The sequence below is a fragment of the Caballeronia pedi genome (assembly GCF_001544915.2).
In the GTDB taxonomy this organism is placed as follows: Bacteria; Pseudomonadota; Gammaproteobacteria; order Burkholderiales; family Burkholderiaceae; genus Caballeronia; species Caballeronia pedi.
The window spans coordinates 1-115,343 of record NZ_FCOE02000003.1; the positions used below are offsets into that span (position 1 = coordinate 1).

At 62.8% G+C, this 115,343-nt stretch carries 101 protein-coding genes and 2 pseudogenes (1 of these 103 running past the window's edge); 75 read left to right on the top strand and 28 right to left on the bottom strand.

What is annotated here, in order from left to right:
- From AWB80_RS44785 to oxlT, 15 genes and pseudogenes are all read left to right on the top strand, one after another.
- Positions 1 to 232, top strand: a pseudogene (locus AWB80_RS44785) (hypothetical protein); the annotation flags it as partial.
- Between the two features lie 361 nt (positions 233 to 593).
- A complete protein-coding gene (locus tag AWB80_RS43855) occupies positions 594 to 743 on the top strand; it encodes a hypothetical protein (RefSeq protein ID WP_160147407.1) in 150 nt (49 codons plus the stop codon).
- A gap of 196 nt (positions 744 to 939) precedes the next feature.
- Complete coding sequence (locus tag AWB80_RS05035; protein ID WP_061173574.1) at positions 940 to 1,635, top strand: alpha/beta fold hydrolase; 696 nt, start codon at positions 940 to 942, stop codon at positions 1,633 to 1,635.
- Between the two features lie 20 nt (positions 1,636 to 1,655).
- Positions 1,656 to 2,933 carry an iron-containing alcohol dehydrogenase gene (locus tag AWB80_RS05040; protein WP_061173575.1) on the top strand — a complete coding sequence of 426 codons (1,278 nt, stop codon included), beginning with the start codon at positions 1,656 to 1,658 and terminating at the stop codon, positions 2,931 to 2,933.
- A 50-nt stretch (positions 2,934 to 2,983) separates the two neighbouring features.
- Positions 2,984 to 3,793, top strand: coding sequence for a sterol desaturase family protein (locus tag AWB80_RS05045; protein WP_061173576.1), 810 nt, complete (start codon positions 2,984 to 2,986; stop codon positions 3,791 to 3,793).
- Between the two features lie 112 nt (positions 3,794 to 3,905).
- On the top strand, positions 3,906 to 5,300 hold the full coding sequence (locus tag AWB80_RS05050) for an MFS transporter (protein ID WP_061173577.1): 1,395 nt from the start codon (positions 3,906 to 3,908) through the stop codon (positions 5,298 to 5,300).
- 76 nt (positions 5,301 to 5,376) lie between these two features.
- Positions 5,377 to 6,126 carry a GntR family transcriptional regulator gene (locus tag AWB80_RS05055; protein WP_087130997.1) on the top strand — a complete coding sequence of 250 codons (750 nt, stop codon included), beginning with the start codon at positions 5,377 to 5,379 and terminating at the stop codon, positions 6,124 to 6,126.
- A 10-nt stretch (positions 6,127 to 6,136) separates the two neighbouring features.
- Positions 6,137 to 6,856, top strand: coding sequence for a GntR family transcriptional regulator (locus AWB80_RS05060; RefSeq protein WP_061173578.1), 720 nt, complete (start codon positions 6,137 to 6,139; stop codon positions 6,854 to 6,856).
- Positions 6,857 to 7,002: 146 nt separating this feature from the next.
- Positions 7,003 to 8,661, top strand: coding sequence for a malonate decarboxylase subunit alpha (gene mdcA / locus AWB80_RS05065; RefSeq protein WP_061173579.1), 1,659 nt, complete (start codon positions 7,003 to 7,005; stop codon positions 8,659 to 8,661).
- 56 nt (positions 8,662 to 8,717) lie between these two features.
- Entirely contained in the window at positions 8,718 to 9,032 is a 315-nt protein-coding gene (gene mdcC / locus AWB80_RS05070; protein ID WP_061173580.1) for a malonate decarboxylase acyl carrier protein, read from the top strand.
- Positions 9,029 to 9,970: a biotin-independent malonate decarboxylase subunit beta gene (locus tag AWB80_RS05075; protein ID WP_244206405.1), complete on the top strand. Its 942-nt coding sequence runs from the start codon at positions 9,029 to 9,031 to the stop codon at positions 9,968 to 9,970. Before mdcC ends, AWB80_RS05075 begins: the two co-directional genes overlap by 4 nt.
- Positions 9,957 to 10,661 (top strand): biotin-independent malonate decarboxylase subunit gamma, encoded by a 705-nt coding sequence (gene mdcE, locus AWB80_RS05080; RefSeq protein ID WP_061173582.1) that lies wholly within the window; start codon positions 9,957 to 9,959, stop codon positions 10,659 to 10,661. The genes AWB80_RS05075 and mdcE overlap by 14 nt, the downstream gene beginning before the upstream one ends.
- Entirely contained in the window at positions 10,658 to 11,527 is an 870-nt protein-coding gene (gene mdcB / locus AWB80_RS05085; protein ID WP_061173583.1) for a triphosphoribosyl-dephospho-CoA synthase MdcB, read from the top strand. The genes mdcE and mdcB overlap by 4 nt, the downstream gene beginning before the upstream one ends.
- Before the next feature lie 4 nt (positions 11,528 to 11,531).
- Positions 11,532 to 12,455, top strand: a complete 924-nt coding sequence (locus AWB80_RS05090; protein WP_061173584.1) for an ACP S-malonyltransferase — start codon at positions 11,532 to 11,534, stop codon at positions 12,453 to 12,455.
- A 44-nt stretch (positions 12,456 to 12,499) separates the two neighbouring features.
- Positions 12,500 to 13,849, top strand: coding sequence for an oxalate/formate MFS antiporter (gene oxlT / locus AWB80_RS05095; protein ID WP_087131000.1), 1,350 nt, complete (start codon positions 12,500 to 12,502; stop codon positions 13,847 to 13,849).
- A 1,464-nt stretch (positions 13,850 to 15,313) separates the two neighbouring features.
- Here the strand turns inward: oxlT and AWB80_RS05100 are convergent.
- A complete protein-coding gene (locus AWB80_RS05100; protein WP_061173585.1) occupies positions 15,314 to 16,126 on the bottom strand; it encodes a DNA-binding transcriptional regulator in 813 nt (270 codons plus the stop codon).
- A 174-nt stretch (positions 16,127 to 16,300) separates the two neighbouring features.
- Here AWB80_RS05100 and AWB80_RS05105 point away from each other — a divergent pair, with 174 nt between their 5' ends.
- The 7 genes from AWB80_RS05105 to AWB80_RS05135 are packed head-to-tail and all read left to right on the top strand — an operon-like array spanning position 16,301 to position 24,095.
- A complete protein-coding gene (locus AWB80_RS05105) occupies positions 16,301 to 18,151 on the top strand; it encodes a bifunctional 3-(3-hydroxy-phenyl)propionate/3-hydroxycinnamic acid hydroxylase (RefSeq protein ID WP_061173586.1) in 1,851 nt (616 codons plus the stop codon).
- A gap of 1 nt (position 18,152) precedes the next feature.
- Positions 18,153 to 19,106, top strand: coding sequence for a 3-carboxyethylcatechol 2,3-dioxygenase (locus AWB80_RS05110; protein WP_061173587.1), 954 nt, complete (start codon positions 18,153 to 18,155; stop codon positions 19,104 to 19,106).
- A gap of 4 nt (positions 19,107 to 19,110) precedes the next feature.
- Positions 19,111 to 19,899 (top strand): 2-keto-4-pentenoate hydratase, encoded by a 789-nt coding sequence (gene mhpD, locus AWB80_RS05115; RefSeq protein WP_061173588.1) that lies wholly within the window; start codon positions 19,111 to 19,113, stop codon positions 19,897 to 19,899.
- 17 nt (positions 19,900 to 19,916) lie between these two features.
- Complete coding sequence (locus AWB80_RS05120; protein ID WP_061173589.1) at positions 19,917 to 20,864, top strand: acetaldehyde dehydrogenase (acetylating); 948 nt, start codon at positions 19,917 to 19,919, stop codon at positions 20,862 to 20,864.
- Between the two features lie 15 nt (positions 20,865 to 20,879).
- Positions 20,880 to 21,902 carry a 4-hydroxy-2-oxovalerate aldolase gene (dmpG, locus tag AWB80_RS05125; RefSeq protein WP_341866806.1) on the top strand — a complete coding sequence of 341 codons (1,023 nt, stop codon included), beginning with the start codon at positions 20,880 to 20,882 and terminating at the stop codon, positions 21,900 to 21,902.
- Between the two features lie 58 nt (positions 21,903 to 21,960).
- Positions 21,961 to 23,214, top strand: coding sequence for a 3-(3-hydroxy-phenyl)propionate transporter MhpT (mhpT, locus tag AWB80_RS05130; RefSeq protein WP_061173591.1), 1,254 nt, complete (start codon positions 21,961 to 21,963; stop codon positions 23,212 to 23,214).
- Between the two features lie 14 nt (positions 23,215 to 23,228).
- On the top strand, positions 23,229 to 24,095 hold the full coding sequence (locus AWB80_RS05135) for an alpha/beta fold hydrolase (RefSeq protein WP_061173592.1): 867 nt from the start codon (positions 23,229 to 23,231) through the stop codon (positions 24,093 to 24,095).
- Between the two features lie 153 nt (positions 24,096 to 24,248).
- On the opposite strand, the gene AWB80_RS05140 is transcribed toward AWB80_RS05135, so the two are convergent.
- Both AWB80_RS05140 and AWB80_RS05145 read right to left on the bottom strand, forming a co-directional pair.
- Positions 24,249 to 24,731, bottom strand: coding sequence for a PH domain-containing protein (locus tag AWB80_RS05140; protein WP_160147408.1), 483 nt, complete (start codon positions 24,729 to 24,731; stop codon positions 24,249 to 24,251).
- Between the two features lie 144 nt (positions 24,732 to 24,875).
- Positions 24,876 to 25,421 carry an MFS transporter gene (locus AWB80_RS05145; RefSeq protein WP_143327955.1) on the bottom strand — a complete coding sequence of 182 codons (546 nt, stop codon included), beginning with the start codon at positions 25,419 to 25,421 and terminating at the stop codon, positions 24,876 to 24,878.
- 280 nt (positions 25,422 to 25,701) lie between these two features.
- On the opposite strand from AWB80_RS05145, the gene AWB80_RS44790 reads away from it, so the two are divergent.
- The 3 genes from AWB80_RS44790 to AWB80_RS05155 all read left to right on the top strand — a co-directional run bounded on the left by AWB80_RS44790 (position 25,702) and on the right by AWB80_RS05155 (position 28,112).
- On the top strand, positions 25,702 to 26,556 hold the full coding sequence (locus AWB80_RS44790; RefSeq protein WP_244206406.1) for a hypothetical protein: 855 nt from the start codon (positions 25,702 to 25,704) through the stop codon (positions 26,554 to 26,556).
- A gap of 12 nt (positions 26,557 to 26,568) precedes the next feature.
- Entirely contained in the window at positions 26,569 to 26,712 is a 144-nt protein-coding gene (locus AWB80_RS44795) for a hypothetical protein (RefSeq protein ID WP_279628639.1), read from the top strand.
- A 608-nt stretch (positions 26,713 to 27,320) separates the two neighbouring features.
- Positions 27,321 to 28,112: a phytanoyl-CoA dioxygenase family protein gene (locus AWB80_RS05155; RefSeq protein ID WP_061173596.1), complete on the top strand. Its 792-nt coding sequence runs from the start codon at positions 27,321 to 27,323 to the stop codon at positions 28,110 to 28,112.
- A gap of 22 nt (positions 28,113 to 28,134) precedes the next feature.
- On the opposite strand, the gene AWB80_RS05160 is transcribed toward AWB80_RS05155, so the two are convergent.
- The gene (locus AWB80_RS05160; protein WP_061173597.1) at positions 28,135 to 29,091 is read right to left on the bottom strand and encodes a PDR/VanB family oxidoreductase; all 957 of its coding nucleotides are present in this window, start codon (positions 29,089 to 29,091) and stop codon (positions 28,135 to 28,137) included.
- An 8-nt stretch (positions 29,092 to 29,099) separates the two neighbouring features.
- Entirely contained in the window at positions 29,100 to 30,251 is a 1,152-nt protein-coding gene (locus tag AWB80_RS05165; RefSeq protein ID WP_061173598.1) for an aromatic ring-hydroxylating oxygenase subunit alpha, read from the bottom strand.
- 221 nt (positions 30,252 to 30,472) lie between these two features.
- Here AWB80_RS05165 and AWB80_RS05170 point away from each other — a divergent pair, with 221 nt between their 5' ends.
- Positions 30,473 to 31,387, top strand: a complete 915-nt coding sequence (locus tag AWB80_RS05170; protein ID WP_061173916.1) for a LysR family transcriptional regulator — start codon at positions 30,473 to 30,475, stop codon at positions 31,385 to 31,387.
- Positions 31,388 to 31,413: 26 nt separating this feature from the next.
- On the opposite strand, the gene AWB80_RS05175 is transcribed toward AWB80_RS05170, so the two are convergent.
- From AWB80_RS05175 to AWB80_RS05200, 6 genes are all read right to left on the bottom strand, one after another.
- A complete protein-coding gene (locus tag AWB80_RS05175; RefSeq protein ID WP_061173917.1) occupies positions 31,414 to 32,241 on the bottom strand; it encodes an ABC transporter permease in 828 nt (275 codons plus the stop codon).
- A gap of 25 nt (positions 32,242 to 32,266) precedes the next feature.
- Complete coding sequence (locus AWB80_RS05180) at positions 32,267 to 33,532, bottom strand: ABC transporter permease (RefSeq protein ID WP_061173918.1); 1,266 nt, start codon at positions 33,530 to 33,532, stop codon at positions 32,267 to 32,269.
- Positions 33,533 to 33,577: 45 nt separating this feature from the next.
- A complete protein-coding gene (locus tag AWB80_RS05185; RefSeq protein ID WP_061173599.1) occupies positions 33,578 to 34,624 on the bottom strand; it encodes an ABC transporter substrate-binding protein in 1,047 nt (348 codons plus the stop codon).
- 1 nt (position 34,625) lies between these two features.
- The gene (locus tag AWB80_RS05190; RefSeq protein WP_061173600.1) at positions 34,626 to 35,807 is read right to left on the bottom strand and encodes an ABC transporter ATP-binding protein; all 1,182 of its coding nucleotides are present in this window, start codon (positions 35,805 to 35,807) and stop codon (positions 34,626 to 34,628) included.
- 30 nt (positions 35,808 to 35,837) lie between these two features.
- The gene (locus AWB80_RS05195) at positions 35,838 to 36,986 is read right to left on the bottom strand and encodes an SRPBCC family protein (protein ID WP_061173601.1); all 1,149 of its coding nucleotides are present in this window, start codon (positions 36,984 to 36,986) and stop codon (positions 35,838 to 35,840) included.
- A 172-nt stretch (positions 36,987 to 37,158) separates the two neighbouring features.
- Positions 37,159 to 38,085 carry a LysR family transcriptional regulator gene (locus AWB80_RS05200; RefSeq protein WP_061173602.1) on the bottom strand — a complete coding sequence of 309 codons (927 nt, stop codon included), beginning with the start codon at positions 38,083 to 38,085 and terminating at the stop codon, positions 37,159 to 37,161.
- A gap of 218 nt (positions 38,086 to 38,303) precedes the next feature.
- Between AWB80_RS05200 and AWB80_RS05205 the strand changes: the two genes are divergently transcribed.
- The 4 genes from AWB80_RS05205 to argE are packed head-to-tail and all read left to right on the top strand — an operon-like array spanning position 38,304 to position 41,985.
- A complete protein-coding gene (locus AWB80_RS05205; protein ID WP_061173603.1) occupies positions 38,304 to 39,653 on the top strand; it encodes a flavin-containing monooxygenase in 1,350 nt (449 codons plus the stop codon).
- A gap of 39 nt (positions 39,654 to 39,692) precedes the next feature.
- Positions 39,693 to 40,130, top strand: a complete 438-nt coding sequence (locus tag AWB80_RS05210; RefSeq protein ID WP_061173604.1) for a RidA family protein — start codon at positions 39,693 to 39,695, stop codon at positions 40,128 to 40,130.
- An 18-nt stretch (positions 40,131 to 40,148) separates the two neighbouring features.
- The gene (locus tag AWB80_RS05215; RefSeq protein WP_061173605.1) at positions 40,149 to 40,826 is read left to right on the top strand and encodes a DUF1028 domain-containing protein; all 678 of its coding nucleotides are present in this window, start codon (positions 40,149 to 40,151) and stop codon (positions 40,824 to 40,826) included.
- Positions 40,819 to 41,985: an acetylornithine deacetylase gene (argE, locus tag AWB80_RS05220; protein ID WP_061173606.1), complete on the top strand. Its 1,167-nt coding sequence runs from the start codon at positions 40,819 to 40,821 to the stop codon at positions 41,983 to 41,985. The genes AWB80_RS05215 and argE overlap by 8 nt, the downstream gene beginning before the upstream one ends.
- Positions 41,986 to 42,160: 175 nt before the next feature.
- On the opposite strand, the gene AWB80_RS05225 is transcribed toward argE, so the two are convergent.
- Positions 42,161 to 43,246: a LacI family DNA-binding transcriptional regulator gene (locus AWB80_RS05225; RefSeq protein ID WP_087131003.1), complete on the bottom strand. Its 1,086-nt coding sequence runs from the start codon at positions 43,244 to 43,246 to the stop codon at positions 42,161 to 42,163.
- A 473-nt stretch (positions 43,247 to 43,719) separates the two neighbouring features.
- On the opposite strand from AWB80_RS05225, the gene AWB80_RS05230 reads away from it, so the two are divergent.
- From AWB80_RS05230 to AWB80_RS05320, 19 genes are all read left to right on the top strand, one after another.
- Positions 43,720 to 44,586 (top strand): Gfo/Idh/MocA family protein, encoded by an 867-nt coding sequence (locus AWB80_RS05230; RefSeq protein WP_244206428.1) that lies wholly within the window; start codon positions 43,720 to 43,722, stop codon positions 44,584 to 44,586.
- Positions 44,587 to 44,619: 33 nt separating this feature from the next.
- A complete protein-coding gene (locus AWB80_RS05235; RefSeq protein WP_061173607.1) occupies positions 44,620 to 46,212 on the top strand; it encodes an acyl CoA:acetate/3-ketoacid CoA transferase in 1,593 nt (530 codons plus the stop codon).
- Positions 46,205 to 46,987: an enoyl-CoA hydratase/isomerase family protein gene (locus AWB80_RS05240; RefSeq protein WP_061173608.1), complete on the top strand. Its 783-nt coding sequence runs from the start codon at positions 46,205 to 46,207 to the stop codon at positions 46,985 to 46,987. Before AWB80_RS05235 ends, AWB80_RS05240 begins: the two co-directional genes overlap by 8 nt.
- Before the next feature lies 1 nt (position 46,988).
- Positions 46,989 to 48,527 (top strand): aldehyde dehydrogenase family protein, encoded by a 1,539-nt coding sequence (locus tag AWB80_RS05245; RefSeq protein ID WP_061173609.1) that lies wholly within the window; start codon positions 46,989 to 46,991, stop codon positions 48,525 to 48,527.
- A gap of 50 nt (positions 48,528 to 48,577) precedes the next feature.
- Positions 48,578 to 49,831: an ABC transporter substrate-binding protein gene (locus AWB80_RS05250; protein ID WP_061173610.1), complete on the top strand. Its 1,254-nt coding sequence runs from the start codon at positions 48,578 to 48,580 to the stop codon at positions 49,829 to 49,831.
- Between the two features lie 77 nt (positions 49,832 to 49,908).
- Positions 49,909 to 50,874 carry a carbohydrate ABC transporter permease gene (locus tag AWB80_RS05255; protein ID WP_061173611.1) on the top strand — a complete coding sequence of 322 codons (966 nt, stop codon included), beginning with the start codon at positions 49,909 to 49,911 and terminating at the stop codon, positions 50,872 to 50,874.
- 40 nt (positions 50,875 to 50,914) lie between these two features.
- Positions 50,915 to 51,808 (top strand): carbohydrate ABC transporter permease, encoded by an 894-nt coding sequence (locus tag AWB80_RS05260; protein ID WP_087131004.1) that lies wholly within the window; start codon positions 50,915 to 50,917, stop codon positions 51,806 to 51,808.
- A gap of 5 nt (positions 51,809 to 51,813) precedes the next feature.
- Positions 51,814 to 52,920: an ABC transporter ATP-binding protein gene (locus AWB80_RS05265; RefSeq protein WP_061173612.1), complete on the top strand. Its 1,107-nt coding sequence runs from the start codon at positions 51,814 to 51,816 to the stop codon at positions 52,918 to 52,920.
- Between the two features lie 23 nt (positions 52,921 to 52,943).
- Complete coding sequence (locus tag AWB80_RS05270; protein ID WP_061173613.1) at positions 52,944 to 53,723, top strand: 3-ketoacyl-ACP reductase; 780 nt, start codon at positions 52,944 to 52,946, stop codon at positions 53,721 to 53,723.
- Between the two features lie 11 nt (positions 53,724 to 53,734).
- A complete protein-coding gene (locus AWB80_RS05275; protein ID WP_087131069.1) occupies positions 53,735 to 55,426 on the top strand; it encodes a GMC family oxidoreductase in 1,692 nt (563 codons plus the stop codon).
- A 10-nt stretch (positions 55,427 to 55,436) separates the two neighbouring features.
- Positions 55,437 to 56,609 carry a dihydrodipicolinate synthase family protein gene (locus AWB80_RS05280; RefSeq protein ID WP_061173614.1) on the top strand — a complete coding sequence of 391 codons (1,173 nt, stop codon included), beginning with the start codon at positions 55,437 to 55,439 and terminating at the stop codon, positions 56,607 to 56,609.
- Positions 56,610 to 56,689: 80 nt separating this feature from the next.
- A complete protein-coding gene (locus tag AWB80_RS45520) occupies positions 56,690 to 57,166 on the top strand; it encodes a heme-binding protein (protein WP_087131006.1) in 477 nt (158 codons plus the stop codon).
- Entirely contained in the window at positions 57,126 to 57,932 is an 807-nt protein-coding gene (locus tag AWB80_RS05290; protein ID WP_061173615.1) for an enoyl-CoA hydratase/isomerase family protein, read from the top strand. The genes AWB80_RS45520 and AWB80_RS05290 overlap by 41 nt, the downstream gene beginning before the upstream one ends.
- Before the next feature lie 72 nt (positions 57,933 to 58,004).
- Positions 58,005 to 58,877 (top strand): AraC family transcriptional regulator, encoded by an 873-nt coding sequence (locus tag AWB80_RS05295; RefSeq protein ID WP_061173616.1) that lies wholly within the window; start codon positions 58,005 to 58,007, stop codon positions 58,875 to 58,877.
- A gap of 280 nt (positions 58,878 to 59,157) precedes the next feature.
- On the top strand, positions 59,158 to 62,157 hold the full coding sequence (locus AWB80_RS05300; protein WP_061173920.1) for a xanthine dehydrogenase family protein molybdopterin-binding subunit: 3,000 nt from the start codon (positions 59,158 to 59,160) through the stop codon (positions 62,155 to 62,157).
- The gene (locus AWB80_RS05305; RefSeq protein ID WP_061173617.1) at positions 62,154 to 62,969 is read left to right on the top strand and encodes an FAD binding domain-containing protein; all 816 of its coding nucleotides are present in this window, start codon (positions 62,154 to 62,156) and stop codon (positions 62,967 to 62,969) included. The genes AWB80_RS05300 and AWB80_RS05305 overlap by 4 nt, the downstream gene beginning before the upstream one ends.
- Positions 62,966 to 63,529 carry a (2Fe-2S)-binding protein gene (locus tag AWB80_RS05310; RefSeq protein WP_425266832.1) on the top strand — a complete coding sequence of 188 codons (564 nt, stop codon included), beginning with the start codon at positions 62,966 to 62,968 and terminating at the stop codon, positions 63,527 to 63,529. The genes AWB80_RS05305 and AWB80_RS05310 overlap by 4 nt, the downstream gene beginning before the upstream one ends.
- Entirely contained in the window at positions 63,522 to 65,045 is a 1,524-nt protein-coding gene (locus AWB80_RS05315; RefSeq protein ID WP_061173619.1) for an AMP-binding protein, read from the top strand. The genes AWB80_RS05310 and AWB80_RS05315 overlap by 8 nt, the downstream gene beginning before the upstream one ends.
- A gap of 90 nt (positions 65,046 to 65,135) precedes the next feature.
- Positions 65,136 to 66,494 (top strand): MFS transporter, encoded by a 1,359-nt coding sequence (locus AWB80_RS05320; protein ID WP_061173620.1) that lies wholly within the window; start codon positions 65,136 to 65,138, stop codon positions 66,492 to 66,494.
- Positions 66,495 to 66,528: 34 nt separating this feature from the next.
- Here the strand turns inward: AWB80_RS05320 and AWB80_RS05325 are convergent, their stop codons facing one another.
- The gene (locus AWB80_RS05325) at positions 66,529 to 67,281 is read right to left on the bottom strand and encodes a TetR/AcrR family transcriptional regulator (protein WP_061173621.1); all 753 of its coding nucleotides are present in this window, start codon (positions 67,279 to 67,281) and stop codon (positions 66,529 to 66,531) included.
- 243 nt (positions 67,282 to 67,524) lie between these two features.
- Between AWB80_RS05325 and AWB80_RS05330 the strand changes: the two genes are divergently transcribed.
- The 9 genes from AWB80_RS05330 (at position 67,525) to AWB80_RS05370 (ending at position 76,214) form a co-directional block, all read left to right on the top strand.
- The gene (locus AWB80_RS05330; protein WP_061173622.1) at positions 67,525 to 68,226 is read left to right on the top strand and encodes an HAD family hydrolase; all 702 of its coding nucleotides are present in this window, start codon (positions 67,525 to 67,527) and stop codon (positions 68,224 to 68,226) included.
- Between the two features lie 13 nt (positions 68,227 to 68,239).
- Positions 68,240 to 69,367, top strand: a complete 1,128-nt coding sequence (locus tag AWB80_RS05335) for a branched-chain amino acid ABC transporter substrate-binding protein (protein ID WP_061173623.1) — start codon at positions 68,240 to 68,242, stop codon at positions 69,365 to 69,367.
- 51 nt (positions 69,368 to 69,418) lie between these two features.
- Positions 69,419 to 70,753 carry an aspartate aminotransferase family protein gene (locus AWB80_RS05340; protein ID WP_061173624.1) on the top strand — a complete coding sequence of 445 codons (1,335 nt, stop codon included), beginning with the start codon at positions 69,419 to 69,421 and terminating at the stop codon, positions 70,751 to 70,753.
- A 7-nt stretch (positions 70,754 to 70,760) separates the two neighbouring features.
- Entirely contained in the window at positions 70,761 to 72,569 is a 1,809-nt protein-coding gene (locus tag AWB80_RS05345; protein ID WP_061173625.1) for an IlvD/Edd family dehydratase, read from the top strand.
- Positions 72,570 to 72,579: 10 nt separating this feature from the next.
- On the top strand, positions 72,580 to 73,350 hold the full coding sequence (locus tag AWB80_RS05350) for an SDR family oxidoreductase (RefSeq protein ID WP_061173626.1): 771 nt from the start codon (positions 72,580 to 72,582) through the stop codon (positions 73,348 to 73,350).
- A 135-nt stretch (positions 73,351 to 73,485) separates the two neighbouring features.
- On the top strand, positions 73,486 to 73,938 hold the full coding sequence (locus AWB80_RS05355) for a DUF2000 domain-containing protein (RefSeq protein WP_244206407.1): 453 nt from the start codon (positions 73,486 to 73,488) through the stop codon (positions 73,936 to 73,938).
- Entirely contained in the window at positions 73,938 to 74,669 is a 732-nt protein-coding gene (locus AWB80_RS05360) for an enoyl-CoA hydratase/isomerase family protein (protein ID WP_244206408.1), read from the top strand. The genes AWB80_RS05355 and AWB80_RS05360 overlap by 1 nt, the downstream gene beginning before the upstream one ends.
- Positions 74,662 to 75,384 carry an NAD(P)H-dependent oxidoreductase gene (locus AWB80_RS05365; RefSeq protein WP_061173628.1) on the top strand — a complete coding sequence of 241 codons (723 nt, stop codon included), beginning with the start codon at positions 74,662 to 74,664 and terminating at the stop codon, positions 75,382 to 75,384. Before AWB80_RS05360 ends, AWB80_RS05365 begins: the two co-directional genes overlap by 8 nt.
- Positions 75,381 to 76,214, top strand: coding sequence for an AraC family transcriptional regulator (locus AWB80_RS05370; protein WP_061173629.1), 834 nt, complete (start codon positions 75,381 to 75,383; stop codon positions 76,212 to 76,214). The genes AWB80_RS05365 and AWB80_RS05370 overlap by 4 nt, the downstream gene beginning before the upstream one ends.
- 110 nt (positions 76,215 to 76,324) lie before the next feature.
- On the opposite strand, the gene AWB80_RS05375 is transcribed toward AWB80_RS05370, so the two are convergent.
- The 3 genes from AWB80_RS05375 to AWB80_RS05385 form a co-directional block, all read right to left on the bottom strand.
- On the bottom strand, positions 76,325 to 77,803 hold the full coding sequence (locus AWB80_RS05375) for an alpha-amylase family glycosyl hydrolase (protein WP_061173630.1): 1,479 nt from the start codon (positions 77,801 to 77,803) through the stop codon (positions 76,325 to 76,327).
- A gap of 10 nt (positions 77,804 to 77,813) precedes the next feature.
- Positions 77,814 to 80,552: an MGH1-like glycoside hydrolase domain-containing protein gene (locus AWB80_RS05380; protein ID WP_061173631.1), complete on the bottom strand. Its 2,739-nt coding sequence runs from the start codon at positions 80,550 to 80,552 to the stop codon at positions 77,814 to 77,816.
- A 262-nt stretch (positions 80,553 to 80,814) separates the two neighbouring features.
- Entirely contained in the window at positions 80,815 to 82,032 is a 1,218-nt protein-coding gene (locus AWB80_RS05385; RefSeq protein WP_061173632.1) for an FAD-dependent monooxygenase, read from the bottom strand.
- Positions 82,033 to 82,202: 170 nt separating this feature from the next.
- Between AWB80_RS05385 and AWB80_RS05390 the strand changes: the two genes are divergently transcribed.
- From AWB80_RS05390 to AWB80_RS05400, 3 genes are all read left to right on the top strand, one after another.
- Positions 82,203 to 83,138 carry a LysR family transcriptional regulator gene (locus AWB80_RS05390; RefSeq protein ID WP_061173633.1) on the top strand — a complete coding sequence of 312 codons (936 nt, stop codon included), beginning with the start codon at positions 82,203 to 82,205 and terminating at the stop codon, positions 83,136 to 83,138.
- 276 nt (positions 83,139 to 83,414) lie between these two features.
- Positions 83,415 to 83,897 carry a septal ring lytic transglycosylase RlpA family protein gene (locus AWB80_RS05395; RefSeq protein ID WP_244206409.1) on the top strand — a complete coding sequence of 161 codons (483 nt, stop codon included), beginning with the start codon at positions 83,415 to 83,417 and terminating at the stop codon, positions 83,895 to 83,897.
- Positions 83,898 to 84,107: 210 nt separating this feature from the next.
- A complete protein-coding gene (locus tag AWB80_RS05400; protein WP_061173635.1) occupies positions 84,108 to 85,775 on the top strand; it encodes an ABC-F family ATP-binding cassette domain-containing protein in 1,668 nt (555 codons plus the stop codon).
- A gap of 508 nt (positions 85,776 to 86,283) precedes the next feature.
- Here the strand turns inward: AWB80_RS05400 and AWB80_RS05405 are convergent.
- Together AWB80_RS05405 and AWB80_RS05410 are read right to left on the bottom strand one after the other, a co-directional pair.
- Positions 86,284 to 88,086, bottom strand: a complete 1,803-nt coding sequence (locus AWB80_RS05405; protein ID WP_143327957.1) for a tetratricopeptide repeat protein — start codon at positions 88,084 to 88,086, stop codon at positions 86,284 to 86,286.
- Positions 88,083 to 88,412 (bottom strand): hypothetical protein, encoded by a 330-nt coding sequence (locus AWB80_RS05410; protein WP_061173637.1) that lies wholly within the window; start codon positions 88,410 to 88,412, stop codon positions 88,083 to 88,085. The genes AWB80_RS05405 and AWB80_RS05410 overlap by 4 nt, the downstream gene beginning before the upstream one ends.
- 479 nt (positions 88,413 to 88,891) lie before the next feature.
- Here AWB80_RS05410 and AWB80_RS05415 point away from each other — a divergent pair, with 479 nt between their 5' ends.
- The 13 genes and pseudogenes from AWB80_RS05415 to AWB80_RS05475 all read left to right on the top strand — a co-directional run bounded on the left by AWB80_RS05415 (position 88,892) and on the right by AWB80_RS05475 (position 104,759).
- A complete protein-coding gene (locus tag AWB80_RS05415; RefSeq protein ID WP_061173638.1) occupies positions 88,892 to 90,001 on the top strand; it encodes a LacI family DNA-binding transcriptional regulator in 1,110 nt (369 codons plus the stop codon).
- A 230-nt stretch (positions 90,002 to 90,231) separates the two neighbouring features.
- A complete protein-coding gene (locus AWB80_RS05420; protein ID WP_061173639.1) occupies positions 90,232 to 91,797 on the top strand; it encodes an ABC transporter substrate-binding protein in 1,566 nt (521 codons plus the stop codon).
- Positions 91,798 to 91,807: 10 nt separating this feature from the next.
- On the top strand, positions 91,808 to 92,743 hold the full coding sequence (locus tag AWB80_RS05425) for an ABC transporter permease (RefSeq protein ID WP_061173640.1): 936 nt from the start codon (positions 91,808 to 91,810) through the stop codon (positions 92,741 to 92,743).
- Complete coding sequence (locus AWB80_RS05430; RefSeq protein ID WP_061173641.1) at positions 92,740 to 93,711, top strand: ABC transporter permease; 972 nt, start codon at positions 92,740 to 92,742, stop codon at positions 93,709 to 93,711. The genes AWB80_RS05425 and AWB80_RS05430 overlap by 4 nt, the downstream gene beginning before the upstream one ends.
- Positions 93,708 to 94,541, top strand: a complete 834-nt coding sequence (locus AWB80_RS05435) for an ATP-binding cassette domain-containing protein (protein ID WP_061173642.1) — start codon at positions 93,708 to 93,710, stop codon at positions 94,539 to 94,541. The genes AWB80_RS05430 and AWB80_RS05435 overlap by 4 nt, the downstream gene beginning before the upstream one ends.
- Positions 94,528 to 95,337, top strand: a complete 810-nt coding sequence (locus AWB80_RS05440) for an ATP-binding cassette domain-containing protein (RefSeq protein ID WP_061173643.1) — start codon at positions 94,528 to 94,530, stop codon at positions 95,335 to 95,337. Before AWB80_RS05435 ends, AWB80_RS05440 begins: the two co-directional genes overlap by 14 nt.
- A 169-nt stretch (positions 95,338 to 95,506) precedes the next feature.
- A complete protein-coding gene (locus tag AWB80_RS05445) occupies positions 95,507 to 96,655 on the top strand; it encodes a porin (RefSeq protein ID WP_087131071.1) in 1,149 nt (382 codons plus the stop codon).
- 78 nt (positions 96,656 to 96,733) lie between these two features.
- The gene (locus tag AWB80_RS05450; protein WP_061173645.1) at positions 96,734 to 98,845 is read left to right on the top strand and encodes a hydantoinase/oxoprolinase family protein; all 2,112 of its coding nucleotides are present in this window, start codon (positions 96,734 to 96,736) and stop codon (positions 98,843 to 98,845) included.
- Entirely contained in the window at positions 98,842 to 100,683 is a 1,842-nt protein-coding gene (locus tag AWB80_RS05455; protein ID WP_061173646.1) for a hydantoinase B/oxoprolinase family protein, read from the top strand. The genes AWB80_RS05450 and AWB80_RS05455 overlap by 4 nt, the downstream gene beginning before the upstream one ends.
- The gene (gene alr / locus AWB80_RS05460; RefSeq protein WP_061173647.1) at positions 100,680 to 101,846 is read left to right on the top strand and encodes an alanine racemase; all 1,167 of its coding nucleotides are present in this window, start codon (positions 100,680 to 100,682) and stop codon (positions 101,844 to 101,846) included. The genes AWB80_RS05455 and alr overlap by 4 nt, the downstream gene beginning before the upstream one ends.
- A gap of 132 nt (positions 101,847 to 101,978) precedes the next feature.
- A pseudogene (locus AWB80_RS05465) lies at positions 101,979 to 103,133 on the top strand (2-isopropylmalate synthase); the annotation flags it as partial.
- Between the two features lie 109 nt (positions 103,134 to 103,242).
- Entirely contained in the window at positions 103,243 to 104,337 is a 1,095-nt protein-coding gene (locus AWB80_RS05470) for a branched-chain amino acid aminotransferase (protein ID WP_061173648.1), read from the top strand.
- Positions 104,338 to 104,384: 47 nt separating this feature from the next.
- Positions 104,385 to 104,759, top strand: coding sequence for an MFS transporter (locus tag AWB80_RS05475; RefSeq protein ID WP_061173649.1), 375 nt, complete (start codon positions 104,385 to 104,387; stop codon positions 104,757 to 104,759).
- A gap of 65 nt (positions 104,760 to 104,824) precedes the next feature.
- Here the strand turns inward: AWB80_RS05475 and AWB80_RS05480 are convergent, their stop codons facing one another.
- Positions 104,825 to 106,003, bottom strand: coding sequence for a M20 aminoacylase family protein (locus AWB80_RS05480; protein ID WP_061173650.1), 1,179 nt, complete (start codon positions 106,001 to 106,003; stop codon positions 104,825 to 104,827).
- Positions 106,004 to 106,013: 10 nt separating this feature from the next.
- Entirely contained in the window at positions 106,014 to 107,231 is a 1,218-nt protein-coding gene (locus AWB80_RS05485) for a diaminopropionate ammonia-lyase (RefSeq protein WP_061173651.1), read from the bottom strand.
- Between the two features lie 137 nt (positions 107,232 to 107,368).
- Here AWB80_RS05485 and AWB80_RS05490 point away from each other — a divergent pair, with 137 nt between their 5' ends.
- Positions 107,369 to 107,845, top strand: a complete 477-nt coding sequence (locus AWB80_RS05490; RefSeq protein WP_061173652.1) for an Lrp/AsnC family transcriptional regulator — start codon at positions 107,369 to 107,371, stop codon at positions 107,843 to 107,845.
- A 12-nt stretch (positions 107,846 to 107,857) separates the two neighbouring features.
- Here the strand turns inward: AWB80_RS05490 and AWB80_RS05495 are convergent, their stop codons facing one another.
- The 8 genes from AWB80_RS05495 to AWB80_RS05530 form a co-directional block, all read right to left on the bottom strand.
- Positions 107,858 to 109,006 carry a branched-chain amino acid ABC transporter substrate-binding protein gene (locus AWB80_RS05495; RefSeq protein ID WP_061173653.1) on the bottom strand — a complete coding sequence of 383 codons (1,149 nt, stop codon included), beginning with the start codon at positions 109,004 to 109,006 and terminating at the stop codon, positions 107,858 to 107,860.
- 337 nt (positions 109,007 to 109,343) lie between these two features.
- Entirely contained in the window at positions 109,344 to 110,390 is a 1,047-nt protein-coding gene (locus AWB80_RS05500; RefSeq protein WP_061173654.1) for an ABC transporter substrate-binding protein, read from the bottom strand.
- 14 nt (positions 110,391 to 110,404) lie between these two features.
- Positions 110,405 to 111,538, bottom strand: a complete 1,134-nt coding sequence (locus AWB80_RS05505; protein ID WP_061173655.1) for an NAD(P)/FAD-dependent oxidoreductase — start codon at positions 111,536 to 111,538, stop codon at positions 110,405 to 110,407.
- Positions 111,531 to 112,955: an FAD/NAD(P)-dependent oxidoreductase gene (locus tag AWB80_RS05510; protein ID WP_061173656.1), complete on the bottom strand. Its 1,425-nt coding sequence runs from the start codon at positions 112,953 to 112,955 to the stop codon at positions 111,531 to 111,533. The genes AWB80_RS05505 and AWB80_RS05510 overlap by 8 nt, the downstream gene beginning before the upstream one ends.
- The gene (locus AWB80_RS05515; RefSeq protein WP_061173657.1) at positions 112,952 to 113,260 is read right to left on the bottom strand and encodes a (2Fe-2S)-binding protein; all 309 of its coding nucleotides are present in this window, start codon (positions 113,258 to 113,260) and stop codon (positions 112,952 to 112,954) included. Before AWB80_RS05515 ends, AWB80_RS05510 begins: the two co-directional genes overlap by 4 nt.
- Positions 113,261 to 113,270: 10 nt before the next feature.
- Entirely contained in the window at positions 113,271 to 114,065 is a 795-nt protein-coding gene (locus AWB80_RS05520; protein WP_061173658.1) for an ABC transporter permease, read from the bottom strand.
- A 15-nt stretch (positions 114,066 to 114,080) separates the two neighbouring features.
- The gene (locus AWB80_RS05525) at positions 114,081 to 114,998 is read right to left on the bottom strand and encodes an ABC transporter permease (RefSeq protein ID WP_061173659.1); all 918 of its coding nucleotides are present in this window, start codon (positions 114,996 to 114,998) and stop codon (positions 114,081 to 114,083) included.
- A protein-coding gene (locus tag AWB80_RS05530; RefSeq protein ID WP_061173660.1) for an ABC transporter ATP-binding protein crosses the window boundary here: on the bottom strand, positions 114,991 to 115,343 show its 3' end. 739 nt of this gene lie beyond the right edge of the window; 353 of the gene's 1,092 nt are visible here — the last part of the coding sequence; its start codon lies off the right edge, out of view; the stop codon is at positions 114,991 to 114,993. The genes AWB80_RS05525 and AWB80_RS05530 overlap by 8 nt, the downstream gene beginning before the upstream one ends.

A 115,343-nucleotide genomic window follows, 5' to 3' on the forward strand; every position in this document is an offset into this window, starting at 1 on the left:
TTTCAACAATCGCGATGACGTGCCGGTCGTCGAGCATTGGAGCGTGCATGGATTGGGTCATGCATGGTCAGGAGGACGGCCGCAAGGCTCTCATACGGACGCACGCGGTCCCAACGCGACCGACGAGATCATCCGTTTCTTTGGACAATTTGCGTCCAATGCCGGTTGCGAACGTGCGAAAGATCCCGCAGCCGCTACTCGCGACCGCGCTGAGGTACATCAGAACGAATAAGCACATACGCACAGGACCCAAATTACACGCCATGCAGGCTCGGATTACGCGCTTTCGCGACTGAACAGTTGCGACCACGTATGACGATTCGACCGGAGCACACGGGCATGGACAACGAAGAAGCGCTACGGGTGCGTGCGTCCTTTTGATGGGAGGCGGCGGGCCGCCCGAACGGAGAAGCCGACCGACATTTGGGCTCAGATTGAACAAGACGCAGCAGCGGCGTCCCAGGTTCTCATCTCGCACGATTGGTTCGGCATGCTAACGACAGACAACATAGCACTTCTCGAGAAGGAAGTCCTTCCGGGCTATCTCATGCGCTGTGGAATCGAAAGACATCAAGGTCTGGAGAGAGGCAGCCATGTCGCAACTCGAGCGCGCGCTCGGCGTCGTCGATGGCCAGCGCGGCGCGCCTTCGTCCGGCCTGTCTCCCCAGCGGGCGCGGGCCGCCATTTTCTTGCGGCAATATCGTTTGGCATCGCTCTACCCAGAACACGGTCCAGGCGTCTAGGCTAAATGCAAGGGTCGCCGAAACTGCCTGTCACTTTCGTCCAAAAATGCACACTCCGAGAGGGCGTGACCGCCCGGCCGGCAGAGTGCTCAGCATCTTCCCTACCTAGATAGCAAAGTCATCACACTCGCTTGACTCTGTTCATTCGATGCGCTTACCATGTAACTAACATATCAGTTGCATACGGAGGCGCGCAATGGATATCCTCACGCAGGGGGACGGCCCGACCCGGATCGTCGCGGTTCATGGCATTCAGGGCACCCGCGCCGTCTGGCGGCCGCTCGCCGAAACCATGCGCGGCCAAGCCACCTTCGTGCTGCCGAATCTGCGTGGCCGGGGCGCGGCGGCGCGCGGATCGCAGGCGGCGGATTACGGACTCAGAGCCTTCGCCGCCGACCTCGCGCACGTCATCGACGCAGCCACGCGAGGCGAGCCTTACTGCCTCGCGGGCTGGAGCATGGGCGTGACAGTGTCTCTAGCGGCGTTGCCGCAGCTCTCGCATCGTCCGAAGAAACTGATTCTGATGTCCGGCTCGCCCGCGTTGTGCGCCTTGCAATGGTTCCGCGCACGTGAAGGCGCGGCGCTCGCCGACGAAATCGCCGCTCGCGAGGCGCGTTTGAATCTCGCCGATGCCGCCGACCGCGACGCCGTGGCCTGGACATGGCAGGGCATCCGCGACACGGATCAGCGCGGCGTGCTGGCCAGCGTCGATATCCCCGCGCTCATCGTGCACGGCGCCGCCGACGACGAATGCCCCCTCGAACACGCGCACTGGCTGCGCGAAGGCTTGCCGCGCGCACGGCTCGACATCATCGCGGGCGCGGGCCACGGCATTCCCACCACTCACACTGCCGAAGTCGCCACCGCCGTGCGGCGCTTCCTCTCTGACTGATTTCTTCAAGGAGTCGACCGTTGCGAACCGAAGACCTCATCCACTTTTGCGCACCCGCGCGCCTCATCATGGAGAAGGGCGCGCGCGCCCGTTTGCCTGCGCTCATCGCGCATCTCGGCTATACGCGCGGCGTGCTCGTCACCGATACCTTCTTCACGACCCACACGTCCTGGGTGCGTGAATATGTCGATGCGGCCCGCGCGCTTGGCGTCGCCACCCACGTATTCGACGGCGGCGCGCCCGATCCGACCACCACGCTTTGCGATGAAGCGACGCGCGCGGTGCGCGATGCGCTCAAAGGCCACGCACCCGATCACGTCATTGCGCTGGGCGGCGGCAGCAACATCGATCTGGCGAAGGCGCTCGCCGTCACCTTGCGCGACGGCACGCCCGTCAAGCATTTCGTCGGCGCGCGCGGGCCGCTCGCCGCGCTTCCGCTCATCGCCATGCCTACGACCGCCGGCACTGGCTCCGAGGCGACGCCGGGCGCAATCCTGGTCGATCCGGAGAACGCGACCAAGGTCGCCGTGATGGACAACGCCTTGCGTCCGCAGATCGCGCTGATCGACTACGAACTGACGATGACCTGCCCGCCGCCCGTGACCGCCGACGCGGGCATCGACGCGCTCACGCATGCAATCGAGTCGTATCTCACGATCGACTCCGCCGCGTTCGACCGCGCGAATCATCCCGATCCAGGCTATAGCGGCCGCTCGTCGCTGACGATGCTGTTCGCGCGCGAATCCATTCGCCTGTGCGCGCGCTATCTAAAGCGCTGTTACGACGACGGTTCCGACGAAACCGCGCGCGCCGCGATGTGTCAGGCGAGCTTTTACGCGGCGCTTTCGTACGGAAGCGCGGGACTGAACGCGGTGCACGGCATTGCCTATGCGGTGGCGGGCGCGACGCATCGCTCGCACGGCACGACCAACGCCGTGATGCTGCCTTACGCCGTAGGCGGCTTGCGGCAAACGCGCCGCGCCGAACTGCTCGATATCGCGGCCGATTTCGGCATCGACACCGCAGGCGACGCCGGTCTCGCCATCGACCGGTTGTGCCTGCGCCTGCGCGAGCTGATCGCGAGTGTCGGCATTCCTGTGGATCTGCGCGCGCTCGGCATCCAGGAAGCCGCGCTCGATGCGCTCACTCGCGACGCGCTCGCCGTCAAGCGCCTCGCCCAGGCCTTTCCCGTTACCGACGTCGCCGCGGTCTACGCCGACATCGTGCGCCGCGCGTTTTTCGGCGACCTCGGGAAAACCCCCTCCGTCGAACGCGACACCGCGCTTGACTTGCATTGACGTGCAACTAATATGTTAGTTGTGTGATCTGGATATTCAGGAGACGCATCATGATGACCGAACGGCAGCGACAATTTCGCGAAAACTACAAATCGAACATCAACCCGCTGTACAACGGCCTGCTGCACATCGCGGTGCTGTATTGCGCGGGCATCGCGGCGATCTGGTATTGCGCGACTCACTTGCACGCCGCGACATGGGAATGGCTGCTCGTGATTCCCGTGTTCCTCGGCGGCAACTTCGTGGAATGGGCGATGCACCGCTTCGTGATGCACCGGCGCATCGACGTATTCGCGCTGCGCGCCATCTACGAACGCCACACGCGCGAGCATCATCAGTACTTCACCGATGCCGAGCCGACCATCGATACGACGCGCGAATTTCGCATCGTGTTCTTTCCGTGGCGCGTGCTGATCACGCTCGGCGTATTCGGCACCGTGCTCGGCGCGATCGCATCGGCTGTCCTGAATCCGAACGCGGGCTATATCGTTTTTCTGACGATGGTCGCGCAGTATCTGCTTTACGAGACCTTTCATTACTGCTGCCACGTGCATGACAACTGGTTCGTGCGCAACATGCCGTTCATCAACACGATTCGCCGTCACCACACCGCGCATCACAACATGGGGATCATGATGAAGTACAACATGAACCTCACCTTTCCCATCGCCGACTGGGTTCTCGGCAGCAGCGACCTGCGGCGCGGCTTCCTTGGCACGCTGTTCAACGGCTATAGCGAAGAACACGTGAAGGAAGAACTGCGCCCGGTGATCGCGAAGTTCCGCCGCGATCAGTCGCGCGTCACGCTCGACGGCCCCGACCTGACGGAAGAAGAGCGCAGCGTCATGACGGCAATCTGATTCCTGCCCCATTCATCGCTTCGAGGAACGCCGCACAACCGCAAGACCGCCAATCACCCCGCGAAAAAAAGGTCCGCCAAAGAGCCGCCTCGCGAAACATGGAGAGAGACACATGGAAATGCTTTCACCCGATGCCGTCGCGATACGGCACGGCGTCGCCGCGCGCCTCGAGCGCCTGCCGCTCACGCGCTATCAACGCTCCATTTTCGCCGTGATCGCCACAGCGTGGCTGTTCGATTCGATCGATCTCGGCATCATGACGTTCGTGCTCGGATCGATCAAAACGGAGTTTCATCTGAGCGCGGCGCAAGCGGGCCTGCTCGGCAGTTCGAGTTTTCTCGGCATGCTGGCGGGCGCGGCGATCGCGGGCGTGCTCGCCGACCGCTACGGTCGCAAGCCGGTGTTTCAGGTGAGCATGATCTTCTGGGGCATCGGCAGTCTGCTGTGCGGCTTTGCGCAGGACGTGACGTGGCTGATGGTGTTTCGCGTGTTGCTCGGCTTCGGCATGGGCATGGAGTTTCCCATCGGGCAATCGATCGTCTCCGAGATCGTGCCGGCGAAAAATCGCGGTCGCTATGTCGCGATGCTCGAAGGCTTCTTTCCGATCGGCTTCATCGTCGCGGGTATCGCCACGTATTTTCTGTTGCCGGTGATCGGCTGGCGCGGCATTTTCATCGCGCTCTCGGTGCCGGCCGTGTTCGTGTTCGTGGTGCGGCGCGCGGTGCCGGAATCGCCGCGCTGGCTGGAAAGCGCGGGCCGTATCGTCGATGCGGACGCGGTCGTCGCGCGTATCGAAGCGCACGTGAAAGCCGCGCTCGGTGGCGCGGAACTGCCCGCCGTCGCGCCGGTGACGAACGTGGCGCCGCCTTCGCATCGCGCGGCGGGCAAGGCGAGCATCGCGCAATTGTGGACGGGCGGCTATGCGCGTCGCACGTTCATGATCTGGACGCTGTGGTTCTTCGCGCTGCTCGGCTACTACGGTCTGACGACGTGGCTCGGCGCGCTCCTGCAAAGCGCGGGCTACGAAGTCACCAAATCGGTGTTCTACACCGTGCTCATTTCGCTCGCGGGAATTCCGGGCTTCATGACGTTCGCGTGGCTGATCGAGGCCTGGGGACGCAAGCCTTCCTGCGTGCTGACGCTGATCGGCAGCGCGGCTTTCGCATATCTCTACGGACAGGCGGCGGGTTCGCACGCGCCGGTCGCGCACCTGATCGCCACCGGCGCCTGCATGCAGTTCTTCTTCTTCGGCATGTGGTCCGTGCTCTACGCCTACACTCCCGAGTTGTACCCGACGCGCGCCCGGGCGACCGGCTCCGGATTCGCATCCGCGATCGGGCGGCTGGGTTCGCTGCTCGGGCCGTCGATCGCCGGAATCGTGCTGCCAGCGATGGGACAGGGCGGCGTGTTCACGCTCGGCGCGGCGTCCTTTCTCGTCGCGGCGCTCGCGGTGCTGACGCTCGGCGTCGAGACGCGCGGCAGGGCGCTGGAAGAGGTCTCCGTGTGACGCGTTTCTCGCCGTGTCGACAGATGCAACTGCTATACAATGGGTATATCCGATGAACGACTCCGCAGGTTTATCCATGGCCGAACGCATTGCTGCCCGCAAGACTGCTGCGCAACCGAAGACCACGCGCGCGAAATCGTCTACACCCGCTCGCGCGTCGCGCGGCGGCGTGAAGCAGCCGGTGCAGCGGGAGAGTCTCACCGAACAGGCCTACGCGCAGATCGAGGAGGCGATCGTCACCTTGCAGATCGCGCCGGGCGCGACCGTGTCCGAGCTGTCGCTGAGCGAGATGACCGGCATCGGCCGCACGCCGATCCGCGAGGCCATTCAGCGTCTCGCGCGCGAGCATCTGATTCTGATCCTCCCGCAGCGCGGTCTGCTCGTGCCCGAGATCGATGTAAAGAAGCAGTTGAAGCTTTTGAAGACGCGCCGCGAAGTGGAGCGCCTGATCTGCCGCAGCGCCGCGCGCAGCGCCACGCCCCAGGAGCGGGAAGTGTTCGCGCAGCTCGCGGCCGAATTCGCCGAGGCGTCCAAAACCAACGACGATGTGACCTTCGTGCGGCTCGATCGCGAGTTCAACGAGCTATGCCTGATCGCGGCCCGCAACGAATTCGCGGAGGCGTCCATGCGTCTCATGCACGGTCTCGCGCGCCGCTTCTGGTACGTTCATTACAAGCAGGCGGCCGATCTGCCGGAAATGGCGCGGCTGCACGGCGCGGTGGCGAAAGCCATCGCCGAAGGCGACGTGGATCGCGCGGGCCGGACGCTCGATGCGCTTCTCGACAACATCGAGGAGTTCACGCGCGCGACGCTGGTCGAGATTTGATCTTTCCGCGATGACGCCGCCGCGCCCCGTCCGGACGCTTCCCGATGCCCATCGCGGCGGCGGCTCGACTGCGTCGCTGACCTTGCGCGCCTATCGGTTGCTCGAGGAAGCCATCGTCACGCAACAGATCGCGCCGGGCGCATCCGTCACCGAGGCGCAGTTGAGCGAGCTGATCGGGATGAGCCGAATGCCGACGCGCGAAGCCGTGCGCCGTCTCGTGCGTGAAAACCTGCTCGTGGTGCTGCCCAAGCGTGGCATCGTCGTGCGCCCCATCGATGCACATGCGCAACTGCGCCTGCTCGAAACGCGGCGCGAAGTGGAGCGCCTGCTCGCGCGTCTGGTCGCACGCGAGAGTACTGCGGTGCAGAAAGAGACGCTGCGCGAACTTGCCTCGCGCTTCGAGGTGGCCGCGCGCAATGCGGACACGCTCGCTTTCGTGCATGCCGACAAATCCTTCAACGAGTTGTGTCTCGCCAGTTGCGCGAACGACTTCGTCATCGATGCGATGCGCCTGATGCAAGGCCCGTCACGCCGCTTCTGGTTCCAGCGTTCGCGCGATGCCGAGATCCTCGCCGAATCCGCCAGCCTGCACGCGGCCCTCGCGCTCGCGATGGCCAGCGGCGACGCCGACGCCGCCGCGCGCGCGAGCGATCGCCTGCTCGACAGCGCCGAACGCTTTGCGCGTCGCGCCATCGAAGAAGCGCACCCCGCCATTCCCTCGTTTCGCTGATAACGCTGCTTTCATAGGGTAAACATGCTTTGCCCGCAGCGCGTCGCTAAACTACGCTTGAGCTGTGATAAATATCAGTAACATATAAGTTGCAGAGCAGTTGCGGGCAACTTGGCCATAGCAGTGAATGCCACCATGGAGACTTCATGAAGCGTGATGCACAGGTTCAATGGGATGCACTCGCACAGAGCAAGGCCACGCGGCTTGCGCGAGCGACGCACGTGACGCAGGGCAAGCTCGTCGATGCGCAGAAGATGACCTCGCTGCTCGAAGCGGTGCTGGAGCCGGGTGATCGCGTGTGCATCGAAGGGAATAATCAAAAGCACGCGGATTTTTTGTCGGCGGCGCTCGCGAAAGTGAATCCGCAGGCCGTGCACGATCTGCATATCGTGCAGTCGAACATCGCGCTGCCGCAGCATCTGGATATCTTCGAGAAAGGCATCGCGCGCAAGCTCGACTTTTCGTACTCGGGGCCGCAAGGCGTGCGTATGGCACAGCTCATCGATGCGGACAAGGTGAAGGTCGGCGCGATTCACACGTATCTCGAACTGTACGGCCGCTATTTCTGCGATCTCACGCCACGCGTGTGCTTCATCGCCGCGCAGAGCGCGGACCGCGACGGCAATCTCTACACCGGGCCGAACACCGAAGACACGCCGGCTGTCGTCGAGGCGACCGCATTCAAGAACGGCATCGTGATTGCACAGGTGAACGAACTGGTCGAGCGCGTGCCCCGCGTCGATGTGCCCGCGGACTGGGTGAACTTCGTCGTGCGCGCGCCGAAGCCGCATTACATCGAGCCGATCTTCACGCGCGATCCCGCCGCGATCACCGAGATTCAGATTCTGATGGCGATGATGGTCATCAAGGGCATCTACGCCGAGTACGGCGTGACGCGCCTGAATCACGGCATCGGCTTCGATACCGCGGCCATCGAATTGCTGTTGCCGACCTATGCGGAAAACCTCGGCCTGCGCGGAAAAATCTGCACGCATATGTCGGTGAATCCGTGTCCGACGCTGATTCCGGCGATCGAATCGGGCTTCGTGCAGTCGATCCATTCCGCGGGCTCGGAGCTTGGCATGGAAGCGTATGTCGCGGCGCGCCCCGATATCTTCTTTACCGGGCCGGATGGCAGCCTGCGCTCGAATCGCGTGTTCTGCCAGCTCGCCGGACATTACTCGGACCTGTTCATCGGTTCCACGTTGCAGGTCGACATGCAAGGCAACAGTTCGACCGCCACGAAAAGCCGCATGACCGGCTTCGGCGGGGCGCCCAACTTCGGCTGCGATTCGCGCGCGCGCCGCCATACGAGCGATGCCTGGCTCAAGGCGGGACGCGAGGCGTCGTCTTCCTCGGCGCACGCCATGCCTCGCGGGCGCAAGCTCGTCGTACAGATGGTGGAAACCTTCGGCGAAAAGATGCAGCCGACATTCGTCGAACGGCTCGACGCGTGGGACCTGATGCACAAGTTCGATCTCGCCCTGCCGCCGGTCATGGTCTATGGCGACGACGTCACGCACATCGTGACTGAGGAAGGTATCGCGAACCTGCTGCTGTGCCGTGACGAAGCCGAGCGTGAGCAGGCGATTCGCGGTGTGAGCGGTTTCACGGCGGCGGGTCTCGCGCGTGATGAACGCATGGTCGAAACACTACGCGCGCGCGGCGCGATCCGCCGCCCGGAGGACATGGGCATCAATCCGCTGCACGCGACACGCGATCTGCTCGCCGCGCGCTCGATCAAGGACCTGGTGCGGTGGTCGGGTGGGCTTTACGATCCGCCGAAACGATTTCGCAACTGGTAACAGCGGCACATGCGTTGTTCATCGCGAGAGTCAAAAACATACAGGAGCATCGGGCAATGGAGCAACTCGGTTTTTCGTTCGACGGACTCGCGTCGAGTGATCGCGGCATATACGCGATCGCTGGCGTGGTGGCTTCGGGCGACCTCGAAATACTCATCGAGCGGAAGGCGCTCGACGGCCGTTGCGAGGTCGCTATCAACACGTCGATTCACGGCTTCGAGACGACCTGGCGCGCGGTGATGCAGCGCTTCGTCACGAACCGGCCGCTCGCCGACACACGCGTGACCGTCAACGACAGCGGCGCGACGCCGGCGATCGTGAGTCTTCGTCTTGCGCAGGCTGCGCAGTCACTCGATGAGGAATCCAGATGAATATTCATGATGGCATGCAGCCCAGAGAAATGACACCGAGTCAGCGCAGCTATCAGGAGGCGAGCGCGCGCGAACGCGCCCGCGGTTTATGCGATGCGGGCAGTTTCACCGAATGGCTCGATCCGCGCGAGCGTCTGACGAGCCCGCATCTCGCGGCGCTCGACACGCCCGTCGCGTTCGACGACGGCGTGGTGATCGGCGCCGGAAGTCTGGCCGGCGAGCGTGTGTTCGTCGCGGCGCAGGAAGGGCGTTTCATGGGCGGCGCAGTCGGCGAGATCCACGGCGCGAAGCTCACCGGCCTGCTCAGGCGCGCGGTGAAGGAGCGGCCCGCCGCCGTGCTGCTGATGCTGGAAACCGGCGGCGTGCGGCTGCACGAAGCGAACGCCGGGCTCGTCGCGATCTCCGAGATTCAGCGTGCCGTGTTCGATGCGCGTCATGCGGGCGTGCCGGTGATCGTGCTGATCGGCGGCGGCAACGGCTGCTATGGCGGCATGGGTATCGTCGCGCGATGCTGCGACGCCATCGTGATGAGCGAAGCGGCGCGGCTGTCCGTGTCGGGACCTGAAGTGATCGAGACGGCGCGGGGTGTCGAAGAATTCGACGCGAAGGATCGCGCGCTCGTGTGGCGGACGATGGGCGGCAAGCACCGTTATCTGCTGGGCGAGATCGATCGTTACGTCGACGACGATCTCGGTGCCTTCCGCGAAGCCGCCGCGACGTATCTGAACCGTCCGGTGCCGCTCGATCTCGATGCGGTGCTGGCCGAGCACGCGCGGATCGAACAGCGTCTCGCGCGCTTCGGCGCCTGCGAGGACGCGCTCGATATCTGGACCGCGATGGGCATCGACAACGCGGCGCGCATCACTGCGCTCGACACTGAGGCATTTCTTCAAGCAGCGGCTTGCACACGCGAGGAACACGCAGATGACGCTCTCTGATCTGCTCGACGGTCTTTTTCCGGCGGGCCATCTCACGATTGTCGAGGCGGGCGTGATCGCCGGCACGGGTACGCATGCGCGCGGCGAAGTGGCGTTGATCGGCACCGTGGATCATGCAGCGATCGGCGTCGATACGGCGCTTGCGCTCGCATCGCATGTGCTGCGCGTCGTGCGGGAGCAGCCGGGCACGCCGATCCTGCTGCTCGTCGACAACGCCGGCCAGCGACTTTCGCGGCGTGACGAGCTGCTCGGCAACAACGGCTGTCTTGCACATCTGGCGAAGTGTCTGGAGGTCGCGCGCACGCGCGGGCATCGTGTGTTGAGCCTCGTCTACGATCAGGCGGTGTCGGGCGGCTTTCTCGCGGCTGGCATGATCGCGGATCGCACGTATGCACTACCGGATGCGCATATCCATGTGATGAACCTGCCCGCGATGAGCCGCATCACGCAAATTCCGCTCGACCGCCTGGAGGCGTTGTGCGCGAGTTCCGCGGTGTTTGCGCCGGGCGTACCGAGCTTTTACAAACTCGGCATCGTCGAAGGCGTATGGGAGGGCGATCTGAGCATGGCGCTGGAGCAAGCGCTCATGACAGCATCGAACGAAGACACGCGCAGCGAGACCGGGCGCGCGCGGGGCGGCCGCATGCTGGCCGCGGACATCGCCGCGCGTATAACGGAGCAGCTCGCATGAGTCTGACGTCCGATCTCGCACGGCCGACGCCCGGATATTCCACGGACGATTACGCGTGCGCCGTGGCGCGTGCGGCCATCGGCGCGCTGCACGCCGAAGTGATGCTCGATCCGAAGCCGGGCCTCGTCACGCGTTCCAGCAACGGCAGTCATCGGGATATGAACGCGGCGCTGTTCGTGCGCAGCCTGTTCGCCTTGCGGCATTACTTCCCGCGCATCGCGCGGGCGGGCGAGCAGGGCGCGTCATTCGACGGGTTGCGGCGGCTAGGCATTGAGGCGGAAGACGCGATGATGCGTGCAACACGCGGCGTCAACACACATCGCGGCGCGATCTTCACGCTCGGTTTGCTTGCCGCTGCCGCCGGCCATCTGCACGCGAGGAAGAGTCGCCTCGATGCGTACGAGATGTGCATGACCGTGAGCCAGCGCTACGGTGCCGCGATCATTGATAGCCGGATGGACGCACGCCCGAGTCACGGCTTGCGTGCGAGCAGGGCATACGGCATTGCAGGCGCGCGCGAGATCGCCGCGCTCGGCTTTCGTGTGCTGCGCGAAACTGCCGTGCCGACGCTCGAAGACGCACTCGCACGCGGCCTGACGCGCGAGCGTGCCGCCGTGCAAACCCTCTTCTCCGTCATGGCCGTGCTCGACGACACCAACCTGTTTCATCGCGGCGGCCACGCGGGGGTCGAGTTCGTGCAACGCGAAAGCCGCGCGTTTCTCGCGGCGGGCGGCGCGCTCGCGCCGGACTGGCGGCAGCGCGTCCGCGCGCTCGACGCGGCGTTCGTACGGCGCAATCTCAGTCCCGGCGGCGCGGCGGACATGCTTTCCGCCACGCTCTTCGTCCACGCATTGCAAGCGCTTTGACGTCATGGGTCTCGTCATCCTGTGTCCCGGCCAAGGCGCGCAACATGCCGCGATGTTTGCAACGCTCACCGCCGATCCGCTCGCCCGCGAGGTCATCGAGGCAGCGAGCGAGTTGGTCGATCTCGACCTGCTGCGGCTCGAAACCACCGTGCCAGGCGAGCGCCTGTTCGACAACGCCATCGCCCAGCCGCTCGTGTGCGCGGCGGCGCTCGGCGCCTGGCATGCGCTTTCGTCGCGTATCGACACGCCGCTCGCGTTCGCTGGCTACAGCATTGGTGAGCTTGCCGCGTATGGCTGCGCGGGCGCGCTTGGCTTCATCGACACGCTGCGTCTCGCGCAACGACGCGCCGCGCTGATGGATGCGTGCGCCCGCGCGACCGGTGGCATGCTTGCGCTGCGCGGCCTGAACGAGGCGCACGTGCGGGTGTTGTGCGACGGACGCGATGCGGCCATCGCCATCGCGAACGCTGACGATCACTTCGTCGTCGGCGGAGCGCACGGCGTGCTCGAAGAGATCGCGGAGCGCGCGGCGCAGCAAGGCGCGCATACCGTGCGACGTCTTCCGGTATCGATCGTCTCGCATACCGCCGCCCTGAGCGACGCCGCGTCCGCATTCGAAACCGTGCTCGGCGCGTCCGGCGCACGCGATCCCGATGTTCCCGTTCTCGCCGGCATCGACGGGTCCGCGATCCACGGCTGGCCGCGCGCGATTCAATCCCTCGCCGCGCAGCTGCGCCAGACGATCCGCTGGGATCTGTGCACGGAGTCGGCAATCGAGCGCGGCGCGACGGCATTCTTCGAACTGGGTCCCGGCGCTGCGCTGTCGCGCATGCTTCAACAGAGCCATCCCGAGATTCCGGCGCGTTCGTTCGCGGATTTCCGCAGCATCAGCGGCGCGGCGCGCTGGATCGAATCGGTCGCGTACTGACTTGCCCTTCGCCCCTTCGCCCATCACTGTGACAGGAGACACACATGAAACAAGCGAAGCATGACAAGCCTGCGATGGCTCATCCGCGAACCCGTTGGTTGCAGCTTTTGCTCGGCATCCTATGCATGGGTCTGGTGGCCAATCTGCAATACAGCTGGACGCTCTTTGTGCGTCCGATGCACGAGACGATGGGCTGGCCCGAATCCAGCATTCAGCTCGCGTTCTCGATCTTCATCATTGTCGAGACGTGGCTCGTGCCGGTCGAAGGCATGCTGGTAGACCGCTTCGGCCCGCGTCCCGTAGTGGCGGGCGGCGCCGTGCTGATTTTTATCGCATGGACGATGAACGCCTGGGCTCATTCGCTGCCGATGCTCTATGCGGCGGCAGTCGTGTCCGGTCTCGGCGCGGGCTGTGTGTATGGCACTTGCGTCGGCAATGCGCTCAAGTGGTTCCCGGAGAAGCGCGGCTTCGCGTCGGGGCTGACCGCGGCGGGATTTGGCGTAGGCGCCGCGCTCACGGTGATTCCGATCGCCAACGCGATCAAGGCGAACGGCTATCACAACGCGTTCTCGACATTCGCGATCGTGCTGGGCGGTTCGATCCTGTTCCTCTCGCTCTTCATGGTGCGCCCAGCCCCCGGAGCGCGACCGACTACGACGCCCCGCAAACTGATCGAGACGCGGCACAACTTCACGACGGCGCAGATGCTGCGCACGCCGGTATTCTGGGTCATGTATCTCATCTTCACGGCGATTTGCGCGGGCGGCCTGATCGCGACGGCGCAGGTCGGGCCGATTGCGCGGGATTTCGGCATCGCGAAGGCGCCGATCGCACTCCTCGGCACGGTGATACCCCTGCTCACGCTCACCTTGTCGATCGACAATCTCGTCAATGGGCTCACGCGGCCGCTATGTGGCTTCATCTCGGATCGCTTCGGGCGCGAGAACACAATGTTCATCGTGTTCCTCGGTGAGGGCGCGGCCCTGATCGGTCTGATCCAGTTCGGCCAGACGCCGCTGGGCTTTCTGATCTTCGCGCCGCTGATCTTCCTGTTCTGGGGCGAGATCTACGCGATATCTTCAGCGCTGGTCGGTGATACGTTCGGCAGCAAGCACGTGACGGCGAATGCCGGAGCGCTGTACACCACCAAGGGCGTGGCGGCGCTGCTGGTGCCTCTCGGCAGCCTGATCAAGGAATCCACCGGAAGCTGGTCGACGGTCTTCATCGTATGCGCGGCCGTGAGCGTGATCACTGCGCTGGCGTCAAAGATGGTGTTGAGCCCGATGCGGCGCAGCTTCATCGAAACGAGCAATCGAGAGGCGATCGCCGAGGCGGTCCTCGTGTCGGCCAAGAGCGATGTGTCGGACGCCCGCACGCATAAGCCAGCCGCCTGAGCCTGGCGTATCGATTGAAGTTGGCGCGCCGGTCCGCTGGCGCACCGTCACCACGCCGAACCGGAGGGGGGCATGTTTATGCTAACAGCCATTTTCGAGTTTATGTGCGGAGGTCTTCGCAAATCAGTCGAAACCCACCGCGAATGTTTGGAGTTCGAGACAGGCACGATTTGCTTCATCTTCTTTTGACCGATTCGATCCATAGCCGATAAGCGGCTCGAACGATGACGCGCAACGAACGCACGCGACGCGTGGACCGATCTATTGCACGAATGATCAGTAATGCAGTGCGCGCATACAAAGGAAAATTTGGTTTGGGTTCTCGGGCGCAGCGCTATGCATTCGTTCAGCTAGCGGCGTACCTAGCGCATCATGGGTGCTTGCTTTGATTGTGACAGCCAGTTTGCGCGAGTCGCTCACAATACATTCATGTTGATTGCTTATGCAGAGCGTCGTACGTCGGTAGTAGCGCGCAACGGCAGAGGGGCCCGAGAGTCCTATGGGCCGGTATTCTTTTGGTCTCGGATGAGTTGGAAGCGGGCGGCAAAAGTCGGGCCAAACTCGACTGACAACGAGGAGTATTGTCTCAAGATCCCCGTTGTTTTCATTCGGGCCACGCTATTAGCGGAGGCCGAAGGAGTGCTGAACGGCTAGTCGTCTTAACGCGCGGGATCAAGCGCGCGGCAATGGACTTCGTGGCGTTCCAGGGAAAGCGTTGCGATCAGGCCGATGGCCAACGGCCCGCGAAGAATATGCATTTCCACGAGGCTCGTATCGGATGCGGTGCGATTGTCCGTCGAGGATAGGGCGCGGGATTCGATGGCAGCGTCGCGGACCAGATGTTCAGCTCGTTTTTCTCGACCAAACCGGACGGAATGGGGATCGGGCTTCGGTCAGCCAGTCGATCGTCGTTGCGCATGGCGGTTCGCTGTCCACCGAGAATAATGCGGGGACGGGCGCGACATTCAGTTTTCAGGTGCCTGTCGGTGAGTTCGGTACGCAAGGCGTACGATTCGACTGACGTTGCTCACGCTGCCGTGCGGTAGAAGCCAAATTGGTAGCTTCGACCAATTGAACTCGTCGCGTTGTTGCTGCAATAGCTCCATTGTCGACCGCTTAGCGGCTGGTATGTGCTCTAGCACGTGCATCCAGAATCTACAGGATGCCGGTTGCTTTGCTTCGACGACGCTTGGCGCGCAATCTTCGGCTGTCGGCCAATCTCAGCGGTCCGCTGCGGTCGGCGCACGGTCAATCGCGTGACCGTTCGATTCCGGTTCAAGACATTCAGACGGTCGAGGATCGAACGTCAGACAAGGGGTGGCGTACACGGCCGACTACGTCGGATTCCAGTCGGCAGTTGCAACCATTAGGTATCCACTTATTCCCGTCGTCGGGGTGACCTCTATCCCCGGAGCCACCGAACGGGTCTTGACGAAAACACATCGATGGCTGCTGTGGATTCGCTTACACCGATGGATGGGGATGAGTTGCTGGTTCTTGCTTCAATGCTGCGGCAATTTCTATCGCCGCTTTTTGCAACTCGGGTACATAGCGGCGAATAGCATCAGCGAGGCTCACCGCACGCGACAGGAAGACGACATTGAGGCTCGCGAGCACGCGCTCGTCCGCGCTGATCGCGACCGCGACCGCACCGATCTTCGCCTGCGCGGTCCAGTCTCCGTGATTCGATCCGAAACCATCCTCGCGCACGCGCCGGATCAGCTTGCGCACGAGCGCATCGTTCTTCGCGAGTGCCTGCTGCTCTTCGCCGCCCGCGCCGGAGCGTAGTAATTCGAGAATGTCTTCGCGCTCCTCGTCAGGGCACATCGCGAAGTAGGCGCGGCCCGCCGCCGTCAGCAGGATCGGCAGACGCCGCCCGACCATTGCGCGATGAAACGACAACTGGCTGAAGCGATGCGTCGTCTCGCGGATGATCATCGCGTCGCCGTCGGGCGTGGTGAGATCGGAAGGCCACGCGACGCGCTGCAAAAGCTGCCCCATGATCGGCGGCGCGACGGTCGCGATGCGCTCGGTATCGGTGAAGCCCTCGCTCAGCGAGCGCACGGCGAGCGTCAGGCGAAAGCTGTCGTCCGACGTGCTGCGGCGAACGAACCCTTCCTCCATCAGCGTTTCGAGCAGACGGCGCACCGTCGTGCGATGCAGGCCGGTCAGATCGGCAATCTGCTGGCTCGTCGCGCGTCCGCCTTCCATCGCGTTCAACGCCCGCAGCACCTGAAGGCCGCGCGCCAGTCCGCGTACGTTCGTGTAGGTCGTCACGCCATAAAATCCCTTTGAATTCAATAGTGTGCATTCTATGCACATTTCAGAGAATTTGTTGAGGGCGTTTCCTGCCGCCCATAGACTGCACTCACAATTTGAACGAGCAGGCGCCATGCAAGAGGCAGGCACCGTTCGTTCAGCACATCGGACAAGCCCATTCAGGAGACAAGCATGCGCCCCGCCTTAGAAACGGCGGCCGGCAACGGCCGCGCTCATCCTCACGAAACGACACATCGTTCGATCGATGCCGATGTCGCCATCATCGGCGCGGGCCCGGTCGGGCTGATGATCGCGAATATCCTCGGCCTGCAGGGCGTGCGCGTCGTCGTAATCGAGAAGCTCGCGCAGATCATCGACTATCCGCGCGCCATCGGCCTCGACGACGAAGCGTTGCGCGTCTTCCAATCGGTCGGCCTCGTCGACGAACTTCTGCCGCACACCACGCCGAATCACTGGATGCGTTTCACGCTCAAGGGCAAGTGCTTCGCGTCGATCGAGCCGCGCACCGACGAGTTCGGCTGGCCGCGCCGCAATGCGTTCATTCAGCCGCTCGCCGATCAGATCCTGTATCGCGGTCTAGCGCGCTTTCCGCATGTGCACACGCTGCTCGGTCACGGCGTCGACGGCGTCGCACAGGACGAGCGCGGCGTGACGATCGAGGCGAGCGACGCGCACGGTGCGAAGACGACGATCCGCGCCGCGTACATGGTCGGCGCGGACGGCGGCAACAGCTTCGTGCGCCGCACGCTCGACGTGCCGTTCGAAGGCCGCACGAAGCCGAATCAATGGATCGTGATCGACGTGCGCAACGACCCGATCGGCTCGCCGCATGTCTATCTGCATTGCGATGCGCAGCGTCCTTACGTGTCGGCGGCGCTGCCGCACGGCATCCGGCGCTTCGAATTCATGGTGATGCCCGGCGAGACGGAGGAAGAGCTCTCGCAGCCGGAGAACATGGCGGCGCTGGTGCGCGGCGTGGTCGCCGATCCGGACAAGGTCGACTACATCCGGCAGCGCGTCTATACGCACAACGCGCGGCTCGCGAGCACGTTCCGCGTGAAGCGCGTCCTGCTCGCGGGCGATGCCGCGCACATCATGCCGGTGTGGCAGGGGCAGGGCTATAACAGCGGCATTCGCGACGCGAGCAATCTCGGCTGGAAGCTCGCGATGGTCGTGAAAGGCACGGCGCAGGATGCGCTGCTCGATACCTACACGATGGAACGGCGCGCCCACGCGCGCTCGATGATCCACCTCTCCGAAGTCGCCGGCGACATCTTCGCGCCGACGAGCTACTTCGGATCGAAAGTGCGCGACGCGTTCGTGCGCAGCTTCGACGTGCTGCCATCGATGAAGCGCTATTTCGTCGAGATGCGCTTCAAGCCGATGCCGCGCTACGAAGAGGGCGTCGTGCTGTCGACGCGGCGCGAGCGGCGCGACGGCCTGCTCGCACGAATGATCGCAAAGCGCGGGCACGGCGCGTTCGGACGCCTCGTCGGCCTGATGAGCGAGAAGCGCGAATCGCTGATCGGGCGCGTGGTTCATGGCCGCGATGCACAGGCGGGCACCCCCGTGGGCCGCATGTTCATCCAGCCGCGCGTGCGTGTCGCGGATGGCGGCATCGTCCGGCTCGACGACGCGATCGGCAACCGCTTCGCGATCGTCGGCTGGGGCACGGACCCGACCTTCGGCCTGACGCCCGAAGCGCGCCGCATCTGGCGCGCGCTCGGCGGATGCTTCGTGATCGCGAAGCCCGATCCGCAGCTCGCGTTCCACGACGACGTGCCCGAAGACGTGATCGCCATCGGCGATGTCGGCTCACGCCTGCGCGAATGGTTCGCGCGCGTGCCGGAATCGGTCGTGCTGCTGCGCCCGGACCGCTTCGTCGCCGGCATGTGCTCGCCGCAATGCGTATCGGATTGCGTTGTGCAACTAGGGCACAAGCTGGCGCTTGCCATGACATCCGACGCGGCCACGACGAACGACGCGACGTACGCGCACGCCGCCGACATGGTGGGAGCCTGACATGCCAATCCATCTCGAATGCATGTCGCACACGCCGTTGCACGGCTATTTCGATCCCGCGCCGGAAGTCGTCGCGGAAGTGGAGTGCATTCAGCGCGCGGCGCGTGAGCGCGTCGAGGCGTTCGATCCGGAGCTGGTGATCGTGTTCGCGCCGGACCACTACAACGGCTTCTTCTACGACGTGATGCCGCAGTTCTGCATCGGCGTGAGCGCGACGGCCATCGGCGATTTCAACAGCGCGGCGGGTCCGTTGCCGGTCGAGCGGGATGTGGCGCTCGCGCTCGCCGATGCCGCGCTCGCGAGCGATATCGATGTCGCCGTGTCGTATCGCATGCAGGTCGATCACGGCTGCGCACAGGCGCTCGACGTGCTCACGGGCGGCATCGGCCGCTATCCGGTGGTGCCCGTCTTCATGAACTCGGTCGCGCCGCCGATGGCGTCGTGCCGCCGCGCGAGATTGCTCGGCGAGGCGATCGGCCGGGCCGTCGCGCGCATGAACCGGCGCGTGCTGCTCATCGGCTCGGGCGGCATTTCGCATGAGCCGCCGGTGCCGGAAATCGCGAGTGCGGACGATGTCGTCGCCGAACGGCTGATCGCGGGACGCAACCCGTCGCCGGAATCGCGCGATGCGCGACAGTCACGCACCGTCGCGGCGGCAAAAGCGTTTGCGGCGGGCGACAGCCGCCTGCATCCGCTCAACCCGGCGTGGGACCGCGCGTTTCTCGAACTGCTCGAACGCGGCGAGCTCGCCGCCGCCGATGGCCTCACGAACGAGGCGATCACGCGCGATGCGGGCAAGTCCGCGCACGAGATCCGCACATGGGTCGCGGCGTTCGGTGCGCTCGCGGCGAGCGGCCCTTATGCGGCATCGATCGATTACTACCGCGCGATTCCCGAATGGATCGCGGGCTTCGGCGCGATGCACGCGCACGAACGAACCCTTTCCCGGAGATAGAACCATGTCGAATGACGACAGCATCCAGTCGATGGCCGCGCGCCTGCGTCAAGCGCAGTCCTCGCGCCAGACGATCGCGCCCTTGCGAGAGACGTGTCCCGAAGGCGACGCGACGCTCGCCTACGCGATCCAGCAGATCAACAACGACGTGCGCGCGGCGAACGGCGAGCGCATCGTCGGCAGGAAGATCGGACTGACGTCGCCCGCGGTACAGAAGCAGCTCGGCGTCGATCAGCCGGACTTCGGCGCGCTGTTCACGTCGATGGCGTACGGCGACAGCCAGCCGATGCGGCTCGCCTCGCTGATCCAGCCGAAGGTCGAAGCGGAAATCGCGCTCGTGCTCGAACGCGATCTGACCGCGGAAAAACACACCTTCGCGGATCTGATCGGCGCGACCGCGTATGCGGTGGCCGCGATCGAGGTCGTCGACAGCCGCATCCGCGATTGGGACATTCGCTTCTTCGACACGGTCGCGGACAACGCGTCGAGCGCGCTGTTCGTGCTCGGCAGCCGCCCGGTTCTGCTGCGCGACATCGACCTCACCGCCTGCGCGATGACGCTCACGCAGGACGGCGAAGTTCTGTCGCGCGGCAATGGCGCGGCATGCCTCGGCAATCCGCTCAACGCGGCCGCGTGGCTCGCGGACCGCATGGTTCAGCTCGGCACGCCGCTGCGCGCGGGCGACATCGTGCTGACGGGCGCGCTCGGCCCGATGGTCGCGGTGAAAGCGGCCGGCACCTTTACGGCGGATATCGAAGGGCTCGGCAGCGTGCGCGCAACTTTCAGCGAATGACAGACGGAGACATCCACATGGCAACAGACAACCCCAAATGCAAAGCCGCGATCATCGGGTCCGGCAATATTGGCACGGACCTGATGATCAAGATCATGCGCCGCAGCCGGCATCTCGAAGTCGCGGCGATGGTCGGCATCGACCCGGCATCGGACGGCCTCGCGCGCGCCGCGAAGCTCGGCGTGGCGACGACGCATGAAGGCGTGGAAGGCCTCACGCGCCTGCCCGTGTTCGACGAGATCGACTTCGTGTTCGATGCGACCTCCGCCGGCGCGCATGTGAAGAACGACGCGTCCCTGCGTGCGCTCAAGCCCGGCATCCGCGTGATCGATCTGACTCCCGCGGCGATCGGGCCGTACTGCGTGCCGGTGGTGAACCTCGACGCGCATCTCGATGCGCCGAACGTGAACATGGTGACGTGCGGCGGACAGGCGACGATCCCGATGATCGCAGCGGTATCGCGTGTCGCGAAGGTGCATTACGCGGAGATCGTCGCGTCGATCAGCAGCAAGTCGGCGGGACCGGGCACGCGCGCCAACATCGACGAGTTCACGGAGACCACGTCGAAGGCGATCGAAGCGGTCGGCGGCGCGGTGAGAGGCAAGGCGATCATCGTGCTGAATCCCGCCGAGCCGCCGCTCATGATGCGCGACACGGTCTATGTGCTCTCCGAAGCGGCGGACCGCGCGCGGATCGAAGCGTCGGTCGAACAGATGGTGGCGGCGGTGCAGGGCTACGTGCCCGGCTATCGGCTGAAGCAATCCGTGCAGTTCGACGACATTCCCGCCGATGCGCCGTTGCACATTCCCGGCCTCGGCCGTTTCAGCGGACTCAAGACCTCGATCTTCATCGAAGTGGAAGGCGCTGCGCACTATCTGCCGGCCTACGCGGGCAATCTCGACATCATGACTTCCGCCGCGCTGGCGACGGCCGAGCGCATGGCCGCGTCGCTCGTGAACGCCTGAAGCAAGGAGCATTCGATCATGGACAAGAAACTCTATATCTCCGATGTGACGCTGCGCGACGGCATGCACGCGATCCGTCATCAGTATTCGATTCAGAACGTGCAGGACATCGCCCGCGCGCTGGACGAGGCGAAGGTCGACAGCATCGAGGTCGCGCATGGTGACGGCCTGCAGGGCTCGAGCTTCAACTACGGGTTCGGTGCGCACAGCGATCTCGAATGGATCGAAGCGGTCGCCGATGTGGTGAAGCACGCGAAGATCGCGACGCTGCTGTTGCCCGGCATCGGCACGATCCACGACCTGAAGGCGGCATACGACGCGGGTGCGCGCGTCGTGCGCATCGCGACGCATTGCACTGAAGCGGACATCTCGAAGCAGCACATCGAGTATGCGCGCAGCCTCGGCATGGATACCGTCGGCTTTCTGATGATGAGCCACATGACGACGCCCGAGAACCTCGCCGTCGAAGCGAAGAAGATGGAAAGCTACGGCGCGACCTGCGCGTACGTGGTCGATTCGGGCGGCGCGATGAACATGAACGACATCCGCGCGCGCTTCAAGGCGCTCAAGGCGGTGCTCGATCCCGCGACGCAGACGGGCATGCACGCGCATCACAACCTGAGCTTGGGGGTCGCCAATTCGATCGTCGCGGTGGAAGAGGGCTGCGACCGTATCGACGCGAGCCTGGCGGGCATGGGTGCGGGCGCGGGCAATGCACCGCTCGAAGTGTTCATCGCGGCGGCGGGGCGCATGGGCTGGCGACACGGCACCGATCTGTATCGCCTGCTCGATGCCGCGGACGATATCGTGCGCCCGTTGCAGGACCGGCCGGTGCGCGTGGACCGCGAGACGCTCGCGCTCGGCTACGCGGGCGTGTATTCGAGCTTCCTGCGGCATTCGGAAGTCGCGGCGAAGAAGTACGGCCTGAAGGCGGTCGACATTCTCGTCGAACTGGGCAAGCGGCGCATGGTGGGCGGTCAGGAAGACATGATCGTCGACGTCGCGCTCGATCTGCAGAAGCGCCAAGCGCACGCCTGAACCATCCGATACGCGAAGCGTCATCAAGAGCGCCGCATCGTTCAACCTGGAGACATCAATGAAATCGTCAACGGCTTCATCCACGCGCGCCGGCGGCGCGCTCACCATCGGCCTGTGCCTCGCGGTCGCGCTGCTCGAAGGGCTCGATCTGCAATCCACCGGCGTCGCCGCGCCGCGCATGGCGCGCGAGTTTCATCTCGCGGTCGCGCAACTTGGCTGGGCATTCGGCATCGGCGCGCTCGGTCTGTTGCCGGGTGCGGCGATCGGCGGCAGGCTCGCGGACAGCATCGGCCGCAAGCGCGTGCTGATGATGTCGGTCGCGCTGTTCGGGATTTTTTCGATCGCAACGACTCAGGTGTGGGATCTGCAGAGCCTGCTCGCCGTGCGCTTCCTCACGGGCCTCGGTCTCGGCGCGGCGATGCCGAACCTGATCGCGCTGTGCGCGGAAGCGGCGCCGAGCGGGCAGCGCGGCACGGCGGTCGGTGCAATGTACTGCGGCATGCCTTTCGGTGCAGCGCTCGCGGCGGTGATCGGCATCGTCAGCCCGGGTGATGAAAGCTGGCGGCATATCTTTTATGTCGGCGGCATCGGGCCGCTCTTGACCTTGCCGCTGCTCGCGCTCTTCCTGAAGGAGTCGACGCACTTCATCGCGGCAAGCCAGCGCACCACACGCGACGCGACGGACGGCATCGTGCGCGCGCTCTTCAGCGATGGCCGCGCGGGCACCACCGTCGCGCTGTGGATCAGCTATCTGGGCACTCTGATCGTGCTGTACTTCCTGATGAACTGGCTGCCGTCGATGGTGCTCTCGCGCGGGCTCACGCCCGTGCAGGCGAGCATCGTGCAGATGATGTTCAACATCGGCGGCGGCATCGGCGCGATCGTGATCGCGGGGCTGATGGATCGCATCGGCAAGCGGCCGGTGGTGGCCGGCATGTATGCGGGCATTGGCGCCGCGTTGCTTGCGCTCGCGAGCGCAACGGGCAGCGTCTCGATGGCGTGCGGCGGTCTGCTGGCGGGGCTTTTTCTCGTTGGCGCGCAGTCCGTGCTGTATGCGCTCGCAGGCGGCGCGTATCCGACGCGGGTGCGCGGCACGGGCGTCGGCGCGGCGGTGGCCGTGGGCCGCGTGGGCTCGATGGTCGGCCCGCTGATCGCCGGGCAGTTGCTGGCGCTCGGCCAGAGCGCGTCGATGCTCGTGATCTCTAGCATCCCGCTCATCGTGATCGCGGCGCTCGGCGCGCTCGCGGTGGTCGCGAAATTTCCGCGCGAGTCCGCCGACGGCTCGCGCACGCTTAAAACCGAATCGATCTGACGAGGGATATCGACATGACTGACACCGTGACTCATACCGACAGCGCGACCAGCAAGTTCGTGAACGTGATGGAAGGCGGCACCGAACTGCGCGTGCATTACAACGACACCGGCGCGGGCAAGGAAACGCTCGTGATGCTGCACGGCTCCGGGCCGGGCGCGAGCGGCTGGGCCAATTTCTATCGCAACGTGGACGCGTTCGCGAACGCGGGTTACCGCGTGATCCTCGTCGACTTCCCCGGCTGGGGCAAGAGCGATTCGATCGTCTGCACGGGCTCGCGCTCCGACCTCAACGCGCGCGTGCTGAAGGGCGTGCTGGATACGCTCGGCATCGAGCGCGCGCATCTCGTCGGCAACTCGATGGGCGGGCATAGCGCGGTGGCGTTCGCGCTGTCGTATCCGGAGCGCGTCGGCAAGCTGGTGCTGATGGGCGGCGGCACGGGCGGCCCGAGCCAGTTCGTGCCGATGCCGACCGAAGGCATCAAGCTGCTGCAGGGTCTCTATCGCGAACCGACGCTTGAGAACCTGAAGAAGATGCTCAACGTCTTCGTCTACGACGCGAGCACGATGACGGACGAGTTGATGCAGGCGCGGCTCGATAACATGCTCGCGCGGCGCGATCATCTCGAGAACTTCGTGAAGAGTCTGGCGGCCAATCCAAAGCAGTTTCCGGACTATGGTCACCGGTTGAACGAGATCAAGGCGCCCGCACTCGTGATCTGGGGGCGAGATGACCGTTTCGTGCCGATGGATGTCGGGTTGCGCCTCGTGTGGGGTTTGCCGAATGCCGATTTGCATGTGTTCGGGCGCTGCGGGCACTGGGCGCAGTGGGAGCATGCAGAGCGATTCAATCAGATGCTGCTGGACTTCCTACGGCAATAAGGAGCGGGTCGGGCCGAACAGGGTTGCGGTAGCGGTGCTGTTAGTCTGCTGCCAAGGAACTGAGCCTGCGCCCCTCAGAAAAAATCTGGCACTTGCGAACTACTATCGCTCCTTCTAATACCGTGTACCTGGCATTGAGCAATCGTGTTCACATCATTCTTTTATGCCGGAATAGGCTGCATCGTGATGCATTGCAACCGCCTCGTCGAGCGCTCTGCAGAGTTGATCCACGCATCTGATGGCCGGCAAACGCTTCACGGGATGAGCTAGATCGTCGGTAGTCAGGATGATTGAGCCAGTTCCGAATAGGCGTTGCCACCATGGGTGGATTGCAGTGATGCGTTGAATCCGCGAAAGCTCGAGAGTCGACACACGACGACGCAGAATGCCCTGCGTCCAGGTAATTCGCGTAGTATCGATGACGATTCGGGTGAACGCGGTCTTAAGGAACGGCAAACCGACACCGATCAATACCGCGCCGACTTGTGCAAGCAACAAATTCCACTGAAGCGGGAAATAGTTCGACGCGCAGTAATGTAAAGCGCCGATCATCGCTGCGACACCGCCCCCCTGCAGGAGCGCCGGAAGGTTGCAGGCCTGCGACGGTGCGCCGCTGAAAATCATCTGATTAGCCATCGCATACATCCATTTCTGATCTACCGCACTGGTTCGCCGACGAAAAACGTTGCGTCGCCTTATTCGCCCAGGCGTCGAAGAACTGACCGCTGGCTGGCGACGCTGCCATGACATTTACCCCAAGCATAGCTACACGAGACAATTCTAGCGCAATGGTCGTTGCAGATTGGCCCGCTTCCTTTTTCGGCACGAGGAACTGTCGTAGGCGCACCGCCGCGAACGGCTAATGAGGAGCAACCTGAGGTGAGATGCTTTCTCAGCCAGACTGATTGGAGCGGCCGGATCGACTGAGATCGTCGGTGCGATCCGAGTCATCGCCTTGGCAACCAGATCCGAGCGGCCTCGACGGGCGAGATCGACGATGGACTGAGGCAACATGACGGCAATCGCGACGAGGATGAGAACCGGAGCGACGCCGCCGAGTATGAACACGGAGTGCCAGCCGAACATGGGAATCATGAACGAGGCTAAAAGTCCCCCACCCGCAGCGCCGATCGCGTAAGCGGACGTCGTGATCATGGCCGCCGACACTTTGTAGCGCCCCGGGCAAAATTCAGCAACATAGGCTACGGTCAACGGAGTCAATCCGCCCAGACCTAGACCTGACACGAATCGCCAGATCATCAGGCTTTTGATTCCCGTCGCAGTGATTGTCCCGAGCGAACAGTGCGAAAACCAGCATGCACGCACAGAGTACGTTTTTTCGCCCTAGCCGGTCGCCCCTCGGCCCCTCGGTAAATAATAGGGATACCGACATTGAGGCGCGCAGTCGCGTTATCGCTAACGTTCCATGTCGATGGCGTGACGCCGCGCCCAAGCGGCCAGATGTTAGACTAACAGCCCTAGTCTGGCCTCGTCACTGCAAGGAAGAGAGCCCTTCCATATCGAACGAGCGGCCACCCGTGCCCGTCGCATCAAGCACTTCTCAGGGCTGGCGTTTCGTTCGCACTTCACGAGGAGGAGAGTTTAGATGGACGAACAAGGCGTTCGCGCCCCGATTGTCACGGGAACATGCGCACGCTGCGGGGGCAAGGTGCCGTGGCCGATTTCGTCCTGTCCTCATTGCGGTGCGCCTGCTCGGTTTGTGTCCGGCGATCGTGCACCCGCCGCGAGGAAGCCCGGAGCGGCAGGGCACGGCACACCGAACGGGCGTGTTGATTTTCCGCCTAATCCGCCGCCGTGGCCGCGGCAAAATGCATCCTCGTTCGCATCGAACGACGCCGTTTATCCCGACGACGAGGTCCGTCCGCCTCCGCGCCGCGATATCGGTCGTCGGGGCATGAAAAAGGGGGCAGTGCTGATGCTTGCGGCGGCCTTCGTGCTCATCGGCGGATCGGGGCTCTTGTACTGGATTCAGAACCATGACGCGCAGGAAGAGCCGACGAGATCGATCGCCGCGCGAGGCACGGTGACGTCGAACGACTTGAATCAGCCCGCGCAGGCCCCGACCATGCCGCAGGTTCCGACGTTCGCCCCAAGCCCGGAAGCGCCGCCGCCGAGTGACAAGGCATCCGCTGACAAAAATCAGAAATTGATGCCGCTTGCCCTCGCGAGAGCGCACGACGGTCTCCAAAAAAACAACCTGCAACTGGCGCGGTCCGGCATTTCTTGGGCGCTTTCGTTGCAGCCGGACAATCCCGAGGCCCTCCGGCTCAAGCAGGATTTGCTGTCGCGGGAGAGGGCCCGCAATGCGGCCTTGCAGGCGGCGCGCAGTTGCGTCGTGCAGGAGCGTGCCATGTGTGCTTGGCAAAATGCCAACACTGCGCTGTCGATCGATTCGAGCAGCAACGAAGCGAAGGGAATCGCCGCGCGCTCCATGCAGTAGAGCATCCAGCGGCTGGAGCAGCACTTCGGACTCAGGCTGTTCAGCCGGACTACGCGTTCGCTGATGCTGACGCCGGAGGGGCGGAATCTTCTGGAGCGACGCAGCGCCATCTGCATACGGTGTGGCCGGAAAGGCGCCGCAGCAACCCGGCGGTAAAAGCGTTCGTCGGCCCGCGCGCGCGGACGCGTTTTTATGCGCGCCAGTTTAGACCAATAATGCGGCTATTAGGATAATGACAGTATCCTAGTAGCGGCGTCTTCAGAATTTTTTAGCGAAATTCGAACCGCGGGCCGCCAGTACTCGGCGTGACTTGAGAGAGAAAGTGAGCGATTCCATGACGCACTCCATTACGACCGGATGAGGCGTGAGCGCGCGATTGCGCGCTCAAGTTATTCCTGTGATTCAAGCGACTGGTTGTTATATCGATCGAAATTGCAATTGCGCCAACGGCTGCGGGAAGTGAACACTATGTCAAAACTCGAACCAACCAGCGGTCCACGGCAACCGGATGATCGGGTTTGGGGAAGTGAGCCGTCTCGTCGGCAACTGCCGACGAGACGCGCCTCGAAAGACTCAGCTGTAGACGATGTCCCCGCCACGCTCTGCTTGAGCTTTCTGTAAGCAAGCGACCCCGCGTGCGGGGTATCGGCTTCGTGCCGATCGGCGTTAGGAATTCGCTAGTTCAGTTATAGATTTTTCTTAGTTTCCTGAAGCTGTACCTCGTGTCATTCTCGTTCCAGCTCAACGAAACGACAGGAGGAAGTATGCTGAGCGCCGAGCGAGAAGCGTTTGCACGCGATGGAGTCACCGTCTTACGCGGCGTATTCACGGACTGGATCGACCTGCTGCGCGATGGCGTCGACTTCAATGAACAGCACCCCGGCCCCGATTTTCGCGACTACACGAAGGGCACGTCGTCGGGGCGATTCTTCGGCGACTATTGCAACTGGCAGCGCATCGAGCCGTTTCGCCGCTTCGTCGAGGAAAGTCCGGCTGGCGCCATTGCCCGGGAATTGATGGCGTCACGGCGTGCGCGCATCTTTCACGAGCACGTTTTAGTGAAGGAAGCGGGCGCGGACAAGATCACGCCCTGGCATCACGACGAACCGTACTATTGCGTGAGCGCGGAGCAGTCCGTGAGCATGTGGGTGCCGCTCGATCCGGTGCCGCGTGAGACTACGCTCGAATTCGTGGGCGGCTCGCATCGCTGGGGAAAGCTTTTTCGTCCGCGCAAGTTCACGGGCGTTGCGTACGACCGTTCGTCGGACGGACTCGAAGAGATGCCGGATATCGACGCGCATCGCGACGACTACAACATCCTTGGCTGGGACCTGAGGCCCGGCGATGCAGTCGCGTTCAACTATCTCACGGTGCACGGCGCGCCGGGCAATCGTTCAGGTTCGGTGTCGCGGCGCGTGGTGTCGTTCCGCTGGCTCGGCGACAACGCGGTGTATGTCGATCGAGGCGGCGAGACATCGCCTCCGTATCGACATCTCGCGGAGCGGCTCAACCCCGGCGATCCGCTGCCGGAGGAAGAGTTTCCGTTCGTCGTCTGACCGTGCTTCAGCGGCCGCCTCTTCAGCAATCGAGAACGAGGCGGCCGCGTTTGCAGCCCGACACGCAGATCATCATCGTTTTGCCTTCCGCGCGCTCCGACTCGCTCAGAACACTGTCGCGATGATCGATATCGCCTTCGATCACCGACGTCTCGCAGCTGCCGCAAATGCCTTGTTCGCAACTCGACGGCACGTCGATGCCCTCGGCGCGAAGCACATCGAGCAGTCGCGCGCCGGCTTCGACGCGCACGACTTTTCCGCTTCGTCCGAGTTGCACCTCATAACCTGCGCCTTGCGCGTCCTTTAAACCACTCGGATCCGCCGAGAATCGTTCGATATGCGCGTGCGTGTAGCCGTTTTCGGCGCATGCGCTTTCGAATGCGCTCAGCATCGGCGTGGGGCCGCAGCAATAGAATCGCGTGGCGCGATCGCGTTCGTCGAGAAAGCCTCGAAGATCAGGCGGGCCGCCGGCCTGTACATCGAAATGCAGCTTCAGTGAAAGCCCGAGCGCCTGAATCGGTTCCAGCCACGCCGCGTGCTCGCGCGAACGGCAGCAATAAAGCATCTCCACCGATTTACCGAGCGCAACGAGCCGTTGCGCCATGCTGTAGATCGCGGTTATGCCGATACCGCCCGCAATCAGAACGAATCGCTCGCCGGATTCATCGAGCGGAAAGTTATTGCGCGGCTCGGAAATCAGGATCGAATCCCCGGAGCGCAACTTCTCGTGGACGAAAGCCGAACCGCCCTGACTGTCGCGCGCGCGAAGCACGCCGAGAATATATCGATCGCGATTGCCCGTCGCATTGACGAGCGAATAACTTCGCACGATGCCATTGGGCAGATGCAGGCTGATATGCGATCCGGCATCGAATGCAGGCAAGGGAGCGGAATCAGACGCGCGCAATTCGATGCTGACGGTGTCCATCGCTTCGACATGAATCCTGTCGACGATGACGGTAAAGGTGGCGGGACGCATGTTCGAAATCAGTCGCAGATACGATGAGCCATGAAGCTATAGAAGTCCCGAAGCGTACCCTCCAGATTCTCCGCTGAGAGGGGGCCGGGTGAATAGAAAGTCGAGCTGACGCCTTTCTGCAGCGTTTCCAGCTTCGTGCGGTCTTCGGCGTTGAAGGCGTTCGCGAACGCGACGTATCGTTCGATGCTTTCCTTGTCCGGTGCGCGCTCGTGTCCGGCCAGGCCCCATCTGATCGCGACCTGATCGGTTGCGGCGGGTCTCAGGCAAAGATATATCGTCTGATGCGGCATGTAAGTAACGACGAGATTCGGAAAGACGCTGAAGAGAAAACTCGATCGACGCTCGCTTTGGGTCAGGTCTTCGTGAAACGGCGTGCGTTGCGGCGAATCGGGTGTGTAGTGCGCGCGATAGGCCGAGAAGTGTCCGTTGCCCGGCACGTATTCGCATAGCTCGGTGGGCGTGACGGGCCGCAAGGTGCGCGGATGCGTGGCGTTAAGGTGATAACCCTCCATGAAGTTTTCCGCCAGGCATTTCCAGTTCGTATGCCACACCTCTTCCTGGAAGTGATAAAGCTCCCGTTCTTCGTTGTGATAGTTGCGTATGTGCGCTTCGAGCGGGCGAAGCGCTTCGCCGAGCGGCGCCGCGTTGCCATCGATGTTCACGAAGATGAAGTTCTGCCAGATCGTCGAGTGGATTTTCGGCAGCGCGCATCGTGATGTGTCGAGATCCTTGCACTCCTGCATCAAGGGCGCGCGTTTGAGCTTGCCATCGAGTTCATAACTCCATGCGTGATACGCGCACGCGTGCACGCGCGCATTGCCACGGCCGCGTGCGACGAGATTGCCGCGATGCCGGCATACGTTGGCCAGCACATGAACTTCGCCTTGGGCATCACGCTGAATCAGCAGCGGTTCTCCGGTCAATTCAGTCGTGAAGTAGTCGCCGTTGCCGGGAATCTCGCCGACATGGCCGACGCAAACCCACGTGCGTCGAAAGACGCGCCGACGTTCGAGCTCGGCGAAGTGAACCGAGCTATAGAACGCGCCGGGCATGCCGTGCGTCGCACGCTTCTCCGATCGCGCCAGGGTCGATAGCGTGTCGAGAAGCGGGCGGTCGTTCGGCGAGATTGCATCGGCAAATAGAGACGCTGGCACATTCATCGTGATGACTCACTCAAAAGCGGTTCTGATCGGAAAACCCGTTGTCCGAGGCCGATGTTTACAAAATAGCCTCGTCAAAGCATCGAGGAAAACATTGTTTTCCAATGCGCTCGCCAGTTTTCTCCTATGCAGGAAATCTTTGAAAATGGCGAAGAGGCATGCTTTCGATGAGGCGCTCCGTATCCGATAAGATGGTGCGAACCAAAGTCGGCGATAACCCTATGTCATCTTCCTTCACGCTGCGCCAACTGAAGTACTTCGTCGCAACGGTGGACAACGGGAGCGTCGCCGAGGCGTCGCGGAAGCTGTTTATCGCGCAGCCCTCGCTATCCGTCGCGATCAAGGGGCTGGAGGAAAGCTTCGGCACGCAACTCATCATTCGTCATCACGCGCAAGGCATTTCGCTGACGCCGGCAGGCGCGCGGTTTTACGAGCGCGCCAAGGCGCTGCTCGAGTCCGTCCATGAGTTCGAGCAGAATGCGCTCGCGGAAGGCGACATAGCATCGGGGCGCGTCGATATCGGATGCTTCGAGACCTTCGCGCCGCTCTATCTGCCGAGCCTGATTCGCGGCTTCAACGCTGTGTATCCCGGCATCGAAATCCGAGTGCGCGACGGCGATCAGGAAGAGCTTTTGCAAGGGCTCGATAAAGGCCGATTCGATCTCGTCCTCGTGTACGAACTCGGGCTCGACGATACATTCTCCACGCACTTGCTGACGCGGGGCCAAGCGCCGTATGTCTTGTTGCCGGCGACGCACCGGCTTGCCGGAGCGGACAAGGCAAGTCTCTTCGATCTGTGCGACGAGCCGCTCATTCTGCTCGATGTCTCGCCGAGCAAGGACTATTTTCTCGGCCTGTTCGAACCCTACGGATTGACCCCGAGAGTGGGGTTCAGCTCGCCATCGCTCGAACTGGTTCGCGGCATGGTGGGCGAGGGATTCGGCTACTCGCTTCTGGTCACCCGCCCGCACGCGCCGACCACGTATGACGGACACGAAGTCGTCGCGGTCGAGATCGCGGAGCCGGTTGGCTGCTCGGGCGTCGTGGCTGCATGGCTCAAGCGCAATCAGTTGACCGTGCCCGCGCGCCTCTTCATGGAATACGCGGAGACACGGTTCAATTCGATGTCCGCCTGACCGAATGCCGAATGCCGAATGCCGAATCAGACCAGCGCCTGATTCGCGGCCGCCGCACGGGCACGCAGCCAGTTGATGCTCGCGAACAGCAGCACCGCGAACACGATCAGCATGGTCGCAACCGCCAGAATCGACGGATCGATGGAATCCCTGATGCCGCTCCACATCTGTCGCGGCACCGTCTTCTGATCCGGCCCGCCGATGAACAGAATCACGATGACTTCGTCGAACGATGTCGCGAACGCGAACACGCTTCCCGTTGCGACCGCGGGCATGATGAGCGGAAGCGTCACGCGCCTGAACGCGACCCACGGCGGCGCGCCCAGTCCGGACGCCGCGCGCAATAGACTCTGATCGAAGGACAGCAACGAAGCCGTCACCGTGATGACGACAAACGGCGTGCCGAGCGCGGCATGCGCAAGAATGACGCCAGGATAAGAGTTGACGAGGCCGAGCGGCGCGAACACGAGATAGAAGCCCGCAGCCACGACGACGATCGGCACGATCATCGGGGAAATGATGATCGGCATGACGATCGAGCGCAGCGGAAACTGCGTTCGCGACAAGCCGAGCGCCGCGAGCGTCCCGAGACACGTTGCGATCAACGTGGACGCCGCGCCGATGGCCACGCTGTTCAGCAGCGCGCGTTGCCAGTCCGGACTCGTCAGCGCCTGTTCATACCAGCGCAGCGAAAACCCTTGTAGCGGATACGAAAAGTAAGATCCCGAGTTGAACGAAAGCGGAATGATCGCGAGAATCGGCGCCACCAGAAAGAACAGCACGAGCGCGCAATGCACGCGCACCCAGCGGGAAGCAACGCGTTCCGTCAGCACCGTATTGCGTTTGTCTAACATGATCGTCCCTTTGGTCTCGCGTGCTTCAACCGAAGCGCAGCCGATCGATGCCGACAATGCGATTGAAGATGAAATAGAAGATCGCCGTGAAGATCACGAGATAAGCCGAGAGCGCGCCCGCGAGTCCCCAGTTGAGCTGCGTATTCGTCTGGATCGCGATGAGCTGGCTGATCATCTCGTCTCCCGCGCCGCCGAGCAGGGCAGGCGTGATGTAGTAGCCGAGCGCGAGCACGAACACGAGGAAGCATCCCGCGCCCACGCCCGGCAAGGTCTGCGGAATATAGACGCGCACGAAGGCTGTGAACGGATGCGCGCCAAGCGATTTCGCTGCGCGCAGATACACGGGCGGCACGCCCTTCATCACCGAGAAGATGGCGAGGATCATGTAAGGCAGCAGCACGTGCGTCATGCCGATCAACACGCCCGTGCGATTGAAGACGAGCGGCACGGGATGCGTCACGACGCCCAGACTCATCAACAGGCTGTTGACGACGCCGCCCGGTTGCAGAAGCACGTACCACGCCGTCGTGCGCACGAGCAGCGAAGTCCAGAACGGCACGATGACGAAAAGCATCAGCCGGTTGCTGCTTTTCTCGGGCAGATTCGCGAGCAGCCACGCAACGGGATAACCGAGCAGCAGACACAGCAATGTGACGGTGAAGCTGATCGATATCGTGCGCACGAATGCTTCGCGATACACCGTCGCGTTCGCGGGAAGCGAGGCAATCGAGCCTTGCGGCGTCACTTTCGCGTCCACGGCATTCAGCAGATAGTCGGGCGTCGGCGATGTCGCGGCGCGCTTCAACAGACGCCACGTCTCCGGCGAATTCCAGCGATCGTCCATTTCGATCAGTGCCGGTTTCCACGCGACGGGTGCATCGTTGCGCACGCCGCGCGCCGTCTTCATCAGCAGGCTGCGGAATTCGGATTGCGCGAAGTTCATGCGCCTCGCGACGGTGCCGATCTGTCCGCTTTGCTGCGCCTCCTTGAGTCCGGCCGCGAGCAGCGCGAACGTGTGCTCGTCCGGCACGCCGCGGCCGTCCCATGCGTCGAGCGCACGGGAAAGCGCGGGCATGCTGTCCGGCAATTCGCGATTCTCCACGCTGCGCGCGAGCAGCAGCGCGATGGGCGCGATGAACGTCGATAGTAGAAACACGATCAACGGAAGCGCCAGCAATAGCGCTCGAATCGATGCGCGGCGTTGCGCCTTTTGGTAGGACGCGCGGCCGCCGGCTCTCGTCGGAGAGCCCGTGGCCGAGGCATGGGCCGTTACGGGCGTATGAGTAGTCACGGTCACAGCGGGCTCTCTCTCGATGGTGGTGTTACTGCGAGACTGTTACTGCGTCAACCAGACCTGGAAGCGCTTGTTGATCTCGTCGGCGTTATCGGCCCAGAACGTCGGGTTTATCTGGATCGCGCGCTTGAAGTTATCCGGCGCGGTCGGCAGGTCGGCGAGCCGCTGCTTGTCGACGAGCGGGATCGCGTCCTTGCGCGGCGGCGCGTAGGCGATGTACTTCGAAAGATCGGCATACGCCTTCGGTTGCGATGCGGAAACGATGAACTTCGCCGCCGTATCCGCGTGCTTCGCGCCCGCCGGAATGCCCCACCATTCGTAGTCGTAGACCTGCGCATCCCAGACGATCTTGAAGGGCTTCTTGTCCTTCTTCGAGGCATCGTCGATGCGGCCGTTGTACGCCTGCGTCATCACGACGGCGCCGTCGGCGAGCAACTGCGGCGCCTGCGCGCCCGACTCCCACCACACGATGTTCTTCTTGATCGTGTCGAGCTTCTTGAAGGCGCGGTCCACGCCGGCGGGCGTGCCGAGAACCTTGTAAACGTCTTTCGGATCGACGCCGTCGGCAATCAGCGCCCATTCCATCGAACCCTTCGGCGACTTGCGCAAACCGCGCTTGCCGGGGAATTTCTGCAAGTCGAAGAAATCGTTGATGGTGCTAGGCGCGGTCTTCAGCTTGCTCGCGTCATAGGCGTAGACCGTGGACCACACCATGCTCGCGACCGCGCAATCGCTGATGGAGCCAGGAATGAAATCGCTCGTATTGCCGAGCGTCTTCTTGTCGAACTTCTTGAGCAGCCCTTCGTCGCACGCGGTGATCGCGTCGTTGCTTTCGAGATCGATGAGATCCCATGTCGTGTTCTTCGCCTGTTCCATCGCGGAGAGCTTCGCGAGACCGCCGTCGTAGGATTCGAGCGAGAAGTTCACGCCGGTCGCCTGCGTGAACGGATCGAAATACGCCTTCTTCGCCGCCGCTTCATATGCGCCGCCGAACGTGACGACATTGAGCGTTTCAGCAGCCTGCGCCGAGACGGTGGCGAAGGCGGCTAAGGCGAGGGCGGCGCATTGTGCTTTGATGTTAGTGCGCATATCAGTTGGCTCCTGCGGGTGCGGTCGACATGATGGAAGGTGAGGGCGATGCGGGGGGCGGAACCGTGGGCGCGCTGCGAGGCACGCTCGCAGCGAGAATCTTGCAGTCGTCGTGACGCCAGGCCACCTCGATGGTGTCGCCGGCGGAAGGCAACGCGTGACGTTGCGTGTTGGGCAACTTCGCAACGAGCGCATCGCGCGATCCGAGCGTCAGGTGTACGCGATGATGATCGCCGCAATACACGAGCTCCTGCACGCGCGCGCGCACGACGTTGCTGTGCGCATCCGCTTGCGTGCCCTCGGCGCTGTGGATATGCGCGCGTTCCGGGCGCAGCGCGAGCATCGCTTCGGCGCCTTCGCTCAGGCCTTGTTCGCAGCGTCCGCGAATGATGCTGCCATCGGAGAGCGCGAGCGTCGCCCAGCCGTCCTTCACCGTGACGACGCGTCCGCGCAGGCCGTTGTTCTCGCCCACGAAGTTCGCGACGAACGCGTTACTGGCGTTCTCATACAACTCCGTGGGCGACGCGGCCTGCTGAATCTTGCCATCGGAGAAGACCGCGACGCGGTCCGACATGGTCAGCGCTTCCGCCTGATCGTGCGTCACATAGACGATGGTGAGCGACAGTTCGCGATGCAGCCGCATGATCTCGTACTGCATGGTTTCGCGCAGGCGCTTGTCGAGCGCGCCGAGCGGCTCGTCCATGAGCACCACGCTCGGCTCGAACACGAGTGCGCGCGCGAGCGCGACGCGCTGCTGCTGTCCGCCCGAAAGTTGCGCGGGACGCCGATTCGCCAGATGCGGCAGTTCGATCATCTCCAGCGCGCGCTTTACGCGCCCTTTCTGTTCGGCGCGGCCCACGCGTCGCACGGACAACGGAAACGCGACGTTCTCCGCAATCGTCAGATGCGGAAACAGCGCGTAGTTCTGAAACACCATGCCGATGTCGCGCTGATGCGGCGGCTTGTCGTCGAGGCGTCTTCCATCGAGACGAATCTCGCCTTGCGTGGGCGATTCGAAGCCGGCAAGCATCATGAGCGTCGTCGTCTTGCCCGAACCCGACGGACCGAGCAGCGACAGGAATTCGCCCTTTCGCACATCAAGGTTCAAGTCATCGACGACGTAGTTCGCGCCGTCGTACGACTTGCTCACGCCCGAGAACGAAATGAAGGATGGGTTTGACATCGTGATAGCGTCCTGACGGAAGTGCTTCGATTAGCGCGCGGCGAGCTTCGACGCGAGATATCGGGCGAAGTCATAGTTCGGGCGTTCGAGATGGCTCAGATGACCGGGCTTCGCGAGCGGCGCATTCACGCCGCGAAACACCGCTTCCACGCCGCGTTTGTCTTCCGCGTTCACTTCGTCGAGCAGGCTCTTGAGCGTCGCCATGTGCGCGTTGGCTTCCGGATCGGTGATGAATTCAGGCGCGAGGCCGCCGCCGAAGCGGATATGTACCTTGCCCACGCCGCGCGGCTGCAACACGAGATACCAGAAGTAGCCCGGCGTGAGCGTGATGAGATGCGTCGGATAGACCGCGAGCAAGGCCGTGGTTTTGCGCCAGTGGCCGGTCAGCCGGTTGTTGTCCGGATGCGCATTGCCAATGGGAAGCGATGCTTCCTTGGTGATCCAGTGATAGTTGAATGCCGGATAACCCGGCGGGCATTCCATTTCTTCGAGTCGCGAATGCGGACCGACCGTTGCGCGATGCAGCATCGGCAGGTGATAACTTTCCATGAAGTTCTCGGCGAGGATCTTCCAGTTGGTGTCCCAGACGTGTTCTTCATGGAAGGTTTCGATGTAATCGGTCATGCCGTATGCATCGATCAGTTCGCTCAGTTGCGCGAGCTGCGTATGAACCGGCTGCGCGTTCTGATCGAGCGTGACGTAAATCCAGCCTTGCCATTCCTCGCAGCGAACGGCCGGCAGCTTATAGCTTTCCTTGCAGAATCCGGACTGCTGTTCCATGAGCGGCGCGCCCTTCAGCCCGCCGTCGAGTCCGTAATTCCACGCGTGATACGGACAGATGATCCGACGTATGTTGCCGCGCCCTTCGAGCAGCACCGACATGCGATGCAGACAGACATTCGACATCGCGCGCAGGCCCATTTGTTCGTCGCGCAGCACGACGATCGGCTGATTCGCGATGCTCGCGGTCAGATAGTCGCCGGGTTTGCCGAGCGCGCTCGCGCGGCCCACGCATTGCCATTCTTTCGAGAAGATTTCCCGCTCTTCAAGAGACAGGAATTCGGCTGATGTGTACACGCCAGGAGGCATCGCGCGCGCATCGCCGAATGGTCGCTCGCAGTTGGTTGCGAGTTCGTCGAGCAAAGCGCTTATTGCTGCTTGCCTGGTGGGGTTTTCCATGAGACGGCTCCTGAAGCAGAGTGCGGTTGCGCTGGCGGAGGATCGGCGCATGCATCGCATCGATTGGAGTTAATCTACCAAGCCAAATTACAAGTCAAAATATTGTTTTCGGATGCTAAAGCAAGGTTATGGCTATGCAAGGCGCGCGAAGTCGCTCTATTGCAGGCGCTTGTTACGTGTCGAGCTTGAGGCGCCGTATATAGCTTTCGCTGAAGGAAGAGAATCGCGACACCAGTTGACGCGGCTTCATCGTTTTCGATTGGGCGATGCCAAGCGTCGTCGCGTTGACGTTATCCCTAAAGTGCTTAATCACGAATTCGCCGCCGTCCACGGTGCGCGTCGAACTCAGCGGGAAGTTCAGAATGCTGTAGCCCAGCCCGTTCGCCACCATGCCGCGCACCACTTCCGGTTGCGAAGAACGAAACGCAGGGACAGGGCGGCTTCCCACGGCATCGAACAGCGCCGCGAAGTAATCGCGGCTATGCGGCAGGTCCAGCATCACGTACGGTTCGTCTATCAGATCTTGCAGCGATACCTTTCGTGCGCGCGCCAGCCGGTGTGTCGCGGGAAGAATCGCGTACGGTGGCAAGGAAAGCAACGGCATGAAGGCGATGTCTTCGGTCAGATCGAGGCTATAGGTGAGCGCGATATCGAGCGAACCGTCGTGCAAGCCTTTAAGCAGTTCATCCTGATGCGCCTCGATGGTGCGAAAGCTTATTCCGCCGTGCTCGCTCGTGAATCGGCTGATCAATCCGGGCATCAACGGCGGCGCGAGCGAGACAAGGCAGCCGAGCGTGATCGATCCCGTCATGCCGCCGTCCATTTCGGTGGCGGCCATTTGCAGTTCTTCCGCGAACTTCAGGAGATTGCGCGCCTGCCCGAGAAGATCGCGCCCCGCCTGAGTCAGCGACAGACCGCTGGCGTGATGCCGGATGAACAACTGCACGCCGAACGAGATCTCGAGATCGGCCAATGCAGTCGAGATGGACGGCTGCGAAATATGCAGGCGTCTCGCCGCGGCCGTGAAAGACAGCACTTCCGCCGTCACCACGAAGTATCGCAACTGACGCAGTGAGTAACGCAGCGGCTGATTTTCCATGGGCTTGGCTCCCGGTTGACGGCGTCAGATGGATCGCATTGTGAAGTGATCAAAAATGACTGCATAGGTAGAACCGATGCTTTGCATTTTTTTAATATATTTTTCGGATTCTGCAAGCGAGCGTAGATTGCTATCCGAAAGCACACGCATGGTGCACCGAAGCCGCAAAGGGCCGAAGGGATCGCAAACCGAACTCCGCTTCTTCGAAGGACTCACCCATGACAGTCGAAATAAAGGCAACTGACACGCTCGTTGTGGGCGCCGGGCAGGCTGGCATCGCCATGAGCGAACATCTGAGCAGGATTGGCGTTCCGCATATCGTGCTCGAACGCGATCGCATCGCAGAACGCTGGCGCACGGGCCGGTGGGACTCGCTCGTGGCCAACGGACCTGCATGGCACGATCGTTTCCCGAATCTCGAATTCGCGGATGTCGATCCCGATAGTTTTGCGGGGAAGGAACAGGTCGCCGATTACTTCGTCGCCTATGCGAAGAAGTTCGAAGCGCCGATTCGAACCGGCGTCGAAGTGAAGCGAGTCGTGCGCAATGTCGGACGACCGGGTTTTACCGTCGATACGTCTGATGGAACCTTCGAAGCGAATCGCGTGGTGGTCGCGACCGGGCCGTTTCAGCGCCCTGTGATTCCGCCGATCGCGCCGAAAACCGCCGCGCTCACGCAGATTCATTCCGCCGACTATCGCAATCCGCAGCAATTGCCCGAAGGCGGCGTGCTCGTTGTCGGTGCGGGATCGTCGGGCGTGCAGATCGCCGATGAATTGCATCGCTCGGGCCGGCGCGTGTATCTCTCGGTGGGCGCGCACGATCGTCCGCCGCGTGGTTATCGCGGACGCGATTTCTGCTGGTGGCTCGGCGTGCTCGGCGAATGGGACGCGGAAGTGATGAAGCCCGGACGCGAGCATGTGACGATCGCGGTAAGCGGCGCGCGCGGCGGCCATACGGTCGATTTCCGGCGACTCGCGCATCAGGGCATCACGCTGACTGGTCTGACGAAATCGTTCGACGATACGCGCGTCACTTTCGAAGCCGATCTCGCCGACAACATTCGTCGCGGCGACGAGAACTATCTGTCGCTGCTCGATGCCGCCGATGGCTATGCGCAACGCAATGGCCTCGATCTTCCCGAAGAGCCCGAGGCGCGCAATATCCCCGAAGATCCGGAATGCATGAAGCATCCGTTGCTCGAACTCCATCTGGCTAAGGAAGGGGTGACGTCGATCATCTGGGCGACGGGTTATGCGGTCGATTTCACCTGGCTGCAAGTCGATGCATTCGATGAAAAGGGCAAGCCGAAACATCAGCGCGGCGTCGCCAAAGAACCGGGCATCTATTTCCTCGGCTTGCCGTGGCTGTCGCGCCGTGGTTCCGCGTTCATCTGGGGCGTGTGGCACGACGCGAAACATGTTGCCGATCACATCGCCACGCAGCGCAAGTACCACGCTTATTACGACGTGCCGCATCGTCCGGTGGACGAGAAGCGCGTGGAAAGCGTCGAGAGCGCGCCCGGTGCATCGCGTGTTCACACCTTAAGCGAGATGGGCGTCAACTGATTACCAATCCATTCAGAATCCAGCATCAAGGTGCATTCGATGAGCAAACCCACGCATACCCGTATCCGCATGTTCAACACGAAGGATACGTATCCGAATCAAACGCTCGATAACGATCTTTGCCAGGCCGTGCGCGCGGGCAATACGGTTTATGTGCGCGGTCAGATCGGCACGGACTTCGACGGCAATCTCGTCGGTCTCGGCGATCCGCGCGCGCAGGCCGAACAGGCCATGAAGAACGTGAAGCAGTTGCTCGAAGAAGCGGGCAGCGATCTGTCGCACGTCGTGAAGACGACGACCTATCTCACCGATGTGCGCTTTCGCGAGCCGGTGTATCGCGAAGTCGGTAAATGGCTGAAGGGCGTGTTCCCCATTTCGACGGGACTCACCGTTGTCGCGCTCGGTCAGCCGGAATGGCTGATGGAAATCGACGTGATCGCCGTCATCCCCGATGGATGGACGCCGCCTCAGACTTGAGCCCAAGAAGGAGCGCACATGACTTTTTCTATCGTCGGACGATGTGAAGTGACCGGGCAACTCGGCATCGCAATCAGTTCATCCAGCATCGCGGTGGGCGCGCGTTGTCCGTGGGTGCGCGCGGGCGTCGGTGTGGTCGCGACGCAGAACGTGACGCTGCCCGCGCTTGGTTCGATGATCCTCGATCATATGGAACGCGCGAGACTCGATCCTGCCGGAGCGCTCGATCGCGCGCTGGGCGAGAGTGAATGGAACGAGTATCGGCAAGTGACGGTGGTCGATGCGCAGGGACGCACTGCGTTCTTTAGCGGCAACCAGGCGCTCGGAACTTATCACGCGGTCGCGGGCAAGCAATGCGTCGCGGCGGGCAACATGCTCGCGGGCACCCACGTGATCGAAGTGATGATTCCGGCGTTCGAGAACGCATCGGGTCATCTCGCGGATCGCTTGCTCGCGGCGATGCACGCGGCGATTGCGGCGGGCGGCGAAGCGGGACCGGTGCATTCGGCGGCGCTGAAGATCGCGGGCGAGCAAAGCTGGCCGCTCGTCGATCTGCGTGTCGACTGGGCGGATGATGATCCTATCGGCAAGCTCGATGGATTGTGGCAGGCGTATAAACCGCAAATGCAGGACTACGTGACGCGCGCGTTGAACCCGACCGCCGCGCCGAGCTACGGAGTGCCGGGCGATGAATGAGATGACGAGCCGCGATCTGCTCGAACGCCTGATCGGCTTCGCGACGGTCAGCCGCGAGTCGAACCTGAAGCTGATCGAGTTCATTCGCGATTACCTCGTGCAATTCGATATCGAATGCGAGTTGTTTTATAACGCGGAGCGCACGAAGGCGAATCTGTTCGCGACCATTGGACCGCACGATCGCGGCGGCATCGTGTTGTCGGGTCATACGGATGTCGTGCCGGTCGACGGCCAGGCGTGGACCGTCGATCCGTTCAAGCTGACTGAGAAGGAAGGACGGCTCTACGGACGCGGCGCGGCCGATATGAAGGGCTATCTCGCATCGGTATTGGCAGCGGTGCCGTTGTTCGTCGAGCGTGAGTTGAAGATACCGGTGCATCTCGCGTTCTCCTTCGACGAAGAAATCGGATGCCTCGGCGTGCGGCCGATGCTCGCGGAACTGGAGAAGCGTACGCACAAGCCTTTGTTATGCCTCATCGGCGAGCCGACCGAATTGAAGCCCGTGCTCGGCCATAAGGGCAAACTCGCGATGCGCTGTCAGGTGAAAGGCGCGCCTTGTCATTCCGCGTATGCACCGTACGGCGTGAACGCGATTCAATATGCGGCGCGGCTCATCAATCGTCTGGAAGAAATCGGCGAGCGGCTCGCGCAACCCGAGCATCACGACGAACGTTTCGATCCGCCGTATTCGACGGTGCAGACGGGCGTCATCAAAGGCGGCCGCGCGCTCAACATCGTGCCGGCGGAATGCGAGTTCGATTTCGAAGTGCGCGCGCTGCCGGGCTTCGACGCGAACGAAGTCGCCGACGATTTGCAGTCGTATGCGCAAGCCGCCTTGCTGCCGAAGATGCGCGCGGTGAAACATGATGTGGATATTCGTCTTGAACCGCTATCCGCCTATCCGGGACTCGCGACGCCGCCTGACAGCGAGGCGGCGCGCATTCTGACGGCGCTTTGCGGCTCGGACGAGTTCGGCACCGTCGCGTTCGGGACGGAAGGCGGACTGTTCAATCACGTCGGCATTCCAACGGTCGTTTGCGGACCGGGCAGCATGGATCAAGGGCACAAACCCGACGAGTATGTGACGATCGAACAACTTCGAGATTGCGATGCGATGATGGAGCGCGTCGCGCGGTACGCCGCCTCTGGCGCCTTCTGATGCATTTTGCTCTGAAGTGACCCCTAATATAAATGTGGTCGCAACATATGCTTAGCCTCGTTATGGGGATGTCGCATCAGCGCATCGCCTCAGCCAGGAATCCACTGAGTCGAAGCAGCTCGAACGCGGTCCTTCTAGAGGAGCGTTCCCGGAAGCCCTGGCTTCAGCTACCTTATTAGACTCGAGCGACCCGTTTGCGACTTGGGCGCTCTGCTTGAACAGCTCGCGAGATGTCTTCTCTCACGAGCGCGTGCCCGCTCGACTCGCGGACAATCAGTTCTGGCACTGCGAAGATTTGTTTTGCGGGCGCATCCGTCGCGGCGCCATCGACTAGTCGGGAAAGCAGAGTCTCGCTTGCGAGCATGCCGAGCTTGTCGGAGCCTGCGGCAAGCGTGGTCAGCGGCGGATTTGTGTGTTCGGCCGCCACGATGTTGTCGCAGCCCACCACCGCCAGATCCTTACCGGCGCGTTTGCCCATCCGATCAAGTTCATGGAGAACGCCGATCGCCACCTGGTCGTTGTAGCAGAGCACTGCCGTGGGACGAATTGCCATTTCAAAGATCGCCCGCACCGCTTTCTGCCCACCCTGTGGCGTGAGTTCAACGTCGACAACCCACTCGTCGGCAACGAGAAGCTCATGCTTCTTCATGGTTGACAGATAGCCCTCACGACGTTGATTCGCTACGGCGTAGCCTTTGCGATTGCCGGCGAATGCGATGCGTGTATGCCCCTGTGCAATAAGGTGTGCAGTGGCGAGCGCGAAGCCGAAGGCATTGTCGACGCCCACGGTATCGACGTCGTCACCCATCGGACGCATTACCAGCACGAGCGGGGTACCCCACGATCGAATCTCTGTCGGCAGCGATTCATCCGTTCCGAGTGCGGGCGACATGATTAATCCAGCAACATTCTGTTCCCGCATCGAGCGCAGCACGCGAGTTTGCGTCGTAACGCTTTCCGCCGTGTGCGCCATCAGCGTGGTGTAACCCGCCTCTGCGAGCACACGCTCGATTGCCACCAACAATTCAACGAAAAACGGGTTCGTTAGGTCATTGATGACCATGCCGATCGTGGCGCTGCGCCGACCGCGCAAGGCTGCCGCGCCCCGGTTGTACACGTACCCAAGTTGGCGCGCGGCTTGTCGCACCTTTTCTGCGGTGTCTGCCGGAATGCGCGGGTTCTCCTGCAACACCAGCGACACGGTCGATTTCGACACGCCTGCGGTTCTAGCAATGTCGAGGATGGTTGGATTGCTCTTCATGGGGACGGGCTCGGGAACGGACGGCGTGCTACCGCAAGATTATCACCGACGCTAGATCGTTCCACTGAAATCTTTAATGATCAGATGAATTAGCTGGCTGCCCGTCCTAGGGTTCATCTCTAGTTGACGCGCTGAGACCTGCGAACTACATTAAGTGGAACGATCCACCAAGACGAACGGCGCTAGACGCCGATTTTTTCGGTAATTTGGTGGAACGATCTACTAGAAATCACAAGAGGTGAAGGCGCGGGAAACGCGTTTTCTCACTCTTCGTTAGTGGAACGTTCTACCAACCCGACATTCGAAGCATTGGAGACGAATATGGCGGCACGTATCGGATGGGCGCTTGTTGGCGCGAGCACGATCGCAGACGAGTGGATGGTCGACGCCATCCGCGCTCAGGCTAACGCCGCGATTGAAACCGTGGTGAGCGGCAATGCAGCGCGCGCACGAGAATTTGCTGCGAACACGACATCTCCAGGCACTCGACCGACTTCGACGCTGTACTTGCTGATCCGGCGGTTCAGGCGGTGTACATCAGCAGCACCAACGAGAAACACCTTCCGCAAGTTCTGGCAGCAGCGCGGGCCGGAAAGCATGTTCTCTGCGAAAAGCCGCTGGCTCTCTCCGAAGAAGACGCCGCCCAGATGATCGAGGCGTGCGACAAACACGCCGTCGTTCTCGGAACGAACCACCATCTCCGGAATGCTTCCACGCACCGCAAGCTTCGCGAACTCATCATCGACGGCGCAATCGGAACGCCGCTCTTTGCACGGGTCTTTCATGCGGTTTCGCTCCCGCCCCATCTACGCGGGTGGCGCATCGAGAAGCAAGACGCTGGCGGCGGCGTCGTCCTCGATATCACCGTTCACGACATCGACACGCTGCGTTTCGTTCTGAACGCCGAGCCGATGGAAGTCAGCGCAATGACGACCACCGGCACGATGAGCAATGCGGGTCTTACCGACGGCGTCATGGCGATCGTGCGTTTCGACAATGGTGTTCTCGCGCAGCTGCACGACGCGTTCACTGTTCCGTTCGCGGCGACTGGATTCGAAGTGCATGGTTCAGACGGCTCGCTGATGGCGAAGGACGTGATGACCCAGCGCGCAATTGGCGAGATCGAACTCTGCGACGCGAACGGCGTGCGATCAATCGAGGTGGAACACGCAAACCTCTACCACACTGGCGTCGCTCAATTTCACCGTGCCATCTCCGAAGGCCAAAGCCCCGCCGCCACTGGAGTAGATGGTTATCGCTCGCTGATCACGGCCCTCGCGGTCGCACACGCCGCAGAAGCGGGTGGACACGTCCATGTGTCGCGTCGCTTCGCCAAATAAACCAGTCAAAACCGCTTTACCAGGAGACTCACCGTGAGTTCCAGCAAGGTCATCACCCTCGCACAAGCCGCCAGCCTCATCAACGATAACGATGTAGTCACCGTTAGTTCGTCGAGTGGCCTGGGCTGTCCGGACGCGATGCTCGCCGCGATCGGCGCGCGCTTCGACACGCAAGCGCATCCGCGCAATCTGACGATGCTCCATCCTATCGCCGCCGGCGATATGTATGGGATCAAGGGCATCGATCACCTTGCAAAGAAAGGGCTCATCAAAACGGTTATAGCCGGCTCGTTCCCCAGCGGCCCGTCGAGCCTGCCGATGCCGGATATCTGGCATCTGATCGTCAATAACGAGATTCGTGCGTACAACCTGCCGAGCGGCGTGTTGTTCGATATGCACCGCGAGGCGGCGGCCAGGCGTCCCGGCGTATTGACCAAGGTCGGACTGGACACCTTCGTCGATCCGTCGCGCCAGGGCGGCGCAATGAACGCCAGTGCTGCCGAACACCCCATCGTGGAGAAGGTAACTTTCGCCGGCGACGAGTGGCTGCACTATCGCAACTTCGTCCCGCGCGTTGCCATCGTTCGCGCCACGACTGCGGACGAGCGCGGCAACCTGTCCTTCGAACACGAAGGCGCGCTGCTGGGCGGACGCGATCAGGCGCTCGCGGTGCGCAACAACGGCGGCATCGTGATCGCGCAGGTCAAGCGTGTCGTGAAAGCGGGATCGCTGCACACGCAATCGGTGCACATTCCCTGCAATCTGGTCGACTACGTTGTGGTCGATCCGGCGCAAAAGCAGACCACGCAGATCGAATACGACCCCGAGATCAGCGGCGAAATCAAGCTGCCCGAGAGCGCGTTCGAGTTTGCGCAATGGCATCCGGACAAGATCATCGCCCGGCGCGCCGCGATGGAGCTGGCGCAGAACGACGCGGTCAATCTGGGCTTCGGAATCTCCGCGAATGTGCCGCGCATCTTGCTCGAAGAAGGGTATCCGAACGATGTGACATGGGCGATCGAGCAAGGCGCGGTGGGCGGTGTGCCATTGCTGGGATTCGCGTTTGGCTGCTCGGGCAACGCCGACGCCATCATGCCGTCGCCGTCGCAGTTCGTCTATTTCCAGGGCGGTGGTTTCGATGTGTCTCTGCTGTCGTTTATGCAGATCGATCGCTTCGGCAACGTGAACGTATCCAAGCTTCCGAGCAAGCCGTATTTGACGGCCGGGTGCGGCGGCTTCATCGACATCACGACGCATGCGAAGCGCCTCGTCTTCAGCGGCTATTTCACGGCTGGCGCGAAGTTTGAGATCGGCAATGGAAAGCTTTCGATCGTAAAGGAAGGCAAGAAGAAGCTCGTTGCCGATGTCGATCATGTGACCTTCAGTGGTCGCATGGGGCAAGCCCGCGATCAGGAGGTCCTGTACATCACCGAACGATGCGTGATCAAGCTCGGAAAAGACGCGCTTGAAGTCATCGAGATCGCACCGGGTATTGACCTGCAGAAAGACGTGCTGGATCAGTCCGACGTCGAGTTGAAGGTCTCGCCGTCGCTCAAGACGATGGACCCCGCGATCTTCACGGACGCTCCGTTCGGACTCAATCTCAAGGAGGCGCGTCATGGCTGACCACGCCTTCGTCCGCATCGACAAGCGCGGTCCGGTTGCGATCGTCACGCTCGATCGGCCTGAAAAGCTCAACTCGCTCACGCCGCTGATGCTTGAGCAACTCGAAGCCGCCGCCGCACAGCTTGAAGCGGATGGCAGTCTGCGCGCCGTCGTGCTGACCGGGGCCGGCGAACGGGCTTTCTGCGTCGGTGCAGATATCAACGAATGGTCCGCCCTCGCGCCGCTTGATATGTGGCGAGTCTGGGTCACGCGCGGACATCGCATCTTTGACCGTTGGGCTGCGCTGCGCCTGCCGGTGGTCGCGGCTATCAATGGCCACGCGTTCGGGGGCGGCCTCGAACTTGCCGCAGTCGCCGACGTGCGAGTGACCGACCCGGCTGCGACCTTTGCGCTGCCTGAAGCGAGCATCGCGACATGTCCTGGCTGGTCTGGAACGCAGCGACTCGTGTCTCTCATCGGACCCGGTCACGTGAAGTCGATGGCACTTACCGCACGGCGCATCGACGCCCAGCGCGCCTATGCAATCGGCCTCGTCGACGAAGTATCGGAAGCGGCCAAGTCGCTCGACGCGGCCATCGCCGTCGCCGAGCAGATCGCGACGCTCGCGCCCGTCTCCGCGCAACTCACGAAGCAACTGATCAACGCGGCCGCAGGCTTCAATGCCGGCTCCACGCTTGAGGCGATGGCCGGCGCACTTTCTGCCACCACGCAAGACGCCCGCGAGGGTATGGCTAGTTTCCGCGAACGCCGCAAGGCGCAATACGAGGGTCAATGAAATGAGTCAGGTCGCTATCCCCGCCGCAACGGCGCTGCTCGAGAATGCGAAGCCGCTGCAACACAAAGCGTTCGCCGGAAAGATGTTCATCGATGGCCAATGGAAAGACGCCGCGAGCGGCGCGCGTTTCGAACGCAGCAGCCCGGCCCACGGACAAGTCGTCAGTTCCTTTCCCGAAGCCACGGGCGAAGACGTCGAAGCCGCGATTCATGCCGCTGACGTCGCTTTCAAGAAAGGCCCATGGCCCAGGATGAAGGGCGTCGAGCGTGCTCGCGCGTTGCTCGTCGTCGCCGAGGGCATCAAAGCACGGGTCGAAGAGATGTCGTTGCTCGAATCGCTTGAGACCGGCAAGCCGCTCACGCAAGCGCGTGGCGAAGTCTCGGGTTGCGTCGATCTCTGGCAGTACGCCGCGAGCCTCGCCCGCACGACAAGCGGCGACGCTTACGATTCGCTCGGCGAGGACATGCTGGGGATCGTCCTGCGTCAGCCCATCGGCGTGGTCGGGTTGATCACCCCGTGGAATTTCCCCATCTGGATTCTTTCGCAGAAGCTTCCGTTTGCCCTTGCCGCAGGCTGCACCTGCGTCATCAAGCCGAGCGAACTGACTTCGAGCACGACCGTCATTCTCGCGGAAATTATCGAGCAAGCCGGCGTTCCGAAGGGCGTCGTGAACGTCGTCACCGGCAAGGGGCCGACGGTCGGCCAGCCGCTCGCAGAACACCCGGCCATCGGCATGCTGTCTTTCACCGGTTCGACGCGCGTCGGCGGACTGCTCGGCGGCATCGCGTCGAAGCAGTTGAAGAAGGTGGCGCTCGAACTCGGCGGAAAGAATCCGCAGATCGTATTCCCCGACTGCGATTGGGACGCGATGGTCGATGCCGTTGTGTTCGGCGTCTATTTCAACGCGGGTGAATGCTGCAACAGTGGTAGCCGTGTTCTGGTGCACGAGTCGATAGCGGAGAAGTTCGCCCAGGCGGTCGTCGAGCGCGCGCAGCAGGTTCCGGTCGGCGATCCTCTGCACCCCGATACCAAAATCGGCGCCATCGTCAGTGAGAACCAGCTTGGCGAAATTCTCGCGAACATCGACAAGGGCATAGCCGCTGGTGCACGTGTGCGTCTGGGCGGCAAGCGCTACGACGCCAAGGGCCTTTACCTCGAGCCAACCATCATCAGCGACGTCACGCCCGAGATGAGCATTGCACGCGACGAGATCTTCGGTCCCGTTCTCTCGATCGTGACGTTCAAGGACGTCGAAGGAGCGATCGAGATCGCCAACGACTCGGCGTATGGGCTGTCGGCTGCCGTCTGGAGCAATGACATCAACACGTGTCTCACGGTCGCACGCGGCGTCGATGCCGGGACCGTATGGGTCAACACGTTCCTCGACGGTTATCCGGAACTGCCCTTCGGCGGATTCAAGTCGAGCGGCGTCGGGCGCGAACTCGGCAAGCAAGCGGTCGAGGACTACACCGAAACCAAAACCATCCAGCTGCACATCGGCGCACGCAAGAACTGGTGGCTGCCCCAGTCCACCAAGTGACATTCATATACGAACGCTCCCGTCGCGGGGCGATCAACAAGGAGACGAAGATGTTCAAGAAGCGTATTGCCGCCGTCGCGGCTGGATTGTTCGCGTGCCACGCACTCTCGGCAATCGCCGCCGACAAGCAAGTGGAAGTGATGCACTGGTGGACCTCCGGCGGCGAGGCCAAAGCGCTGGGTGTTCTGAAAGACAACCTGAAGCAGAGAGGCTATTCCTGGAAAGATAGCCCGATCGCGGGTGGTGGTGGCGAAGCCGCGCGTACGGTGTTGCGCGCGCGCATAGCATCGAACAATCCGCCGGACGCGGTGCAGATGCTGGGTTTCAGCGTGCTGGATTACGCGGAGCAGGATCTGCTCACGAACCTGGACAGCATCGCCAAAAAGGGCGACTGGGACAAGCAGGTGCCCGCCCCGCTGCAGCGCTTCTCCAAGGCAGATGGTCACTGGTATGGCGTGCCGATCGACGTGCATAGCGACAACTGGATCTGGGCTAACAAGAAGATCTTCGATGAGCTGAAGCTCACGCCGCCACAAACCTTCGAAGAACTCGTTGCGGACGCAGACAAGATTCGCAAGGCGGGCTATATCCCTCTGGCTCACGGCGGACAGGCGTGGCAGGAAGCAACCATTTTCGACAGCGCAGTGATGTCGGCAGGTGGTCCCAAGTTTTACAACGAAGCACTGATCAAGCTCGACCCCAAGGCGCTCGGCTCCAAGACGATGGAGAAAGCGTTCGACCAGTTGCGCGCGTTGCGCGGCATGGTCGACCCGAATTTCCCCGGTCGCGACTGGAACCTTGCCACCTCGATGGTCATCAATGGAAAGGCCGCCATGCAGATCATGGGCGACTGGGCGAAAGGGGAGTTTGCCAGCGCAGGCAAGAAGCCGGGCGTGGATTTCCTTTGCATGCGATATCCCGGTACACAGGGCAATTTCATCTTCGTGACGGATCAGTTCGCCACCTTCAAGGCTGGCAATGAGCGGCAGGCTGGACAGTACGCCTTCGCCGAGGCCGTCATGGACCCGAAGGTTCAGGCCCAGTTCAACCAGATCAAAGGCTCGGTACCGGCACGTCTTGATGTACCCGCCGATGGCTTCGATGAATGCGGCCAGAAGTCGATGGCCGACATGCGAACGGCGCTCAAGAACGGCACGATGGTCGGCAGCTTCGCCCACGGTCAGGCGATGCCCGAAGCATCGAAAACAGCGGTCTACGACGTAGTCACGCACTTCTTCAATTCGAATCAGTCGTCGGGCGACGCCGTGAAGTCGCTCGTCACGGCTGTGCAGAATTCGAAGTGACGATCTAGCCGGTCAGGTGGGGCGGAAAGCGTCCGCTCCTCTCTCGTGTTCGATGTTCTCGATGTGCAGGTGAAATCATGCTCTTACACTCTCGCGCCACGTCTGTCGATTCGGCAAAGTCCCCTGCTCGAGCAGAGGAGGCTGGAAAAAAGCGCTCTGCGCGAAACGCCTTCGAAGCTTTGCTCCCAAAGCTGGTGCTCAGCCCGACGCTCATTATCACGCTGGTGTTCGTCTACGGCTTCATCGTATGGACATCGGTTCTCTCGTTCACACGGTCCCGCGGATTCGCGACCTTCAAATGGGCAGGGTTCTTTCAATATGCGCGGGTATGGGAGCATCCTCGCTGGCATGTCGCTGTGGAGAATCTCGGCATCTACGCGTCGCTGTACGTGGTCCTGTGTCTCGCCATCGGCCTCGCGCTCGCGATCCTTCTGGACCAGCGGATCCGTGCGGAAGGTTACTTGCGTGCAATCTTTCTCTACCCGATGGCGCTGTCATTCATCGTCACCGGCACCGCGTGGAAGTGGATTCTCAATCCCGGACTTGGCCTCACCAAGCTCTTTCACGACTGGGGTTGGACGAGCTTCCAGTTCGACTGGATCATCAGCGACGACATGGCGATCTACACCGTCGTTATCGCGGCAGTATGGCAGGCATCCGGGTTTGTGATGGCCATGTTTCTTGCCGGCTTGCGCGGCATCGACCAGGAGCAGATCAAGGCCGCGTCGATCGACGGCGCACGGATGCCTTCGATCTATCGACGGATCATCATCCCGCAACTGCGCCCGGTCTTCATCTCCGCACTCGTGATTCTGGTTCACCTGGCGGTGAAGAGCTACGAGCTGGTGATTGCCTTGACGGGTGCGGGACCCGGTTACTCGACCGAACTCCCATCGACGTTCATGTACTCGTTCACGTTCACTCGCAACGAGCTGGGCATGGGAGCCGCGAGCGCCGTGATGATGCTCTGTACCGTCGCCGCGATCATGGTGCCGTACCTCTACTCGGAAATGCGCCCACGCCGTTCCGGCGGCGGCCACTGAAGCAATTCATATCTATCCACGGAGCCTGAAGGAGACAAGCATGGCTGCCAAGACCTGGGACTCGCCACAGATGGTGGTGGGAAAGCATAACAACGTGTCGCGCATCGTCATCTATTCGATGCTCGTGATCGTCGCAATCGTGTATCTCGTACCGCTCGTCGTGATGTTGCTGACCTCGTTCAAGCCGCTTCCAGAGGTCTATGCAGGCAACATCCTCGCACTTCCGCATGAATGGACGCTCGCTGCATGGGAGAAAGCCTGGGGTTCTGCTTGTGTCGGCCTCGACTGCTCCGGTGTAAAGGGCTTCTTCTGGAATTCGTTCCGGATGGTCTTCTCAGCGGTTTTCCTTTCGACGCTGATCGGTGCGCTGAATGGCTACGTGTTGACGAAGTGGCGCTTCAAGGGCGACAACGTCCTGTTTGCGCTCGTCCTGTTCGGTTGCTTCATCCCGTTTCAGATCGTGCTGATCCCGATGGCGACGTTTCTCGGCAAGATCGGCCTCGCTCAATCGATTACCGGACTTGTCTTCGTGCATGTCGTCTACGGTCTCTGCTTCACGACGCTGTACTTCCGCAACTACTACATCGCGTTTCCCGATGAGCTCGTGAAGGCCGCGATGATCGACGGTGCGCGCTTCTTCCGGATCTTCTTTCGAATCCTTCTGCCGAACTCGGTGCCCATCATTACCGTGACCGTGATCTGGCAGTTCACGAACATCTGGAATGACTTCCTGTTCGGCGCGTCATTCACGACCGGTGCATCGGCGCCAATCACGGTGGCGCTCAACAACATCGTCAACACTTCGACTGGCGTCAAGGAATACAACGTGCAGATGGCCACCGCGATGATCGCGGCGCTTCCCACGCTGCTCGTCTACGTCGTTGGAGGTCGTTATTTCGTCCGCGGTTTGATGGCTGGTTCGGTCAAGGGGTAATCATCATGTCTTCTCTTCATGTCAACAACGTGCGTAAAGCCTACGGCTCTACGGAGATTCTTCGCGAAATCAATATCGACGTGGACGATGGCGACTTCCTCGTGCTCGTCGGTCCATCGGGTTGCGGCAAATCGACGTTGCTGTCTCTTATCGCTGGTCTCGATACGCTCTCTGGCGGGGAAATCCGAATAGGCGATGACAAGGTCAACGACCTGCATCCGAGCGAGCGCGACATTGCGATGGTGTTTCAAAGCTACGCGCTGTACCCGAACATGACCGTGGGACAAAACATCAGCTTCGGGCTTGAGATGCGCAAAGTCTCGAAAACCGATCGCGAAAAGGCCGTTCAGGACGCAGCGCGTCTTCTCCAGATCGAGCATCTGCTCGATCGCCGTCCGGGTCAGCTTTCGGGCGGTCAGCGCCAGCGCGTCGCGATGGGCCGCGCGCTCGTGCGCCATCCCAAGATCTTCTTGTTCGACGAGCCGCTGTCCAACCTCGACGCGAAGCTGCGCGTGGACATGCGAACGGAAATCAAGAAGCTGCACCAGCGGTTGGGCGCAACGATCGTCTACGTGACACACGATCAGATCGAAGCGATGACGCTTGCAACCCGCATTGCAGTCATGAAAGGCGGCATTCTTCAGCAGCTCGGCACGCCGGCCGAGGTATATAACACGCCTGCAAACACGTTCGTGGCGACGTTCATGGGGTCGCCGTCGATGAACCTCATTCCTGCGCGCATCGAGGGCAGAGACGGCTCGCTGCATCTGAAGATCGGGCAGGGCAATGACGCGCTGGATCTCGAACTTCCGCCGCAATCTCAAGCTGTGGATCGCTATGTCGGCAAGGAAGTCATCGCAGGGTTGCGACCGGAGGCGATTGGGGTAGAGAACGAACGCGCGGCGTCTGCAATTCGAACCGTTCCCGTCAGAATCAACGTGCTTGAGCCCACTGGACCGGACACGCTCGCTGTCCTCGATTTCGGCGGCATGGAAGTGTCCGCACGGCTCGGTCCGGACATGCCGCACGAGTCGGGTGAACGTTGTGAACTGCGTGTCGATTTGTCGAAGCTGGTCCTGTTCGATAAAGACACGGAAGCACGCATTCATTGATCGATGACTGGGACGGTGGACTTATGAGCAAGTCGAATGGACCAAGCCCGACCGCGCTGGTGACGGGCGGGCGCAGAGGAATTGGCCGATCGATCTGTGTCGAACTGGCGCGTCGCGGCTTCGCCGTCGTGCTGACCGACGTGACCGATGACGAAGACGCGCAGGCGACGTGCGATCTCATCCGCAACGAGGGACAAGCTGCGCTTTTCGTTCGCAGCGACCTGAGCGATGTCCAATCGCACGCGGCAATTGTGGACGCTGCCATCGGCTTCAAGGGCAGTGTGGAGTGCCTCGTGAATAACGCTGGCGTGGGTTCGCCAAGTCGCGGCGACCTGCTCGACGTTCGACCCGAAGCGTTCGACACCGTGCTCGGCATCAACCTTCGTGGCACGTTCTTCATGACGCAAGCTGTCGCGCGGCACATGAGCACAACGACATCGAACTTCGCGCGCTCGATCGTGACTGTCTCTTCAGTCTCGGCACAGATGGCCTCGCCCGAGCGAGGGGAGTACTGCCTGTCGAAATCCGCTTTGCCGATGCTCACGCAACTCTTCGCGCTGCGCTTGGCGAAATCGGACATCGGCGTATTCGAGGTCCGGCCCGGAATCATCCGGACGCCGATGACCGCGGGCGTTGCACAGAAGTACGAGGCCCGATTCGAGGAAGGGCTGGTTCCTGCCGCCCGTTGGGGCGAAAGTGAGGAAGTGGCTCGCGCGGTCGCGACACTCGCCGACGGATCGCTCCCGTTCTGCACAGGCAGCGTGTTGCATGTTGACGGTGGCCTTTCCATCCCTGCATTTTGAGCGTGACCGACATGAATACGACGACATATGACTACGTGATCGTGGGCGGCGGCTCGGCTGGATGCGTGCTCGCGAATCGCTTAAGCGCAGACCCCGCGGTGAAAGTGCTTCTTCTTGAAGCGGGTGGTTCCGATCGGCACCCCTTCTTTGCGATGCCAGCGGGCTTCGCGAAGATGACGAAGGGAATCGGGTCGTGGGGCTGGCACACCGTGCCTCAGAAGCACCTGAACAACCGCGTCCTTCGTTTTACGCAAGCGAAGGTGATTGGCGGTGGCTCGTCAATCAACGCACAACTGTATACGCGTGGCGTGCCTGCTGACTATGACGACTGGGTCAGCAAAGCCGGGGCGACCGGCTGGTCCTATCGCGAGGTATTGCCGTATTTCAAGCGTTCCGAAAACAATCAGCGCTTCGCGAACGAGTTTCATGCCTACGGTGGCCCGCTGGGTGTCTCCAATCCCATCAGCCCGCTGCCTATCTGCGAAGCGTTTTTCCAGGCGGGGCAGGAGTTAGGTATTCCGTTTAACCCTGACTTCAATGGAGCTTCCCAAGAGGGACTTGGCTACTATCAGCTAACACAACTCGACGCACGTCGTTCGTCAGCAGCGACGAGTTTCATCAAGCCGGTGCTCGGACGATCTAACCTCACCGTGCAAATGGCCACACGCACGTTACGCGTGATCGTAGAGGGCAATCGCGCGATAGGTGTCGAGGTGGTGGTCGGCGACAATCGCGACACGCAAATCATCAGAGCCGCACGAGAGGTGATCGTCTCTTCTGGCGCGATCGGCTCACCGAAGCTGTTGCTTCAATCGGGCATCGGCCCCGTAGCGCACGTCCAGTCTGTCGGGATCAAGCCAGTCCATGATCTGCGCGGCGTCGGCGACAATCTCCAGGATCACCTGGACCTGTTTGTCATTTCTGAATGCACAGGCGATCACACCTACGACAAATACAACAAGCTGCATCACGCCGCGTGGGCTGCGTTGCAATACCTCGTGTTGAAAAAGGGCCCGGTTGCGTCGAGCCTCTTTGAAACGGGCGGCTTCTGGTATGCAGACCGTGACTCGCCCGACCGTGACCGTTCGCCTGATATCCAGTTCCATCTTGGACTTGGTTCGGGTATCGAGGCGGGTATGGCCAAGCTACAGAACGCAGGGGTTACGCTGAACACGGCTTATCTGCGGCCACGGTCGCGCGGCACGGTGCGTCTCGCAAGCAGCAATCCCGCAGACGCGCCTCTGCTTGACCCGAACTACTGGTCAGACCCGCATGACCGGGACATGGCCATCAAGGGATTGCGTTTGGCTCGCGACATTCTCAACGCACCCGCCATGAAGCGCTTCGTGCAGACCGAAGTCCTTCCGGGATCACGGGTCAATAGCGATCAGGAACTTTTCGAATACGCGTGTGCGAATGCAAAGACCGACCATCACCCGGTTGGTACATGTCGGATGGGACAGGTCAATGATCCGGACGCGGTGGTGACGCCCGACCTGCGGCTGATCGGTGTTGATGGCCTGCGAGTCGTCGATGCGTCTGTGATGCCCTTTGTGCCCTCCTGCAACACCAATGCGCCGACCATCATGGTCGCCGAGAAGGCCGCAGACATGATCATTCAATCCGCGTCCGGGAGTCATTCCGCACCCACGGTTGCGCCGGTCGCGAACCTGTCAGACTTCGCCATTCCTTCCAGACACTGAGAGGTACAGCATGAACATCAACTTGCCACAGCGGGACGGTACGGTCCGGGCATACTCGCTTCAAAACCTCGAAGATCAACTTCCGGGTTCGAATGCTCCGACGTTCAACAGGATCGCCTATGCTGCCGCGCACGTCGTAGTTGATCCGCGTGCTGCGTACGAGCCGTCGGGTGATACACCCGCTGTCGATTGGGAAGCGACCCTGGCATTCCGTACCTATCTTTATAGTCTCGGATTCAAGGTCGCCGAGGCGATGGACACCGCGCAGCGCGGTATGAGCATCGGCTGGCCTGTCGCGGCGGAATTGATCCGACGCAGTATTTCCCACGCGAAGTCGATTCCTGGCGCGGATCTCGCATGCGGCGCGGGTACCGATCATCTGGACGGCAAGAAGGCGCATTCGCTTGATGACATCGTTGCCGCTTACAACGAGCAGTTCGAGGTTGTCGAATCCGCAGGCGGCCGCCCAATCATGATGGCGAGCCGCGCGCTGTGTGCGGCTGCACGTTCTGCCGACGATTACAAGTACGTCTACGAGAAGATCATTTCCGCTTCGCGCGAAAAGGTCGTGCTGCATTGGCTCGGCGACGCATTTGACTCGGCGCTCGCCGGTTACTGGGGCAGCGCCGATGTCGACACCGCGATGGCCACGGTACTCGAAATCATCGCTCATCAAAAGGACAGGATTGAAGGGATCAAGATCTCTCTGCTCAATGCGGAGTATGAACGCCAGTTGCGTTCGAAGTTGCCGGAAGGCGTCGTCATGTTCACCGGCGACGACTACAACTACGGCGAGCTCATTGCCGGTGACAGCACGGGTGAGTCGCACGCATTGCTGGGAATCTTTGACCCGATCGCGCCAGTGGCGTCGAAGGCGTTGGCATCGCTGGCTCGAAACGACCTCGACACCTATCACGCGCTGATGGCACCGACTGTCACGCTGTCTCGCGAATTGTTCGTTGCACCAACTCAGTATTACAAGGCCGGCGTCGTGTTCCTTGCATGGCTTAACGGGCATCAGAACCATTTCTCGATGGCCGGGGGAATGCAATCGGCGCGATCGGCGCTTCATTATGCAGATGTTTTTCTTAAAGCCGATGCCGCCGGTGTGTTGATCCGCCCAGAACTCGCTGTGAAGCGGATGAAACAGTTCATGGACCTGGTCGCCGGCATCGAAAACTGAGCGCTTAACGATCATCGGGTGACATCCATGCTCCATCTTTCAGAGGTCAACGCGAGAGCGATCTGACGTTTTCGGAAAGGATGCTAATTCTGAGGCGTCAGAGGAAAACGATCTGTTTTCCTCGTCTGGATGCAGCGTCGGCGAGGTCGATCGGCGAAATCGCAATCAACATGGCGCTCCGTCGTGGTCAAGCCATCTCTGTATGTGTCGCAAATCGGTCTCGGACGCTCTATCTATGCGCGCTGGACGGTTCCGAGTGCACTGATCAGGGTGACCTGCAGAAGTGCATGCAGACTGCCCTGCGATTTGAGCAAAGCTCTCTGGAGGTTGGTCTTCGGCTACGGCGAAGCAAGCGTCTGTCGAAGGCGGACAAGGGGACGCTTTCGTGGCGCAAAATCAGACTCATGGGTAACTCGCCGGAATCAGGGGTAAGCAGGATGTCAGCGAGGCGCGGATACTTGAGCCGTGGCTTAAGCAACGGATCTCGTTCAGGCATCGCTCATCGAAGGACAATTCATGACCCAGCTCGCTCACCCAGCTCATTCGCTGCTCGCTGAACTCGACGGCTTTCACGTCGAATTCAATTCCGCGGATTCGCGCGCCGACATCGTTCTGGACCGGCCGCCGTTCAATATCGTGTCGATGCATCAGCGCGAGCAATTGCGTCTGACGTTCGAAGCGCTCGACGCCAACGACGCCGTACGGGTGATCGTCGTGCGCGCCAAAGGCGAGCATTTTTCCAGCGGCGGCGATATCAAGGGCTTCATCGAGGCATCGCCCGAGCATGTGGCGAAGCTCGCCTGGAATGTTGCGTCGCCGGCGCGTTGCAGCAAACCGGTCATCGCGGCGAATCGCGGCTATTGCTTCGGCGTCGGCTTCGAGTTGTCGCTTGCCTGCGATTTCCGCATCGCAACAGAAACGACGCTTTACGCTCTACCCGAACAAAAGCTCGGACAGATTCCCGGCTCAGGGGGCTCCGCGCGCCTGCAGAAGATGGTGGGCATCGGGCGCACGAAGGACATCGTGATGCGCTCGCGCCGCATCACGGGATCGCAGGCTTACGAATGGGGCATCGCGACGGAATTCGTCGCCGATGCCGAACTGGAAAGCGCCACGGATTCGCTCGTGCGCGAACTGCTCGCGTTCTCGCCGCTCGCACAGCGCACAGCGAAGAAGCTTCTGAACGACACGGAAGATGCGCCGCTGTCTGTCGCCATCGAACTGGAAGGGCTCAACTACAGTCGCTTGCGCAGCTCCGACGACTTCCGCGAGGGCGTGGAAGCGTTCCATCAGAAACGCAGGGCCGCGTTCAAGGGTTCCTGAGCCGGAGCGGGTTTAAACTCGACCGAGAATAAGCCGCGCAAAGCGGCAGCGGCATGGAGTGAGGCAAAACGAGTGTCTAGTGCGATCAAGATCTATCAGGGACGTTTTGGACGAGTGGCGCTGCTCGACATGGATGCGCCGCTCATTCAGCACGCGCATCATCACTGCCATCTTCTGATCAAGGCGGCAGGACCGGACACGTTCTTCGCCGTTCACGATGAACTCCAGCCGCTGACCGGCGACACCGCGGTGCTGATCAATCCGTGGGAGCCGCACGCGTATCGTCATATCGAACATGCCGAGCAGCGCACGGTGATTCTCGCGATGTATATCGAGCCGGACTGGCTGACCGCCATTCAGCATCCGCTCGTGAGCGGCGGTCATCCGCGCTTCTTTCCGCAGTCGTGCGTGCGCATGTCGAACCATGCGAAGAAGCGCGCCGAAGAGCTCGCGATGGAGATGTGGTGGGCGGATAGCGTTGCCGCCGAGCGTCTGGAGGGGCTCCTCTTCGAGCTGATGCTTTCGGTGATCGATCCGAGCCGAAGCTGGCACGAGTCGTCGCGGCAGATGGAGTTGGCGGGCAGGCGTCCGAACGATCCGCGCATCCGCAAGGCCATCGCGTACCTGCGCGAGAACACGGGCGCGGAACCGGACATGAATCGTCTGGCAGAACATTGCGGGCTGTCGCGCGCGCATTTCTTCGCGCTGTTTCATCGCTGCACGGGCGTGACGCCCAATGTGTATCTGAACGTGCTGCGCATGGAAACGGCGATCAACGACTTATCCGCGGGCGCGCATTCGCTGACGGATATCTCATACGATCTGGGGTTTTCGGCGCCCGCGCATTTCACGCGCTTCTTCAAGCAGAACCTGGGTATCACGCCGAGCGAGTATCGCCGTGTGGTGCAGTTGTACGAAGCGGATTCCAGGCAAGTACAGATCTGAGCGTGGACACATCTTCGCGCACGCGATCTCACGCGTGCGCTGGACTGTCGCGTCCGTCACCAAGGCTTGCCTGGCGAAAAGCATCGGACTGTAAGGTAATTCGCCCGACCGCTTGGTAAGCGATTTTGCGCAGTCGGGCAGTACATTGAATCGACGATGCGATGTGTCTCGCCGCAAGCGCGAGACCCGCTGTTACTGAACATCGCGCACAGCCATGCAGGAGACACGTGTGAGCGACACCGATACCGACACCGCCCTAAAGGAACGCCAGACGCCCGCGATCGCTTCCGGTCGCAACGAAGCGCGAGCGTCCGGTCGCCCGTTTGTGGGCCGCCCGATGCAACGCCTGGAAGACGCCGCGATTCTCACGGGCCGCGGCCGCTACGGCGACGATATCGCCATCAAGACAGGCACGCTGCACGCTGCCGTGCTGCGCTCGCCGTATGCGCACGCGGAGATCAGGAGCATCGACGTGAGCGCCGCGCTCGCGCACAAGGGCATTCGCGCCGTGCTCACGCGAGACGATGTGCGCGCATGGTCGCAGCCGTTCGTCGTCGGCGTGAAGTCGCCGATGGAGCACTGGGCGCTCGCGATGGATCGCGCGCGCTATAGCGGCGAGCCGGTGGCGGTGGTGATCGGCGAGACGCGCGCCATTGCCGAGGACGGGCTCGATCTCGTCAAGGTGGACTATGAGCCACGGCCGCCGGTGGTATCGATCGAAGCGGCTGTCGCCGACGATGCGCCGGTGCTTCACGAGAAGATCGGCAGCAACGTGGTCAGCGACCGCAGCTTTCGTTATGGCGAGCCGGAAGCGGCGTTCGACAACGCGCCGTATCGCGTGTCGATCACCACGCACTATCCGCGCAACACGTGCGCGCCGATCGAATGCGGCGTCGTGATCGCGGAATGCCTGCCGGGCAACGAAGGCTATGACGTGACCTCGAATTTCATGGGGCCGTTCTCGTTGCACGCGGTCATGTCGATGGCGCTGAAAGTACCCGCCAATCGTCTGCGTCACAAGGCGCCGCGCGATTCGGGAGGAAGCTTCGGCGTGAAGCAGGCGGTGTTTCCGTATGTCGTGCTCATGTGCCTCGCGTCGAGAAAATGCGGCGCGCCCGTGAAGTGGGTCGAAGACCGCCTCGAACATCTGAGCGCGGCGACCTCAGCGACCGCGCGCCTCGCGACGCTCGAAGCCGCCGTCGAACGCGACGGGCGCATCACGGCGCTGTCCTACGATCAGATCGAGGACTGCGGCGGCTATCTGCGCGCGCCAGAGCCCGCCACGTTCTATCGCATGCATGGATGTCTGACGGGCGCATACGACATTGCGAATTTGCTCGTGCGCAATCGCGTCGCGCTGACGACGAAGACGCCGACCGGACTCGTGCGCGGCTTCGGCGGACCGCAGGTGTATTTCTCGCTGGAGCGCCTGATTCAGCGCATCGCGGACGAACTGAAGCTCGATGTGCTCGATGTCTATCGCCGCAACTTCGTCAGGGCCGATGCGTTTCCGTATCGCGCGGCAGCGGGCGCGTTGCTCGATTCGGGCAACTATCAGGAAGCGCTGCGGCGTGCGTTGGCGCAGGGCGGCCATGACGAACTGAAGGCGCGCCGCGAGATCGCGCGCAGCGAAGGGCGCCTGTATGGCATCGGTTTCGCGGCGATCGTCGAGCCGTCCGTATCGAACATGGGTTACATCACGACGGTCATGCCCGCCGAAGCGCGTCGCAAGGCCGGTCCGAAGAGCGGTGCGATCGCGAGCGCGACCGTGAGCGTCGATCTGATGGGCGGCGTGATCGTCACCATTGCATCGACGCCGGCGGGGCAAGGGCATATGACCGTGTGCGCGCAGGTCGTCGCGGATGTGCTCGGTCTCGATCCGGCGGATATCGTCGTGAACGTCGAATTCGACACGCAGAAGGACGCGTGGTCCGTCGCGGCCGGCAACTATTCGAGCCGGTTCGCCGGTGCGGTCGCGGGCACGGTTCATCTCGCCGCGACGCGCGTGAAAGACAAGCTCGCGCGCATCCTCGCGAAGCAGTTCGCTTGCACGGAGCAGGACGTGTGTTTCGAAGGCGGGCGCGTGTACATGCGGCAGGCGCCCGAGAAAGCGTTGCCGTTCGCGCGCGCCGCGAGCAACGCGCCGCATTGGTCGCCCGCGCTCCTGCCCGAAGGCGAGGAACCGGGGCTGCGCGAGACCGTGTTCTGGAATCCGCCCAACATGACCCCGCCCGATGACGAGGATCGCATCAACACGTCCGCGTGCTACGGCTTCGCGTTCGACATGTGCGGCGTCGAGATCGATCGCGCGACGGGACGCGTGCGCATCGACCGCTATGTGACGGCGCACGATGCGGGCACGCTGCTCAATCCCGCGCTCGCGGATGGCCAGATTCGCGGCGCGTTCGCGCAGGGCTTGGGCGCGGCGCTGATGGAAGAGTTTCGTTACGGCGCGGACGGCAGTTTTCAATCGGGCACGCTCGCCGACTATCTGATGCCGACGACATGCGAGGTGCCCGATCCAATCATCGTGCATCTGGAAACACCTTCGCCTTTTACGCCGCTCGGCGCGAAGGGACTCGGCGAAGGCAACAACATGAGCACGCCGGCCTGCATCGCGAATGCCGTGGCCGATGCGCTCGGCGTGGCGGACATTCGCTTGCCGCTCACGCCGGCGAAGGTCATGGCGATGATCGGCATCGACGATCCGCCGCCGTCGCGGCCCGAGTATCGCGAAGCCGCGCCGGCGAAGAAGCCGGTGAGCGGCGGCGGCAAGGCGCTCACCGCGCAGGGCACAGTCGAACTCGAAGCGACGCCCGAGGCCATCTTCGCGGTCTTGATGAACCCCGAGGCGCTTGCGAAGGTCGTGCCGGGCTGTCATGCGCTGGAGACCATCGGACCGAATCAGTATCGCGCCGATGTGACGGTTGGCGTCGGCATGATCAAGGCGCGCTTCGAGGCGAAGATCGGTCTCTCCGACATCGATGCACCGCGTAGTCTGCGTCTCGCGGGCGCGGGGATATCGCCGCTCGGCAGCGCGCAAGGCGAAGGCCTCGTCAGGCTGGAGCCGACCGCAAAGGGCACGCTGCTCGCGTACGACTACGAAGCGCAGGTGTCGGGCAAGGTCGCGGCGGTCGGTGCACGCATGCTCGAAGGTGCGGCGCAGGTGGTACTGCGGCAACTCTTCGAATCGCTCGGCAGACAGGCATCGGGCAAGGCCGTGCGCACGAATGCATCGTGGCTCGGACGCATGCTCGCGAAATTGCGGAGGTCGCCATGAAGCCCGCGCCGCTTTCCTATCTGCGCGCGCAGGACACGCGCCACGCGCTCGACGCGCTTGCGCAGGCCGGCGCCGACGCGCGCGTGCTCGCGGGCGGCCAGTCGCTCATGGCCGTGCTCAACATGCGGCTGGCGCAGCCGCGCTGGCTCATCGACATTTCGCGCACCGCGGAACTGAACACGGTGCGTGTGGAGTCGGGCCATCTCGTCGTGGGCGCGGCGGCGACGCAAGGCAGCGTCGAATGGCGCAAGACACTCGACGATGAAGTGCCGCTCCTGCGCATGACGTTCCCCCTCATTTCGCACTTTCAGATCAGGAATCGCGGCACCGTATGCGGCTCCATCGCGCATGCGGATCCGAGCGCGGAACTCCCGCTCGCGCTGCTCACGCTCGGCGGCGACGTCACGCTGCGTTCCGCGAAGCGCAAGCGCACCTTGAGCGCGGCCGATTTCTTTCAAGGCATGCTGATGACCGCGCGCGAGCCGGACGAACTCGTCGAGTCCGTGCGCTTTCCGCTGAAGAAGCCTGGACAACGCTTCGCCTTCACGGAATTCTCGGCGCGTCATGGCGATTTCGCGCTGGTCTCGTGCGCGGCGCTCGTCACGGACGATTCGATCCGCATCGGCGTGGGCGGCGTCTCCGACAGGCCCGTGCTCGAGTGCCTGCCGCGCCTCGAAGGCGACGATCTGCGCGGCGCATTGAACGATTTCAGTTGGAAGCTCGGCGCGCGCGACGACGCGAATGTCAGCGCGTCATATCGACGTCATCTCGTGCGCCAGCTCGGATGGCAAGTCATACAGGAGGCGAAGTGAGAAAGACCCAACACGCAGGTTCCGGCGATGCATTGCGCTTCGCGCTTGCAGAAGACACATCATGCGCCGTGACGCTGGAACTCAACGGCGTCACGCGTCGCGGCGCATGCGAAACACGCGAACTGCTGTCCGATTTCCTGCGTCACGAGCTTGGCGCGACCGGCACGCATGTCGGGTGCGAGCATGGCGTGTGCGGCGCGTGCACGGTGCTCGTCGATGGCGTCGCGGCGCGTTCGTGCCTCATGCTCGCGCTGCAGGCGGATGGACGACGCATCGACACTGTGGAGGGACTGTCCGTGTCGGCGCAGACGCTCGGCGATCTTCAGGAAGCGTTCGCGCGCCATCATGCGTTGCAGTGCGGCTTTTGCACGGCGGGCATCCTGATGTCGTGCACGGACTTCCTGCAGCGCGTGCCGAATCCCGATGAACACGCGGTGCGCGAGATGTTGTCCGGCCACCTGTGCCGATGTACGGGCTATACGCCGATCGTCGCGGCGGTGCTCGACGTGGCGAAGCAGCGTCAGGCGCATTCGCGTGAAGAGGAGGCGAGCCATGTTTGATCTCGGCCGCACGTTCATGCAATCGGTGGAGCGCAGCCCGCATGCGCTCGCACTCGTCGACGGCGATATCGCGTTCACCTATGCGCAATGGTTCGACGAAATCGCCAGAGTCGGGGCAGGTCTCGAGGCGCTCGGCCTGACGCGCGGCGATCGTCTGCTGGTCGCGCTGCAGAATCGCTGGGAGATGGCGACGCTGCATTGGGCGTGTCAGTTCACGGGCATCGTCATCGTGCCGTTGAACTGGCGCATCAAGCCCGAGGAGCTCAACTACAGCGTGACAGATGCGGGCGCGCGCGCGATCGTCTATGAAGGCGTTTCCGCGCAAGCCGTTGCGCAGAGTGCGGCGGCGCAAGATATCGCGCGCATCGGGCTCGACGAAGTCGCGGGCGCGACGCATGCGTTCGATGTGCTTCGAGCGTGCGCGCCTGCACAGCTTGCCACGGAAGCGTCGGCCGACGACTACTCGGTGATGCTCTACACCTCCGGCACGACCGGCATGGGCAAGGGCGTACCGCGCAGGCATCGGCATGAGCGAGCCGCCGCGCTCGCGCATGTCGCGCAGAATCTCTATCGGCACGGCGAACGCACGCTCGGCGTGATGCCCCTCTATCACACGATGGGCGTGCGCTCGCTGCTCGCGATGGCGCTCGTCGACGGACTCTTCGTCTGCGTGCGGCGATGGAATGCGCAACTCGCGCTCGACTCGATCGAAGCGCATGCGTTGACCTGCCTCTATCTCGTGCCGACGCTATATCACGACCTGCTCGCCGCGCCCGGCTTTTCGAGCGCACGCACGCGTTCCGTCACGAAGCTGGGATTCGCGGGCGCGCCGATGAACGACGGCCTGCTCAAGCGCTGCTCGGTCGCGTTCGAGCCCGAGCTCTTCGTGAATCATTACGGCTCGTCCGAGGTGTACACGTTCAGCATCGATCAGGATGCGACGAAGAAGCCCGGAAGCGCGGGACGCGCGGGCCTCAACACGCGCCTGCGCGTCGTGAAGCTCGACGCTGCATCGCCCGGACAGCTTGCATCGCGCGGCGAGGAAGGGCAGATCATCGTCGAACTGCTTGGCGATGAAGCCTTCGAAGGCTATTGGAACCGTCCCGATGCGAACACGAAGTCGTTACGCGACGGCTGGTACTTCACCGGCGACACCGGCTATCTCGATGCGGACGGCGATCTCTACGTCACCGGCCGCGTCGACGACATGATCATCAGCGGCGGCGAGAACATATCGCCGGTCGATATCGAGTCGGTATTGTCGCTGCATCCCGCCGTCGACGAAGTCGCCGTCGCGGGCGTGAAGGACGAGCGCTGGGGCCAGAAAGTAGTCGCGTTCGTCAAGCGGTCACATTACGTCGACGAGCGCGCGCTCGACGAGTTTTGCCGCACCTCGGACCTCGTCAACTTCAAGCGTCCGCGTGAGTACGTGTTTGTCGATCAGATACCGAAATCGCCCGTTGGAAAGATACTGCGACGCAAGCTTTCCAGCGGCGAATACGAACTGGAGCGATAGGAGACGCCTGTCGCGAGTTGTCCCGGCAGACGAGACGTACAAAGCATATAAATAGGTATCCGAATTAAAATTTGGACATGGAGATCGGAAATGGACGAAGTATACCGGCGCGATGAAGTCGCGCAAGATGTGAAGGGAAGTCAGGTGGCGGTCGCCGTCATGGCATCGTGCCTCGGATGGGCACTCGACCTGTTCGACCTGTTCGTCGTGTTGTTCGTGGCACCGGTGGTGGGGCATCTGTTCTTTCCGTCGTCCAATCCGATGCTTTCGCTCGCGGCCGTTTATGCATCGTTCGCCGTCACGCTGTTGATGAGGCCGCTCGGCTCCGCGATCTTCGGTTCCTTTGCCGATCAACACGGACGCAAGCGCGCAATGGTGGTGTCCGTCGTCGGCGTAGGCGTTTCGACGGCCGCATTCGGCATGTTGCCGACCGTCGCACAGGTAGGCATCGTCGCGCCCGCGCTGTTCCTCCTGCTGCGTCTCGTGCAGGGCGTGTTCGTCGGAGGCGTGGTTGCATCGACGCATACGATCGGGACGGAGACGGTCAGTCTGAAGTGGCGCGGTGCGGTGTCCGGGTTCGTCGGCGGCGGTGGCGCGGGACTTGGCGCGCTGCTCGCATCGCTCGTCTATCTGGCGACGACCGCGATCTTTCCAGGCGCGGCGTTCGAAGTGTGGGGCTGGCGCTGCATGTTCTTCGCGGGCATCGTGAGTTCCGTGCTCGGCGTGTTCGTCTTCAACAGGCTCGAGGAATCGCCGCTATGGGCCGAGCTCGCGGCACGAAAGAAAGCGGCCTCGCGCGCGAAAGGCGCCGCGCAGGAAGGGCCGGCCGCTTCGCCGTTGCGCGTCTTGTTCTCGAAGAAGTATCGCTCGATCCTTTTCGTGAACCTGTTGCTGACCGTCGGCGGAGGCAGCGGCTATTACCTGACGTCGGGATACTTGCCGACGTTCCTGAAGGTCGTCACGCATACGTCGGCGACGAGCGCGGGATGGATTCTGATGTGGTCGAGCGTCGCCGTGGTGATCGCATCGACGGCGGCGGGTCATCTGAGCACGTTGATCGGACGCAAGCGCAGCTTCATCTGGCTCGGCGTTGCGCGTCTGATCTGCTTTCCGCTGCTCTATCTCGCGATGCCGCATGCGGACGGCGTGTGGCTCATCGGCTTCTATGCGATCGTTTTAAGCGCGCTCGGCAGTGCAGGCTATGCGCCGATCCTCATATTCCTGAACGAACGCTTTCCTACGTCGATACGCGCATCGGGAACGGGATTGTCGTGGAATCTGGGCTTTGCAGTGGGCGGCATCATGCCGACGGTGGTTTCCGTGGTCGCGAAGTCGCCCGTCGATTTGCCGGTCGTGCTCGCGGTCGCGCTCGTCGTGATCAGCGTGCTGTTCCTCATCGGTGCGTTCATCGTGCCTGAAACGATGGGTCGTCTGAACGAAGAAGACTGAATGATTCGGGCGCCGATTGCGCGGCCGGCCGGGTTCATTGCTTCCGCGCATCGGCGTCGCCCGCCAGTTGTCTCTGCAATCCATCCAGTACGACATCGATATATCGATCGAAGCTCTGTTCGAGCGCGCGATTCGTTCCTCCCTTCCATCGCACGATGAACGCCTGATTCGACATGCGCGTCATGTTCGCGGTCAGCAGCGGAAACTCATCACGATCGAGTTCCTCGAAGCGTACGCGCAGCCTGTCCTCCCATTCGTCGCGCTCGTCGGCGCCGTGGCCGGCGAATTCGAGCGTGACGAATCCGACCATCGCGGTTATCACGGTGTTGTAGACGTGAATCAGTTCCGCCGATTTGAAGCCCGCAGACAACAGCGTTCGAAGCACCGCCTCGACCATCACCGGATTCATACTCGCGTTCGAGATGATCTGCGAACCGAGCAGCGGCGCGACGTTCGGATGCCGCGCGACCGCCCGACGGTAGCGATGAAACAGTTCTTTCAGCCAGTCGCGCCAGCGGCCGGCGGGAAGCGGCCCGGGAATGAGATCGCCTAGCGCGCGCGTGATGACCTCGACCAGCAGTTCGTCGCGGCTCGTGACGTACCAGTAGATGGCGGTCGGATAGACGCCGAGCTCCCGCGCCACATCGCGCAGGCTGAAGTTGGCGTAACCCTTTGCGTCGATCAGCGCGAGCGCCGCCTCCACGACGCGTTCCCGCGAGAGCCCCTGGTCGCGCGCGGAGCGGCCCCGTCGCTTCTTTTCCGGTGCTGCCTCTTCCTTTTTCCTCAACGTGACTTCCCGAGTTTGAGTTCGACCGAGCGTCACTCTACTGCAATCGGTGGCGACATGCGACAGGTGCGGGAAAACCCGGCAATTCGCTCGCTTGCACGATTTAATTGTACGGCGTACAGTAAATGCAAATCGACGGCACGGACATCGCGGGCGTACCCGTTTTCTGTCCGGAGAGGGCGACGCTCACACGAGCGGCGCGACACTCATTTTGATTAGTCATACTACAAAAAGGATCGATCCATGAAACCAAAGGCACTTACCTTCGACTACTTCGGCACGCTCGTAGACGTGACGACGGGAGGCATATGCGGCATCGAAGCGGTGCTCCAGCAGCTCTCTCTCGATCCGGCGAAGTCCGCCGCCGACGTCTATCTCGACTGGGACATGCGCGCGGTTCAGACCTACCGAAGCCACGCGTATATGCGTTATCGCGTGGTCGCGCAGCATGCGCTCACGGGCTGTCTGGAAGCGCTTGCGCAAGGATGCACCGACGGCCGGGACATGGCGGCGCTGACCGAGCTGCTGCTCACGCATCTGGTGGAGTCCTCGCCGCCTTTCGACGACGCCGTCGCTTTCCTCGACTGGGCCCGTGAACATTTCGCGCTGATGCCCATCACGAACATGGATACGGACCTATGGCACCGCAGCAGGCTCGTGCGCTACTTCCAGCATGTGACGACGGCTGAGATGGCGCAGGCCTACAAGCCTTCCGAGACGATCTTCAAGACCGGGCTCGCGACGCTCGGCCTGAGTGCCGACGAGATCTTCCATTGCTCGATCGGCACCTGGGCGGACATCGACGGCGCGAAACCGCTCGGCATCCGGGTCGCGTGGATCAATCGCGGCAACGAGCGTCTGGGCGACTGGCAGGCGCGTCCGGATCACGAATTCGCCACGCTCGAACCGGTGCGCGGCGTGCTGGAACGTCTCATCGACCGGTGACAGGAGCACGATCATGCAAATACCAGCAATCAAGACTTTCGTTCTATGCCTGAGCGTGGCGTGCGCGGCGCCGGCCGTTCATGCGGACACGCTCGTGAAGATCGGAGTGGCAGGACCGTTGACAGGCTCGCAAGCCGCAAGCGGCAAGGACAACGAACGCGGCGCCAGGCTGGCGATCGATGACCTGAACGCGAAACATATGACGCTCGGCGGCCAGCCGCTCAGGTTCGAGCTCATTTCGGTGGACGACGAGTCGGACCCGAAAGCCGGCGTGACCGCCGCGCAGAAGCTCGTGGACAGCGGGGTGATCGCGGTCATCGGTCACTGGAATTCGGGCGTGACGATTCCCGCATCGAAGATCTACAACGACGCCAAGGTGATCATGATCACGCCCGCGGCGTCGAACCCGGCGTTGACCGTTCCGGGCTATCCGTACGTGTTTCGCCTCACCACCGACGACAACGTGCTCGGCGCGAGGATGGCGGATTACGCGGCCAATACGCTGCATCTGAAGCGCGTCGCCGTGATCGACGATCGCACCGCTTATGGCTCGGGCGTCGCGGATGTGTTCGTCGCCACGGCGAAGAAGCTCGGCATCGACATCGTGACGCGCGAGTACTCGACCGATCACACAGTGGACTTCAAGGCTGTGCTCTCGAAGATCAAGCCGGCGAAACCGGACGGCATCTTCTACGGCGGCTACTACGGGCAGGCCGCCTATCTCGCCCGGCAGATGCGCGATCTCGCGGTCAGCGGCGTATTGATGGGCGGCGACGGTCTGTGCGTCGGCGAATTTCCGCGTCTCGCGGACGGCGCGCTCGACAGGAAAATGTACTGTCCGCAGGGCGGCACGCCGCTCGGCGCATTGCCCGAAGGAAAGCGATTCGAGACGCGCTTCAAGGCCGCTTACGGCGTGAATCCGGATCAGAAGGGACCGTCGTTCTATGCGGCGACGATGATGGTCGGCGACGCGATCTCGTCGGCGCAATCGCTCTCGCCGGAAGCGCTCGACAAGACGCTGCATCAGACCACCTTCAATACGCTGTTCGGCCAGGTGCGCTTCGATCAGCGCGGCGAATGGATCAAGGCGCCGATGACGGTGTACTGGTCGGCGGGCGGATCGATCGTGCCGGTCGATTGAACGCGGGAGGGATACCGATTATGAACGAACCTCGAACCATCCAGGAAGCGTATGTCCACTGAAAACGCAATATCGCCACAACTCGACGTGGAAGGGCTCGGCCGAGCCGCGGAGCGCGCCGCCGGCGTCTTCGCGGAAGCGAACCCGAAGAGCGCCGCCGCCCATCTCGATGCGCTCGCTGTCATGCCCGGCGGCAACACGCGCTCGGTGCTGTTCTATAAGCCGTTCCCGCTGACGATCGCACGCGGCGAAGGCAAGCGCCTGTGGGATCTGGACGGCCACGCCTACACGGATTTCCTCGCCGAATACACGACGGCGATGTACGGCCACAGCCATCCCGTGATACGCGCGGCGATCGTCGAGGCGCTCGACAACGGCCTGAACCTGACGGGTCACAACACGCTGGAAGTGCCGCTCGCGCGCCTGTTGCGCGAACGCTTCGAGTCGGTCGAGTCCTTGCGCTTCACCAATTCGGGAACCGAGTCGAACCTGATGGCCATCGCGGCATCGCTCATCTTTACGGGGCGCAGGAAAGTCGTCGCGTTCACCGGCGGATATCACGGCGGCGTGCTGACCTTCGGCAGCGGCAACAGTCCCGTGAACGTGCCGCACGAGTTCATCGTCGCGTCTTACAACGATCTGCCCGGCGTGCAACGGATCTTCGCCGCGCATGGCGACGAAATTGCCGCCGTCATCGTCGAACCGATGCAGGTCGCGGGCGGATGCATCGTCGGCGAACCGGCTTTTCTCGAAGGCCTGCGCGATCTCACTCAGCGTCACGGCGCGCTGCTGATCTTCGATGAAGTCGTGACCTCGCGGCTGTCGGGCGGCGGACGGCAGGCGCTGCTCGGCATCAGGCCCGACCTCACGACGTTCGGCAAGTACATCGGCGGCGGCATGTCGTTCGGCGCGTTCGGCGGCCGGGCGGACGTGATGGCGCAATTCGATCCGCGCAGGCCCGGCGCGACGCCGCACGCGGGCACGTTCAACAACAACGTGCTGTCGATGTCGGCGGGTCATGCAGGTCTGTCGCGGCTCTATACGCCGGGCGCTGCCGCCGCGCTCAGCGAAAAGGGCGAGCGACTGCGTGCGCGACTGAACGGACTGTGTCGCGAGCGCGGCGTGGCGATGCAATTCACGGGTATCGGATCGTTGATGAACCTGCATGCCGGCGTGCGTCCGATCCATTCGGTGGAGGACTTCATCGAAGGCGAGTCTCCGCTCAAGGACCTGTTCTTCTTCCACATGCTGGAGCGCGGCTGTTATGTGGCGCGGCGCGGCTTCATCGTGCTGACGCTCCCGCACGACGAAGGCGATCTCGAACGCTTCGCGCAAGCGGTGGCGTCGTTCGTCGATCGTCATGAAGCGCTGTTGCGCGCACGCTAGATCATTCATGGAGACATCGTTGAATTCCGCTCAGTCACCGGCCGAACCGAAGCGTTTGCGCAGCCGCCGCTGGTTCGACGACCCGTCGAATCCCGGCATGACCGCGCTCTATCTCGAGCGCTACATGAACTTCGGCATCACGCGCGAAGAGTTGCAGTCGGGCAAGCCGATCGTGGGCATTGCGCAGACCGGCTCGGATCTCGCACCGTGCAACCGGCACCATCTCGAACTGGCGAAGCGCGTACGCGACGGCATTCGCGACGCGGGCGGCATTCCGCTCGAGTTCCCCGTGCATCCGATCCAGGAAACGGGCAAGCGTCCGACTGCCGCGCTCGACCGCAATCTCGCGTATCTCGGTCTTGTCGAAGTGCTGCACGGTTATCCGCTCGATGGCGTCGTGCTCACGACCGGTTGCGACAAGACCACGCCCGCCTGCCTGATGGCGGCGGCGACGGTCAACATTCCGTCGATCGTGCTGTCGGGCGGACCGATGCTCGACGGCTGGCATCGCGGCAAGCTGGCGGGCTCGGGCACGGTCGTGTGGGAGGCGCGCAAGGAACTCGCGACCGGCCAGATCGACTACGACACGTTCATGGAGAAAGTGGCTTCGTCCGCGCCATCCGCCGGGCATTGCAATTCGATGGGCACCGCGCTTTCGATGAACGCGCTCGCCGAGGCGCTCGGCATGTCGCTGCCCGGTTGCGCGTCGGTGCCCGCGCCGTACCGCGAGCGCGGCTGGTTCGCCTACGAGACGGGCAGGCGCATCGTGCCGATGATCGCCGAGAACCTGCGGCCGTCGGACATCATGACGCACGAGGCGTTCGAGAATGCGGTCGCGGTGGCGGCGGCGATCGGCGCGTCGTCGAATTGCCCGATCCATATGATCGCGATTGCGCGTCACATCGGCGTGCCCCATACGCTCGACGACTGGCAGCGCGTAGGCGCGCAGATTCCGTTGCTGGTCGATTGTCAGCCGGCCGGGCGCTTTCTCGGCGAGGCGTTCCATCGCGCCGGGGGCGTGCCTGGCGTGATGTGCGAACTGCTGCACGCGGGCCGGCTTCATCGCAATGCGATGACCGTGACGGGACGCACGCTCGCGGAGAATCTCGCCGGCGCCGCCGAGCCCGACCGCGAGGTCATTCGCGCCTTCGATACACCGCTGAAGGTAGCGGGCGGTCACGTCGTGCTGAGCGGCAATCTGTTCGATAACGCCGTGATGAAAGTCAGCGTGATCGATGCGCGCTTTCGCGAGCGCTTTCTCTCGAACGCCGCCGATCCTGATGCATTCGAAGTGAATGCAATCGTCTTCGAAGGCCCGGAAGACTATCACGCGCGCATCGATAATCCTGCGCTCGACATCGACGAACACTCGATCCTGGTCATGCGCAATTGCGGCCCGGTCGGTTATCCGGGCGGCGCGGAAGTGGTCAACATGCAGCCGCCCGCCGCGCTGATCCGGCGCGGCATCGACACGCTTCCGACCATGGGCGATGGCCGTCAGAGCGGGACGTCGGGCAGCCCGTCGATTCTGAACGTGTCGCCGGAAAGTGCGGTGGGCGGCGGGCTCGCGCTGCTCAGGACCGGCGATCGCCTGCGTATCGATCTCGGCGCGCGGCGTGTCGATCTGCTCGTATCCGCCGATGAACTCGCCGCGCGACGTGCCGCGTGGAGGCGCCCGGAACTCACGAACCAGACGCCGTGGGAAGCCATCTATCGAAGCATGGTGGGGCAGCAGGGCAGCGGCGCGTGTCTCGAACCGGCGACCCTGTTTCTGAACATCGTCGAGGCGCGCGGCGAAGCGCGCGACAACCATTGACGGAGCGCGCATGAATCGACTGGACGGCGCGCAGGGGCCGCGCGTGGGCATCGTGACGGGCGCGGGCTCGGGCATCGGCAGGGCGGCTGCAATCGAGTTGCTGCGCGACGGCTGGTCCATCGCGCTGCTCGGCAGGCGGCGCGAGCCGCTTTCCGAGATCGCGCATGACCCCGAGTTCGCAGGCCGCGCGCTCGCGCTATCGTGCGACGTGTCGGATGCGACGGCGGTGGCTTCGTCGTTCGATGCGGTCGTCGCGCATTTCGGCCGGCTCGACCTGCTGTTCAACAATGCGGGCGTCGGCAATCCGCCCGGGCCTTTCGATACGTGGACAGCGGAGCAATGGCGCGGGGTCGTCGACGTGAACCTCAACGGCATGTTCTTTTGCCTGCAGCGCGCGTTCCGGATCATGTCGGCGCAGACGCCGCGCGGCGGCCGCATCATCAACAATGGCTCGCTGTCGGCCTGGGCGCCGCGGCCCAATTCGACGGCCTACACGGCGACCAAGCATGCCGTCACGGGCCTCACGCGCTGCGCGTCGCTCGATGGTCGCGCGCATGACATTGCCGTCGGTCAGATCGATGTCGGCAATGCGCACAGCGCGCTGGCATCGGCGATGGCGCACGGCGTGCCACAGGCGAACGGCGAACTCGCAGCCGAGCCGCTGATCGACGCGGCGATCGTCGGGCGCTCGGTCGCGTATCTTGCGAGTCTGCCGCCCGATGCCAACGTGTTGTTCCATACGATCATGGCGACAAAGATGCCGTTCGTCGGCAGAGGCTGATCCGGATGCGTGCGCGCAGCGCCGGGCCGCGCCGACCTCAGCGCGATAGGCTCGGCATGCTGCAAAATCGTCCAATACTTTTGGCAATGGAATGCCTAGCATGCTCTCCAAGGTCGATTTTCCAGGAGAGAGACAGTGCTGTTGCATACCAAAGCAATCGAGGCGGACGCGCAGAAAGTGCCGCCAAAGCTGGAACGTTGTGTGATCGTCGTCGATGAAGCGCTGCCGCCGGGCAAGGCGTCGAACGCTGCGGCGGTCGTTGCGTTCACGTTGGGCCAGCGCCACAACCGTCTCGTCGGTGCACCTTTGGTCGAGCGGGACGGCACGGCGCATCCGGGACTCATTCCCATCGGCATCCCGGTACTGAAAGCATCCGCCCTTCAACTGAGAGAGCTTCGCCAGAAATCGCTCGCCCAGTGTGACGTTGTGGACTTTCCCGTGCAAGGACAGGTCACCACGGATTACGCTATGTTCCTCGAAGCCGTCGAGGCGCACGCCGGCGAATCGCTTCAATATCTGGCGGTCGGACTGGTCGGCCCCAGGAACCGTGTCAGCAAACTGGTCGGCGGTTTTTCGCTGTTTGCGTGATGGAAGCGCGGATTACATCGGAGCGCATCGGTCAGATCTGGTCCGTCAGTTTGACCCGTCCCGACAAGCGAAACGCGCTCGACGGTCTGATGTTCGACGCGCTGGCGAACTCGCTGCGCCTCGCACAAGGCGACGAACGCGTGCACTGCGTGCTGCTGCAGGGAACCGGCGAGAGCTTCTGCGCGGGACACGATATCGCCGCGTTCGGCACGCTATGGCCGCAAGCCGAAGACGGTGCGATCCGGCGATGCATCGTGGCGTTCGCCGAGCAGACCAAGCCCCTGATAGCCGCGGTCAACGGCGCGGCCGTTGGATTCGGCGCAACGATGCTGTTACACGCCGACTGGGTGGTTGCGGGCGAAAGCGCGACTTTCCGGTTTCCGTTTTCCGATCTCGGTATCGTGCCCGAAGCGGGAGCGACCGCGTTGCTGGCTCGCAGGGTAGGCGATCTCGCGGCACGCGACTGGCTGATGAGCGGCCGCGCGGTAACGGCATCGGAAGCCTTGCAGCACGGGTTTGTGTCCCGCGTGGTACCGGACGCGGACTTGCGCGCCGTTGCAAACGAATACGCCCTGCGCCTCGCCGCTAAACCGCCGGGTGCTTTGCAGACCACGCGGCGTTTGATTCTTGAAGGCGCTACGTTACCGGCGCGAGAGGCGATCGAGCGGGAGTTCGTCCATCTCAATGCCTTCATTCCGGCGTGCATCTGGAGATCGATTCCTCATGGCTAAAGTGCACCTTGTTCACGCTCACCCCGAGCCGCGCTCGTTCTGTTCGGCAATGGCCCGCGAAGCCGAACGCGTACTAAAGTTACGCGGCCACGATGTGAGCTTCTCTGACCTGTATGCGCTCGACTTCGATCCCGTGGTTCGCGCCAGCGAGTTCACCGAGCGCGCCAACGACGACTATCTGGTCTATGCACTGGAGCAACGGCACGCGCTCGCGCACGATGCGCTTGCACCCGACGTGCGGCGAGAAGTCGAGGCGTTGCTGGCCAGCGACACGCTCATGCTGGTGTTTCCGCTTTACTGGTTCTCGGTGCCCGCGCTGATCAAGGGCTGGATCGACCGCTGCTTCCTGTCGGGCGCGATGTATGGCGGCAAGCGCATCTACGGCCGAGGTGGCATGGTCGGCAAGCGCGCCGTGATCGGCGTGACACTGGGTGGTCGGGAACACATGTTCGGCGCGCAAGGTGTTCATGGTGAACTGGCGAGCGGCATGCTGCGTCATCTGCTGCAAGGCACGTTGGGATATGTGGGCTATGAAGTGGTCGAACCGTTCTTCGCCTGGCACGTTCCCTATTGCTCGGACGCTGAGCGGGCCGACACATTGGCGCGCTGGTGCGACTTCATCGATAGTCACGAGACGCGACCGCGCATCGCGATGCCACTGCTCGAGGATTATGATGACGTGTTCAGAGCACTTCCACGGACGGTTTCATCATGAAAGCTGCATCGGCGATTCGTTCGGTCAAGGTCTGGCGCGCGCCCGACGTCATGGACGCCGTCATGCTGAAGGGCCAGTTCGCCGGCCACCGGTATCCGCCGCACGCGCACGATACGCATTGCCTCGCGGTCATTACCGGCGGGGAATTGGCGGTCGAGGTTCGGGGACAGCGGCGCATATGCCGGCGCGGTGACGTCATCGTCATCGATGCCGACGTGGTGCATTCAGGCGCCGCTGCCGGTGACGGCCGATGGAAGATGCGCGTCGAACATGTGCAGCCTGCGGAACTGGCCGCCTACTGTGACCGGCTTGGCATTGCGCGGCGCGAGCGATTCGAACTGGAAAGCCCGTTTGTCGTCGACAATGCGTTGTCGCGGCACCTCTACGGCGTGAACTGGTGTTCCGAGAAAAACGACGATCCTTTCAAGCGCAGCGAGGCCTTGGCCTGCGCTATCGTTGGCTTGTACGCGCGTCAGCCTGGGCGCTCCGGTGACCTGCCCTCAGTGCGAAGCGAGCCTGCTCTGGTACGTGCAATAAGGCGTCGATTGCGCGAAGACCTTCATGCGAGGGTGACGTTGTCGACGCTTGCGTCGGAGTTTGGCGTTACGCCGTTCGTGCTGTTACGCGCTTTCGTGCGCGAGGCGGGACTGAGTCCTCATGCCTTTCAGCAGCAGGAACGCCTGCGTGCAGCGATGCCGATGCTGCGCGACGGCAGGCCTATTGCAGAAGTCGGCGCTCGCACCGGCTTTGCGGACCAGTCACACTTCACGCGCGTCTTCAAGCAGCAAACCGGCGTGACACCGAAGATCTATCAATCTGCGTTTTCTTGAGTCGTTCGACGAAACGTCCGCAACAGCGCGCGTGTGACGATCATTGCGATCGGTGCTGTGCGTTTCCGCATGTAAGCGTAGGGCGCTTCATACTCGTAAGCTCTGTCACCTCATGATGCTGTCACCTCAAAGACGTGATAGCCCCAAGGCGGAAGATCCAGGTAGAGGCCGCGCGAGACGACATCATTACCGTCGCGATCAAAACTCGCTGGCCCCATCATGTCCGTCAGCCGCACCGTGCTGCCGGTCACGTCGGCAAACGGGATTAGCACATAACATTGACTCTGGTTTCCTGCGTAGTTGACTACCACGAGCCGCCGTTCGCCGTCGTCGCGCTGCCAGGCCCACGCGACAAAACAATCCGAGGTCCAGTTGCCCTCCCACGCTGGCACGATTTCGACGAGGCTCCACGTACCGTCTCGGAAGATCGGCTGCCGCAGCACCGTCATCAAGGTCTCATAGAACCCTTGCAAGCCTGCGTCGACGGGCTCCTGTGGCGCCCGCACCAGATGCGGCGAGATCCGTTTCCTGCAGCCCTCGAACTGACCCTGGTGAAAGAAGCGCAAGCCAGGCGAAAGAAATGTGATGATGGCGCCGGCTTCATGTTCGCCGGTTTCGAAGGTCGCCGCGGCTCGGGGCTCGTCGTGGTTTTCCAGGAAGCGCGCCAGCTTCTCCTGGTAATCGAGTCCGGCATGCAGGTGCTCGCGCACCGGCCGTGCGTTCACGTCGCGCAAGCGGTCGTACATCTGCTTGTCGTAGGCGTAATCGAAGCCCTGTTGGAGCATCGTCCATTCGAGATCCCAATACACTTCTGCCATGAACCGGAACTGCGGATGCTCACGTCGCACGGCCTCGATCGCTTTCGGCCAGAACGGTTCGGCGCGGATGCCCCAGGTTCGTTCGAACACGTCGGGCAAGACCAGCATGGCCATGTCGCAGCGTAGGCCGTCACATTGATCGGCGATTCTTTTCAGTTCGCCGATCATCGTCTGCTGCAACTCTGGATTGCCGTAGTCGAGCTGCAGCGTGTCGGGCCATCCGTCGAAATAGGGGTCCCGGCCGTAGACGAGTATTAGCGGCCCGTTCCTTGTCTGCACGCGGCAATAGTTCGACGGTGAGCGAGCCAGGTCCGACTCGTCGCCGTGCACGAAGTAGTCCGGATGCGTGTCGATCCAGTCATGATCCGGCGCCATGTGATTCGGCACGAAGTCGAGCATCAGCTTCAATCCGCGTTGCTGCAACCGCTGCCTCAGGCGGGCGAGCGCCTCGGCGCCGCCCAGATCGCGATGAACCGTGTAGCTCCGGATAGCAAACCCGGAGCCGGCGACGTCGTCGTCCGTGAGATCCGGCAGCGTATCGGCGAATTCGCGGCGCCAGCCGGCATGAGCGCGAGAAATTGCCTGGGCCGCCGGTCCGGTCTGCCAGACGCTCAGCAACCAGACCCAGTCGAAGCCGAGTGCGGCGAGGCGATCCAGTTCGGCATCCGGAATATCGTCGAGTGTCGCGCGCCCGCCCGACGCGCGCGACAACTCAGTCAGCCAGACGCGAGTGTTGATCTGGTACAGCGCCGGGTAGCGTACGCTGGACATGCTGCGCTCCTCATACCTTGCCAGAGTCTTCTCCGCTCACCTGCTCCCTGACGAGGTGGGACACCACGCGCCCGCGATCCGTTTCCAGCATGGTTCTGGCGTCGACGCGCCCGAACAAATCGAGCAGCGCAGCGACCAGGCCCGTCCAGCCGGTCTGATGACTGGCCCCGAGGCCAGCACCGTTGTCGCCGTGGAAGTACTCGTAAAACAGGATCAGGTCGCGCCAGTGCGGATCGTTCTGGAATTTTTCCGTTCCTCCGTACACCGGCCGTTTGCCTTGGGCGTCGCGCAGGAACGTGCCGGTCAGGCGACGCTCGATCTCCTTCGCCACTTCGAAGAGCGTCATGTGTTGCCCGGAACCGGTCGGGCATTCGACCTTGAAATCATCGCCAAAGAAGCTATACAGGTTTGCCAGCGCGCGGACGATCAGCAAGTTGACCGGCATCCACACCGGTCCGCGCCAGTTCGAGTTGCCGCCGAACATGCCGGTGTTCGATTCGGCCGGCAAGTACTGCACCTTGTATTCCTGTCCGCCGACGTGAATGACATACGGGTGCTCTAGGTGATACAGCGAGAGCGAACGAATGCCGTGGGGCCCCAGGAACTCCTTCTCGTCGAGCAGGTAGCCGAGCACCCGTTCGAGCTTGCGCTTGTTCAGGATCGATAGAAGCCTGCGCTCCCTGTAGCCGATGAAACCGCTATCGGTCGGGGCAACCTGCGCGATCAATTCGGGATAGCGTTTGCGAAACTGCGCGATCATCTCCAGCAGCTTCGGATAGCGCGTGACGGACTGCGATTCGAACACCGTCGACGCGCACAGCGGCAGCAGCCCCACCAGCGACCTTATCTTCAGGCGCGTCGTCCGACCATCGGGGAGCCGCAGCAGATCATAGAAAAAGCCATCTTCCTCATCCCACATCTCGTCGTCGTGTTCCCCGCGTCGGTCCATCGCGTAGGCGATCCACATGAAATGCTGAACGAACTTGAAGGCGACCTCTTCGTAGATCGGGTCGTATTCGGTCAGAATCACGGCCATCTCCAGCATGGCCTGGCAGTAGAACGCCATCCATGCAGTCCCGTCCGCCTGCTCGAGCGATCCGCCGGTCGGGAGCTCGGCGCTGCGGTCGAAAACACCGATGTTGTCGAGACCGAGAAAGCCGCCAGCGAACACATTGCGGCCCGACGGATCCTTGCGATTCACCCACCAGTTGAAATTAAGCATCAGCCCCTGAAACGAGCGCTCCAGGAAACGCGGGTCGGCCCGTCCCAGTTCTCTCTCGTACTTGTACAGCCAGAGCGTGGCGGCGGCATGCACCGGCGGATTCACATCGCTGAAGTTCCACTCGTAGGCTGGAATCTGGCCGCTCGGGTGTACGTAGAGGCTGCGCAGCATCAGCAGCAGTTGCTCCTTCGCGAAATCGAAATCGACCTGCGCCAGCGCAATCGTATGGAAGGCCAGGTCCCAGGCCGCATACCACGGATATTCCCACTTGTCCGGCATGGAGATTACGTCGGCGTTCAGCATGTGGAACCACTCCGTGTTGCGCACATCGCGCCGTGCGGAGTCGAGCAATGGGTGGCTCCCGTGTTCGCGCAGCCAGAGTTCGAGATCGAAGTAGTAGTATTGCTTGCCCCATAACATGCCCGACAACGCCTGACGATGCACCCGACGCTGATCTTCGGTCAGCGATTTGGGCGTGATGCGCTCGTAGAACTCGTTCGCATCGGCGAGGCGGCTATCGAAGATCTGATCGAAGCCGCCGAAGGCGTCGTCGAGTCTGGATGACGCGAGTCGCAAGCGAACGATCGCGCTGCCGCCGGCGGGTATGTCGCAGGTGTAATGGGCCGCCGCCTTCGTTCCCGTCCTGGCCGGATTCACGGCGTCGCGCTGTCCTGAGATGACGTAGGCGTGGAATGCGTCCTTGACGAACGGCGACGCGTTGGGTTGACCCCACAGGCGCTGCGTATTGCTTTCGTTTTCGGTGAAGAGCGTCTCCGGCGCGCCATCGCAATGGAGCCAATATTCGCCCAGATCATGATGCGTGGCCCGAATGGCGCCAGCACCCGCGTCGTGCAGGGACGGCTTGCGATTGTCCTCGCCCCACGACCATGTGTTGCGGAACCAGAGCGTCGGCAGGACCCGAAGCCGTGCCGCCTCCGGTCCGCGGTTGTGCACGGAAATCCGCACGAGAATGTCTTCCGGAGCGGCCTTCGCGTATTCCACGAACACGTCGAAATAACGGTCATCGTCGAAGATGCCGGTGTCGAGCAGTTCGTATTCCATCTCCTCCCGCGATCTTTTGCGGTTGGTCTCGACCAGATCCCGGTACGGATATTCCCTCTGCGGATATTTATAGAGGTACTTCATGTACGAGTGCGTGGGCGTGCTGTCGATGTAGAAGTAATACTCCTTCACGTCCTCACCATGATTGCCCTCGCTATTGGTGAGGCCGAACAGGCGCTCCTTCAATATCGCATCGTGCTCGTTCCATAGCGCGAGGGCAAAGCAGAGGCGCTGCTGGTCGTCACACAGTCCGCCGAGGCCGTCCTCGCCCCACCTGTAGGTGCGCGAACGCGAATGATCGTGGGTGAAGTAGTTCCAGGCGTCGCCGTTGTCACTGTAGTCTTCACGCACCGTGCCCCACTGCCTCTCGCTAAGGTAGGGCCCCCAATGCTTCCACGGTACTTGCGCTTCACGCGAGTCGTTCAGGCGCTTTTGTTCCACCACATCGACGTTTACCGGGCGCATGCTAGTTTCTCCGTCACGGCTGAATAAACTCGGCTTGACGCAACGCGTGAGAGCCGGCGAGTGCCGCGTCGGTGATCAGCACGGTCGATCCCTACAAGTGTAGTTTGTGCGTGTCGGGGAATGCGAGTTTCGGTCGGGCTCCGAAACTCGCACCGCAGTGGCTACGGTTGCACGGCGCCACAGTCACGGCGACCACGGCAGGCATGCAACGACCCTCGAAGAGTTGAAATAGCTGTCCAGGCGTCAGCGCGAGGAGCGCAGTTCAAAGCCAGGTGCCGCCCTGGCGTTCGGTCGGCTCTTGTTCGAGAGCGTCGAAATCGTGAATCCAGTCCAGATGATGCAGCAGGCTGTCGCGCGCGCGAAGGCGGGCGTTGCGCGCCGTCGCCTCCGCTCCGTCCGGCAGATGCAACACGTCAGCCGTCGATATTGAAGCGTATTGCACCTTGCGCGTGCGGCCACGGCGCAACCGCTCGTATGCCTCCTGCGCCTCACGCCAGCGGCCCGGGCCCGCCTTGGCCAGTTGCGCGGCCAGCACGACGGCGTCTTCGATCGACTGATTGGCGCCTTGGCCGTGGTGTGGCACGAGCGCATGCGCGGCATCGCCGATGAGCGTTACGCGGCCCTTGCTCCAGCGCCCGAGCGGGGGACGATGGAACAGACCCCAGCGCTGGCTGATGGGCACCGCTGTGATCATCTGCACCACGGCGGGATGCCAGCCCTTGAACAGGCGCAACTGCTCACCCTCGCTCGCCGACGTGACCCACTCGCGCGATGACCACGGTGACGGATGGCGCTCGACAAGCAGAAAGTTCTGGTCGCCTTTGTCGCCGATCGGATAGTGAAGCAGATGTCCCTGCGGTCCGACCCAGAACTGAATGGCCTCGGGATCGGGCAGGAGATCCATGCGGCCGGCCGGCACCACGCCACGAAAACCCGAGCAGCCCGAATACAGGGCGTCGTCGTAACCGAGCATCCAGCGGCGCGTGATCGAGCGCGCACCGTCCGCGCCGATCACCAGGTCGGCGTCGATCTGCCGACCGTTGGCGAAACTCAGACTCACACGATCCGGATGCTGCACGAGATCGGTCAGTCGATGGCTGAGATTGATGCGTTCGATGCCGACGGCTCGGGACAGCACGGCCTGCAGATCCGCGCGATGCACGCCCCAATACGAACCGCCGAACTGCTGGCGATAGCTCGGTTCGCCGCGATGCTGTCCGATCACTTCGCCGCTGCGCCCGTCCCGATAGATCAGCGCGGGTATTTCAGCGCATACCGCATCGAACGCTGCGCGCAGTCCCATTCGCTCATAAAACCGCGTCGCATTCGCCGACAGCGCGACGGCCGCTCCGACCTCGCGAAGCTCGTCGGTCTGCTCGTACAACTGCGCGTCGATACCATATTCCCGCAATGCGAGCGCGAGGGTCAGGCCGCCGATGCCAGCACCGACGATTGCGATCTTCAGATCCAGCTGTTCCATGGGATGTCTCCGATATTCAGATTGTGTCGCTGGTCGGCGCGGCATGCGTCCTCTAAAGAAATGGGATGTGTGCGCCTTGTCCGAATTCTCGTTACTGGCCGTCCATTCCACAATAAAATGAGGGAAATCTACTTCATCACTGAAATCAATGATGTCGAGGGACCGAAATCATGGAACTGAGTGAAGTTGATCTCAATCTGCTGCTGCTTTTCCAACGGTTAATGCAGGAGCGGCGCGTGGCGACGGTGGCCGAGCAGATGAACATGAGTCAGCCCGGCGTCAGCAACGCGCTGGCCAAACTGCGTCGTCTGCTCGATGACCCGCTGTTCGTGCGTGCGCCGGGCGGCGTAGTGCCTACGCCATTCGCGATCCGTCTGGCAGAGCCTGTTTCTCATGCGCTCTCGACGCTGCATGCCGCACTCAATCCCGAGACGGGTTTCGATGCGCTGCGTGTCACGCGCAAGGTAACGATCGGGATGACGGATATAGGCGAGGTCGTGTTTCTGCCCGCGTTGGTCGAGCGACTGTCGCGCGAGGCGCCAGGCATCGCGCTTAATACCGTTCGCGACACGAGCGTCAATCTGGGCAACGAGATGGCCGAGGGCCGGGTCGATCTTGCGATCGGCCTGCTGCCACAACTCAAGGGCGGCTTCTATCAGCGGCGCCTGTTCGATCAGCGGTATGTCTGTCTGTTCAGGCGCGGCCATGCGCTCGAAGACGCGCCGCTCACGCTCGCTGCATGGCGAAAAGCCGAGCATCTGGTGGTTGTCTCCGCCGGTACTGGACACGGTCAGGTCGACGATTGGCTGAAACGGCGAGGCGTGCAGCGCCGTGTTCGATTGACGGTGCCGCACTTCATGAGCGTCGGCTACATTCTGCAACGCACCGATCTGATTGCCACGGTGCCCGAACGACTGGCCCTGCAACTGGCAGCGCCGTTCTCACTGAGCCTGCGCGCATTGCCCTCGACATTGCCCGAGGCTCCGATCCATTTGCTCTGGCATGCGCGAGTCAATCAAGACGAGGGCAATCGATGGCTGCGCAACGTGGTGATCGACTTGTTCGCGGACTCGGCGACGCCAGCGCGGAGAACGAAGTCCGTGTAATCAGGTTTGTGATTCGAACAGGACATCAGGTCCAGTGACCTGATCGAGGCGCGTCTCTGTGTTCCTTCTCTACTATTGTGCAGATGAATAAAAACTTCCCGACGCTTCAATCCCAGCCGGAGTTCGCTGGTTGCCAAGGCAATTTCCAGACTAAAACGGCCCGAAAACTGCGAGGGGTAGTTGCCCCAGGCACTCGCGCTTTGCAACATCGATAAGGCTGAGGTCGTCTAAAGGGCGCTGCTTGTATGAATCCGGCAAGATGACGAGGAGCAGAAAATGAACGCTGGTCGAATCGGTCCGTGCTTACTTCTGATTCCGCTTCTGACGTGCTGCATGAGCATGGCGCTCCGTGCGGAAGAAAAGATTGCTCCGAGCCAGGCCGAGCATCGAGCGGCAAGCGGTTCGCATCTGGACCACTCAGGTCGAGCCAGAAAGGGCAAAGCTTCGTACTACAGTCGCAAGTTCTACAAGAAGAAGATGGCCGATGGATCGCAGATGAACCCGCAGTCCAACGTGGCAGCGAGCAAGACGCTTCCGCTCGGCACCAAGGCTCGCGTAACGAACCTGGAGAATGGCAGCAGCGAAGTCGTCGAGATCAAGGATCGCGGTCCGTACGCGAAAGATCGCATCGTCGATGTGTCGCCGCAGACCGCGGATAAGCTCGGTCTCAAGAAAGATGGCACTGCGCCAGTTGAAGTAAAACCGCTCGAGGTTCCGCAAGCCGACGGATCCGTTAAGCGCACGTCAGATGTGAAGTGAGCGCGAGTTCTCGAGGAGAACGCGTCCTAACCGTCATCACCGTATGTTGGCCGGCTCCGCCGCCGGAAAGCCCGGTGCGCCAGTACTCGTCGCGCTTTGTGGGCCGGTGGGCGCCGCAAATCGCAGCGACCCTGCGCTCTGCGGCTGGAAAAGCGACAGGCCTGTGCGTCGGTTGGGCTATCATGCCTTTCCTCTCCGAAGTAGCTCCCTATGATTTCCGTCCGTAATGTCACGCTGCGCCGCGGCGTCAATGTCGTGCTCGACCGCGCGTCCGTCACCTTCACCCCCGGCGAAAAGATTGGCCTGGTTGGCCGCAATGGGGCCGGCAAGTCATCCTTCTTCGGTCTTCTCAACGGCACGCTGCACGAGGACGGAGGCGAGTTCTCGATTCCATCTGCGTGGAAGATGGGCCAGGTCGCACAGGAGATGCCGGAGACCGAGCAGAGCGCGACCGACTTCGTTGTCGAGGGTGACACCGTGCTGCTGGCCGCGCAGGCCGAAGTAGCCGCCGCCGAAGCCAGTGACGATGGCATGCGCATGGCGCACGCCTACATGGACCTACACGACGCTGGGGCGCACGATGCTCCGGCACGCGCCCAGGCGCTGATCCTGGGCCTTGGTTTCAGTGATGCGCAGCTTAGCCAGCCGGTCAACAGTTTCTCCGGCGGCTGGCGCATGCGACTGCAACTGGCGCGCGCGCTCATGTGCCCGTCCGACTTACTGCTGCTCGACGAGCCGACCAATCACCTTGACCTCGACGCGCTGGTCTGGCTGGAAGCGTGGCTCAAGCGCTATCAGGGAACCTTGGTCGTGATCAGCCACGATCGCGAATTCCTTGATGCGGTGACGCAGGTCACGGTGCACGTCGACAACGCCAAGCTCGTGCGCTATGGCGGCAATTACAGCAAGTTCGAAGACATGCGCGCCGAGCAACTCGTGTTGCAGCAGGCGGCGATGGCCAAACAGGTGGAAAAAATCGCCCATCTGCAAAAATTCATTGACCGTTTCAAGGCGAAGGCCTCGAAGGCGAAGCAGGCGCAGAGCCGGGTCAAGGCGCTCGAACGCATGGAAAAGATCGCACCCGTGCTTGCCGACGCAGAGTTCAGCTTCGAGTTCAAGGAACCGCTCAACGTCCCGAACCCGCTCTTATCGATGCTGGATGCGACCTTCGGCTATCCAGCGCCGGCCGACGCACAGCCGGGCACGCCGCCGACGGTCATCGTGCGGGGTATCAACCGATCCGTGCTCGCCGGGCAGCGCATTGGCATTCTCGGTGCCAACGGCCAGGGCAAGTCAACGCTGGTGAAGACGGTGGCGCACGAGCTGGCGCCGATTGCCGGCGAAATCAGCGAAGGCAAAGGCCTTAACATCGGCTACTTCGCACAGCAGGAACTCGACGTCTTGCGTCCTCTGGACACGCCGATGGAACACATGATCCGCCTTGCCAGGGACACGCCGGCGCACATGCGCGCGCCCGGCCAGAGTGGCACCGAGCAATCGCTTCGCACTTTTCTCGGCAGCTTCAACTTCAGTGGTGACATGGTCCATCAGGCGGTCGGCACCATGAGCGGCGGCGAAAAGGCGCGGCTCGTGTTGTGCATGATCGTCTGGCAGCGTCCAAACCTGCTGCTGCTCGACGAGCCTACGAACCATCTCGACCTGGCAACACGCGAAGCGCTAGGCATGGCACTCAACGAATTCGAAGGCACAGTGATGCTGGTCAGTCACGACCGGTCCCTGCTGCGCGCAGTGTGTGACGAGTTCTGGCTCGTCACCAAGGGTGGCGTAGAGCCCTTCGACGGTGATCTGGACGATTACCAGCAGTTCCTGCGCGACGAAGCGCGCCGCCTGCGTGAGCAGGCTGCCGGGGAACAGTAGGTCATCGTCCGAGTTGCCCTCCCGCCTTTTATTCGACATTCGGCCGCCCGACAAAATCGTCGAGAGTGCCATGGTTATCCGCGTCGCCGTCCCTGCACCTTACTGCTCGGTTACGCGTGGAATTCGCGCTCGGGCAGTCGTGGAATTCCTGCTCGGTATGCCTTGGAATCGGCGCTCGCTTTGCTGTGGAATCCGTACTCGGTTTACCGTGGAATCAGTGTTCGGTTTGGCGTGAAATACGCACGGTGTTCGCACCGTGGGTCCTCGAAGCAAGGGATATCACCCCACGGACAAAAACTCGATGCGATTCATTACTCCGATACGCGCTGATCGCTCATCAGTTCATCACGGGAACGAGCGTTACGTGTGAGGGCGAGGAGTGGCGGTTGGGTTTCACTCAGGAGTCGCGAAGCTCACTGCCGCAATTGTGGCGCTAGGGATCCATACAACGGACGGTCCTTTACGCGCCCGTACCGCCGGTCGATCCACCAAAGGATTACGAGGCAGCTCAGACGCCCGAGCGCGCCGAACCGGACGACTGGCGACGCCGTAGTTGATTGAGATCGCTCGAAGCGCCGGCCGCGTATTTCCGGTCGTCTTGCGCAAGTTCGCCTTTCTCGTTCAGCTCATTGAATATTTCGACGCTCTTTTCCAGATACTTCGTGCGGTCTTCGAGCGGTTGACCGTGTTCCACCATTCCGAGCCGCCAATAAGTGAGTGCGAGATCGGTTCGCCAGTCCGGGTTGGTCGGCTCTTGTCCGACGAGTTTCTCGCTCAATTTCACTGATCGGTGCAACGACGCCAGCGCGCCATCGCTATCTCCGCGCGCGTAAAGGGCGACGCCCACTTTCCTCTCGCAAACCGCGACTCGGCGCTCGGAATCCACGTTCTTTGAATCGATCGCCGCAAGCTCGATAGAAATGCGAAGCGCCTCCCTATATTCGGTGAGCGCTTGCTCATGACTGCCACCGCCCATTTCGAGGTCACCGATTCTCATGCGGGTGAACGCCAATTCCTGTTGCCATTCCGCGTTCTTCGGGTCCTGGGCGACCAGTGATTTTTGAAAAGTCAAAGCCTGAAGGAAACTCCGACGTGCGTTGACTCGATCGCCATTATGTAATTCCGCATTGCCGGTTCTTTGGTAAATTCTCGCGAGCGTATTGTTCAACGATGCGGAACCAGTCTCGGTCGAAGCCGGCACCGCCGCGGCCGCCTCTTGATACGCGCGAATCGCCCGCTCGTAATCCGCTTGCTTGGTGAGCAAGTCGCCGATCTTCTGATAAGTCGAGGCGAGACCCAGTGCAAGCCTCGAATCGGATGGCCTCGCTGCCACGATTCGTTTTCGAATTTGCACTGACCGCTGATATTCGTCGAACGCACGTGCGAAGTCGCGCTTGACGACAAACACGTCGCCAATCCGTTGATGCAGCGCAGCCCTTGCCCACAATAATCCGGTGAAATCCGGACTGGCGTCGTCGAAAAGTTCGGATGCTTTCAAGCCCTCGCGATACTGCGCGAGCGCGCCGTCGTTGTCGCCAAGCGCGGCCATCGCATCGCCGGATCGAAGGGATGCCGCCGACACCTCGTGTTCGAACTTACCTGGACCCAACTTCGGTGACCGCCGCTGTCCGGCAATTGCTTTCGCCTGCTCGAAAGTCGCGAGTGCGTCCGAAGTCCGACCGGCCGACATCTGAAGGTCGCCGAGTTTCATAAGCGTCCACGGATTGTCGGGCTCGTACTGGCTCGCCCTCTGGTAGGCGGCGATCGCGGCCTGCGTGTCGCTCAGCGACGCCAGTGCGGCCTGATCCATCGCGAGTTCAGCCGCTCGCTGCCGCGGCGTCGAATCATCCGAACCATGTTGGTCGGTGGCGTGAAGAGTTGCATCTTCCTGCGCCTTCAAGAGCTTTTGCGCCGGTTCGATCTGGCCCGCCGAGAGCAGGCTCACCGTTTCCAGGCTGGACTTGTCGGCGTTCGGTTGCCGAGACGCCGCCACGATCGATGCGACGGCCTGCCGGACATCTTCCATCTGCCGTCCGATTTCCGACAGCCTGTCGTCTTGTCCTTTTTGCCGTTTCTGGATTCGCGTGCTGGTCGCCATCAGCCGAGCGACGATCGCCTTCACCTGCGGGTCGGCGAGACTGACGCTCACGACATTCCGGTCACCGTAGATGTTTAGCGCCACACCGCCCGGACCCGCTGTCGCTTCCTGCGATGGACCGGGTTCGGCGTCGGCGGCAAGCGTGATTCCAACGCAGCCCGGCAACCATGCCGACAGGCCCGCGACAACGGAAAGGACCCGGACCGATCTCACGGTTTGCCCGCGCCTATCGAGATCTGGTTGCCGTCACCAAGGACATTCGTCGCGGCTCCGCCGCTCGCGGCGACAGCATTTTGAATTGTCGGAGACGTCGCTTTGTGGGCGACCGGTTGGGATGCGTTCTCGTGACGCGCCTCGGGCGCCTTCTCGGAACGCCCGATGACGCCCGCGGTGACGAGCAGCGCGACTGCACCAGCAATGGCGGCGCCGAGGAATCGCAGCGTCTTCTGATTGGCCGGGTCGCCGACCCAGGCCCACGCTCCCGCCGGGACCGGCGCATCACCATGCGACCGCGTCGAATTTTGCTTTCGGGAAGCCATACCGCCCTCCGATCCGATTCCCGCAAGCTTTCAATATACTTCTATCCGCGCTGACGTGAGCGTAATTCTTACGCATTCAATGCGTCCGGCGACGGATAGCGGGACAAGGCAAACGCCAGATGGCAAAACCTACGAGATTGGACTGACCACGGTCACACTCGACTGCGCTAGACACCAATGGAGGGAGACACTGTCATTCTTCGCATGAACTGCGAAGTGGTCGGGAACCTTCGGTACTCCGATACACGTGGCATCGTTCCTGTCTCAGTGATGCAGCGCGAAGAGCACGTGAGGTGTCCGATAGCGTGACCCGGAATTGAAGCAGGGAATTATTGGACGAACCGTGAAATTTCCTCACGACCGCAGTCCGCCATTTTTCGGCTTCTAGCTTCATCCAGAACGGAGAGCAAGGCCTATAATCGCAATATATCGATTCACCAAATGCGATTCGAAACTTTCGTCGATGCCGATCAGTGCCTATGCCGAAGCTGAAAACACCAGAGTCCGCACCGCCGTCCACGCGCAGCCGCAAGTCGCCACAAGGGTCGCCGACCGTCCAGGACGTCGCGCGTCTCGCCAAGGTTTCCGTGGGCTCGGTATCACGTGTACTCAACGGGCGCGACAACGTCGCCCCGGAAATTCGCGAGGCCGTGACGAGAGCGGTCGCACGGCTGAATTTCGTGCCGAATGCGGTGGCGCGCAGCATGCGCAGCGGGAGCTCGAAGGCGATCGCGTGCCTGATCTCGGATATCGCACAGCATACGGCGGCGCAGATGGTAAGCGCCGCCGAAACCCGCTTGCGCGAGCGCGGCTACGAGATTCTCATCGCCAATTCGCACTACGACCTGGAGCGCGAGCGCGCCTTTCTCGAAAGCCTGCGCCAGCGTCGCCTCGACGGGCTGATCGGCGTGATCTCCGATGACGAGACGCCCTCGTACTACAACATCCTCCATACGCTGAACATGCCGGTCGTGCTGTGGGAGCGCGATGCGCAAGGCCAGTTCCATTCGGTGCTGACCGATCACGCCGACGGTTGCCGTCAGGCCGTGCGTTATCTGGCGTCGCTCGGACACAGGCGGATCGGGCTGGTTGCGGGCCACGAGCACACGTGGGTCGGGCGGGAGATGGTGCGCGGGTACACCGTCGAGTGCGAAGCCGCCGGCATCGCAGTGGATTCCGCGCTCATCCGGCGGACCGACGCCTTCGACGAAGCCGCCTGTCACGCGTTGCTCGCGGGGCCGTCGCGGCCGACCGCGATGGTCGCTCCGCTCAACGACGCCGCGCTGGTGCTGCAGACCGCACGCGATCTCGGCCTGAACGTGCCGCGCGATTTCTCGGTCGTGTCGGTCGGCGATCATCAGTACGCGAGCCTCTGCGCGCCGGCGCTGACCGTCGTGACGCAGGAGTCGCGCGACATCGGCAGGGAAGCGGCGGATCTCATGCTGCAACTGCTCGACGGCACCGCGCCGCCGGGCATTCGACGGTCGCGGCATCCGATGCGCATGATCATCCGCGAATCGTGCGCCGCGCCGCCGGCCGCGGCCGCCACGCCGGGTCGCCGCCGGGCGCGGACCGTTCAGCCCGGCTGAGCCTATCAGGGTCAACCCGATTTGACAGCGTGTCTCAGATCGGCGATCTTTCGTGAATCGATTCATCTAGATGGCGAACGAAGGGCGCGCGGCAGATTTTCATCGCATTTCGCCGGCTGCAATCGCATTTCCGGCGTTCCTCATTTTTGATTGGTTGACGTGTAAGTATCAGGTTCGTATTGTTAGTGAATCGATTCACGAAGGCCAGAACGGGGACACAGAGGACATCAATGAGTTTCGACAGAACCCGTAGACAGATGCTTCGAATGGGCGCGGCGGGGCTCGCGGGCTGGTCGCTGCCGCTCGCTTTCGGCCAGCGGGCACTGGCGGCGCAGGGCGGCGTGCTGACGGTCGGGATCCCGAGCAATCCGCAGACGCTCGATCCGATCAATCAGCCGAATCACGACGTGATGGCGATCAACCAGCTGATCTTCGAGAATCTCGTCGGCATCGATGCCCACGGCCAGCGCGTGCCGCAACTGGCGCGCGCGTGGACCATCTCGCCTGACCGTCTGACGTATCGGTTCGATCTGGAACGCGGCGTGACCTTCCAGAACGGCCAGCCGTTTTCGTCCGCCGATGTCAAATACAGCTTCGATTACGTGCTCGATCCCGCGCACAAGGCTTTTCGACGCCCGTTCTGGACCGTCATCGATTCGGTGACGGCGCCGGACGCCAACACCGTCGTGATTCGCCTGAAGCGGCCGTATCGGCCCTTGCTCGACTACATGTCTAAGTATATGGGCATCTTTCCGGCAGGCAGCCGCGAGCAGCATCCGGGCGACTTCTTCCGTCATGCGCCCGTGGGCGTCGGCACGGGGCCGGGGATTTTCGTGCAGTCGCGGGCGAACGATTTCGTCGAGCTGCGCCGCAACCCGAATTACTGGCGTCGTGGCGAGCCGCAATGGGAGCGCGTGATGTTCCGCATCATTCCAGAGGAGTCGTCGCGGCTCGCTTCGTTGATGTCGATGCAGACGCAGGTCATCAGCGCGCCGCCCGCGCAGCTCTTCGGGCAGATTCGCCGCTCGACGGGCATCGCGGGTGACAGCCGGCCGTCGCCGACGAGTCCGCTGATGCTGTGCCTCAACACGCGCAAGGCGCCGTTCGATGATCCCGCGTTTCGTCAGGCCGTCTCACTCGTGCTCGACCGGGTGAAAATCTGCCGCGACCTGTGCTACGGCGCGGTCAAGGCGAGCAGCATGCCGTTCGCGCCGGATTCGCCGTGGTACGACGCGGCCAGCGCAGCGAGCCTCGATTTCGATCTGGCGAAGGCCCGTGCCACGCTTGCGCGCTCGAAATACGCGACGGACGCATCATTCGATCTGCTGTATGTGCAGCCCGCGTATCTGATCGATACCTCGACCACCGCGCTCTTCATGCAGTCACAGCTCGCGTCGATCGGCGTGCGCGCCAATCTGCGGCCGCTCGACTTCGGCCAGATGATTTCGCAGGCGATGGTCGGGAATCATCAAGCGGTGCTGACGGGTTTCATCGCGCCGCCGGAAGCGACCTACCTTCTGAACGCGCTGTTCCGTCCGACCGAGAGCCTATGGAAGGCGACCGGCTACGACAATCCGGCCTTCGTCGATCTGATCGACAAGAGTTACGGCGCGGACGAACCCGCCGGGCTCAAGGCGTTGCTCGTGAAGATGCAGCAGACGATCGCGCACGATGCGCCCGCGGTCTGGATCGGCGCACTGGAAGTTCAGAATCTCTGGCGCAGCGAAGTGAAGGGCTTCGAGGTGAACACGGGCTTCTCGCTCGCGCTCGGCGGCGTGTCCGTCGGGCGGGCATGAGGGATATGCGATGAGAATCTTCGCCAGGTTACTGTCCTCGCTTATGCTGCTCGTCGTCGTGAGCGCGCTGCTCTTCGCGATGTGCCGCGCGACGCCCGTTTCGCCCGCGCGCCTCACGCTGGGCAGCGACGCGAGCGCCGATCAGGTCGCGTCGTTCAACCGTCAACACGGGCTCGACAGGCCGGTCGTCGCGCAATACGGAACGTGGCTCACGCACGCCGCGACGCTCGATTTCGGGCGCTCGTATGTATCGGGCAACGACATCGGGCCGGAGATCGCCGATACGTTACCGGGCACCGTCGAACTGGTCACGCTGTCGTTCGTGCTGACGCTCGTCATGTCGATATTGCTCGGCACGGTCGCAGCATTGAAAGAAGACGGCACCGCCGATCATGTCCTGCGGATCGCCGCGATCGTCGGTCTGTCGATCCCTTCGTTCTGGCTCGGGCTGCTGCTGATCCGCTATGTCGCGCTCAAGACGGGCTGGCTGCCGGTCGGCGGACGCGTGCCGTGGGCCGACGGCATCGGCGCGCACCTCGGCTCGCTGATACTGCCGGTGCTGACGATGTCGGTCTATTACATCGCGGTGCTGAGCCGTCTCGTGCGCACGAACATGGTCGACGCGCTCTCGCAGGACTACATCCGCACGGCGCGCGCGCTCGGACTGCCGCGCGGACGCATCCTCGTCTATGCATTGAAGAACGCGTTGCCGTCGCTCGTGAGCACGGCCGCGATGAGCTACGGCTACATGTTCGGCTGGGCGCTCATCGTCGAGCAGATCTTCAACTTGCCGGGCGTGTCGCGCGCGCTCCTGACCGCGATCTTTCAGCGCGACTATCCCGCCGTCCAGGCGATCGTGCTCGTGATCACAACGATTTTCATTGTGTCGAACAGCTGCGCAGACCTCGTGCAAGGCGCGCTAGACCCGAAGGTGAACCGCAAATGATGGCCGATTCCTCCTTGCCTGCCGTGCCCGAACGGCCTTCCGCGATGACCGCCACCGCGCGCGGCGCGGGCCGCTTCGTGCGCGCCCTGATGCGCGAGCCGACCGGTGCGGTCGGGCTCGTGTTGATCGTCGTGCTGCTCGGCGTCGCGCTGTGTGCGCCGCTCCTGCCGTTGAAAGATCCGTTGAAGCTCTATATCGACCATCGCTTGCAGGCGCCGGGCGCGGAGTTCTGGCTCGGCACGGACCAGGTCGGACGCGACATGCTGAGCCGCGTGATCTGGGGCGCGCGGGCATCGCTTGCCATCGGGCTCGCGGCGGTCGCGATCGGCGTCGTGCTCGGCACGGCCATCGGCCTGATCGCGGGCTACAAGGCGGGCACATGGACCGACGAGCTGCTGATGAAAACGATGGAAGTGCTCGCATCGATTCCGCTGCTCATCTGGGCGATCGCACTCGTCGGCATCACGGGAACGGACACGATTCATGTCGCGGGCATCGCGCTCTCCAACGAGACGAAGCTCGTGTTGCTGATCGGCGTGCTCTACGCGCCGGGTCTCGCTCGTCTCACGTATGGTCTGGCGCGGGCCGAGGTGCAGGCGGAATACGTCGCGGCGCGCCGTCTTCAGGGCGCGAGCGCAACGCGCATCGTGCTTTCCGACGTGCTGCCGAACATCATCTCGCCTGTGCTCGTGCAGGCGACCCTGCTGCTCGGCGTGACGATCATCGTCGAGGCGTCCCTGAGTTTCATCGGACTGGGCGTGCAGCCGCCGACACCAAGCTGGGGCGCGATGCTCTCCGACTCGCGCGCGCTGATCTTCACCGACTTCTGGTGGGTCTCGATCTTTCCCGGCGCGGCGGTGTTCGCGAGCGTGCTGGCGTTCAATCTCGTCGGCGACGGCATGCGCACGATCCTCGATCCGCGGCGTCGACGCCGCGTGGCCGACGCGACGCAGGGAGGTGCGGCATGAACAGCGCGCTGCTATCGGTGGAAGGGCTGCGGGTCGCTTACGGGCACGGCCGCGATGCGCTCGAAGTGCTGCACGGTCTCGACCTGACCGTGAGCGCCGGCGAGGCGGTTGGCCTCGTTGGCGAGTCGGGCTCGGGCAAGAGCGTGGCGTCGCTTGCCGTGCTCGGCCTGCTCGGTGCGGGCGGGCACGTGACCGGCGGGTGCATCGTCTTCGAAGGCGAAGACCTCGCGCGGGCCGGCGAAGCGCGTCTGCGCGAATTGCGCGGCAAGCGTCTGTCGATGATCTTCCAGGACCCGGGCACCGCGCTCAATCCCGCATTCACGATCGGCACGCAGATCGCCGATGTGATCCGCGCGCATCGGCCGGTGCGTGGCCGCGCGCTCGCGGGTGAGATCGAAGACATCCTTGCGCGGGTCGGCTTCAGGGATCCGCGTCGCGCGGCGCGTGCCTATCCGCACGAACTGAGCGGCGGCATGAAGCAGCGCGCGCTGATTGCGGCGGCAATCGTCTGCGAGCCCGCGCTCCTGATCGCCGACGAACCGACCACCGCGCTCGACGTCACCGTGCAGGCGCAGATCGTCGCGTTGCTGCGCTCGCTGGTGCGCGAGCTGAACATGGGCCTCGTCTTCATCACGCACAACCTCGATCTGATGGCGGAGCTGTGTTCGCGCGCCGTCGTGCTGCGTCATGGCGAGGTAGTGGAGCACGGCGAAGTCGCGCAACTTTTCATGCAGCCGGCGCATGCGTACACGCGCCAGCTGATCGACAGCATTCCGCGTTTGCCGCGCGAGGCCATGACCGGGGAGGGCCGCAATCATGCCGCAATCTGATCGCGCCGTGCCGCTGCTTCGTTTGTCCGATGTGGGCAAGTCGTATGCGCTGGGCCGCTCCGCGCTCGCGCGCCTCTTGAGGCGCGAGCACTTTCACGCCGTAGCCGGGCTCTCGTTCGACGTCGCGGCGGGGGAGTCGCTCGCGATCGTCGGCGAGAGCGGCAGCGGCAAGTCGACCGTCGCGCGCATGATCGTGCGCCTCATCGAACCGACTGGCGGCGATATCGAGTTCAATGGCCGATCCATCGTGCAGCTCGCGGGCGGCGATCTCGCCGCATTCCGCAAGCAGGTGCAGATGGTGTTCCAGAGCACGATGAACTCGCTCAATCCGCGCAAGACGGTCGCCACGTCGCTCGCCGAAGCCATCGGCCGCGACGGTGTGCCGATTCTCGATCTGCTCGACATGGTGCGCCTGCCGCGCGCGGTGCTCGCGCGTCTGCCGCATCAGTTGTCGGGCGGGCAGCGGCAGCGCGTCGGCATCGCGCGGGCGCTGGCGCGTCGGCCGACGCTGCTCGTCGCCGACGAGCCGACCTCCGCGCTCGACGTGTCGATTCAGGCGGAGATCATCCGCTTGCTGCGCGAGCTGCATCGCACGGCGGGTGTGACGCTCGTGGTCATCAGCCACGATCTCGCGCTCGTCGGTGAACTGTGCGAACGCGTCGCCGTCATGCAGACAGGTCGGCTCGTGGAAATCGGACACGCAAGCCAGGTGCTGCATGCGCCGCGCGAACGCTACACGGCGGAACTGCTTGCTGCGATTCCCCGAGGACTTGCAGGACGGCGCGCGGCCGCGTAAGCGGCGCAACAAACCCACTACGCGATTGAATCGGACCCCGGACATTCGGTGGACTGCATGAATATCCGCACGATATGAATCGATTCATTCGCGAACATCAATCGTCGCCACGACCGGACCATCGGCGACGCCAGTCTGGAGAGAAGCAGTGAAGATCAGATCGCTCGGCATGCTCGCGCTCGCGGGCGCGAGTTGTGCGGCCCACGCGCAAAGTTCCGTCACGCTGTATGGCGTCATCAACGAGGCGCTGACGTGGTCGTCGAATCAGGGCGGCCATCACGCCGTGCAACTGACGGGCAACGGCGAGTACGGCAGTCGCTGGGGCCTGAAAGGTGCGGAAGATCTGGGCGGCGGAACCCAGGCGATCTTCACCCTGGAGAACGGCTTCAATCCCGTCAACGGGGCGCTCGGCCAGAACAACCGCATGTTCGGGCGTCAGGCGTACATGGGCGTGACCAACGCGCAGTACGGCACGCTGACCTTCGGGCGGCAGTACGACGCCATCGTCGGCACGCTGCAGACGATGACGTCCAACGGCGCGTGGGGCGGCGTGATGTTCTCGCATCCCTACGACAACGACAACACCGACAACTACCTGCGCGTGAACAACTCGGTGAAGTACACCTCGCCGAATTTTCACGGCTTCACCGGCATCGCGATGTACGCGTTCAGCAACGCGCCCGGTGACTTCTCGAACAATCGCATGTGGTCGGTGGGCAGCATCTATACGCAGGGACCGTTCTCGATCGCGGCGGCTTATTCGCTCTACGACAGGCCCGGCGTCAACACCACGCCGACGGTCAACACGGGCGGCGCGATCACCTGCTGCGACGCGCCGATCACCTCGAAGCGCGAGCAGATCGCGGGCATCGGCGCGTCGTACATATTCGGGCCCGCGAAGTTCAGCCTGATGTACAGCAACGCGATCTACAACAACGTGGGCACGTCGCTCACGAGCGGCATCAACTATCGCTTCAACAACTACGAAGCGAACGTGCGCTACACCGTCACGCCGACTCTGCTGGTCGGCGCGGCGTATACCTACACGAGCGACAACATCACCGGCGGCCCCGATGGGCCTACGCAGGTGCACTGGCATCAGGTGAACCTGCTCGTCGACCAGTTCCTCTCTAAGCGCACGTCGGTGTATCTGGAAGTGATCTGGTTGCGGACAGGCGGCGGGGTGTTTCCGCGCCCGGTCGGCGGTCCGCTGCCGGCGACGTCGGACGGCACGCTTGCTTCGCAGGTCCAGACAATGAACCCGTCATCGTCGAAGAATCAGGCGGTGGCGAGCATCGGCTTCGTGCACAAGTTCTGAGCGGCTTATTTTGATGCTTTTTATGAATCGATTCACTGACGCGCCTCCGGCAGCGTCGAACATGAAGAGGCGGTGAGCATGTCAGAAAGACTTTATCGGGCAGGCGTGGATATCGGCGGGACGTTCACCGATATCGTCGTCATCGACGATCTGGGCGTGGTGCACACGAAGAAAGTGTCGTCCACGCCACAGGACTACGGCGTGGCGATCGTCACGGGACTGGAGGCGCTGCTCGCGTCGCTCGGCGCGACGCCGCGTCAGGTGACCGAACTGGTGCACGCGACGACCATCGCCACCAACACGGTGCTGGAAGGCAAGGGCGCGCGCACGGCGCTGGTGACGACGCGCGGCTTCCGCGATGTGGTCGAGATCGGTCGCCTGCGCGTGCCGATGCTCTACAACCTCGCGTATCGCAAGCCCGCGCCGCTGGCGAAACGCCGTCATCGCCATGAAGTCGACGAGCGTCTGAATGCCGACGGCTCCGTCGCGAAGGCGCTCGACGATGCCGAAGTCATCGCGGTGGCCGAACGGATCGCGGCGCAGGACATCGAATCGGTCGCGATCAGCCTGCTGCACGCCTATGCGAATCCGGAGCACGAGATCCGCGTTCGGGAACTGTTGCGCCGTGTGCTCGGCGAGCGCGTCTATCTGACGTGCTCGCACGAGATTCTTCCAGAGATCCGCGAATACGAGCGCACCAGCACAACCGTGGTGAACGCGTATCTCGGACCCGTCGTGGTGAGCTATCTGCACTCCTTGATCGCCAGGTTGCGCGATGTCGGCATGCGCGGGCCGGTGCAGATCATGCATTCGAACGGCGGCGTGATGAGCGCGGCGGCCGTCATGCAGAAACCGGCGGCGATCATCGAATCCGGTCCGGCGGCGGGCGTGATCGCGGGGGCATCGGTGGCCTCGGCGTCGGGATATGCGGACTGCATCACCGTCGATATGGGCGGCACGACCGCGAAGGCCGCGATCATCGAGGGCGGCGAACCAGCGCGTACGACGGAATATGAAGTCGGCGCGGGCATCAACCTGAGCAGCAAGCTCGTGAAGGGCGGCGGCCATGCGGTGAAGCTGCCGTTCATCGATGTGTCGGAGATCGGCGCGGGCGGCGGCAGCATGGTGCGCATCGACGCGGGCGGCCTCGTGAAGGTCGGGCCCGACTCGGCCGGTTCCGTGCCCGGTCCGGTTGCCTACGATGCCGGCGGCACGACGCCCACGCTCACCGACGCGGTTCTTGCGCTCGGCTATCTGAATCCGCGCTATCTCGCGGGCGGCGAGCTGCGCATCGACCATGCGAAAGCCTGCGATGCGATGCGCGCGCACGTGGCCGAACCGACGAACACGGAATTGCACGAAGCCGCCTACGGCGTGTTCTCGATCGCCGCATCGACGATGACGCGCGCGGTGAAGGCCGTATCGACGTATCGCGGCCGCGACCCGCGAGACTTCGCGCTGTTCGCGTTCGGCGGCAACGGGCCGATCATCGTGCACGCGATCGCCGCGCTGCTCGACATGCGCACGGTCATCGTTCCGCCGAGTCCCGGCGTATTCAGCGCGCTCGGCCTGCTGTTCTCGACGACGCAGCATGAATTCATGCAGACGATGTTCCGCCGGGTCGATGCCGACGCCGCAGCGCCGCTCTGCGATGCGCTCGAAGATCTGGCCGCGCGCGCCCGTGCTGAGATGATCGAAGAAGGTCTTGCGCGCGATGACATCGAGTTGCGCTGCTCGCTCGATCTGCGTTACGCGGGGCAGGCGTATGAACTCGCCGTGCCGCTCGCGTGGCGATCGGGCGAGGCCGTCGATATCGCTCAAGTGAAGCGCGCGTTTCACGCGGAGCACGAGCGTACATACGGTCATGCGTCGCAGGACGATGTTGTCGAGCTCGTCAATCTGCGCGTGCTCGGCAGCCTGAAGTCGGAGCAGTCACGCGTGTACGACGCGCGGCGCGCGGGAGGCGCCCGCGCCGATGCGGGGACGCGCGTGATGCGGCGCGCGTACTTCGGTCCCGCGCACGGTTTCGTCGATACACCGGTCATCTCGCGCGCGACGCTGCGCGCCGGGCCGCTCGACGGGCCGGTGATCGTCGAGGAGTACGACTCGACTTGTGTCGTGCCGCCGGGCGCGCGCGCCCGTGTCGACGCACATGAAAACATCGTCATCACGCTGGGAGACAACACATGACATCCGCCACGCACACGCCGTCTTCGGACGACGCCATCACGCTAGAAATCGTCAAGAATGCGCTCGGCTCGGTGGCGGACGAGATGGCGCTCGTCGTGCTGCGCTCGGCCTATTCGCCGATCGTGCGCGACTCGATGGACTTCTCCACCGCCGTGTTCGACCGGCAAGGCCGCGTGATCGCGCAAGGGCTCACGCTGCCGATCCACCTCGGCGCGTTTCCCGCGGCGATGCGCAACGTGATCGCGCGCTTCGGCGCAAGCGGCCAGCCGGGCGATGTCTATGTGATGAACGATCCGTACACCTCGGGCGGCATGCATCTTCCCGACGTGTATCTGATTCAGCCCGTGTTCTTCGGCGGAAGCATCGAAGGCTATGTCGCGACGATCGTGCATCACGCCGATATCGGCGGCATGGCGCCGGGCAGCATGGCGATCGGCGCGACCGAGATCTTTCAGGAAGGCTTGCGCATTCCGCTGCTCAAGCTCTTCGATGCGGGCGAGCCGAATCACACGCTGATCGCGCTGCTCGAAATCAATTCGCGCATGCCCGATCAACTGCGCGGCGATCTGCGCGCGCAGGTCGCGTCGTGCCGTGCGGGCGCGCGCGGGCTCGCGCAACTGATCGAGAAATACGGCGCCGATGGCTTCGCCCGGCTCGTCGATGCGCTGCACGACTATGCCGACCGGCTGACGCGCCAGGCGATCGCCGCGATGCCCGACGGTGAATACTGTTATGACGACTTCATCGACGGCCTGGGCGACCGGCCGCAGCCGATCCGCTTTCGCGTCAGGGTGACGATCGCCGGCGACGAAGTGACGATCGACTGGAGCGGCACCGATGCACAGGTGCCCGGCGCGATCAACGGACCGTTCGCGACGACGCAATCGGTCGCATACGCGGCGGTGCGCTGCGCGATCGGCGTAGACGTGCCGAATTGCGAGGGCTTCTCGCGCCCGGTGCATGTGTTCGCGGAGCCGGGCTCGATCGTCAATCCGCTGGAGCCCGCGGCGTGCGCTGCGCGCGGCATCATGGCGTATCGCATGTTCGACGTGCTGCAAGGCGCGTTTGCGCAGATCGTGCCGGATGCGATGCCCGCGTTGGGCGAAGGCGGTCCATCGGTGGTGTCGATCTCGGGACGAGGAGCTGCGGGCAACTGGCTGATCACGGACGGCATTCTTGGCAGCTGGGGCGCAAGCGCGCGGTGCGACGGCAGCGAAGGCATCGCCAATCCGCTCGGCAATCTGTCGAATCAGCCGGTCGAACTGATCGAGGCGCGCTTGCCCGTCGTCATCACGGATTATGGTTTCGTGCCGGACTCGGGCGGCGCGGGCAAGCATCGCGGCGGACTCGCGATGCGCCGCACGTATGCGCTGCGGGCGGAAAGCGCGTCGCTGGGCTTGCGCTCGGACCGGCGCGAGCATCGGCCGGCAGGTTCGCACGGCGGACTGGACGGCTCCCCGTCGTTCAATCTGCTCACGCGCGACGGCGAATCCATGCTGCTGCCGAGCATGCCGAGCTCGGTCATCGCGCTCGGGCGCGACGACCGGGTCTGTCATATCGCGGCGGGCGGCGCGGGCTACGGTCCGCCTTGGGAGCGCGAGCCGCAGGCGGTCCTGGAGGATGTGCTCGATGGACTGATCTCCGGGCGCATGGCGCGCGATCTTTACGGCGTGGTCATCGACCGAGGCGAGATCGATCCTGTCGCGACCGAAGCAGCACGCGCCGCGCTCGCGCAATTGTCGGCCGATGAACTGCGCGCGCGGCAGGACCGCGTCTTCGCCGAATCGAACGGCTTGCAGGCAGCGCTGTCTTTTGGGACCGGCGAGGTGCGGACATGAACGCATCTACCGACGACCTGCGCGAGTACCGTCTGCTGCGTCCCGCGTGGGCGGAGATCGATGAAGGCGCGATCGCCGCGAATCTCGCGGTGGCGCGCAAGCTTGCGGGCGACGCGAAGATCTGGTTCGTCTGCAAGGGCGATGGCTTCGGCTTCGGCGCGGCGAAGGTCGCGCGCCTCGCCGACGCCGCCGGTGTCGATGGCTTGTGCGTCGGCAGTCCGGAAGAGGGTATGGCGATCCGCGCGGCGGGCGTCACGCGCGACATCCTGCTGTTCGCATCGACGCTGCCGGAGGACGCGGCGCGCGTCGCGTCGCTCGGCCTGATCGTCACGATCCAGAGCATGGAGAGCTTGCGTGCGTTCGTCGCGGCGGGCGTTCTGGTCGATGCGTTCATCGAGATCGATCCGGGCTTCGGCCGTTTCGGTTTTCTCGCGTCGCAATGGGCGCAAGCGTTCGCCGTGCTCGCGCAGCAGTCGACCGTTCGCCTGAAGGGTGTCTACACCCACCTGAGTTCGCCCGGCGACGAGGCGATCACCGCGCGCCAGGCGGGCGTTTTCGATGCCGCGCTCGCCGATGCGCATTCTGCTGGTTTCCGCGATCTGGAGACGATGCTCGCGAGTTCGCGCGTGATGATCGCGCATCCGGCGCTGCGTTACAGCGCGGTCGATCCGGGACGGCTGCTCTACGGCGCGCTCGATGCCGAATGGATGGCGCGCGTGCCGTTACGCCCGATGCTCAGCGCCATTCGCGGACGCATCATCCATGTGCAGGAGCATCCGGCGGGATCGACGCTCGGTATCGGCTATGCGGCGCCCATTCGCCTTGAGCGCGCGATGCGCGTCGGCGTCGTGCCGATCGGGTTCGGGGATGGGCTGAATCACGTGCCGCCGTTCGGACGCGTGCTGATAGGCGGACGCGAGGCGACGATCATGGGGCGGCGCTCGTTGCAGCACACGGTGATCGATCTGAGCGCGTTTCCCGAGGCCGGAGTCGGCAGCGTCGTGACGATCGTCGGCGAGGACGGCGGCGGGTTCATCGGCATCGACGAACTGGCCGATGCGATGCGCATTCCGGTGATGGAGTTGCTGCCACGGGTCGTGCGGATGTTGCCTCACATATCGCGGACTCGAGTCGGGAGATGCGAACCGGTCGATGCGGGTTGACCCTAGATTTGCCCGCGGCATCGTTAGCTATAATCGCGCGGTCAGGCGCTGTGATCCAGCGTCACGACAGGCAGGAAGGGTTACCCCCCATTCCCTGATCAATGCAATTGCCGTTCCCCACAGGAGACTGGCATGTCAGACCGACTCATCATTTTCGACACCACCTTGCGCGATGGAGAACAGTCGCCGGGTGCCTCGATGACCCAAGACGAAAAACTGCGCATCGCCCGACAACTCGAACGCATGCGCGTCGACGTGATCGAAGCAGGGTTCGCCGCGAGCTCCGAAGGCGACTTCGAGGCAATTCGGGCGATCGCCGGCGAGGTCAAGGACAGCATCGTCTGTTCTCTGGCGCGCGCGAACGAGCGTGACATTTCGCGAGCCGCCGAGGCGCTGAAGCAGGCCAGCCGATTCCGCATTCATACCTTCATCGCCACATCCGCGCTGCACATGGAAAAGAAGCTGCGCATGTCGCCCGATCAGGTCTATGAACAGGCGCGGCGCGCAGTGCGTCTGGCGCGCGGTCATACCGACGACGTCGAGTTCTCGCCGGAAGACGCGAGCCGCTCCGACCTCGACTTTCTCTGTCGCGTGATAGAAGGCGTGATCGACGAAGGTGCGACTACCATCAACGTCCCCGATACGGTCGGCTATGCCGTTCCGGATGGCTACGCTGCCTTGATCCGCGAGCTTCGTGAACGCATTCCCAATTCAGACCGGGCGGTCTTTTCGGTCCACTGTCACGATGATCTCGGCCTGGCCGTGGCCAACTCGCTTGCGGCCGTCAAGTCGGGCGGCGCCCGACAGATCGAGTGTGCGATCAACGGACTTGGCGAGCGAGCCGGCAATACGGCGCTCGAGGAAGTCGTGATGGCAGTCAGGACGCGACGGGATGTCTTCGGCCTCGATGTGCGCGTGGACACGACTCAGATTGTCGAAGCCTCGCGGCTGGTTTCGGAGATCACAGGCTTCACGGTGCAGCCTAACAAGGCGGTCGTCGGCGCCAATGCGTTCGCGCATGCATCGGGCATCCACCAGGACGGCGTGCTGAAAGCGCGCGACACCTACGAAATCATGCGCGCGGAAGACGTGGGCTGGAGCGCGAACAGGATCGTGCTCGGCAAACTGTCTGGTCGAAATGCATTCAGGCAGCGGTTGCAGGAGCTGGGAATCGAGTTCGACAGCGAAGCAGAAGTGAATGCAGCGTTCGTTCGATTCAAGGCACTTGCCGATCAGGAAGCAACCGTGTCCGACGACGCACTCGTCGCTTTGTCGCGGCAAGACACGGTGGCGGATACAACCCGTTCGCAACTCTGACGACGCCTTCCATTTCAATCCCTCGCGGGTCGCCGTGCGAGTCTGACGAGACCCGTTCCGCCATTGGTCGCATGAAAGTATGAATACCGATATGCCTACACAGTTTGTCATTTCCCCAAGCGCAACGCCGACGCCGCACGAACAGATCGTCGCGAGCATTTCAAATCCCGTGTTCGGTCGGGTGTTCACCGATCACATGGCGACGATGCGCTGGACCAACACGCTTGGCTGGCACGATGCCAAGGTCGAACCTCGCCGGCCGTTTCAGATCGATCCCGCTTGCGCCGTGTTGCACTATGCGCAGGAAATTTTTGAAGGCATGAAAGCGTACCGCGGCGAAGACGACTCGATCTCGCTGTTCCGCCCCTTCGAGAATGCCAGGCGGTTTCGTGCCTCGGCCGCGCGTCTTGCCATGGCCGATCTCCCGGAAGCGCTCTTCGTCGAGGCGGTGGAATCTCTCGTCAAGGTTGACCGGGACTGGGTGCCTGGTGGCGACAGCAGTCTCTATCTGCGTCCGTTCATGTTTGCCTCCGAGAGCTTCCTCGGTGTGCGCGCGTCACACGAATACGTGTTCTGCGTCATCGCCTGCCCCGTAGGTCCGTACTTCAAGGCAGGCAAGTCGTCGGTTACTGTCTGGGTGTCCGACCGATACACTCGCGCGGCGCCGGGTGGAACGGGTTCGGCCAAATGCGGCGGCAACTATGCTGCCAGCCTGATCGCGCAGACCGAAGCTGCAGCCAAAGGTTGCGACCAGGTCGTTTTTCTCGATGCCGCCGAGCACAAATGGATCGAAGAGATGGGAGGGATGAATCTCTTCTTCGTCATGGATGATGGCTCTCTGACGACGCCGCCACTGTCCGGCACGATTCTGCCGGGTATCACCAGGGCTTCGATCATCGAGCTTGCCAGGCGTGAGGGCCTCGTAGTCAACGAAACGGCTTATGCTTTCGACGCGTGGCGTGCAGACGCCGCGAGCGGCCGTGTCCGGGAGGTATTCGCTTGTGGGACCGCTGCGGTCGTCACCGCGGTCGGTGAGGTTCGCCATGCCGCCGGAGAATTTCAGATCGGCAACGGGGGAGAAGGACCCGTGACACAGCGCATCCGCACGCAGTTGACCGGTATCCAACGCGGCAGGCTCGCTGATCCGCTTGAATGGGTTTATCGCATCGAATAAGGCCGATTGGGCCTGAATCGATGAAAAGGCGCGTCGACACTTCAAGAATGTTTTCGCGCAAGGCGTCGCTCTTGGTCTGGGTTCGGGTCATACGGCGTTTTCGACAACTGTGTCAGAAAGTTGGCTCGCAGGTTTGCGCCAATGTCATCGCATCGGGGTTCTATCCGACATCGAGCCGGGCGACGGGCGTGGCATGGGCGCTCGGCGTCGGGCGGATCGGTGCGTTCGCGGGATCGTTCGGTGGCGCGTTGATGCTGTCCGCGGGCGGGTCCAACGCAGCGCTCTATCTCATCCTGGCATTACCCGCAACACTGTCCGGCGCGGGTATCTTCTTCGCGGGCGCCCGTCAAGCGCGGATCCCGGCGGCTTCGTCTGGCGCGGACGTTGCACTGGACATGCCCGGTGCCGAGATGGGCTCATAGTCGATCCGCCGCTTCGGTCGGCATCGATCACGACATCGTCCGCGTTCCGCGGACGATGTTCAAACTTACGCTTTACAAGCGACCGCGCTTTTCAGCGCGAGCCGAGCTACTTCCGCGAAATAACGTGCGCCCGTCGTAAGAATCTCATCGTTGAAGTCATAACTTGCGTTGTGCAACGGCGTACTGCCCGTCTCGCCGTTCGCGCCGTTACCGATGAACATGAAATTGCCCGGTATCGCTTGCAGGAACGCTCCGAAATCCTCGGAGATCATCATCGGCGTGACATCGCGATCGACGGCATCGGCTTCGGCCACCTGCGCAGCCGCGCATGCAGCGATATCGACCCATTCGCACGAATTCACCGTCGGCGCGAATTCGTGGGTGTATTCGACAGTACAGCGAGCACCGTGTGCTTGGCAGAAGCCTTCGCTCAGTTCACGCATGCGCGTTTCGAGCAGACGTTGCACATCGGTCGAATAACTGCGGGTATCGCCCTTGATCACGACGTTCGAAGGAATCACATTGCGCAATCCGTCAGTGATGAACTCGGTGCACGAGACGACGGCCGACTCCGACGGATCGACATTACGCGAAACGATGCCTTGCAAAGCCATCACGATCTGCGAACCGATGACGATCGGATCGACGCCCATATGCGGACGCGCAGCATGCGTGCCGCGCGCCTCGATCCGAATGACGAAGTTGTCCTCGCTCGCCATGATGCCGCCGGCGCGGGTGGCAAAGGTGCGAGCCGCCATGCCCGGCATGTTGTGCGCGCCAAAGATGGCATCGATGGGAAAGCGTTCGAACAAGCCATCGGCCATCATGGCCTTTGCACCGCGTCCGTGTTCTTCCGCCGGCTGGAAGATGAAGCGGACGGTGCCATCGAAGTCACGGCGTTCGGCAAGCAGTCGTGCGGCGCCGAGCGACATCGCCATATGACCGTCGTGGCCGCATGCGTGCATCCTGCCCGGCGCGCGTGAAGCGTGAGCGCGGCCGGGCGCGTGCTCGGCAATCGCAAGCGCATCCATGTCGGCGCGCAGGCCGATCGCCCGTTCGCTCGTGCCCGCGCGCAGACTCGCGACGAAGCCCGTGCCGCCGATGCCGCGCACCACCTCATAACCCAGCGCGCTCAGAATGCCTGCGGTGTAGTCGGCCGTGCGATGCTCTTCGAATCCCGTCTCGGGATTCTGGTGGAGATGCCGGCGCCATTGCTGCAACTGGGCCTGAAGCGAGGTTTCCATGGCGTGTTCCTTAAGTCGGTGAAGCGGCGCGGCGCTGACGTTCGAGCACGTCCCGGGGATCGTGGCCCGTTAGCTCCCGGTATAGCGCAGGCGCGGTCGCACCTTCTGTGTTGATGACGAGTACGCGCGAGTGCTCGTCCAATTCAGCGCTCGTAGCGGCGGATGAATCCTGCATGAGCACCGAGAGCGCCGCATAACCTGCCGCGCCCGATTCGCCTGCGACGACAGGCACGTCGCGCAACCCGCCTTCGGCGAGCGCGCGCATGGCCTGTACGGCATCGGCATCATTGATCGTCATGAAGGTATCGATGCACGGTTGCAGCACGCGCCACGCAAGCGGCGACGCCTCGCCGCACGCGAGACCCGCCATGATCGAATCGACCGAACCGGTGGCGCGGGAGGCGTGACCCGCGATTGCACTTTGATACAGACAGTCCGCCTGCTGCGGCTCGGCGACGATGAAGCGGGGCCGCCGCGCTCCATGCCATTCCCACAGGTAACTCGCCACACCCGCGGCCAGGCCGCCCACGCCGCCTTGCACAACGACATGCGTGAAGACAGGCGTCTCGCGCGTGCTCGCGGTCTGCTCGAGGACTTCGGCCGCGATGACGCCATAGCCTTGCATGACATCGCGCGGAATCTCCGTGTAGCCATCGTATGAAGTATCGGATACGACATGCCAGCCGTTATCGTGCGCAAGCCGTGCAGCCTCGGCGACCGACGCATCATAGTTGCCTTCGACACGCACGATGCGTGCACCTTCTTTCGCGATCGCGCGCTCGCGCTCTTCGCTCACATGCGCGTGCAGCACGATCACGCACTGGCATCCGAACGAACGCGCGGCGGCGGCCAGCGCCTTGCCATGATTGCCGTCGGTGGCGCTCGCCACGGTCAGATGCGCAAGCAGCGCGGCGTGCCGGCCTTCCGCGAGCGCGCGCGGATCCAGATCGTGCGCGTGCCACAGCCGCTTGACGAGGCGCATGAGCGCGATGGGCGCACCTAGCGCCTTGAAGCTGCCAAGCGGCGAACGCAGCGATTCATCCTTCACATGCAGCGAAGCCAGCCCAAGGCGCTCGGCCGCATCGGGCATCGTCCATAACGGCGTGGGACCCGAGTTGAGCAGCGGCCACGCAGCGAGCCATGCGCGGCTCTCGTCGGCTGCGGCCTTGTTGAGGATCTCGTGCAATGAATAGGGCGTCCGGCTCGCGCGGGCATTGGAAGTCAGCATCGGAAATACGCTCTCTGCTATTTGATGAGTTGACGGTATGGTGTGCAGGCAAAATAATATTCAGGTTGACCGTTAATTCGATTGGATAAATCGACGGACTGACGCAAAAAAATCTCATTTCTTATGAAGGCGCCGCCATGACCGTTTCGCTCGACAACTTCGATCGCAAGCTGCTTGTGGAAGTGCAGCAAGATGCACAGATTCCCCAGAACGAGCTCGGCGCGCGCGTGAACCTCTCCACAGCAGCGGTCAACCGACGGCTGCGACGTCTCGTCGACGAAGGCGTGATCGAACGCTATGCCGCAGTGGTCTCGCCGGAGAAAGTAGGTTGTGCACTCACCATCGTCACGATGGTCGAAGTCGAGAGCGAACAGATCGATTTGCTCGATGCCATGAAACGCAGCTTCGCTCAGTGTCCATTCGTTCAACAGTGCTACTACGTTGCGGGCGAATGGGATTTCGTGCTCGTACTGACGGTGCACAACATGGATCAGTACACGGAACTCACGCGGCAGTTGTTCTTCTCGAACAACAATGTCAAGCGCTTCAAGACGCTGGTGAGCATGAGCCGCGTGAAGGTGGGTCTCGGCGTTCCTGTTTCGATCGACGAGTAACCAAAACGGTCGTCAGCGCACCACGCTCAGATCGTTCCACGCGCCATTGCCGAACTGACGCACGGTGATCGCGCCGTTCTGCATGTCGCCTTTGTCGTCGAAACGGATCGCGCCCGTGACGCCGCTCATCGACAAAGCGCGCAGCTTCGGCAAATAGACGTGGGGGTCAGTGGAGTCGGCGGCCTGCATGGCAGCGGCCATCGCCATCACGGCATCGTAGGCGTAGGGCGCATACAGTTGCACGGGCACGCCGAAGCGTTGCTGATAGCGCTTGAAGAATGCCTCGCCGCCCGGCATCTGCGCGCGTGGCACGCCGGCGAGCGTGCAGTATTTGTCGGCATTCATGGCTTGTCCCGCAAGCGTGATGTATTGCGGCGTGCAGGCCTCGTCTCCGGCGATGAGTTTGGCCTTGATGCCGAGCCTCTGCGCCTGCTGCGCGAAGGCCGCCGCCTGCGTGTCACCGCCCGTGAAGACGATGCCAGCGGGCGCGGCGCTCTTGATGGTCGTGAGCACGCTCATCCAGTTGGTGGTCTTGTCGGTGCCATATTCGCGCGCGACGACTGTGCCGCCCGCTGCTTTCACTGCCTTCTCGACCTCGTCCGCGAGCCCCTGGCCGTAGGCAGTGCGGTCATCGACGATGGCGACTTTGCTCGCGTGCAGATCGCGTACGAGGTAAGTGCCGATCACCGTGCCCTGACGCACATCGTTGGCGACCATTCGAAACACCGACTGAAAACCCTGCGCCGTGAGCTTGGGATTGGTGGCGGACTCCGTGATCATCGGGATGCCGGCATCGGCATAGATACGCGATGCGGGGATGGACGTGCCCGAATTCGCGTGTCCGACGACACCGGCCACGCGATCATCGATGAGCTTCTGCGCTACGGTCACGGCCGTTTTTGGGTCCGCGGCATCGTCCTGTGAATCGAGTTCGAATGTGATCGTCTGACCGCCAATGCGTACCTTCTTCGCGTTCAGATCTTCGATGGCGAGGCGCACGCCGTTTTCATCGTCCTTGCCGATGTGAGCAAGCTCGCCCGTCAGTGGAGAGACCTGGCCGATTCTGACGGCGACATCGGCGTGAGCGTGAACGAACGGCACGAGCAACGTCGCCGATAGCAGGCAGGACGGGAGGCATGAAGCAGCAGGGCGGAAGCGCATGGCATTGATCTCGAGTAGGAGGTGCAGAGAAACCGCTTGAATCCGGTGTCTCAATCCTACGAAACCGTCGCGATCGCCAATATCGAAGCGGGAGGCGATGACGCAAAAAACTCCCGATTACGTCGCGGTTAGTGATTATTTTTCTCAGAACGCCCTGACGAGTCGGTTATGCCGAGAATGTTGTACGCGTGGGGTTCCCAAAGCACAACCTTGTAAGGTAAGGAGGTACCCAACCCCGAAGTTGCATAGGATCGAGGCCATCCCCATAGCCGTATCGGCGAGCAAGATGGCCGAGCACGCACTGCCCGATGTCAATGCGAATCTGGCAGACGATGCCTTACTTCTCGATCTGCTGATTCCAGCGCTGATCCCACTGCGCGCGATTCGCGTTGATCGAGTCCCAGTCCACCACGGTCACTTTCTTCACGAGCGCGTTCAGGTCGCCAAGATTCTTCTCCATGTCCGGCGTCATCTTCGCCTGCGTGTTAGTGGGAATCTGCTTGCCGGCCTCTGCCGCCTTCGTCTGCGCGGGCGCGGACAACAGGTACTGCGCGAGCTTCTGCGCGAGCGCCGGATCGGGATTGTTCTTCACGACGCACACATCGACGAGCAGCAGCACCGCGCCTTCTTTCGGCGCGACATAAGCGACCGGCAGGCCCTTGTCCTTGAGGTCGCCGACGGCGGTCGGCGTGAGCGGGAAGAGGCCGGCTTCGCCCGTCGTGATCATTTCCGAGAGCTTCGCCGAGTTCGGAATGTATTCGACGACATTCGGACCGACCGTCGTTGCCCATTTGCTGAAGCCCGGCTCGACATTCTTCTCGCTACCGCCCCACAAGCGGTTGAGCGCGAGGAAACCATGCAGGCCGAAGGTGCTGCTCGACGCCGACTGGAACACCACCTTGCCCTTGTACTTCGGATCGGCGAAATCGAGCCACGAGGTCGGCGGCGCCCAGCCCTTTTCCTTGAAGAGCTTCGTGTTGTAGCCGATGCCGGTCATGCCGAGCTGCACGCCCGCGCCCATGTCGTCCTTCAGGCGCGCGAACGGATACAGCTCCTTGAGCACCGGCGCATCGTCGAGCTTCTGGCACACGCCCATGCTGACGGCGCGCGCCATCACGCCGTCATCGAGGAAGGCGACGTGGATCTGCGGGCTGTTGCGGTTCGCGAGCAGCTTCGCTAACACGTCGGACGAGGTGCCCGGCACCACGACGACCTTCACGTTGTTGGCCTTTTCGAAGTCGGGCAGGACCTGGCTCGTGTAGGCCTTTTCCATCGGCCCGCCGTTCATGCCGATGTAGATGGTCTTGCTCTGCGACCAGGCGTAGGACGACGCGCCGAGTGCAACGAGCGTGGCGAGCGAAACGAGTGTGCGGGGCAGCTTCATCGAAATTTTCCTTGTTATGACTGGGGGATGGCGGAAAGAGGCATCGAACTGAACCGTCCGATCGAAAAGGCCTCGATCGGCGTGCTGGTTTCGCCCTGCGTGACGAGCTCGGCGAGCACTTCGCCGACGCCGGGCGCGAGCAGAAAGCCGCCGCCCGAAAATCCGAATGCATGAAGCAGGCGCGGCGTGGTTCGGCTTGGTCCGATGACCGGATTGTTGTCGGGCGTTTCGCCCTCGACGCCGCTCCACGTGCGAATCAGAAGCGCATCGCGCAATGCGGGCAGCAGCGCGCAGGCGTCGCGCATCACGGCGCGCGTCGTCTCCGTCGATGGCTGTGCATACTCGCCATCGCCATGTCCGCGTCCGCCGCCGATCACGCAGTTACCGCGCTCGACCTGACGCGCATAGATGCCGCCGCCCACTACGCCGAGACTGTGCCCGATAAAGAGCGGCAGCGGCTCGGTCACCCACATGTTCGGATAGATGGGCTTCATCGGCGCGCTTTCGCCGAAGCTGCCCGCGATGCGGTTCGCCCACGCGCCCGCGCTGTTGACGAGCCAGTCGGAACTGATGCGCTTGTCGCCCGCGCGCATCTGGAAGCGTGTGCCGTCGAAGGTGATGTCGGCGAGCTCGGTCTGTTCGCGCACGTCGGCGCCCGCGCGCCGGGCGGCATGCGCGAAACCCGGCGAGACGAGACGCGGATTCGCGTGGCCGTCGCTCGGGCAGAGCGAGCCGCCGATCGCCGCAGTTCCGAGCCACGGATAGCGCTTGCTGAATGCGGCGCCGCTCATCACCTGCGATTGAACACCGTGTTCGCGCGCCATCGCGGACCATCGATCGAGCACGTCGAGATCGGCTTCGTAGCGCGCGAGACGCAGATGACCCGACATGACCATCTCGCCGTCGATGCCGATCAGCTCGGGCAGGCGGCCAAACACGCGCCGCGCGCGCACGGCGAGCGGCAACTGTTCTTCCGTGCGTCCCTGCGTGCGCACGCCGCCATAGTTCACGCCGCTCGCCTGCGCGCCGCAAAAGCGCCGTTCGATCAGCGCGACGCGCATGCCCGCTTTGGCGAGCGCAAGCGCCGTCGACGAGCCGACGAGCCCGCCGCCCGCGATCACCACATCGTAATGACGGGCGTCACTCATCGTGGGCTTCCTCGGGCTGCACCTGCACGCCGTCGTCGTAGAGCATCGGTGTGATCGGGATGGGTTTGATGGGCGCCTGGCTGCGCAGACGGCCGACCTCGGCGAGCGGCTTGCCGGTTTCGGCAGCGAGCAGGGCGATGGCGGACTCGCCACACATGCGCCCCTGACAGCGGCCCATGCCGATGCGCGTGAGCGCCTTCAACCGATTGACTTCCGTGGCGAGCCCGCTGCGGATGCACGCGCGCATCGTGCCGGCGCTGAGTTCCTCGCAGCGGCACACGATCATGTCGTCGGGCCAGTCCTGCGCGGCGTTCGCGGGCGGCGCGAATGCATGCTCGATGCCCGCGCGGAAAACGGCGATGCGTTCGAGTTCGCGTTCGAGCTTCGCGGCATCGGGCTGAGCGCGTTCGTGCGCCATCATGCCGATGTCTTCGATCAGCGCGAGCGCGGCGCGGCGTCCCGCGAGCTCGGCGGCGTCCGCACCGGCGATGCCCGCGCCGTCGCCGGCGAGATACACGTTGCGTTCCGAACTGCGGCCCGCCGCGTCGCGCTCGGGGAGCCAGCAGCGATTGAGCGCGTCGAAGCGGAAGCGGCATCCGGCGAGATCCGCGAGCTGCGTTTCGGGGCGAAGGCCGAAGCCCATGCCGACGGCATCGCAGTCGAGCGTGCGTGGCGCGCCGCGATGCGTGCGCCAGCGGACACCGCGCACGGCATCGTCGCCGTCGATGTTATCGAGCGTCACGCCACGTTCGATACGCACGCCATGCGCCTGCAGCCATGCCACGTAATACAGGCCCTTGGCGAACGTCGCAGGCTGGTTCAGCAGGCGCGGCGCGGCGGCGGCCTGACGCGAGAACGGGCTGGTATCGAGCACGGCCGCGACCCGCGCGCCCGCTTTCGCGTATTGATAGGCGACGAGATACAGGAGCGGCCCGGTGCCCGCGAACACGACGCGCGAACCGATCGCACAGCCTTGCGCCTTCAACGCGACCTGCGCGCCGCCGAGCGTGAAGACGCCCGCGAGCGTCCAGCCGGGCAGCGGCATGATGCGATCCGTCGCACCGCTCGCGATAATTAGATGCGTGAACGGCACGCTCGCCTCGCGTCCCGCGTGAAGGGTGTCGAGGCGGTTCTGCTCGCACGCCCACGCGAGCGTGTCAGGGCGATAGTCGATCTTCGGCAGCAGCTTCGCCATGGCGCCGTGCACGGCTTGGGCCTTCTTCGCTTCGAAGCCGTAGAGCGTCGCTGCGCTGCGTTTGAAGCCCGCGTCGGCGGGCGGCTGCCGATAGATCTGTCCGCCCCAGCGCGCGTTTTCATCGATGACGACCGGCCGCAATCCCGCCGCGACGAGCGTCTCTGCCGCGCGAATGCCGGCCGGTCCAGCACCGACGATCACCACACGATGCGCGCCGCTCATCGCACGTCCTCCGTGACGACACGCATGCCCGCTTCGATGCGCGTCGAACATGCGCGCATACGCTTGCCGTCCTCGCCGCGCACCCAGCAGTCCTGGCACGCGCCGATCAGGCAGAAGCCCGCGCGCGGCTTACCGCTGAATTCGCTATGCCGCACATGCCGCTGCTGCATGAGGATGGCGGTCAGGAGCGTATCGCCCGCGAGCGCTTCGGCCGGCACGCCATCGAGAACGAAGGGAATGCGTGCGCGATCGGTCTCATCGAGACGAACGAACTGCGGCGCATGATGAATCGTGGCGGTGCTCATGAGTGTGGGTTCAGTGCTGGCCGATCAGAATGCGGTTGAGCCCGTACACGCGGTCGAGAATCAGCATCGCGCCCGCGGTGATGAAGATGACGAGCGCCGAGACCGACGCCATCATCGGATCGATCGATTCGGTCGCGTACATGTACATGCGCACCGGCAGCGTCACCGTTTGCGGCGACGTGACGAAGACCGACATCGTCAGCTCGTCGAAGCTGTTGATGAACGCGAGTAGCCAGCCGCCGGTGATGCCGGGCAGGATCATCGGCAGCGTGACGCGGCGGAAAGTGGTCCACGAACTCGCGCCGAGCGACGACGCGGCGTGCTCGATGCTGCGGTCCATGCCGCTCACCGACGCGAGCACGAGCCGCATCACGAACGGCGTGATGATGACCATGTGTGCGAGGATCAGCCACGCGAACGAGCCGGTCGCGCCGATCAGCGCGAAGAAGCGCAGCATCGCGATGCCGAGTACGAGGCCTGGAATCACGAGCGGCGAGAGCAGCAGCCCGTTGAGGAAGCCGCGCCCCGGAAAGCGCGCGCGGCCGATCGCGAGTCCGGCGGGCAAGGCGACCACGAGCGACAGCGTCGCCGAGGCGAACGCGAGCTTCACGCTGTTGAAGAACGCCGAGATGAAGTCGGGATAATCGAGAATCGCGCGGAACCAGCGCAGCGAGAGGCCGTGCGTGGGCAGCGTCAGCGTTTCTTCGGGCGTGAACGCGACCAGCATGACGATGACGAGCGGCGCCAGCACGAAAAGGATCACGATCATGTGGAACGCCAGCGCGACGGGACCGTTTTTGCGCATGATGGATCGCCTCGTTCAGCCCATGCTGCGCGTATAGCGCCGCTCGAGCACGCGATAGTAAGTGAGCATCACCACCAGATTGGCGATGAGCAAAAGCACCGCGATGGTCGCGCCGAGCGGCCAGTTCATCGAACTGAGGAACTGGTCGTAGACGGTAGTGGCCGCGACCTTCAGACGGCGTCCGCCGAGCAGGCCCGGAATCGCGAAGGCGCTCGCGGACAGTCCAAACACCATCAGACTGCCCGACAGAATCCCCGGCACGAGTTGCGGCAATACGATGCGCCGGAGCGTGACGGCGGGGGAGGCCATCAGTGAGAGCGCGGCGTTTTCGGTCTGCGGATCGATACGTTGCAGCGCGGTCCACACCGGGATCACCATGAACGGCAGCATCACGTGCACCAACGCGATAACGATCGCAAACGTCGTATAGAGCAGCTTGTACGGACCGAAGCCGAACGCCCCGAGCAACTGATTCACGAGCCCGTTCACGTTGAGCAGCATGCTCCAGCCGAACGCGCGCACGACGACCGAAACCAGCAGCGGCGCGAGAATCACCAGCAGGAAGATGGAGCGCCAGGGATCGCCCATGCGCGACAGGATGTACGCCTCGGGCGTGCCGATCACGACACACAGCAAGGTCACCAGCGCGGCGATGCCGAACGTGCGCGCGAAGATCGTGTGGAAGTACGACGAGCCGAGCACTTCGGCGTAGTTATGCAGATCGAACGCGGCGACGGGGCCGATCGCGGGATCGAATCGATAGAACGTGAGCGCGAGCGTCATCGCGAGCGGCACGATCACGAGCACCGCAAAAAGCAGCAGCGCGGGCGCGCTCATCATCCAGAGCGGCAGATACGCATGCCACGGCGCGCGCCGGGCGCTATTCGATTGCGCCGCCGACGCGGGTTCGGAAGAACGCAGCGTGCTATCCACGGGCGGCCTCCTGCTGGATGAAGCGGATCGACTCTGTGTTCCAGTCGATGCCCACTTGCGCGCCTTCTTCGAGCGGCTCGTCGCCGTGATTCTGGCAGCACACGAGCATTTCGCCTGCGCGACTGTCGAGCCGGTAAAGCCACTGGCTGCCGAGAAAGAAGCGGCTCGTCACGCGGCCCGGCAGACGTCCGCTGCCGGCCGCGCCGAGCCTCAGTTTTTCCGGGCGGATGCACACGGTGACCGCATCGCCGACGCCGATCGCGCGCTCGCGTTCCGGAAGCTGCGTGGTCGAGCCGGTCTCCGCGAGATCGTGGCCGAGATCGATGCGAATGGCGTCGCCGTCGC

What these genes read in the sequence shown, in the direction of transcription:
- AWB80_RS05365 (WP_061173628.1), top strand. Translation starts at nt 74,662, where the DNA reads ATGGCTAAAGTGCACCTTGTTCACGCTCACCCCGAGCCGCGCTCGTTC.
- AWB80_RS05445 (WP_087131071.1), top strand. Translation starts at nt 95,507, where the DNA reads ATGCTCGCGCTCGCGGGCGCGAGTTGTGCGGCCCACGCGCAAAGTTCC.
- AWB80_RS05250 (WP_061173610.1), top strand. Translation starts at nt 48,578, where the DNA reads ATGTTCAAGAAGCGTATTGCCGCCGTCGCGGCTGGATTGTTCGCGTGC.
- AWB80_RS05170 (WP_061173916.1), top strand. Translation starts at nt 30,473, where the DNA reads ATGTCATCTTCCTTCACGCTGCGCCAACTGAAGTACTTCGTCGCAACG.
- AWB80_RS05340 (WP_061173624.1), top strand. Translation starts at nt 69,419, where the DNA reads ATGTCCACTGAAAACGCAATATCGCCACAACTCGACGTGGAAGGGCTC.
- AWB80_RS05390 (WP_061173633.1), top strand. Translation starts at nt 82,203, where the DNA reads ATGGAACTGAGTGAAGTTGATCTCAATCTGCTGCTGCTTTTCCAACGG.
- AWB80_RS05165 (WP_061173598.1), bottom strand. Translation starts at nt 30,251, where the DNA reads ATGAATGTGCCAGCGTCTCTATTTGCCGATGCAATCTCGCCGAACGAC.
- AWB80_RS05360 (WP_244206408.1), top strand. Translation starts at nt 73,938, where the DNA reads ATGGAAGCGCGGATTACATCGGAGCGCATCGGTCAGATCTGGTCCGTC.
- mdcA (WP_061173579.1), top strand. Translation starts at nt 7,003, where the DNA reads ATGAAGCGTGATGCACAGGTTCAATGGGATGCACTCGCACAGAGCAAG.
- AWB80_RS05415 (WP_061173638.1), top strand. Translation starts at nt 88,892, where the DNA reads ATGCCGAAGCTGAAAACACCAGAGTCCGCACCGCCGTCCACGCGCAGC.
- AWB80_RS05520 (WP_061173658.1), bottom strand. Translation starts at nt 114,065, where the DNA reads ATGCGCAAAAACGGTCCCGTCGCGCTGGCGTTCCACATGATCGTGATC.
- AWB80_RS05370 (WP_061173629.1), top strand. Translation starts at nt 75,381, where the DNA reads ATGAAAGCTGCATCGGCGATTCGTTCGGTCAAGGTCTGGCGCGCGCCC.
- AWB80_RS05385 (WP_061173632.1), bottom strand. Translation starts at nt 82,032, where the DNA reads ATGGAACAGCTGGATCTGAAGATCGCAATCGTCGGTGCTGGCATCGGC.
- AWB80_RS05470 (WP_061173648.1), top strand. Translation starts at nt 103,243, where the DNA reads ATGAATACCGATATGCCTACACAGTTTGTCATTTCCCCAAGCGCAACG.
- alr (WP_061173647.1), top strand. Translation starts at nt 100,680, where the DNA reads ATGAACGCATCTACCGACGACCTGCGCGAGTACCGTCTGCTGCGTCCC.
- AWB80_RS05410 (WP_061173637.1), bottom strand. Translation starts at nt 88,412, where the DNA reads ATGGCTTCCCGAAAGCAAAATTCGACGCGGTCGCATGGTGATGCGCCG.
- AWB80_RS05245 (WP_061173609.1), top strand. Translation starts at nt 46,989, where the DNA reads ATGAGTCAGGTCGCTATCCCCGCCGCAACGGCGCTGCTCGAGAATGCG.
- AWB80_RS05060 (WP_061173578.1), top strand. Translation starts at nt 6,137, where the DNA reads ATGACGCCGCCGCGCCCCGTCCGGACGCTTCCCGATGCCCATCGCGGC.
- AWB80_RS05260 (WP_087131004.1), top strand. Translation starts at nt 50,915, where the DNA reads ATGGCTGCCAAGACCTGGGACTCGCCACAGATGGTGGTGGGAAAGCAT.
- AWB80_RS05440 (WP_061173643.1), top strand. Translation starts at nt 94,528, where the DNA reads ATGCCGCAATCTGATCGCGCCGTGCCGCTGCTTCGTTTGTCCGATGTG.
- AWB80_RS05255 (WP_061173611.1), top strand. Translation starts at nt 49,909, where the DNA reads ATGCTCTTACACTCTCGCGCCACGTCTGTCGATTCGGCAAAGTCCCCT.
- AWB80_RS05215 (WP_061173605.1), top strand. Translation starts at nt 40,149, where the DNA reads ATGACTTTTTCTATCGTCGGACGATGTGAAGTGACCGGGCAACTCGGC.
- oxlT (WP_087131000.1), top strand. Translation starts at nt 12,500, where the DNA reads ATGAAACAAGCGAAGCATGACAAGCCTGCGATGGCTCATCCGCGAACC.
- AWB80_RS05195 (WP_061173601.1), bottom strand. Translation starts at nt 36,986, where the DNA reads ATGGAAAACCCCACCAGGCAAGCAGCAATAAGCGCTTTGCTCGACGAA.
- AWB80_RS05375 (WP_061173630.1), bottom strand. Translation starts at nt 77,803, where the DNA reads ATGTCCAGCGTACGCTACCCGGCGCTGTACCAGATCAACACTCGCGTC.
- AWB80_RS05265 (WP_061173612.1), top strand. Translation starts at nt 51,814, where the DNA reads ATGTCTTCTCTTCATGTCAACAACGTGCGTAAAGCCTACGGCTCTACG.
- AWB80_RS05330 (WP_061173622.1), top strand. Translation starts at nt 67,525, where the DNA reads ATGAAACCAAAGGCACTTACCTTCGACTACTTCGGCACGCTCGTAGAC.
- AWB80_RS05335 (WP_061173623.1), top strand. Translation starts at nt 68,240, where the DNA reads ATGCAAATACCAGCAATCAAGACTTTCGTTCTATGCCTGAGCGTGGCG.
- AWB80_RS05275 (WP_087131069.1), top strand. Translation starts at nt 53,735, where the DNA reads ATGAATACGACGACATATGACTACGTGATCGTGGGCGGCGGCTCGGCT.
- AWB80_RS05320 (WP_061173620.1), top strand. Translation starts at nt 65,136, where the DNA reads ATGGACGAAGTATACCGGCGCGATGAAGTCGCGCAAGATGTGAAGGGA.
- AWB80_RS05035 (WP_061173574.1), top strand. Translation starts at nt 940, where the DNA reads ATGGATATCCTCACGCAGGGGGACGGCCCGACCCGGATCGTCGCGGTT.
- AWB80_RS05205 (WP_061173603.1), top strand. Translation starts at nt 38,304, where the DNA reads ATGACAGTCGAAATAAAGGCAACTGACACGCTCGTTGTGGGCGCCGGG.
- AWB80_RS05420 (WP_061173639.1), top strand. Translation starts at nt 90,232, where the DNA reads ATGAGTTTCGACAGAACCCGTAGACAGATGCTTCGAATGGGCGCGGCG.
- AWB80_RS05200 (WP_061173602.1), bottom strand. Translation starts at nt 38,085, where the DNA reads ATGGAAAATCAGCCGCTGCGTTACTCACTGCGTCAGTTGCGATACTTC.
- AWB80_RS05480 (WP_061173650.1), bottom strand. Translation starts at nt 106,003, where the DNA reads ATGGAAACCTCGCTTCAGGCCCAGTTGCAGCAATGGCGCCGGCATCTC.
- AWB80_RS05240 (WP_061173608.1), top strand. Translation starts at nt 46,205, where the DNA reads ATGGCTGACCACGCCTTCGTCCGCATCGACAAGCGCGGTCCGGTTGCG.
- AWB80_RS45520 (WP_087131006.1), top strand. Translation starts at nt 56,690, where the DNA reads ATGCTAATTCTGAGGCGTCAGAGGAAAACGATCTGTTTTCCTCGTCTG.
- AWB80_RS05175 (WP_061173917.1), bottom strand. Translation starts at nt 32,241, where the DNA reads ATGTTAGACAAACGCAATACGGTGCTGACGGAACGCGTTGCTTCCCGC.
- AWB80_RS05055 (WP_087130997.1), top strand. Translation starts at nt 5,377, where the DNA reads ATGGCCGAACGCATTGCTGCCCGCAAGACTGCTGCGCAACCGAAGACC.
- AWB80_RS05155 (WP_061173596.1), top strand. Translation starts at nt 27,321, where the DNA reads ATGCTGAGCGCCGAGCGAGAAGCGTTTGCACGCGATGGAGTCACCGTC.
- AWB80_RS05350 (WP_061173626.1), top strand. Translation starts at nt 72,580, where the DNA reads ATGAATCGACTGGACGGCGCGCAGGGGCCGCGCGTGGGCATCGTGACG.
- mhpT (WP_061173591.1), top strand. Translation starts at nt 21,961, where the DNA reads ATGAAATCGTCAACGGCTTCATCCACGCGCGCCGGCGGCGCGCTCACC.
- AWB80_RS05045 (WP_061173576.1), top strand. Translation starts at nt 2,984, where the DNA reads ATGATGACCGAACGGCAGCGACAATTTCGCGAAAACTACAAATCGAAC.
- AWB80_RS05135 (WP_061173592.1), top strand. Translation starts at nt 23,229, where the DNA reads ATGACTGACACCGTGACTCATACCGACAGCGCGACCAGCAAGTTCGTG.
- AWB80_RS05510 (WP_061173656.1), bottom strand. Translation starts at nt 112,955, where the DNA reads ATGAGCGGCGCGCATCGTGTGGTGATCGTCGGTGCTGGACCGGCCGGC.
- AWB80_RS05140 (WP_160147408.1), bottom strand. Translation starts at nt 24,731, where the DNA reads ATGGCTAATCAGATGATTTTCAGCGGCGCACCGTCGCAGGCCTGCAAC.
- AWB80_RS05455 (WP_061173646.1), top strand. Translation starts at nt 98,842, where the DNA reads ATGACATCCGCCACGCACACGCCGTCTTCGGACGACGCCATCACGCTA.
- AWB80_RS05090 (WP_061173584.1), top strand. Translation starts at nt 11,532, where the DNA reads ATGGGTCTCGTCATCCTGTGTCCCGGCCAAGGCGCGCAACATGCCGCG.
- AWB80_RS05500 (WP_061173654.1), bottom strand. Translation starts at nt 110,390, where the DNA reads ATGAAGCTGCCCCGCACACTCGTTTCGCTCGCCACGCTCGTTGCACTC.
- AWB80_RS05110 (WP_061173587.1), top strand. Translation starts at nt 18,153, where the DNA reads ATGCCAATCCATCTCGAATGCATGTCGCACACGCCGTTGCACGGCTAT.
- AWB80_RS05210 (WP_061173604.1), top strand. Translation starts at nt 39,693, where the DNA reads ATGAGCAAACCCACGCATACCCGTATCCGCATGTTCAACACGAAGGAT.
- mdcB (WP_061173583.1), top strand. Translation starts at nt 10,658, where the DNA reads ATGAGTCTGACGTCCGATCTCGCACGGCCGACGCCCGGATATTCCACG.
- AWB80_RS05075 (WP_244206405.1), top strand. Translation starts at nt 9,029, where the DNA reads ATGAATATTCATGATGGCATGCAGCCCAGAGAAATGACACCGAGTCAG.
- AWB80_RS05395 (WP_244206409.1), top strand. Translation starts at nt 83,415, where the DNA reads ATGAACGCTGGTCGAATCGGTCCGTGCTTACTTCTGATTCCGCTTCTG.
- mdcE (WP_061173582.1), top strand. Translation starts at nt 9,957, where the DNA reads ATGACGCTCTCTGATCTGCTCGACGGTCTTTTTCCGGCGGGCCATCTC.
- AWB80_RS05160 (WP_061173597.1), bottom strand. Translation starts at nt 29,091, where the DNA reads ATGCGTCCCGCCACCTTTACCGTCATCGTCGACAGGATTCATGTCGAA.
- AWB80_RS05190 (WP_061173600.1), bottom strand. Translation starts at nt 35,807, where the DNA reads ATGTCAAACCCATCCTTCATTTCGTTCTCGGGCGTGAGCAAGTCGTAC.
- AWB80_RS05485 (WP_061173651.1), bottom strand. Translation starts at nt 107,231, where the DNA reads ATGCTGACTTCCAATGCCCGCGCGAGCCGGACGCCCTATTCATTGCAC.
- AWB80_RS05515 (WP_061173657.1), bottom strand. Translation starts at nt 113,260, where the DNA reads ATGAGCACCGCCACGATTCATCATGCGCCGCAGTTCGTTCGTCTCGAT.
- AWB80_RS05430 (WP_061173641.1), top strand. Translation starts at nt 92,740, where the DNA reads ATGATGGCCGATTCCTCCTTGCCTGCCGTGCCCGAACGGCCTTCCGCG.
- AWB80_RS05400 (WP_061173635.1), top strand. Translation starts at nt 84,108, where the DNA reads ATGATTTCCGTCCGTAATGTCACGCTGCGCCGCGGCGTCAATGTCGTG.
- AWB80_RS05345 (WP_061173625.1), top strand. Translation starts at nt 70,761, where the DNA reads ATGGAGACATCGTTGAATTCCGCTCAGTCACCGGCCGAACCGAAGCGT.
- AWB80_RS05495 (WP_061173653.1), bottom strand. Translation starts at nt 109,006, where the DNA reads ATGCGCTTCCGCCCTGCTGCTTCATGCCTCCCGTCCTGCCTGCTATCG.
- AWB80_RS05435 (WP_061173642.1), top strand. Translation starts at nt 93,708, where the DNA reads ATGAACAGCGCGCTGCTATCGGTGGAAGGGCTGCGGGTCGCTTACGGG.
- AWB80_RS05305 (WP_061173617.1), top strand. Translation starts at nt 62,154, where the DNA reads ATGAAGCCCGCGCCGCTTTCCTATCTGCGCGCGCAGGACACGCGCCAC.
- AWB80_RS05270 (WP_061173613.1), top strand. Translation starts at nt 52,944, where the DNA reads ATGAGCAAGTCGAATGGACCAAGCCCGACCGCGCTGGTGACGGGCGGG.
- AWB80_RS44790 (WP_244206406.1), top strand. Translation starts at nt 25,702, where the DNA reads ATGGACGAACAAGGCGTTCGCGCCCCGATTGTCACGGGAACATGCGCA.
- AWB80_RS05225 (WP_087131003.1), bottom strand. Translation starts at nt 43,246, where the DNA reads ATGAAGAGCAATCCAACCATCCTCGACATTGCTAGAACCGCAGGCGTG.
- AWB80_RS05185 (WP_061173599.1), bottom strand. Translation starts at nt 34,624, where the DNA reads ATGCGCACTAACATCAAAGCACAATGCGCCGCCCTCGCCTTAGCCGCC.
- AWB80_RS05475 (WP_061173649.1), top strand. Translation starts at nt 104,385, where the DNA reads ATGTTTTCGCGCAAGGCGTCGCTCTTGGTCTGGGTTCGGGTCATACGG.
- argE (WP_061173606.1), top strand. Translation starts at nt 40,819, where the DNA reads ATGAATGAGATGACGAGCCGCGATCTGCTCGAACGCCTGATCGGCTTC.
- mhpD (WP_061173588.1), top strand. Translation starts at nt 19,111, where the DNA reads ATGTCGAATGACGACAGCATCCAGTCGATGGCCGCGCGCCTGCGTCAA.
- AWB80_RS05280 (WP_061173614.1), top strand. Translation starts at nt 55,437, where the DNA reads ATGAACATCAACTTGCCACAGCGGGACGGTACGGTCCGGGCATACTCG.
- AWB80_RS05450 (WP_061173645.1), top strand. Translation starts at nt 96,734, where the DNA reads ATGTCAGAAAGACTTTATCGGGCAGGCGTGGATATCGGCGGGACGTTC.
- AWB80_RS05380 (WP_061173631.1), bottom strand. Translation starts at nt 80,552, where the DNA reads ATGCGCCCGGTAAACGTCGATGTGGTGGAACAAAAGCGCCTGAACGAC.
- AWB80_RS05490 (WP_061173652.1), top strand. Translation starts at nt 107,369, where the DNA reads ATGACCGTTTCGCTCGACAACTTCGATCGCAAGCTGCTTGTGGAAGTG.
- AWB80_RS05290 (WP_061173615.1), top strand. Translation starts at nt 57,126, where the DNA reads ATGACCCAGCTCGCTCACCCAGCTCATTCGCTGCTCGCTGAACTCGAC.
- AWB80_RS05505 (WP_061173655.1), bottom strand. Translation starts at nt 111,538, where the DNA reads ATGAGTGACGCCCGTCATTACGATGTGGTGATCGCGGGCGGCGGGCTC.
- AWB80_RS05050 (WP_061173577.1), top strand. Translation starts at nt 3,906, where the DNA reads ATGGAAATGCTTTCACCCGATGCCGTCGCGATACGGCACGGCGTCGCC.
- AWB80_RS05425 (WP_061173640.1), top strand. Translation starts at nt 91,808, where the DNA reads ATGAGAATCTTCGCCAGGTTACTGTCCTCGCTTATGCTGCTCGTCGTC.
- mdcC (WP_061173580.1), top strand. Translation starts at nt 8,718, where the DNA reads ATGGAGCAACTCGGTTTTTCGTTCGACGGACTCGCGTCGAGTGATCGC.
- AWB80_RS43855 (WP_160147407.1), top strand. Translation starts at nt 594, where the DNA reads ATGTCGCAACTCGAGCGCGCGCTCGGCGTCGTCGATGGCCAGCGCGGC.
- AWB80_RS05105 (WP_061173586.1), top strand. Translation starts at nt 16,301, where the DNA reads ATGCGCCCCGCCTTAGAAACGGCGGCCGGCAACGGCCGCGCTCATCCT.
- AWB80_RS05120 (WP_061173589.1), top strand. Translation starts at nt 19,917, where the DNA reads ATGGCAACAGACAACCCCAAATGCAAAGCCGCGATCATCGGGTCCGGC.
- AWB80_RS05315 (WP_061173619.1), top strand. Translation starts at nt 63,522, where the DNA reads ATGTTTGATCTCGGCCGCACGTTCATGCAATCGGTGGAGCGCAGCCCG.